Origin of the sequence: Methanobrevibacter sp. V14 (genome assembly GCF_963082475.1) — an archaeon.
Lineage (GTDB): Archaea > Methanobacteriota > Methanobacteria > Methanobacteriales > Methanobacteriaceae > Methanocatella.
Window position 1 is genome coordinate 172095 of sequence record NZ_CAUJAM010000008.1, and the last position, 115343, is coordinate 287437.

A 115343-nucleotide genomic window follows, 5' to 3' on the forward strand; every position below is an offset into this window, starting at 1 on the left:
ATGATTCAAATCAAAATAACACGTTAAGTACAGATAATGCTGGTGATGATTCGAGTCAAGAAATTATTCAGATTCCATCTAAAGTATCTGCTAAAAACATTAAAAGTACATATGGAAATAAAGCGAAGTTTTCTCTTAAAGTATTTAATCAAAATGGTAGTGTGATTATTGGGGAAAATGTAAGATTTAAAGTAGCAGGTAATGTTTATAATACCAAAACAGATTCTAACGGTATAGCTACATTAGAACTTAATTATGATGCAGGCAAATACACAATAAACTATTATGTTGGGAATTTATCTGGTGAAAATACTTATACTGTGTCAAATAATATTACCATGAAAATTTTTAAATGGGGCAATAAAGGAGATATTTCTAAAGTCAAATTACTTAAAAAGAACATGCCTAATAATAAATGGATAAAAAAAGCTATTAAAGCTGCTAAAAAAGGAAATCTTCTTTTAAAATTTAAAGGGGGAAAAGGCAAAATCGTATTCATCACTGCGGGGGTTCATGGTAATGAATTATCCTCTCAAGTGGGTGTAATGAAATTAATTGAGTATTTGAGCAAAACTCCAATTAAAGGAACTGTTTATATTATGCCTTTTGTTAATATTAAAGCAATTTCTAAAAAAGTAAGACATACCGGAACTGATTATAATCGTGTAGCTAATAAAGCTGGAACCATCTCTAATAAAATAGTAAATCTTGTTGTCAAGTGCAACGCTGATGCTTATGGTGATTTCCACACGACCCAACCTGGAGGGAGTCCCGGAAAAGATATTGTAATGGGATCTAAAGCTCCTGCGAAAAAATGCAATAAACTGACAAAATACATTGCAAGGTATGCTAAAGTTAACAAAAGAATTTATAAATATGCAGGTCAACAATATCCTGGAGCGCTGGCTGATAATGTTAATAAAAAAGGTATTCCTGCAGTTATTTGCGAAGTATTGCTTCCACATAATACTGTAACTGCAAAAACGGTTAAAACCTCATATAATATGATGATTGCATTATTAAAATTTAATTCAATTGTCTAAGGGAATTTTTATTAATGTCCTTTCGCTGTTGTTTGTCAGGCAAAATTGCTTTCAATAATCAAATCATTTTGAAATTTAAATCGTTTCTTTAAATAGTAAACATATAGTTTATATACTAGGATTTCAATAAATCATATTATTATCAATTTGGTGATTTTTTTTGAAAAGTAATGATGAAATAAAATCTTTTAATAATAAAGAAGAGGCAGAGCTACTTCTCGAGAAATCCCGAAAACGCATTGATGAAATTGATAATGCGTTATTTGATTTAATTTCCGAAAGAACTTCTCTTGCAAAAGATATATCTCTTTCTAAACAATATCTTGAAATGCCAATTTACGATAAAAGTAGAGAGGATGCAATTCATGAAAAAATCGAGAGGATGGCCAAGGAAAATAATCTTGACGTTGATATAATTGATCAAATAGTAAATATGCTGACTATTTTAAGTAAAAATGAGCAAAAGAAATTTTAAGGGAGGAATGTTAATGGGCAATATTAGAACTTCATTTGTTAAACGTTTAGCAAAAGAATTAATCGAAACTCACAATGGTGTTTTTACTACTGATTTTGATGAAAACAAAAAATTAGTACAGGAATACTCTACTGTAAGTACTAAACATTTAAGAAATAAAATTGCAGGATATGTAACTAGGCTTGTAAGGTTAGAACAAACCCACGAATAAGCTTTTTTTCATATTTATTTTTCACTCTTTTTTTATTTTAAACTTTTCAGCGATTTTGATGCATGTTTTACAATGTTGTCAATTTAGAAATTTGATTTTTTAGGTTTATTTTGTCATTATTATAATATTATTTATTTGTTGATTTTGATTGGTGTTTATTATATTTATTTTTTAAAATGAATTTGTTATTTATTGTCAATCTTTAATTAAATAATATTTAGCGTATATTATATTTAAAGTTACTTATGAAGATAGTATTGGCTCTTTCAAAAACTTGTGTGATTTCACTTGGACAAAGTTTCCATTAAAAACTTTTTTTCTGATATTAATGTTTTTAAACACCAATTAATCTAATTGGAGCGAAAATGGTCTATTCTTTTGATATGTTCATCACATAATTTTTTAAAATATTTGATTGTTTTGTGTCGAAAAAATATATTATCAAAGATAATGGATTCATTAGAGAAAGAAAAATAACCCAAAAAGAATTTGCAAAAAATTTATTAGATTACAAAATAAAAATATAAAGTAGACATTAAAGAGGGCTTTAAATGTGGGATACAACAAAAGATTATAGAATTTTAGTAGCAAGCAAAGCAAGAGAAAATTATTTAAACCTTATTCCAACAGCCTCTTTTAGAGGAAGTTGGAATAAAAAACAAGCAATTGATATGGGAAAACAAATGAATAGTGATTTCCAATCATTAACTTATTCTTACCTTGAGGGGGATGAATTGGTAAATTCACCAGATGTTGCTGCCTTAAATAAAAAAGCCTTAATGATTATCGAATATTTAGGAGGAGATGATTGGAATAAAAAATTCTTAAGAAATACGCCTAAAGAAGATCGTGAAAAAACCCAAGAAAATATTGCAAAAGTAAGATTTTTCTTAGATTCCATTATTGGCCTAAAAGATAGGCTATCCTTAGGATCTATTAATGACCCTATTCTTGGAGTTGACATTAAAGTTGGGGAAGTTATGAGTGTTACACAACATCCGAAAAATGAAGACTTAATGCTTTGTAATGTAAATCTTGGAAAAAGAGCAATTACTGTTGTAACAAATGATATGAATGTTAAAGATGATAACAAAGTAGGAGTATCCTTGTTGCCGCCACAAGCCTTTAGTGATATTGTTAGTGAAGGAATGTTTCTTGGAATGAATGGTAATATTTTAAAAGAAGTTGAAGGTGAACTTGGACAAATGCCGAAAAATATTCCAATGGAATCATTAAATGAAACACGTAATCTTGTTGAAAATTATTTAAAATGAATTAAGGATCAAATTACCTTAAATTTAATCCTATTAATTTTGTTTTAGTCATTTCTTCTACAGCATATTTTATTCCTTCTTTTCCAACACCACTATTTTTAAATCCGCCAAATGGCATGTTGTCTGTTCTGAATGTGGATTGTTTATTTATGAATACTGTTCCCGCTTCAATTTCCTGAGCGCATCTCATTGCTGAGGAATAATCTGAGGTAAATACTCCTGCTTGAAGACCATATTCAGTATCATTTGCAACATTGATCGCTTCATCAATATCTCCAACACGAATTATTGGTGCAACAGGCCCAAAGGTTTCATTTACAACCAAATCCATATCTGTTTTAACATTATCAATTATAGTAGCCTGATAAAATGCTCCATCCCGTTTACCTCCAGTCAATATTTTAGCCCCTTCACTTACAGCATTATTAACTGTTTCTTCAACTTGTCTAGCTGCATTTTCATTGATTAATGTTCCAAGAGTGGTGGTTTTATCTAATGGGTCACCCATGACTAGTTTTTCAGTTGCACTAACTAATCTTTCACAAAACTCATCGGCAATGCCCTCTTCAACAATTATTCTTTTAACTCCCATACATACCTGACCTGCATTTAAAAATGCTCCATTTATTATGCCTTTTACAGCGTTATCAATATTTCCATCTTTCAAGACAATCATTGGATCATTTCCACCTAATTCCAAAGTTAATTTTTTCATTCCTGCTTTTTGTGAAATCATTATTCCAGTTGTTACACTTCCAGTAAATGAGATTTTATCAACACCTTCAGAGCAAACTAAATAATCCCCAATTTCAGAACCAAATCCTGTGATTGTGTTTACAACACCGTCTGGAAATTCCTCATTTAATAATTCGCAGAATTTCATTACTGTCAATGGTGCTTCTGTTGGCGGTTTTACAATCACAGTATTTTTACATGCAATAGCCGGTGCAATTTTATGGATTGTTAAGTTTAGTGGATAGTTAAATGGAGTTATTGCAGCAACTACTCCCAATGGTAGCTTTTGTGTGAATGCAAAAAATCCTTTACCATTTAATCCTGCATCCAAAGGTACGCTTTCCCCATAAATTCTTTTTGCTTCTTCAGCAGCAAGTTTAAGGGTTTCAATCGACCTATCCATTTCACTTAAGGATTCATTTATTGGTTTTCCAACTTCTAAAGTTAACAATTTAGCAAAATCTTCACGTTTATCTTTTAACTTCTCAACAACATTGAATAATTTATTTGATACTTTAAAAGCGGACATTTCAATTAATTCATATTTAGCAATATTTGCACAACTGATTGCTAAATCTGCAGTTTGTCTGTGTGCAATTGGGATTGTATCTATTACATCACCATCATATGGATTTTTAACTTCAAGTACATCTTCACTAGATATATGTTTTCCACCTATTAACATGTCCATCATATCACCTTAGTTAATAATTTATAGTTTAAAACTTAAATATTGCAGTATGGAAACTAGTAGATTTGAAACATTTTTTGATGCAATAATTGCAATTATTATTACAGTTTTAGTTTTAAAAATCCCCCAACCAACAACCCCAACTTTGAGCGGTCTTTTAGAACTGCAAAAAATTTATGTTGCTTATTTTATTAGTTTTTTAGTATTATACAACATTTGGTACTCCAATCATGAGATATTTCGCTTAGTGGACCATATTGACAATAAAACATTATGGCTTTATGGAGCATTAACTTTTGTTATTTCCCTAATTCCTTATTTTACACTTTGGTTAGCTTATAATATTTATTCAATTCCTGCCGAGACAATGTTTGGACTGTTATTTATTGTAACCCACATTTTTTATACTCTTTCTACTTGGACTATTTCAAAAACAAATCCTTACAGTGAAATCCAAGAAAAAAATTTTATCCACTTATTCAATCAGTTTCCGGTGATCATTCTAATTATAGGTTTTATTTTGACATATACTGTTTATACCCCGGGAATTTATATCTCTTGTCTTTTATCGGTGATTTTATGGATAGTTATTGAAAAAGCTCTAAGGAGGCATGAAAATGGAAACTGAAAGGTTTGAAGCATTAGTTGATGCTATTTTAGCAATTATCATAACAATCATTGTTTTAGAAATTCCAATGGCTTCAAACGGCAGTTGGGAGGCGTTATTTAATTTAAGATACGAGTTCATAATTTATATTATCAGTTTCATTGTTTGTTTTAATTTTTGGAATTTCAACAATAATTTATTTAGTGTTGTTTATAAAATTAACTCAAAAGTTATTTGGACCATGGGGATTACATTATTTGTATTTTCATTACTCCCTTACATGACTACTTTTGTTGCGGAAAATTTTTATAACTTTTTTTCACAGTTCATTTATGGATTCTGTTTTATTATAACTTCAATTCTTACAAAACTCATTTCAAAATTACTTAAAGACTCGGATCCTGGAAATGTTGCACTTATATTGTCACTTGAAAAAGATTATGTGTTGGTTATTAATATTGTTTTAGTGGTAATTGGAATGATTATAGGTTATCTTGCCTATCCTCCAGCAATCACCCTGTGTTGTTTACTTTCAATCATTTCACTTTGGATATTTGGCAAACATCATTAAACAATTCCTCATTTAAAATATCTTCCAAGATCATTTAACTGATAATTGAATTCATCGACTTCTTTTGATGCGATTACGCCACTTAAATCATTTAAATAATGTTTATACATGTAAATTGCAAGTAAAACCACAACCATTATACCACCAAACAGTAAAATAAATTCTGCTGATGTTTGACCTTTATTATCCATATAAACCCCCCATAAGTAAACTTCCACCAAAATTAGAGATAAAATAAAATATTGAAAATGATGCAACAGCCAGTGGCAGTGAAAATTTAATTCCTTTTTTAAGCTCCCCATACATGATAATACTAATTATAAATGCAACTAAAACAGAATGTATGATTAAATAAATTTGGCCAACAATTGGAGCCGTTAAAACAATATTTGACTGCATTCCATAGATTTCCATAAACCCTGCATAAACACTAACCATACCTATTGCAAAAGGAGTTGCAATAATTGCTGAGATTATCAAAAACATGACCGACATCATTACTGCAGATTTTCTTTCCCGTTTAAGTGCAAGTAGCTCTCTTAAATCATCTGAAACATCTGACAAAACATTTGTAATACTAGATCCGCTTTTTCTTGCATCCAAGATAATCTCAAAGACCCTCTCTAGTTCACGAGATTTTAAACGTTTACTCATTGCTCTCCAAGCTTCATCAAAATTCCTACCCATTCTGATTTCAATAATCGTCCTACGCATTTCATCATACATTGGTCCCTCTCCATACTGTGACATATCTTCCATTGCATTTTCAAAGCTAAGTCCAACTTGTAACATGCTTGAAAGTTGTCTTAAAAAGTCAGGAGCGGTTTTTTCGATTTCTTGAGCTCTTCTCTCTTGTTTTACAATAACATATGTGAAAAGTCCGGGAATTACAAATAACGGTAAGACTAATGTAGATTCCGGCAGATTAAACATCAAGATTGAAAATGCTAAGATTAAATCTGAAAGTGAAATAAAAATTATAATCATGACTAAAACTTGCGATGCATCTGTAAAAATAGCTCCACTAAGTAAAAATTCCTGTAATTTTGATAAATATTTATCTGAAACAATATTGTCAATAATTCCTACCAAATAATCTATTGTTTTTAATTTCATGAAAATATATTAAGCTTTAAAATATTTAAAGTATTAGTGAGTTTTAAAAGCAATTTCAGAAAATGAAAACAATATTAATTGAAAATAAAACCTTGTAGAAACCCTTTTTTAAACTATTTGAATTGCCCCATTTCTAGAAACTTAAGGTTTTCCTGATGAAATTTTTTAATTATTATCATTATTAATACGCGTGTTATATCACGTTTAGATGGAATTTGAATTTTCAATCTCTTTCAAAAACTAGTGAAAATTCAAATCACACAAGTTGAAAGAGAATTATTAAAAAGGTTTTTATACACAATATAATAATATTATTACTCATGGTAAAAGATGATAGAAGTGCATTAAATCCTTTCACAGGCAAAAAACATTTTGACATGGTAGATGATGATCAGTTCCTTCAAGAGTCGTATAATGAATATTATGGAATGATTAATCAAGCACAACTTTTAGATAATTCTCAAAACGGTCAAACAGTCATTAATGTAGCTATTAATTTAATTAATGCTGTTAATGAGTATTTAGCTAAAATTGATAGATTAGATTATGTTGAAGATTACTACGATTGGGATGTTCATTTAGTGGCAGAGGATACTGTAAATGCTTTTTGCATGCCTGGAGGTAAAATTGTCATGTTTTCAGGTATTTTGTCATTTGCAAATACTGAAGAGGAAATTGCATTTATTTTAGGTCATGAAATGGCACATGCACTTCTTGATCACTCAAGAACAAGAATCAGCGCTCAAAATGCTCAAAATGCTATAACTTCAGCTGCTTGGATTGGTAGTTTTGCAATGGATTTGGTAGGTTTGGGAGGGCTTGGTTCTCTAACTCGTGCAGCTACCAATGTTGTAAGCATTGGCTCTCAATTTTTCCTGATGAATCCGTGGGGAAGAGACCAGGAACTTGAAGCAGATCATTTAGGAATGCTTATAATTCATTGGGCAGGATATGATATTGCTCATATTCCTCATTTCTGGCAAGCAATGTCTAATCAAAACTCTAATGAGCACGATTTTTTCTCTACCCATCCTTCTGATTCTAAAAGAATTGCAGCCATGAACGAAATAATTGTTGAAATTAATAATGCTGATGATTTTCATTCAAAACCAGTTATTGGTGAAGTTCCTACTCCAAAATCAGAATTTAGTGATAGTCATTTGACTGAAAATAATATTAAATTTTGTCAAAACTGTGGAACTAAAGTCGGTTTGAATGATAAATTCTGTACAAATTGTGGTTTTAAATTTTAAGAAGAACTTAAATATCCTAATGTGAAAATAAGATTTAACGGTGGTTTTAATGGTTGGTAAACAGAAGTATGTGGAAAGGTCTTCTTATAGGGTTCGAGTTTTAAAAGCTATTGGTGGCGGTATTAAAATTCCAACTCAAATCGCTGATGATAGTGGGATATTGCGCAGTCATATTTCTAATGTCTTGACAGAACTTAAAAATGAAGAATTAGTCGAATGTCTCAATCCCAATGCTAAAAAAGGCCGTCTTTATAGATTGACTGATGAAGGCATTGATATTTTAGAAAATATTAAATAGTTAATGTTTCATCGAAACATTTCTATGATATAAATTATTAATATGTTGTGAATAAGTTAAATATAACTTATTAATATGCAACTTGGGGATATGAAAACAGCACCTCAAAACGAAATATTTGATTTAATTTTTATCATGGATCGTAGTGGATCTATTATAGGCTCAGAAAAAGATACAATTGGCGGATTTAATTCTTTTATTCAAAGAGAAATGAAAAAAGACTCAGAAACTACAGTACTTTTTGAATGCTCTATTTCGCCTAACGCAACTTTCACAAACACCACAAGGTTCCTCTTCTCCTTTATAGCAGGAATAACTTAATTTCATTGGAGCACCAATTTTAACACCAAATTCAACTAATTCCTCTTTGGTTAAATCAATACATGGTGCTTCAATTTTAATATTATTTGGTGAACCAACCTTAATTAACTCATTAAACTCTTTTAAAAAATTTTTGGAATTGTCTGGAAAAGTAGCGCCTTCTTCATTATTCCAACCAACAATGATTATCTGGGCACCAATGCTTTCAGCATAAGAAAGGGCGATAGATGTAAAAACAGTATTTCTGGCAGGAACCCAAACATTACTGGCGGTTTCACTGCTTTTATCTAAATCATTTAAATCACTTTCAGATACTTCAGGAACATCTTCATCAGTATTTAAACTTGAATTGCTAATATTTGAAAGCCAAGGAAGGTCAATTACTTTATGATTCCAACCCATTTTTTCACAAATTTTTTTAGATACATTTATTTCTTGTGTTGCAGCTTTTTGACCATAATTAAAGGTTATTGCAAGGATTTCGTAATCATTATCAAATACAGTTGTTGCAACAGTACAATCAAGACCTCCTGAAAAAACCGATACTGCCTTTTTCATTTTATTATCTCCTTAACCTTCATCAAAGCCAAACCGCTGTCTTTTGCAATTTTTTTCAAATCCTCGTATTCAGGTCTTTTGGAAATTACTTCGCCATTAACATAACCTATTTTAAATGTTACATCATAAGTTTTACCGTTAATTTCATAACTTTTTATTTCAAATTCTCTTTTGGCTATTCCTCTATGAGTATTAGGCGCAATTCTAATGCCTAAACTGCCGGTCTCTTTAAAGATAGTTTCAATCATTATTTCTCTGTATTTTCTTCTGGATATTACTTTTAAAAGACTTCCTTGACGATTTTTTTTCATTATAATTGGAGTTACTGATACATCACTGGCGCCTGAATCTAAAAGCACATCAAATAAATAACCGATTTCTTCACCAGTTAAATGATCAAGATTTGTTTCAATAACATCGATTTCATCGTTTTCAATCATGTCTGAACTTTCAATTATTCTTAAAACATTTGGATGTTTAAAATTTTTTCTTCCAGCTCCATAACCTACTTTTTTAACTTTAATTTGAGGAATAAAATCTTTAATTTCATTACATAATTCCATATAAATGGCCGCGCCTGTTGGTGTTGCAAGTTCACTATCTACCGGACCACCTATCATTTTAGCATCTTTTAAGATTTCAACAACGGCTGGTGCAGGAACAGGTATTATGCCATGACATGTTTTAACTCTACCTCCTCCAATAGCTATTGGTAGGCCAATTATTTTTTGATTATCATAACCTAGTGAATAATATGCATAAACAGAACCTATCACATCAGCAACTGCATCACTAGCTCCTACTTCATGAAAATGAACTTCGTCAAGACTTTTGCCGTGAACTTTGCTTTCACTCTCAGCAATTCTTTCAAATATTTTAACAGAAGTATTTATGATTTTTTCATCCAGATCCAGCTCTTTAATTTTTGATATAAATTCCTTAAAATCAATAGAGTGGTTATGTTCAAGCATTTCAACATGGCAGAATGTTGAAATGATCCCGCATTTTGAAACTTTAGTGAATGTAACTTCAATTTTTCCAAATTCTAAAGCTGATTTTTCCATAACTTCTTTTAATTTGTCTGCATCTGCTCCTAAATCAACGAATGCTCCTATTAGCATGTTTCCCGCTATTCCACTGGACTGTGGATCAATAATAATTGTCATGTGTTAGGTCCTTTTTGATATTATAATATAGGTTTAAATTAAATAATTAATATATATTATCTCATGGAATTTAATATCATCGAAAAAGATTATGGTATTTGTATCAATAATCCAAATCATTTTTTAGCATTCAGTGATTTTACTGTAAGTGATGGGATTGATATTGTCCAAAATGTTAATATAATCAAATCTAAGAATGAATTTGAAGCTACAGCTAAAAGAGCAGAAGTTTTTAACAATATGGAAGGTTCATATATTGCTCAAGCAACCGAATCTTTAAACTACTTTAAAAACATTTATGATGATTTATCTATTTTTACTTTCATGGCAAATGATGTCATTATCGATGATTTTGCTGATAAATTACAAGTTGCAAATTCACATAAAGGTTTTACTGATGCAAGAATTAATTTAAGTCATGTAATTTATATTGATAAAGCAATCTCGCCAAAGGATTTGCTTAAAATCTTTAAATTAGTAGCCAGTACTAAGGCTAAAACATTAGCTAATATGGGTTTGCCTTTACATATTCAATATATTTTAAATGATAATGATTTTTTAGCAGTATTGTCTAATGTTTCAGATAATGTTGATGGATCTTTGGATATTAATAATGTAAAATGGGATGATATTGATTTTGAAGATTTAAAAATACGTATTAGTGATGCTATTGAGATAAGTATTGAAGACGCATTTAAAAATCTCAAGCTAAGCTTTGGCATTCTTGATTACTTGGTATCTGAAGGAATACAGATAGGCGATTTAGTTGATGCTGGAATGGAACTTTTACATGATGTTGAAATAACTCCTGTGTTAAAAGATAAAATGACAGCACAGATTTTCAAATCATTAATTGATATTAATGTTATTGCGTTATTGATGGCAGGTATTAGGCTAGAGCAAGATTTAAATCATAACCGCCTGAGGGAAGTTGCTACTTGTGATGATTCAACTTATCTTTATGGAGATGAGGTTTTGGGTTTTGCAATTTTAAATCAAATTGCTGGAACAAAAGCCGCATTCAATTTCAAAAGATACAATGAAATTAAACCTGGAATCATTGGAGGTTTGCCTCCGGTGTTTGATAATATTTTCGCCGGATTGATTGCAGGATGCATATCTAAAATATTTGAGGAATAATTATGGAAGATGATAGTTACTTTGAAGATGAAGAATTTTCACCAATAAAATCCATTTTAGGACTTTTAACATTCTCAACAATACTTCCAATCAATGTTTTCACATCGATTGAGTATATGACTAAATTAACATGGGTATGGCCATTTTTACATATATTGATTGGTATTTTAGCGGCAATTTGTGGTTATATTTCACTTGAGTTCTTACATTTAAATTCATTTTTCACGGCTGCTGTTGTATATGCATTTTTGATGATAATGACTGGTTATAATCATCTTGATGGTGTAATGGACATGGCCGATGGGGTCATGGTTCATGGGGATGCCGAAAAGAAAATTAGGGTAATGAAAGATTCTAGTGTGGGTGCTGGGGGAATTGCTACACTGTTTTTAGTTGCAAGTCTCACAATTGCTGGAATTTACAATATTTTTGATTATAATTTTATAATGGGCATTATAATATGTGAAATATCTGCAAAAACATCTTTATTGACTACTGCATTACTATCAGAACCTTTAACACCAGGTATTGGTAGCTATTTTATAAAAGAAACTAATGTTCCTAATTATTATGCTTCAACAGTGATTGTAGCAATTATTGCATATTTGCTTGGTGGATGGGTTGGTATTGCAGGTGTTCTAGGTGCAATGCTTTCCGGTGTTATAATCGCAAATATTGCAAAACGTAATTTTATTTTAGCTAATGGTGATGTTTTAGGAATGAGTAATGAAGTTGGACGTTTATTATCATTATTATTCATGGCAATAACATTGTTTTTCATTTAAATAAATTTAATGGCTCAAATTCAATATTTTAAGTAATTTATAGATTATTTCATGTATTGGGGAGTTTAATTTAGTAGTGATGAGATCTGCCCATATTTAAACAAATTTCCAATATTTATTTCTCATATTAATAAATCTTGCATTGAAAATTAATGCAAGGCATGCATCAAATTTATTGTAAAAGTTAGTTATAAGTGGTTTTTCTCATCAAATTTATATAATTTTAACAAGTAATAATTAACTGATTAATATGGATGTTAATGTTTTAAGATTAGATCACAGATTAAAGAGGGATACTAGAATTACAACTCATGTTTGTCTAACTGCCCGTGCATTTGGTGCAAGTAAAATATACTTGGCTGGTGAGAAGGATACTCAGTTAATGGAAAATGTTAAAGACACCGCTTCAAGATTTGGCGGGAATTTTAAGATTGAATATGCTGAAAGTTACATGGGAGTAATTAACAAATGGAAGGCAGATGGTGGAAAGGTTGTGCATTTGACAATGTATGGTACACAAGCTCATATAACTGCAACTGAAGTAAGAGAAGATGGATCAGATATTTTAATTATTGTTGGTGGTTCCAAAGTTCCCAGAAAAGTTTATAAGGCTGCTGATTGGAATGTTTCTGTAACAACACAGCCTCATTCTGAAGTTTCTTCCCTTGCAATATTTCAACACTTGTTGATGGATGGTAAGGAATTCGATTTAGAATTTGAAAATCCAGTATTGGAAGTAATTCCAACAGCTTATGGTAAAAACGTTAATGTTCACAATGAAAATCGTTAAGAGATGAAGTCATCTAATCTTTTTATGGCTTTTAACTTTTCATCTTTTTTTATTCGTGCCTGGCCAAGTGCATCTCGTATAGTCTGGATAGAATTATCATATGTCTCTCTATCAACCGGATATGAAAAACCGTCTTTGCCTCCATGTGTAAAGCTATATTTGACGGGATCCTTCCAACTTGCAGGTTCGTCATAAACCAAGTCAGATATTAAAGCAAGTGCTCTTAATTTTTTAGGGCCAATGCCATTCAGTAAAATCAATTCTTCATAGTTTTCAGGTTGGATTTCCCAAGCTTTTGTTAGCACTTCAAATTCTTTATCAGAAATGTCCATGTCAAGTACTGGATGATGTGAGGGCATTGAAAAATCTTCTAAAAGCATTTGATTATCTTTTCTTTTAAAATATTGTCTTAAATGATTTGGATTGTCATTAATTAAATCAACACTAATTTTTTTGCTTCTTCGCTATCTTTTGAAGACATATTTAATGTATTGGGAGTTTTTAAATCACATGAGATTCCGCTGTGAGGTTCATTTAATAATTTATCTATTTCATTACCTAACCAATGATAACGTCTAGCATATTTATTTTCACCATTCAATCCTTGTTGAACAACTGCCCAGTCTCCTTTTTCAGTTATAAAGAAGTTATGTTGGTATAATGTGTAGCCATCTTGAATACATGAGTTATCAATCTTAGCAGATAATTTACTTGTTTCAACTAATTTTTCTGTGGTTTTTGTTTTTAAATTAAACACATCTCCAGCATGTTTTATCCCTTCAGGTGTTTTTCTCGATCTTCCACCTTTCCCTCCAGTTAAATAAATTCCATGCTCTTCAGGGGATAGGGATGATTTCAAAGCACCAAGGGTTGTTGTGGTAGTTCCAGAGGAGTGCCAATCAAAACCTAGGACACAAGAAAATGCTTGAAACCAATAAGGATTGGAAACACGATTTAAAAATTCTTTTAAACTATATTCCTCAATAATTACTGAAGCTAATGCTCCAGATAGGTCAACCATTCTTGAAAATAACCAACGTGGAAGATGCCCTCTGTGAAGTGGTAAATTAACTGATCCTCTTCTTTGCATGGATAATATTATCTTTAACATGGATATTAGTGTTTTACTAAGAGCATTTGAAAAGTATTTATTTTTTAATGACACTTATTTTTCTTCTAATCAAACAAAACTTTAATAAATGATGCTGACTAAAATATTTACTGTTAGATTTATTAACAATTTATATAATCAAAATTATAAAGGAGCTTATATTATGACTATAGATAACGGAGATTTTGTTAGAGTAAATTTCACTGGTAAAATAAAAGACACTGATGAAGTATTTGACACTACTTATGAAGAAATTGCAGAAGAAGCTGAAATTTTTGATGTTAAAAAAGCCTACAAACCAATTCCAATTGTTGTAGGTGGAAACCATTTATTGCCTGCTATTGAAGAGGCAATTATTGGATTAGAAGAAGGAGACAAGAAAACTATTGAAGTGGATTCTGATAATGCTTTCGGCCCTAGGGATCATTCATTAATTCAATTAGTGCCTATGAGAGAATTCAAAAAACAAGGTATGACTCCGGTTCAAGGTATGAAAATCCAATCTGATGGTGAAACTGGTAAAATCTTAACTGTTAATGGTGGAAGAGTAAAAATCGACTTTAACCATGAATTAGCTGGAAAAGACTTAGTTTATGAAGTTGAAGTAACTGAAATCATTGAAGATGAAAAAGATAAAATCAAAAGTATGATTGAGTTACATTACGCTAATTCTAATGTCGATGTTGAAAAAACTGAAATTGACATAGTTGATGGTGTTGCAAACATCAAATTAGATGAAATGGCTAAATTTGACCAACAACCATACATGGACATTACTTTTGCAAGATTCAGAATAGCTAAAGATATCTGGGATAACATCGATGAAATTAATAATGTTAATTTCATTGATTCCTTTGAGAAAAAAGAAGAAACTGAAGATGAAGAAGAAGCAGAAGAATAATCTTCATATTCTCTAACAATGGGAATAAAAAGATATTAAGAATATAACAAATAACTATTAGTTCAATTTGAATTGATAGAATACTAAGAGTTATCTTGCTTTATAACTCTTATTATTTATTTTTTAAGGGATTTGCCAATATTTTAGTTTTTTAATATTTATATCAATTTTTAAGGTAATTTATTCTGTTTTTGAGAGTGGTTATGCTTTTTTTGTTGGAAGGTTTTAATCGTAATTTTTATTGGAGTTGAATTTCAAAATTAATTTGAACTTCCATTTTTTGAATTTATGTGTTTTCGGTTTGAAATTTAAAAAAGAAGTGGATTTAAATTAAATTTAATCCACCGATTTGTATTCGACTTTTTAAGTTAATCACATTATCAGATATGTTATTTCCAGTATATTCAGTATAATACCCAGTATCTTTTGAAGTGTATGATTCAGCGTTTACTCCACCTAATCTTTCATGGGATTTTAAATTTAAGTTTCCATTAGGTTCCATGTTTATACCGCCAATAACGATTTCAGAGTTCATATCAACTTTATTTTTAGCATTTCCGATGATATTTGCTCCTCCGGTGTTTATAGTTGTGTTAATTTTCTTTACATTTCCGTTGGTGAGTATTAAGTTTTCGCCGCCGAGTATAATTTTGGAGTTAAAGTTTTTAACGTCTCCATTTTCAAAGTTAGCAGTTAATCCTCCAATAGCTATGTCTGAGTTGATATTGTATTGGTATTTATTGCTTAGTTCAAATGTCGTATCTGATCTATTGGACTCGAGGTTTATATTTAAAGTATCTCCGTTTTTCGTGTAGTTAAATTTAACTGGGTCTTTGGAATCACTGGTAATGTTGTAAATATTGTCTTTATCTGTGAAATTAATTTTAACTCCACCTATTTCTTGTTTTAAGTTTATATTTACAGTTTTTATTCCATTTAAGTCATTTTCGGTTAAATTTAATTGCCCATCATTAAATTCAGTTAGATTGTAATCTTTCTTTTCATTAGAACTATTGATTGAAAAGATGGTGGCCGCAAATATTGAAAAGACAAGTCCAATAATTATAATTATTCCTAGAATTTTATAATTGTTCATAATATTAACCCCATTATAATAATTAAAATTAAAATTACTAATGCATATGATGCGATAAATGATTTACCGTATCCAAATTCAAACACACTATTTACAGCTATAACATTTACAATTAATTTCCATAAATCCACAAGTATGATTAATGGTATTACTATCAGGTTACCTGTAAGTAAGGCAATTCCAATACCTGGGATGATTAAAGCATATAAAGCCCCATCATAACACATTAAATTATATAATTGGCTAAATTCAGCATCTGCTTTATAAATCATTGCAATAACATAGGTTATTAGACTGTGTATTAATTTAGAGATTAACGCTCCAATTATTAAAGTAATTATAAGTATTATTGTAATAATTACACTTTTTGTTAAAATTCCAAAAATCAGTCCTAAAATTGCCATATAAAAAATTAATGAAAAAACTCCATCATAATTATGGGTTGCTTTTTTCACTAAATAATTCATCTGGATTTAAGAAAACTTTAGCACTATTTGTGAAAAATTCCATTATTTTAGTTTTCATGAAATTATATTAATTTATCATTATTAATATACTTTAAGCTAGATTTATTAAAAAGAGTATAAAGTGTGGATTTTTTTAATGGATTTATCAATAATCTAGTTTTATAATAATTTCCTTTTAATGTATTTATCCTTTGGTTTGTTTGCGGGAGGTTAAAAAGTTAGCTGATAGAATTCTCTTTGATTTTTATTTTTAATCTTTTTATTTCATATTTTTTGGCACTTTCAAAAAACTTGTGTGATAGATTATTTTTTGATTAACTTATTCACTTAAATTATTTCACGATAATCGAGTTATTAACTTTAAAATATAAAAATAACCTAAAATTTTTAATAAAATTTTGTTTAAAATGAAATCACAAGTTTTTGAAAGAACTTGATTCACATTATAAAAAAGATTAATAACTAAATTAAATACATATATATTAAGCAAGTATATTATTATAATACTTGAAAGTTAAGGAGAAAAAACATGAATAAAAAAATAATAAGTGTAATAATTATAATCTGTAGCTATTACAACATTATTAATGGGTGAGAATAACTCTAACTCTAATAATACTAAAGGCACGTCAGATAATGACAATTATAAACTACAAATTAATACCACTGGAAAATGGAGACTAGATTTAACTATAAATGGAAAATACTCAAGTGACGAAAGTACTGGACAAAAAACTATTGATGTTGGAGATGTTGAAACTGCTAGTGTAACTGTCAATCAATATGAAGGTGGACCAACGGATGTTTATTTACTTGATCCAAATAATAATGTAGTTGGTGAAGGTAGTACTTCAAGTGAGGGTGTAGGAACTATCTATTTCTATTACAGTAAATAATTATTTGAAAGGATGTTTAAACTTCCTTTACTTTTTTTATTAAATATTATTATTAATCTTGTAGAAATCATCATTTAAATACTTTGATTGTTCAGTAAATATTATATAATGCATTTGAGTTTAGTTTCTTGTTTTGTAGTTGTACTTTTATTATAGTTTCCTCAGTTGAATCTCTTTTTATCACAAATATTGCATTTACATTCATTGTTTGTGTATATGTCTCTTTTCAAAAGATTTTCACTATTTAATATAAATGTCCAGTTTTCACTAAAAACTAATTTCTCTTCATCATCGACTATCTGAAATATTCCAGGATATGCTAATATTTTACCTCCAGACATACAATATGCATTAACTTCATTCTTATTATCTAAATGAAACTCCCAATCATAGTCATAAACATAATCATAGTGACCAATTTTAATTAAAAACTCTTCAACTGTTTTAATCAATAGATACCACAGTTAAAATCATTCCACACTCATGAGCATTATATAATAATTCTGCATTGCCAATATCATCATAATACCACTTATAAATCATTTCTAAGAATTTATTATCATTAACAGTATCATAATGCTCTTTATCTGTATGGATTAATTGGACTTCTATCATCTTTAACCATTATCACATGCCAAAACAAATAGGCGAGGCAATTAATGTGTTCACAAATCATATTAGCAACTTTTGGCACGATTAAGAAAATATGGTCTTGTTTATAATATAACATCTCGAATCCTTAAAGGAAAACTTTAATCATTAACAACAGATGGAAAAAGAGTTTTAGAACTATATTAAAGAACAAGAACATATTCTAAACAATCATCGCTCCAATTAATTATTACACTAAATATAAACCCTAGAGAAATAACAATTGAAAAACAGATACAGTTAAAAGCAATAATAAAAATGCAACTATCAATCAGTTAACAATTGGCCCATTCTATTCAATCACCACTAGATTTGTCAACAGATTTCTAGTTTGTTTAGTGGTGCTATTTTTTAACTTTTTTGTTTAAACTGGAGCTATAAAAATATTTTTTTATTTTTAGCATGTTTGTATATTTTCATTTCCATTATTGTTGAAATTAGCAGTTGAATCCCATTGATCGTGTCATGATGATTCTTTGTTAATTGGGTATATGTCTGTTTAACTGTATCATTAGATTGATATTAACTCCAAAGTAAATGCAGAGCTAATATGTAACTGCATTTTTCAGCATATGATTGGCAAATGAGTATAATGGGAATTTCATGATTTTTGAAGGTTCAATGCCAAATTTCAGTAAAAATTTGATTTATTTTTAAAATAACTCTAATTATTGTTTTTTTATTTAAATAATCTTATTTCCTTTGTGGATAGCTACTATTCCAGGAATATTTTTTACTTTTAACTCAAACATGGCTTCCATGCCTTCATTTTCAAACAAAACACACTTTTTTTCTAAAACTTTGTTTGTAAGGAGAGCTGCAACTGGCGGTGTTATTACAAATATGGAATTATTTTCATCTAATGATTTAGCAGTCCCATCGCTTAACATTCCTTTTCCAATGTGTATTTTAACTCCAGATTTACTTAATGGTGCTATTGTAGATTCAATTTCTACCTTGCTGCTGGTAGTAGGTGCTATTCCTGCATTACTAAAAGCCGTATGCATTATTACGCTGCCATCTAAATCAAAAGGAACTTCATTTTTTTCAATTAACTCAACAAGTTGCGGAAGTGCCGCGTCACGTCCGGTGTAAATTGTTCCGGAAATTTGTATCTTATCTCCAACTTTTAGATTGTCAATATCTCCATTACTAATTGGTGTTGTCAGAGGTTTCATAATTATAATATTTATTTTATTTTTTAATAAATTTTCTAATTTATCATGATTTGACATAAAATATTTAAATGTTCATTAACATAAGTAACATACATTCTAGATTTATTTATCATAGAATTATTAAGGAGATTCAAAATTGATTATTATTGACGAAAAATTGTGTAAAGGTTGTCATCTTTGCTTATTCATGTGTTATAAAAATGTTTATGCAATATCTCCAGAGATTAATAAAAAAGGAGTGCAATTACCATTTGTTAAATTTGAAGAGAGATGTAATAAATGCGGTACTTGTGAAGTTGCATGCCCTGACCAGGCTATAACTGTGGATTTGCCGGATAATTGGTGGATGCAAGAGGACAACAATATGAATTTTAATCCTTATTTCACAAGGGGGAAAAAGTAGGTGTTATGAATGGCTGAAGAATTTTTTATTCAAGGAAATGAAGCATGTGCTAAAGGAGCATTAACTGCAGGATGTAGATTTTTTGCAGGTTATCCTATTACTCCGTCTACTGAAGTAGCGGAAACTTTAGCTCGTGAGTTACCAAAAGTGGGAGGTTCATTTGTTCAGATGGAAGATGAAATCGCATCAGCAGGTGCGATTATTGGAGGTTCTTGGGGAGGATCCAAATCAATGACTGCAACATCAGGGCCTGGTATTTCCTTAATGCAAGAAAATATAGGATACGCGTTTATAAGTGAAACCCCTATTGTCATTGTCAATGTTCAAAGAGGTTCTCCTTCAACTGCTCAACCAACTATGGCAGCGCAAGGCGATATGATGCAAGCACGTTGGGGATCTCACGGAGATTATGAACCAATAGCATTATCCCCATCAAGTGTTCAGGAATTTTTCGATTTTACAATAAAAGCATTTAACTTATCCGAGGAATACAGATGCCCAGTATTTGTAATGGCTGATGAAATTATAGGACACATGAGAGAAAAAATCACTGTTGAAGATGATATTGAGATTGTTCCAAGAAAAAGGTCTGAAAAAATTGAGGGCTATTTGCCATTTAAGAATGTTGAAAATGGAACAAATCCAATGCCTTCATTTGGTGACGGATTCAATATTCATGTAACCGGACTTACTCATGATGAAAGAGGTTATCCAGATACAAACAATCCTGAAACTCATGAAAAACTTGTTCAAAGAATTTGTGATAAAATTTTAAACAATAGAGATAAAATTTGCTCTGTCAAATCTGAATATTGTGAAGATGCGGATGTTATTATTGTTTCTTATGGTTCACCGGTTAGATCAGCTGTTGAAGCTACAAGAAGAGCTAGAGATAATAATCAAAAAGTAGGTTATGTTAAAATTGATACTCCATGGCCGTTTCCAGAAGAACAGTTAAAAGAACTTACAAAAAATGCAGGCGATGTAGTCGTCGTTGAAATGAATTTGGGTCAAATGTATTATGAAGTTGACCGTGTACTTAAAGATACTAATGTGCACTTAATGGGAGTTATTGGTGGATTATTGCCTACTCCAGATGAAATTTTAGATAAAATTGATAAAATAGGAGGAAACTAAATGACCGAACATAAAGAAAATAGGTTTCTCCCTTATTTAAGAGAAGATAGATTGCCTCATATTTTCTGTCCGGGTTGTGGAAACGGAGCAATTATTAATGCTTTTTTAACTGCAATGGAAAAGACAGGAATGGATTTTGATAATATTGCAATGGTTTCAGGAATCGGATGTTCTTCAAGAATTCCTGGTTATCTTAATTGCGATTCCCTACACACTACTCATGGAAGAGCGTTAAGTTTCGCAACCGGTTTAAAAACAGCCAATAAGGATTTGGATGTTGTTGTTTTTACCGGTGACGGTGATGCAGCTTCTATTGGAGGCAATCATTTAATTCATGCAGCTAGAAGAAACATTAATTTAACCGTAATTTGTATCAATAATAATATTTACGGCATGACTGGGGGTCAAATCAGCCCTACATCTCCTAAAGGTAGTTTCGGAACAACTGCTCCTTATGGTAATCCAGATACTCCATTTAATTTAGCTGAACTTGTTGCAGCATCTGGTGCAAGTTATTCTGCAAGATGGACAACAGTTCAATTGGACAACTTAATTCTTTCAATTAAAGAGGGATTGGAAAATCCCGGTTTTTCATTTATTGAAGTTGCAACCCAATGTCCAACATATTTTGGTCGTAAAAATAAACTTAAAACCCCTACTGCAATGGCTGCAGTAATGAAAGCAAACACTGTATTTAAATCAGCTGCAGATAGGATGAGACCAAAAGAATTGGAAGGCAAAATCGTAGTTGGAAAATTTGCAGATTACACAAAAGATGAATTTACAGAGAATATTGATAAATTAAGTGTAGAAAAATCAGGTAAGAAAACTCTTATCAATTCTGCATTTGAAACAGAATTTTAGGAGGATAATATGAGAACTGAAATTAGAATTGGAGGATTTGGAGGTCAGGGAGTAATTCTTGCAGGCATTATTTTAGGTAAATCTGCAAGCCTATTCGATGAAAAAGAAGCTGTTCAAACCCAATCCTATGGGCCTGAAGCTCGTGGTGGAGCTTCTAAATGCGAAGTTGTTATAAGTGATACAGAAATTGATTATCCTAAAGTTCAAAATCCAGATATTTTAATCGCAATGTCTAATGAGGCTTTAATTAAATATATTGTGGATTTAAAAGATAATGGAACATTAATTGTTGATCCGGGAACAACTGATGTTGAGGATGTTCGCGAGTTCATTGATGAACATAATATTGAAGTTTATGAAGCTCCAGCAACCAAAACAGCTACTGATGAAATTGGTCTTAAAATTGTAGCGAATATTGTTATGGTTGGAGCTATTGCAAAAATTACTGAAGTTATATCTAAACAAGCAGCTATGAAAGCTATTGAAGATAGTGTTCCTGCCGGAACCGAGGAAAAGAATATCAAAGCTTTTGAAGCCGGATATGCTTTAGTATAATTAGGTGTATATAATGAAATTTTTTGAAAATGTAGCAAAACAAATTTTTAATCAGGAAGGCATTCCTGTTCTGGAAGGCCATGTTGCTTATTCTCCTGAAGAGGCAATGTCGATTTATTCGGAAATGAATGTTCCAGTTGTTATAAAGGCACAAGTTTTAACTGGAGGTAGAGGTAAAGTTGGTGGAGTCAAATTCGCTAATAATCCAGGTGAAGCTTTAAAAGTTGCTGATGAAGTTTTAGGAATGGAAATTAAAGGTGAAAAGGTAAAGCATCTTTTAATAGAGGAAAGAGCTGTAATATTCAATGAATATTTTGTAACTGTATCTATTGATAGGGGCGCTAGAAGGCCGGTTATTTTAGCAAGTAAAGAAGGCGGGATTGAGATTGAAAACCTAGCCAAAAACCATCCTGAAAAAATTATCAAATATTATCCGGATCCTTTGCTTGAATTCTTGCCTTATGAAGCACGTGAAATTGCACGTCAGATGGGTGTTGAATCAAATTTAATCTCTCAGCTGGGAGATATTATTTGGAAACTGTATAATGTATTTGATAAATATGATGCGGATACCGCTGAGATTAATCCATTGGTATTGACTCCTGATGGTTTAATAGCTGCCGATGCTAAGTTAGTTGTTGAAAACGATTCTTTATACAGGCATCAGGATTTGGTTGAAAGGTTACATTATAAAAAAAAGGCCGTTGATTTTGTCCAGCTAGACGGCAATATTGCGGTAATAGGTAATGGTGCAGGTTTAACATTAACTGCCATGGACATGATTAAGCTTAATGGAGGGGAACCAGCAACATTTTTAGATATTGGTGGTGGAGCATCAGAACAGATTATCAATCAAGCTTTAAACATAGTTTTAAATTATCATCCAGTTAAAGTGGTCTTTTTAAATGTTTTAGGAGGCATTACTAAAGCGGATGATGTTGCTCGTGGTGTAATTAAAGCTTTAGAAAATGTTGAACGTAAAGTGCCAATTGTCATTAGATTGACTGGGACTAATGAAGAGGAAGGCCAAAGGATTTTGGAAGAAGCTGGAATTTCCTATGAAATCTCTATGGAAAAAGCAGCCAAAAAAGCAGTTGATATTTGCAATGAATTAAAACAAGAAACAAGTTAATTTGCTATTAAAAAATCATTAACACTTAAGGAGTTAGATGTAATCTGTGTTTTATTCGAGCAGTACAACTCGACTAATTTCAGATTCATTTACTATTTCTTTGCCACAAGCATCCACTAGCTTAGAAGCAAAATTTTTGACTTCATCAAATGTCGGCATATTGTCTAAAGTTAAACGGTCACGTGATGAGCCGACACACATATATGCTTTCACTTCCACATAATCAGGATCAGCTTTTTTTATTAATTTCCCATAATCTTCAGGGTTTTCCATATTTTTTCCTTTAACACATGTATTTCTTATACATGTACGGGAGTCAAAACTAGATAATGTTTCAAGTGATTCATTTAAATTGCTCCAAGCACCATTTATTCTAGGCCGACATACATCATTAAATGTTTTCTCATTAGGTGCATCTAATGAAAGGTATAGTTGGTATGGATCATTTTCTAGATTTCTTAATCGGTCTACACATTGGCCATTGCTTACAACAAATGTTGTAAAATCACGACGATTAAATTCGCCTATTAGTTCATCAATTTTAGGATAAAGCGTAGGTTCTCCTGCAAGGGATATTGCAGCATTAGTTGGTTTTTTAAGTTCTTCTAATTTTTTCTTATTTGCCTTGTCATTTCCATAAAAACCGCATAATAAATTATTTTGAGCTTTAATTGCCTCATCCACTATGACTTTTGGTTCATCATAGTCATCATCTTCCCAAGTCGTTTGGGTATAGGTTAAATCCCTCCAGCAAAATTCACATTCTTGTTGACAGTTTGGTACAGCAGGAGACATCTGGAGGCATCTATGAGATTGAATTCCATAGAATTTTTCTTTATAACAAACTCCTTTATCAACTATACTTTGACGGGTCCAGTGGCATGTTTTAACTGCGGTATGACCATGTCTACCCACAAAGCGATATCCACTTTTTTCTAATTTTTCTATTTGGCTTTTATCAAATGACATAAAATCAAGTTTAACTTTGGATTTGCTAGTATATACAATTTTATATGATTGCAATATTACACATATTGAACAAAATTTACTTTATTTAATTAAATATATTCACATGTTTAAGTTAAATAGTAACTGCTATGGGATTATGGTGTAAAAATCCAGAAAAATTATTCTCTTATTATTCAAAAAAATTCCCGTCATATGAACATTTATTTTATAAAATTTCTAGTGGAAGATATGTGGAAGGCTTGCCAAAGGAATATTATGGTGTAAAATCAACTCTTTAAGTTAAAAATTCATTAATTAGAAATTTTACACAAAAATTGGGCCTGTGATTTGCTTAATAATATTTTAGAATCTAAAAATTCATATGTTGTTCAACAGACAATAATGCTGGCAATTGGAATATCTAATAACTCTCCAGAGGGCATTATCACTGCTAATGTAAATAATAAGGTATTAATGCTTGAAGAAGTTAAATTAATCTTTGAAGTTAAAATATCAATTGTCCGGAATTGGGAATATGATATGATTCCAAATCCTCAGGAATTCATTAATTGTTTCAGTCATCTCATTTATCATCTTGATTTTGCAAAACAGATTATTTAAAAAGCACAGGTTTAATTTTATATTTAAACGCTATTTGAAGTATAAAATGATTATATGATTTTAAAACCAAGTTCGGGACAATATGAAATCTGCAGCTGCTTATTGGCAAATTTTTTTATTTAGTGTTATTAGTCAAGAACATGTTGATTTATCTCAAGTGATATTAATTAATCAAAAATTTATTTAATAATGTTTTCTAAATATTTAATTAATAAAAAGTTATTGTGGGATTATTATGGACACTCCAATTGTAATATTAAATTATAAAACTTATTTGGAATCAAGTGGGTTAAATGCTTTAGAACTGGCACATGACTTGGAAAGTGCTTCTAATGAATCTGGAATTGCTATGGTTGCAGTTCCACAATCTGCAGATATTTATAGAATTAGTGAAGAAACTTCATTACCTCTTTTTGCTCAACACATTGATGCTGTTTCTCCAGGGGGCCATACTGGATCTAATTTAATTAGCACTTTAATTGAAGCTGGAATCAGCGGGTCACTAATTAATCATTCAGAACAAAGAATGAAATTGGCGGATATTGCTGAAGTAGTAAAATTGTGCAGAGAAAATGAAATTGAATCATGTGTTTGTACAAATAATTTAGAAACTTCAAAAGCAGTGGCTACTCTTACTCCGGATGCTGTTGCTGTGGAACCACCAGAACTCATTGGCACTGGAATTCCAGTATCTCAGGCTCAACCTGAAGTTGTTGAAGATACTGTAAAAGAAGTTAAAGCAATTAATAAGAATGTTAAAGTGTTATGTGGTGCGGGCATTACAACTGGCGAGGATATGAAAGCGGCTATGGATTTAGGTGCTGATGGAGTATTACTTGCATCTGGGATAATTAAAGCGGAAAGTCCAAAAGATGCATTACTTGATTTGGTTAGTAAATTATAGAGTGAAAAAATGGTTAAAGAATTTAATACGATAGATGATTTTGATGTTGAAAATAAAACAGTCCTTGTGAGAATTGATATTAACTCGCCTGTGGATCCGGGTTCTGGAATTATTTTAGATGATACTAGATTAAAATTACATGCTCAAACTATTAAAGAATTATCAAATAAAGGTGCTAAAGTTGTATTGCTTGCCCATCAGTCACGTCCGGGTAAACAGGATTTCACAACTTTATCTCAACATGCTGATGCTCTATCTGATATTTTAAACTTGAGGGTTAAATATATAGACGCATTGTTTTCAAATTCTGCAAAAGAAGCAATTAAATCTTTAAAACCTCATGAAATTCTTTTACTTGAAAATGCAAGATTTTTTTCTGAAGAAACCCTTTCCAGAACTCCAGAAGAACAATCAAAGTCATTAATCATACGTAATTTATCTCCATTAATTGATTATTTTATAAATGATGCATTTGCAGCAGCTCACCGTTCTCAAGCATCATTGGTTGGTTTTACCGTAGATACTCCTTCTGCAGCAGGCAGGGTCATGGAAAAAGAATTAACTATAATTCAGGATGCCCTTGATAATGTCGAACATCCCTGTGTGTTCTTATTGGGCGGAATGAAACCTGATGATTCCATTGAAGTTATGGAAAATGTTTTAAGCAATGGAACTGCTGATTCAATTTTAACAACAGGTATTGTTGGAAACATTGTTTTGTGGGCATCAGGTGTAGATATTGGTGAAGTTAATAAAAAATTTATTATAAATAGGGGATATGAGGATATGCTCGCTAAATCAAAAGAGTTGATTGATAGATTTGGCAATAAGGTAAAATATCCTGTTGATGTTGCATGCAATATTGGTGGAAATAGGGTAGATATTGATTCTGCCGAAATTCCAAATGAATCCATATTTGATATTGGTGTTAAAACAATTGAGTATTATGCTAAAGAAATAAGAAATGCTAAAACTATATTTGCTAATGGTCCTGCAGGAGTATTTGAAGATCCTGATTTTGCAATGGGTACCGAAGATTTAGTTAATGCTATTGCATCTTCAGAAGGTTTTTCACTTATCGGTGGAGGGCATATTGCAGCCGCTACTGCCGGACTGGGTTGTGAAGATCAAATGAGCCATGTAAGCAGTGGTGGCGGAGCTTGTATTAGCATGTTGGCAGGTAAAAAATTAGCTGCTGTTGAAGCTCTAAAAAATAGTAAAGATTAACTATTAAAAATATTTAATAGTTTTTCTGCAGATTCTCTAGGATTATCAGAGCTCATAATTGCACTTACAACAGATAGTCCTTTTATTCCAGTATTGGTTAGTTCAGAAGCATTATCTAAGGTTATTCCTCCAATAGCCACTACGGGAATATTAATTGATTCTACAATTTCTTTTAAATCCTTTTTTGTTATTTTTGGAGCATCATCTTTTGTTGCAGTTGGAAATACTGCTCCAGTTCCAATATAATTCGCACCATCTTTTTCGGCTTTTTTAGCTTCATCAATAGTGGCGGCGGAAACTCCTACAATTTTATTTGGACCTACTAATTTACGGGTAACATCACAGGGCATATCTGATTGTCCAATATGAACTCCATCAGCATCAATTGCTAATGCCACATCAACTCTATCGTTGATAATTAACGGCACATTATATTTTGCAGTAATCTCTTTAACTTTTAAGGCTAAATTATAAAAGTCTAAGGTATCTTTTGTTTTTTCTCTAATTTGGACTACACTAACTCCGCCGTTAATTGCATCTTCAATAGTTTTTAGGAATTTTTCTTCATCATCGTTTTCATCTGTGACAAGGTATAGTGATAAATTTAGGTTTTTCATAATATCTTGATATTTGCTTCATTTACTAAAGTTTCACTGTTTGTTTTGTAGAGATAATCAATTAAATATGCTCTAAATGATCCGGTTCCTTCATTTTTTTCATCTACTTTTGCCTTTGCTTTTTCACCAGCAATATTCATAGCCAAAATTGCGACAAGACTTCCATCAAAGGCATTTGATCCTCCAATGCAACTTCCAACAATTGATGATAACATACACCCACTTCCAGTGATCAATGCCATCATTTCATCTCCATTGTCAATTACGACAGTTGTTGTACCGTCACTTAAGATATCAAGAGGGCCACTTGCTAAAATCACTGTATTTAATTTTTTTGCAAGTGTGCATATTAAATCTCCATTTGCTTTTAAGTTTTTTTCAGTAATTATGTCATCAGCATTAACATCAACACCTTTTGCAGTGTTGCTTTCATCTAATACTCCCACCAATTTAGCTATTGCTTTTATTTCACTTATATTTCCACGTATTGCAGTAATTTCATAGTTTTCAATTAAATCAAGTGTTGTTTTGTTTCTAAGTTCTGTTACTCCAACCCCTACGGGGTCTAAAATTATTGGAGTATTGGTTTTATTTGCTGTTTTTGAACTTATATTCATTGATTCAATTTGATCCTTACTTAATTTTCCAATATTGATCACTAATACGTCGGCTATTGTTACTACTTCTTCAAGTTCTTCGCTATCTTCTGCCATAAATGGGGATCCGCCAATTGCAAGAACTGCATTTGCACAATCATTAATAGTAACTGAATTAGTTATACAATGGGTCAATGCATTTTTTTCTTTAATATTTTTCAATGTGGTATCTATTTTATTAAGTAAATCGTTTTTGTTATTTATCATGATTATTAATTATAAATTTTTTAATATTTAAATTTTAATGAAAATGGTACATTTATAGTAAAGTATTTAAATAACTTCTAAGATAAATTATAGTGTTCTATAATATTAACATCTTGCCTCGGTGGCTCAGTCTGGTAGAGCGCGAGACTTGTAATCTCGTGGTCGCGGGTTCAATTCCCGTCCGGGGCTTTTAATTAATAATTTTTATATGCATGTTTTTTATAGAATATAGGTTAAATTATCGAAATGTTTATATACTTATAAAAATATATTACTATTGGTATGTTGTCCACGTACATATTGTATGTGGGTCCGTAGGGTAGCTTGGTCGATCCTTTGGGCTTTGGGAGCCTGAGACTCCGGTTCAAATCCGGGCGGACCCATTGTCCCGCCTTAGCTCAATTTGGCAGAGCGTTGGACTGTAGATCCAAATGTTGCTGGTTCAAGTCCGGCAGGCGGGATTTCAATTTATTTATTTGAAATCATATGTATTTTTGTAAAAAAATGTGATTTTTCCAAAACATTTATATATAATGAAAATTATATTAATTGTTAGTGTATTATTACTATTTGAGGATATGCCCTGGTGGTGTAGGGGCTATCATGTGGGCCTGTCGAGCCCGCGACTCGGGTTCAAATCCCGGCCAGGGCGCTCATATCTAAATAGTGAATATATCATATAGGCCTGTAGCTCAGTCTGGCAGAGCGCTTGGCTTTTAACCAAGCGGCCGCGGGTTCAATTCCCGTCAGGCCTGTTCTAATTTTATATTTTAACTTTTCTATCTGGAGGAAAAAATTTGAAAATTGATATTCAAGACCATATGCTTGTACCAAAGCATGAAATCATGACTGATGGTGAAATTTCAGATGAATTTAGCGAAGTAGATTATGATTTTAAAGATCTTCCTAAAATTAAATCTGATGACCCTGTTGTGAAAGCTATTGGTGCTGAACCTGGAAATATTTTAAGAATAACTCGTGAAAGTCAAACCGCTGGGGTATTTGTAACCTATAGGATTGTAGAAGATTAATCGTTTTTATATAAATTTAGAGTTGTGAAATTTAATATAGTATAATTTCTGTATTTTTTTGTTTTTTAGAAATTCATTATAATAAATTTGAACTTAGTTTGAGAGGAATTATCTTAATGGGAGATAGTTATGAGTAAATTAAGAATAATGATTAAATGAATTAGTTAAACTTAGGTTTAATCCTAATTGAATTTTATTTTTATTTAGTTAATTATTTTTATTGCGTACGTAATTGCTGGAGGATATCCATGACAGAGAATAATTGGAAATTAGTTGATGCATTTTTTGACAAATATGATTTAGTGGATCATCATATTAAGTCATACAATGATTTTGTGAATAATAGAATTCAAAATATCATTGATATTACCGAACCTATCACTTTAGATGATGGTAAATACACTTTAAAAACTGGTAAAGTACGTATTGAAAAACCATCAAATAAAGAGGCGGACGGTTCTTATAGTGAAATCGATCCAACTGAAGCGAGACTTAGAAATTTAAACTATTCTGCAGACATGTACCTTGAAATGGCTTTAAATGGAGAAGGAGAAGATAATGAACTTGAAGAAGTATACATTGGTGAATTACCGGTCATGCTTAAATCTGACATTTGCCATCTCAATGGACTTGGTCGTGAAGAATTAATTGAGAAACATGAAGACCCTCAAGATTTAGGAGGATACTTTATTGTAAATGGTTCTGAAAGAGCTGTTGTTACAATGGAAGAAATCGCTCCAAATAAAATTATTCTTGAGCGTTTTGATGAACCTGAAGACAGACATGCAAAAGCTGTTGTTACTTCTATTAAAAGTGGTTTCAGAGCAAGAATCACTCTTGAATATAAAAAACCACGTAAAAATGGAGTATTTTTAAGAATTTCATTCCCTTACCTTCCAGGTGAAATTCCATTAGTTATTTTATTAAGGGCTCTTGGATTAGCCACTGATGAAGAGATTATTACAGCGATTTCAGATGATAATAACTTCCAAATGATGATTGCAGACGATTTACAAGTATCTTCTGAATCATTAAAATTAGATCAAAATGAAATGGATGGCATGTCTTTTGATGAAAGAAGGGATTATTTGCAGCTTGCCGCCATTAAATATATTGGTAATAGAGTAGCAAAAAATATGCCTAAGGATTATCGTTTAAAACGTGCTCGTGATGTTGTAAATCGTTATTTATTGCCTCACATGGGTACTGAAGAGGAAAGATGTTATGATAAGGCTATATACTTAGCTGAAATGACTGAAATGTTATTAGAAGTCATTGAACAAAAAAGAGAGCCCCATGATAAGGACCACTATACAAATAAAAGACTCAGAGTTTCTGGAGATTTAATGGAAGATTTATTCAGAGTTGCATTTACAAACTTAACTAGGGATATGAGTTATCAACTTGAAAGAAGTCTTTCTCGTGGTAAAGAGCTTTCAATTAAACAAGCTGTTAGAAGTGATGTTTTAACTGAAAATATTAAACATGCTATTGCTACCGGAAATTGGGTTGGTGGAAGAGCTGGTGTAAGTCAATTATTAGACAGAACCAGTTATATGGGAACCCTTTCTCATTTAAGACGTGTTGTATCTCCGTTAACAAGAAGTCAACCTCACTTTGAAGCAAGAGATTTGCACCCAACTCAATTTGGAAAAATATGTCCAAACGAAACCCCAGAAGGACCTAACTGTGGTTTGGTAAAGAACTTGGCTTTATTGTGTAATATCTCTGAAGGTTCAGATGAACAAGAGATTATTGACGTGATTGAAGCAATGGATGTTGAATTGATCAAGGAGGTGTGATGTTGTCTAGAATTAAAAAACCTACTACTGATGAAAGAAAAGCATTCTATTACTTTGGATTTGATGCTATAGTTTCTTACAATGAAATTATTGGCAGAATTGAAGAATTAAAAGAAGTTGCTGCTAGCAATGATAAATTTGTAGAAAGAGTTAATGAACATGCTGAAAATATTGAATTGTATTTTGATTCTGATGAAATGAAAAACGACGATTCAATTTTTGAACAATTTAATAAAGATAAACGTAGACAAAAATGGCAATCTTATAAAAAGGATTTCAAGGGTTTTGAATTTTCAGCTGATGAAATTTCTAGTGAATCAACAGATATTAAACCTGTAGAAGAAGAACTCACCAACACTACAGACTCTGTTGTGGAAGATGAGGATCTAGTTGATGCTATTGCACCTGCTGGTGATGAAGAAGAAATCATTGTTGAAGATGTTGAGGATAGAAAAGAAATCGCTCTTCCTCCGAGACAGAATAAACTTCATCAACCTAGGCGGGGTCAAACTAAAATTTACATTAACGGTGAACTTTTAGGTTATTGTAAAGATCCAGTAAACTTCACTAAGGAAATGAGAGAAAAAAGAAGAAATGGGGAAATCTCATATGAAATGAATATTACTTACTATGAGGATAACAATGAGATTTACATATTCAATGACCCTGGCAGAGCAAGAAGACCGTTAATCATCGTTAAAGATGGAATTCCATTGTTAACTGATGATCATTTGAACAAAATCGCAAATGGCAAACTTAAATGGGATAATTTAATTGAAAATGGTCTTATTGAGTATTTAGATGCTGAAGAAGAAGAAAATTCATATATTTCAATGAATTTAGCAGAATTAAATGAAGACCATACTCACTTGGAAATCGACCCGGCCACTATGCTTGGTATTTGTGCAGGAATTATTCCATTCTCAGATCACAACTCTTCTCCAAGGAATACAATGGAAGCAGGTATGACAAAACAAGCTTTAGGATTATATGTTTCTAACTATGCATTACGTACTGATACTAGAGCCCACTTATTACATCATCCTCAAACTCCAATTGTTAAAACACGTATTATAGATTCAACTAATTATGATTTAAGGCCATCTGGTCAAAACTTTGTTGTAGCATTAATGTCTTATGAAGGATATAACATGGAAGATGCAATGGTTATTAACAAAGGTTCTCTTGAAAGAGGACTTGCAAGATCTTCATTCTTTAGGGCATATGATACTTCAGAGAAAAGGTATGCTGGGGGTCAAGTAGACAAATTCGAAGTGCCTGATAAAAATATTAAAGGGTACAGGTCTGAAGAATCCTATAGAAACTTAGATGAAGATGGTGTTGTAAATCCAGAATCATATGTTGAATCTGGGGATGTTTTAATCGGAAAGACTTCACCGCCAAGATTCTTAGAAGAAGACTTTGGTACTGTTGCAGATAGGAGAAGGGAAACTTCAGTAACTGTAAGGCATGGAGAAAAAGGCATTGTCGATGCAGTACTTTTATCTGAAACTGTCGAAGGTTCAAGATTAGCTAAAATCAGAGTAAGAGATACCAGACAACCTGAATTCGGTGATAAATTTGCATCCAGACACGGTCAGAAAGGGGTTATTGGTTTAATATTGTCTCCTGAAGACGTACCATTTACAGAATTTGGTGTTGTGCCTGATTTGATAGTCAACCCTCACGCGATTCCGTCTAGGATGTCTATCGGTCAAGTATTGGAAATGGTTGCAGGTAAAGCAGGCTGTCTTGAAGGAGAACGTGTAGATGCAACCCCATTTAACCAGGCACTTGAAGATGAAATCAAAAAACAACTTATTGATAACGGATTTGAATCAGCAGGATGCGAATCCTTATACAGTGGAGTAACTGGCGAAAGATTAGATGCTGAAATTTTCGTTGGTGTTGCATATTACCAGAAATTACATCATATGACTACTGATAAAGTTTATGCTCGTTCAAGAGGTCCAGTGCAAGTACTTACACGTCAACCTACTGAAGGTAGAGCACGTGAAGGTGGTTTAAGATTTGGAGAAATGGAAAGAGATTGTCTTATTGCACATGGTGCGGCTTTAACCTTAAAAGAAAGACTTCTTGATGAATCTGACAAATATGAGGCCATAGTTTGTGAAAACTGTGGCATGTTAGCTGTATTCGATAAAAATAAAAATAAAAAATACTGCCCTATTTGTGGGGATGTAGAAACTTATCCTGTTGAAATTTCATACGCATTTAAATTATTATTAGACGAACTTAAGAGTTTATGTATTTTCCCTAAATTAGTTTTAGGAGACAAAGCATAATATAAATTATTAAAGGAGCCAATACATTGAAAGGATTTATAAAAAAAATTGAGCAAATCAACTTTGGGCTAATGTCTCCTGAGGATATTCGTGCCATGTCTGTTGTGACTGTTGAAACTCCTGATACTTATGAGGATGATGGTTTTCCTATTGAAAAAGGTTTAATGGATCCTCGTTTAGGTGTTATTGATCCAAGTTTAGTTTGTAGAACTTGTGGATTTAGAGGTGGGGATTGTCAAGGACATTTCGGCAGTATTGAACTTGCAAGACCAGTTATTCACATTGGTTTTGGTGATATTATTCACAAAATTTTACGTTCAACTTGTAATGAATGTGGCCGTGTTCTTTTAAACGATGAACAAATCGCATATTTCACTGAAAAAATTCAGGAAGCAATGGATAATCGTGAAAGTTTGAGTAGTATCTTAAAAGAAGTTTATAAAGTAGCTAAACGGGAATTAAAAACAATGCCTGATGAAGATGAGGAAGTTGACCCTAAATATTGTTGTCCTCATTGTGGCGCACCTCAAGAAGCAATTGTATTAGATAAACCTGTTACTATTCGTCAAGGTGATTATAAATTAACCGCTTCTGAAGTCCGTGAAAGACTTGAAAGAATTACTGATGCTGATTCTTTTGTTTTAGGTGTAAACCCTGAAGTTGCAAGACCTGAATGGTTAGTTTTAACCGTATTGCCTGTTCCACCAGTAACTGTAAGGCCTTCAATTACATTAGATACCGGTGAGAGATCTGAAGATGATTTAACTCATAAATTAGTAGATATTTTACGTATTAATCAACGTTTACTTGAAAATATGGAAGCTGGAGCTCCACAATTAATCGTTGAAGACTTATGGGAATTATTACAATATCACGTTACTACTTACTTTGATAATGAAGCTAGTGGTGTTCCGCCTGCAAGACACAGATCTGGAAGACCTTTAAAAACTTTAACTCAAAGACTTAAAGGTAAAGAAGGACGTTTCCGTTCTAACTTATCCGGTAAACGTGTGAACTTTTCTGCACGTACTGTAATTTCTCCAGATCCAAATATCAGTATTAACGAGGTCGGAGTTCCAGAAATGATTGCAAAAGAAGTAACAGTACCGGTTTATGTAAATGAATGGAACATGGATGAAATGATTAAATACATTAAAAACGGATCTAATGTTCACCCTGGTGCAAATTATGTAATCAGAACAGATGGAAGAAAAATCAGAATACGTAATGAGGAAACTATTGAATTAATTCTTGAACAGTTAGAACCTGGTTTCATCGTAGAAAGACATTTAAAAGATGGGGATATGGTTTTATTCAATCGTCAGCCTTCATTGCACAGAATGAGTATGATGGCACATGAAGTTAAGGTTTTACCTTATAAAACTTTCAGATTAAACTTATGTGTATGCCCTCCATACAATGCGGATTTCGATGGTGACGAAATGAATATGCATGTATTCCAGACTGATGAATCAAGAGCGGAAGCTAAATCATTAATGCGTGTACAAGAGCACATTTTGTCTCCAAGGTTCGGAGGACCAATTATCGGTGCTATTCACGACCACATTAGTGGAGCATACTTGTTAACTCGTGATGGAGTTGAATTCACAGAAGAACAAGCTTTACAGATTATCAGAAAATCTCACTTAGCACTACCTGAATTCAAAGGTGGGCAATGGGTTTTAAAAACCGGGCTTGATTTAAAATCTGATAGTGAAATCCCTCAGGATATTGAGGAATCTTACATCTACAAAGATAAAGGTGCAATGTGGACAGGTAAAGAACTGTTCTCATTATTATTACCAAATGATTTAAATTTATCTTACAGTGCTGAAATTTCTAAATGTCCTGCAGTATACCCTGAAAGTGATGAAACCGTTGTTATTAAAAATGGTATTCTCAAACAAGGTGTAATTGATGAAGCTGCTTATGGTTCATTTTCAGGTAAAATCTTAGATAAAATTGTTAAAGAATATGGTCCTGGAAGAGCAAAAGACTTTTTAGATAGATCAACCGATTTAGCTATCTGCGGAATCATGAAAACAGGAATTACAACTTCCTTAAATGATGAAGAAATTCCTGAAGAGGCTAAAGACCGTATTAATGAGCACTTGGATAAAAAGATGGCCGAAGTAGATAAACTTGTAGAATCTTACGAAGAAGGGTATCTCCAAGCTTTACCTGGCAGAAGTTTAGAAGAAACCTTAGAGATGAAAATTATGCAAGTTCTAGGGGAAGCTAGGGACATGTCTGGTAGTATTGCTGAAAATTACCTCACTATGGGTAAACAATCTGATGATGACCCATATGAACATGTAATGGCAATTGAAAACCACTCTGTAGTAATGGCACGTACTGGTGCAAGAGCATCCATGTTGAACCTTACTCAAATTACCGCTTGTGTAGGACAACAAGCGGTTAGGGGTGGACGTATTGAAAGAGGATACTTAAACCGTACATTACCTCACTTTAAAAAAGGTGAGTTAGGAGCAAAGGCGAAAGGATTTGTACACTCAAGTTATAAATCTGGACTTGACCCTATTGAGTTCTTCTTCCACGCAATGGGAGGAAGAGAAGGTCTTGTAGATACAGCTATTCGTACTGCTCAATCTGGTTACATGCAAAGAAGACTTGTAAATGCGCTTCAAGATTTAAAAGTAAAACCATCTGGACTTGTTACCGATAATCAGGGCAATGTTATCCAAACCATGTTTGGGGAAGATGGGGTGGATCCTGCAAAATCAGACTTTGGTAAACCAGCTGAATTAAATAAACTCATTGATGAAATAAGAATGGAAAGCAAATAGGTGTAACTATGGATGATATTGAAACTAAAGTAATAGAAACTATTACTCAGCTTAATGATGATGAAAATTTAGGTATTGATTTTCCAGAAAGTTATATTGAAGATTTATCAAAAGCTTATATTAAAAGTGAGTTAACTGACGATGAATTAGCTGAACTTATCAGGAAACTTAAACAAGCCTATGACCGAGCTCACGTTGAAGCTGGCGAGGCTGTTGGAACAGTAGCTGCACAGTCTGTAGGTGAACCTGGTACTCAGATGACTATGCGTACTTTTCACTATGCAGGGGTAACTGAGTTAAACGTAACATTAGGTCTTCCAAGACTTATTGAAATTGTTGATGCAAGAAAAGATATCGCTACTCCAACCATGAATATTTATTTTAATGAAGAAAAACGTAACGATGAAGAATTTGTCAAAACTTTAGCCAATCAGATTGGTAAAAGTACCATAAATGATATTCTTTTAGATTTCAACTTAAACTATGGTACTATGGAAGTTGAAGCGAAATTAGATTCTAAAAAGATCGAAGAGAAAAGACTTGACCGAGAAGAGATTAATAGAGCAATTGAAAAACATTTCAAAAAAGCCGATATCAATGGTGATAAAGTTGTCATTCCTTCTTCAAAATCTGACAAATCTGATTCCAAATTCGAAATTCGTGAACTTCGTTTATTAGCAGATAAAGTTCGTGATTTACAAATTAGTGGTATTAAGAATATAGGTAAAGTCATTATCCGTCGTGATGATAAAGAATTTATTATACATACCGAAGGTTCAAACCTTAAAGAAATTCTGGATATGGATGGTATTGACTATATTAGAACCACTACTAACAATATTCATGAAATCGGCGAAGTTTTAGGTATTGAAGCAGCTCGCCAATCAATTATTAATGAAGCTCAAAATACCCTTTCTGAACAAGGTCTTAGTGTTGATGTAAGACATATCATGTTAGTTGCAGATATTATGACTTCTGAGGGTCATGTCAAATCCATTGGAAGACATGGTATTAGTGGTGAAAAATCAAGTGTTTTAGCTCGTGCAGCTTTTGAAGAAACAGGTAAACATTTACTTAACGCAAGTATTCGTGGTGAAGTGGATGATTTAACAGGTATCATCGAAAATATTATTATTGGACAACCAATACCTCTTGGTACCGGTTCCGTCGGTGTCAAAATGGATTATAAAAATGAATAGGAGGCTAGATGATGGACGTAGATAGAGGAATCAGGGTTGCTGTTGACACTGGAGATGTAACATTAGGCTCTGAAAAATCAATTCAATCTTTAAAATTAGGAAAAGGCCAACTTGTAGTAGTTGCTGCTAATGCTCCTAAAGAAATTATTGAAGATGTTGAATATTATGCAAATCTTTCCGAAATTCCATCCGTTGTATATGATGGAAGCAGTGTGGATTTGGGTTCTGTTTGTGGTAAACCTTTCACAGTTGCTACATTAATCGTAAACGATCCAGGAGATTCTACAATATTAGACGATTTGAGGTAGATTTAAGTGTCTATTAAATTTAGTGCAAATGAAATCAGATTCATAGCTCTTTTTGAAAATATGACTGGAGCAATGGTAAAGGATTGCATTATCGATGATGAACGTGGAAAAGTCACATTTGTAGTTAAAAATGGTGACATGGGACTTGCAATTGGTAAAAAAGGAAGTTCCGTATCTAAAGTTCAAAGAGCAGTTGATAAAGGTATTGAAATTGTAGAGTTAGATGATGATCCAATACAATTTATTAAAAATTGTTTATCTCCTGCAAAATTACAATCTGTTAAAATATCTCAAAAGCAATCTGGTGAGAGAATAGCTATTGTTACGACAGATAATGTCAATAAACGTATCGCTATCGGTAAGAACGGAATCAATATTGAAAGAGCTAAATTATTAGTGAATAGGCAATATAATATTGATAATATTATTTTAAAATAGCTTTGAGCTATTTTTTAATTTTTATTTTTTTCATTTGTTTTTTTTTAAAAATTTTTTTTTATTTTATTTTCATGCTAAAAATGAATACATTTATAAATGTGTATTAATATAAACCATCATAAGATATCTGTACTTTTTATAACATGACTATGTGTGCTTTTTGTCAATGTTTTGAATCATATTTCAAGATATCTTCTTTTAGGTAAATTATTTTATCTAATTAATTATTATCACTGATTGATATCTTTGAATTTAGATTGTACTATGGGGATAATAGTATAAATCGCAGCGGTGGATTCTTAGATATATTTTTAACAAAAAATTCGAGGAAAAATTATGCCAGGACTTTTTGCTGCAAAAAAACTTAAAAAGAACAGACAAAATTTTAAGTGGAAAGATGTAGATTATAAAAGGAAAGCTTTAAGATTAGATGTTAAAGCAGATCCTTTAGAAGGAGCTCCTCAAGCAAGAGGAATTGTAATTGAGAAAGTGGGGATAGAAGCAAAACAACCTAACTCTGCTATTCGTAAATGTGTACGTGTTCAGTTAATCAAAAACGGTAAACAATTGACTGCTTTTGCACCAGGTGACGGAGCTATTGGTTTTATCGATGAACACGATGAAGTAATGATTGAAGGAATTGGAGGGCCGTCTGGAAGATCCATGGGTGATATTCCTGGAGTCCGTTGGAAAGTTTCCAAAGTTAATAATGTAGCTTTATCAGAAATGGTAAGTGGAAAAATAGAGAAACCTGTAAGATAAGGTGGTTAAGTTTATGAGTAAATTATTTAATAAATGGGATCTCGATGAAGTAAAAGTTGAGGACTTAGGTTTAGTAAAATATATCTGCTTAGATGAAACTTTAGTTCCACATACTTCTGGTAGACATGTAAAAAGGCAATTTGCAAAATCTAAAGTATCTATTGTTGAAAGATTAATGAATAAAGTAATGAGAACTCATCTCAACTCTGGTAAGAAAAACAAAGCTTACAATACTGTTAAAGAAGCTTTAGAAATTATTAATAAGAGAACTAAAAAGAATCCTGTTCAGGTTTTAGTTACTGCAGTTGAAAATACTGCACCTCGTGAAGAAACTACTCGTATTAAATACGGAGGTATTGGATATCAGGTTGCTGTAGATATTTCTCCGCAAAGAAGAGTTGACCTTTCATTAGGATTCTTGACTAGAGGTACTTTACAATCTTCATTCAAAAACAGAAAATCTGTTGCTGAATGTTTAGCTGATGAATTAATTCTTGCTTCTGAAGGAGATTCAAGAAGCTTCGCTTTACAAAAAGCTGAAGAGAAAGAAAGAGTTGCTAAAGCAGCACATTAATCATATCATATTTTAGGTGGTTATTTTGAGTAGAAGAGACAAAATGATTGCAAAAATCAAAGAATTAATGTATGAACCTGAACAAATCAGAAATATTGGTATCTGTGCTCATATCGATCACGGTAAAACCACTTTATCAGATAACCTTCTTGCAGGTGCAGGAATGATTTCCGAAGACCTAGCTGGTGACCAAAGATTCTTAGATTTTGATGAACAAGAACAAGCTCGTGGTATTACTATTGATGCAGCTAACGTATCTATGGTACACGATTACAAAGAAAAAGAATATTTAATTAACTTAATTGATACTCCTGGTCACGTTGACTTTGGAGGGGATGTAACTCGTGCAATGAGAGCTGTAGATGGTGCAGTAGTTGTAGTTTGTGCTGTAGAAGGTATCATGCCTCAAACTGAAACTGTATTCAGACAAGCATTAAAAGAAAATGTAAAACCTGTATTATTCATCAACAAAGTTGACAGATTGATCAACGAGTTAAAATTAGAACCTGAAGAGTTACAAAACAGATTCTTAAAAATCTTCATGGAAGCTAATAAATTAATTAGAAACATGGCTCCTGAAGACAAAAAAGAGGAATGGAAATTAAATTTCACTGATGGTAGTGTAGCATTCGGTTCCGCATACCACAACTGGGCTATTAATGTTCCAACTATGCAAGAAACAGGAATCAACTTTAAGGATATTATTGATTACTGTAATGCCGATAATGAAAAAGAACTAGCACAAAAAGTACCATTATCTGATGTATTATTGGGTATGGTAGTGGAACACTTACCTTCTCCTAAAGAAGCTCAAGAATACAGAGTGCCTAACATTTGGGATGGAGACATTGACTCTCCTGCTGGCGAATGTATGATAAATACTTCTCCTGATGGACCTTTAGCAGTAATGGTTACCAACGTGTCTGTAGATAAACACGCTGGTGAAATCGCTACTGGTAGGGTATACGGAGGAGCTATTGAAAAAGGTACAGAAGTATACCTTGTCGGTTCTCACGGAAAATCTAGAGTGCAACAAGTTGGTGTTTACTTCGGTCCTGAAAGGGTTAATACTGATAGGGTTCCTGCAGGTAACATTGTATATGTCGCTGGTGCAAAAGGAGCTATTGCTGGTGAAACTTTATGTTCTCCTGAAGACAAAATTAAAGAGTTCGAAGGTTTGGAACACATTTCAGAACCTGTAGTTACTGTAGCTGTAGAAGCTAAAAATACCAAAGACTTACCAAAATTAATTGAAGTATTAAGACAAACTGGTAAAGAAGATCCTACAGTTAAAATTGATATTAACGAAGAAACTGGCGAACACTTAGTCTCTGGTATGGGTGAACTTCACTTGGAGGTTATCGGTTACAGAATCAATGACAAAGGTGTAGATATCACCACATCAGAACCGATTGTTGTATACAGAGAAACTGTAAGACAATTATCTCCACAAGTTGAAGGTAAATCCCCTAACAAACATAACAGATTCTACATTACTGTTGAACCTATTGAACCTGAGCTTTACGATGCAATCCAAAATGGCGAAATCAAAGATGGTAGAGTAAAAGGTAAAGAATCAGCTAATGACTTCATGGAACATGGTTTAGAAAAAGATGAAGCCAGAAGAGTTTGGGCTGTTCACAACAGAAGTATTTTCCTTAACATGACTCGTGGTATTCAATACTTAGATGAAGTTAAAGAGTTATTACTTGAAGGATTCGAATCAACTTTAGAAAACGGTCCATTAGGAAATGAAATTTCCATTGGATTAAAATTCAAACTCCATGATGCAAAACTTCACGAAGATGCGATTCACAGAGGACCTGCTCAAGTATTGCCTGCTATCAGAAACGCTATCTTAGGTTCCATGATGCTTGCTGAACCTGCATTACTTGAACCAATGCAAAAAGTAGTCATTGACACTCCTAATGATTACATGGGGTCATGTACTCGCGAAATACAAAACAGAAGAGGTCAAATTGTTAACATGGGTCAGGAAGGAGACATGGCAAGAATTGAATCTAAAGTTCCTGTAGCTGAAATGTTTGGTTTTGCTGGGGATATTAGATCCGCTGCTGAAGGCAGATGTTTATGGTCTACTGAAATTGCAGGATTTGAACCACTTCCACGTGAAATGCAAAATCAAATCGTAAAAGAAATCAGACAAAGAAAAGGCTTATCTGCAGAACCATTCCCTGCAAGCCACTACTTAGGTGATTTATGAAATTAAAATTTTAATCTTTTAATTTTTTAATTTTTTTAAATTTTTATTAAAATACATGAAAAAAACATTATCTTTTTATATGTTAAAAAACATATAAGGAATTTAAGCTATCATTTAAGCTTATTGTTAATATTATTAAAGAGGTTATATAATGGCAAAAGAAAAAGAACATCTTAACTTAGCATTTATTGGACACGTTGACCACGGAAAATCCACTTTAGTTGGACATTTATTATTAAAAGCTGGTGCAATTGCTGAACAACAATTAGACGACGGTGAAAACAAATTCAGATTTGTTATGGACAAATTAGGGGAAGAAAGGGAAAGAGGAGTAACTATCGATTTAGCTCACCAAAAATTCTCCACTAAAAAATACGACTACACTGTAGTAGATTGTCCTGGACACAGAGACTTCGTTAAAAACATGATCACTGGTGCTTCCCAAGCAGACGCTGGTGTTTTAGTAGTTGCAGCAGATGACGGTATTATGCCTCAGACTAAAGAACACGTATTCTTATCCAGAACTTTAGGTATTAATCAATTAATCGTTGCAATTAACAAAATCGATTTAGTCGATTACTCTGAAGACAAATACAATGAATTAAAAGAAGAAGTTAGTAACTTAATCAAAACCGTAGGTTTCAATCCTAAGGATGTACCTTTCATCCCATTATCTGCATTTGAAGGGGACAACATTAAAGAAGCAAGTGAAAACACTTCTTGGTACAAAGGCGACAGTTTAATTGATGCTTTAGATAAATTAACTCCACCTGAAAAACCTACTAATTTACCTTTAAGAATTCCTATTCAAGATGTTTACTCCATTACTGGTGTAGGAACTGTACCTGTAGGAAGAGTAGAAACTGGTTTAATGAAAAAAGGAGACAATGTTATCTTTGAACCTTCTGGAGCTTCCGGAGAAGTTAAATCTATCGAAATGCACCACGAAGTATTCGATGTAGCTGAACCTGGTGATAACATTGGTTTCAACGTAAGAGGTGTAGGTAAAAACGATATCAGAAGAGGAGACGTAGCTGGTCACATCGACTCTGCTCCTACTGTTGCTAAAGAATTTGATGCTCAAGTTGTTGTTTTACAACACCCTGGTGTAATTACTGTTGGATACACTCCAGTATTCCACTGCCACACTTCCCAAGTAGCATGTACTTTCTTAGAATTATCTAAAAAATTAAACCCTGCTACCGGTGCTGTTGACGAAGAAAACCCTGACTTCTTAAAAACAGGTAATGCAGCTATTGTTAAAATTAAACCTACCAAACCAATGTGTCTCGAAAATGCAAAAGAAATCCCTCAAATGGGTAGATTTGCTATCAGAGATATGGGTCAAACTGTTGCTGCAGGTTTATGTCTTAATGTTACTTCAGCTAAATAAGTTTGTAAACAATAATTAGAAAGTAATTTTTACTTTCTTTTCTTTTTGTTTTTTGGAGGAGAATAAATGAATCAAGCAAGAATTAAACTCACTGGAACTGATCCAGAAAAATTAGCATATGTTTGCGATCAACTTAAAAAAATCGCTGAAAGAACTGGTGTTGATTTGTCTGGTCCGATTCCGTTACCTACTAAAAAATTAGTAGTACCAACAAGAAAATCTCCTGATGGAGAAGGAAAAGCTTCTTGGGAAAAATGGGAACTCAGGATTCATAAACGTTTAATCGGTATTGGAGCTGATGAACGTGCTATGAGACAAGTTATGAAAGTCAACGTTCCTGATAATGTAAGTATTGAAATCGAACTTAAAGGTTAAATATTTAGATTTTTTCTAAATATTCCTTTCTATATGCCGAGATAGTCTAGTCTGGTAAGGCGCAGGACTTGAAATCCTGTGAGGGTTTCCTCGCCTGGGTTCAAATCCCAGTCTCGGCGTTTATATTTATATCTATTTTTTAAAAAAGTTTTTTTAATTTAATATCTAATTCCTCTAAATTAGATACTATGTTGTTTTTATTTAATTCATCTATTTTTGGTCTTTGAATCATTACCACACCAACATCTTTTTCATTTGCTGCTTGGATTTTTTCAATAACTCCTCCAATGTCACCGCTTTCTTTGGTAATCATCACGCTTGCATCATATTTCTCCATTAACTCAATATTTTCTTCAATACTTGCAGCACCATTCATTGGAATAATATGGGACGGATCAACACCTAATTTTTCACATTTCACAATTGAACTTTCTACTTTTAAAATTCTTGGATAGAATCTATCTGCTGAAACATATTTCATGATGTCTTCCATAGTGTTAGCTCCTGCAAAATGCAACACATTACCTTCCTTAAATTCCTTTTTAATTAATTTCCCCGCATCGTCAAAGGAATTAACATAATGGACGTATGATGTGTCTATATTTTCAAGGTTGGTGGTAGGTCTCTCAAAGCGAATATATGTTAGGTTCAACTCATTAGAAATACTTACGCTAGTTTTGGTAATGTGTTCTGCAAATGGATGTGTTGCATCAATTAATATTTCAAAACTTTGTTTTTTAATAAGATCAGTTATTTCATCCTTAAGAAGAGGGCGGGATATGACTTCGTCACTACCTGCTTTTTTAGCTAATTTTCCACCATATTCAGTAGTTGTGGTTGTTAAAATATATGCATCATATTTTTCTTTAATGTGTTGGATAATATTGGTAGAGTCTTTGGTTCCGCCGAGTAATAATATTTTCATTTTATCACACTATTCATTACTTTTTTAGTAATAATGATTGTTGATGCTACAATCATAATCATTATCCAATCAGTTAAATTAATTGATGATGTTCTGAATATAATTTGCAATTGAGGTATGTATATGATCAATAATTGGAGTATGAATGAAGTAATAATTGCTACATACAAATAAATGCTTCTTTTTTCGGAGTTTGCTTTTCCGTTATATGCATTAAATAGCTGATACATCACGAATAATGTAAATGCAACTGTCATCGCTTTACTTTCAGTTGAATTAATGCTTAACTGGTAAGCAAATACGCAGATAGTTCCAATTGCCATTACTATGCCTGAGATTAGAATTTCAGTCAATGTCTTTCGGGTTAGGATATCTCCGGTTTCAGGCGGACGTTCCATTAAATCTCTTTCGGCTCCTTCAATTCCTAATGTTTGAGCTGGAGGTCCGTCCATAACAATATTTAACCATAATAATTGAACGGGGTTAAATGGCAGGGGTAAACTTAAAAGTGATGTTCCAACAATTGTTAGTATTGCTCCAACATTTGTTGATACTTGGAATTTAACAAATCTTTTAATATTGTCATAAATTTTACGGCCTTCTTTAATTGCCTTTACAATTGTGGAAAAATCATCATTTTGCAAAATCATATCTGATGATTCTTTTGCAACATCGGTTCCATCACCCATTGCCACTCCAATAGATGCTTTTTTAAGTGCAGGTGCATCGTTTACACCATCCCCGGTCATTGCAACAACATTGCCAGTTTGTTTTAGCGCTTCAACAATTTTCATTTTTTGCGCCGGTTTCACTCTTGCATATACTTGAATATCCTCTGCAATAGCTAAGTATTCTTCTGTTGTAAGTTTACTTAGCTCTTCACAGGTTATTGACTTTCCATCAGTCAATATTCCCAAATCTCTTGCGATTGCACATGCTGTTTTTTCATAATCTCCTGTTATCATTTTAACAGTAATTCCAGCCTTTTTACAATCGCTCACTGCTTGTTTAACATCACTTTTTGGGGGATCAATTAGTCCAAGCAATCCTGTAAATGTTAAATTTGTTTCTATTTTTTCATCATCATTTATTTTGTATGCAAAACCAATTACTCTTAATGCCTTATCACTCATTTCATTAACTTTTTTCAATATGTTTTCCTTACTTTCAGCATCAAGAATTTCAATATTTCCATCATTATCTATGTATTTGCATTTGTCTAAAATTATTTCTGGTGCACCCTTTGTTAAAATAATCTTGTTTTCACTATCCAATCTATGTATCGTTGTCATCATTTTACGATTACTGTCAAGTGGGATTTCATCAAGTCTTTCCAGGTCTACTTCACAGTCTTGACAGTATTTCATAATCGCACCGTCTGTCTGATTACCTATGGCCTCTCCTTTATTGATACTGGCATTATTGCATAGTTTTCCAATTTTCAATGTTTTATCTTCATTAGTGTAATAGGAATCAACAACGGTCATTTTGTTTTCAGTTAAAGTGCCTGTTTTGTCACTGCAAATGATGGTACATGAACCTAGAGTTTCAACTGATAATAATTTTCTGACAATTGCATCGGATTTTGCCATTTGAGACATTCCTAAAGCAAGGGTCAATGTTAAAACTGCCGGAAGACCTTCGGGAATTGCAGCGACGGCAAGGGAAACTGCAGTCATAAATGTCTCAACAATAGGAATTCCTTTAAATGACTCTAGAATAAAAATGGCAATACAAACAATGATTGCAATTACGGATAGTGTTTTTCCTAATTTCCTTACTTTAATCTTAAGTGGGGTCTCTTCATCGTCTTCCTGAATGATCTTTGCAATTTCACCTATTTGCGTGTTCATCCCAATTGATTTAACGACTCCTAGACAGTTTCCAGATAAAATATTGGTATCCATAAATAATTCATCACCAACTTCTTTAGAAACTGCTGCGGATTCTCCGGTTAACGTGGATTCATCACATGTCATATCATTAGCTTCAATTATGATTAAATCTGCAGGTACTTTGTCCCCTTCATCAAGAACAACAATATCTCCAATGGTTATATTTTCGGAATTAATTTCTTCAATAATATTATTTCTCTTAACCGCTGCCTTTTTAACAATTAAACTTTTAAGACTTTCCATTGCTTTTTGGGATCGATATTCTTGAATAAATCCCATAACAACATTTAACAATACTGCAAGAACAATGACTCCTGCATCTATAACGTCTCCAATCACATAAGCTGCAGCTGCCGCAATTAAAAGAAGCCCTATTAAAATATCTACAAATTGTTCTAAAAATAATATAACTAAATGGGTTGGTTTTTTATCTTCAATTTTATTTAAACCATACTTATTCTGTCTTTCAATGACTTCTTCATTAGTCAATCCATTTTTTGAAGTGTTAAATTTTGATAAGGGGTTTTCCATTTCATCACCTTAAAGTATAAAAGCTAGCTCTCTTGTAATTTTTTAATTTCATTTTAATTTTACCAGTATTTAAATCTTCGTTAGTTAAAGGTTTAATGATTAATTGTGCGTTGATTTTTAAAGCCAGGTTCACTAAATGTGGTTGAAGTTCGCTTGGGGGTCTGATTGAGTAAATAACCTCTACACCTTTATATAAATCTAGATTCGGATTTGCAATATCGTCTCTTATAATACTTTTATCCTTGGGGTGGATATCTGTTTTTATTAGAGTTATGTTCTCGTTCATAGCTAATTTGTTTGCAATTTTATCGAATCTGCCAACAGCAACTTCTGCAATTTTAATATTGTTGTCTCCAACTTCGTTTAGAATATACTCTTCAAAATCATTCCACATTTTATATCCTCAGTTTTATATTCGTAATACAAACTATTAAATATCTTGTATTTTATATTTTTATTCTGTATGATTATAAGGAAATTTAATCCAAATGATTTAAAGAGAGTTTTTGAAATAGAAAACATGTCTTTTGACCAATCTTATGGTATAAACATGTTTCAACAGTTACATGAAATGGGTGTTGGATTTTTGGTAGCTGAACATGAGGGTTATGTAATTGGATATGTGATTTTTTGGATTAAATATGAAAAGCAAGGCCATATTATTTCCATTGCTGTTGATAAAAATCATCGTCGCCTAAAAGCAGGAACTCAACTTCTTGTAAAAGCCATTTCTATACTTTCACTTCTAAATCTAGACACGATTTATTTGGAAGTAAATGAAAATAACACCGGTGCAGTTGAATTTTATAAAACATTTAACTTTAAAGTTGAAAGGGTGGTTCCGGGGTATTACGATAATGGTGACGGAGCTATTGTAATGTACTTGCCTTTAAATTGATGTAAAATTTCCTGCAAGTAATTGTTTATATTGGGTTAGTATGTCAGATGGAATTTGTCTGGTTGCAATCAATATGATGATTACCAGTAAATAGAATAGGAATATTGATAATTGAATATGTCCATGTTTTTTAGCTACAGGATCTTTTCTTGTAGATAAATAAATTGCAATAATTAAACCTAGGAGTCCTCCAAGAATAGAGAAGATATATCCAAAAATTATTAACCATTTGCTTGTTTTTGGTTTCCTATAATTTTGAGCATTATCTGAAATTTCTTTTTTAATAACAATTGGATTCAAATTGCTATCGGGGTCACCTGGAAATTTTTGTTTAAAAACTAATGGAGTTCCACATTTAACACAATAATCTGCTTCTTCAGGATTATTATATCCACATAATGGGCATCTGTCTGCATCAGATTCAATTTTTGGAAATTCATGACCGCATTTTATACAAAAACCATACATATCATCTGTTGCCGTACCACACTGTGGGCATCTTCTTATCATATTATCACTTATTTTAATAATTACAAATGATTATTATATAAATGTTTGTAATGCCGGATAAATATATTAAACTTGTAAGAGATAGAATAATTGATGATTAAAAAAATTGAAGTCACCCAAAGATTTAACTTTAAAAGACTGAACTGCCATTATGAATGTTTTACATTGGATTTTGTTAATAAAAATGCTTATTATAAAATCTCAGAGCGAGGAAATGGGGATAAATTTTTAAATGAAAATCCACTTTGCGATGATTCATGGAGGGATATACTTGTTGATTTAAGGCGTAAAATGACTAGTGAAATCTATCATTTAATTGATAGGCAGATTGATGATTTTTTAGGTGATTTTCATAATTTAAAATTATTTGATGGATTTAAATCTGAAGATTTTTCTTATTTTGAAAAAATAGAGTTGATCTATTCATGTAATGTGATTATTTATTCAACTGACAGTTATGAGGAGTATAGCTTTAAAAATAATTTTCCGGATAACTGGGTTAAATTTGGTGAGATTTTAAATGATTTATTTGATTTTGATGTTTTGCATTTGAATTATCAAAAGCAATTGGCAACTCCACTTTATTTTGACATTAAAGGCGATGGAGTTTATCTGGAGGATAAATTGCCAATTAAAGCAATTGAATTTGGACATTACAAAACTTATCCATATGAACTTCCAAACCCAAGATTAATAGTTAATTTTAGAAATAATTCAATCGAGGGATATATTGAAAAAGAGATGGATTCAGCCGATAAGGAGTTAATTTATAGTCTCCTAGAAAAATATCATGTTTATTCATGGATTTTCGATGAATACCATATTAAATCAAATACACGCAATCCTGATGACTTAGAAGGTTATGATTGGTATTTGGAAATTGTTTTTGAGGATAACATTATCTGGCATATATTTGGATATAATGATTATCCGGATACTTATGTTCATCTAGCTCGTGAAGTGAGGGATATTTCTGGAATGGATCTGCTTGAAATCGATACTATTTCAGACAAGGATTTAGAATTATTTGAAAAATTTGGAAAAATGAAATTAACTGATTAACTCAATGTATTCATTGAGCAAATCAAATAACTCTTCTTTTGTATTTATTTTAAATATTTTAGGTTTTATCTCAGAGTTTCTCCATTGATTTTTAAGATAATATGCATTATGGGTTCTCATTTTATGCATGGCTACTTTTTCAGGCATAATTTCACTAATCAACTCAGCATGTTTTCTTATCATGTCAAGCTTTTCATCAATTGTGATGTTTTCAGGTTCAATTCCTTTGTCTAAATACTCAATGCATTGGCGAATAAGCCAGGGATTGCCTAATGCTCCTCTTCCAACCATTATTGCATCACAACCAGTTTCATCTATCATTTTTTGAGCATCATAACATGTTCTGATATCTCCATTACCAATAACTGGAATTGACAATGCTTCTTTCACCTGTTTTATAATGGACCAATTGGCATTTTCACTATATCTTTGCTGACGGGTTCTTGGATGGACCGTAATTGCTGATGCTCCTGCATCTTCAATAATCCCAGCTACTTCAAGGGCATTAATGGAGCTATTGTCCCATCCACTTCTGATTTTACAAGTGACTGGAACATCAATGCTTTTAACTACTGCTTCAACAATTTCACCTATTTTCTGAGGATTTTTTAAAAGTGCACTTCCTGCCTGTGAACGTATGGCTACTTTAGGAACTGGACAGCCCATATTAATGTCAATAATGTCTGGGTTCATATTCTCACAGATATATTTAGATGCAATTTCAAATGATTCTACTTCAGCACCAAATATCTGCTGTGCAATTGGTCTTTCGAATTTGGTCATGTATAACATTTCTTTGGTTCTTGTGTTTTCATACACTATTGCCTTATCAGACACCATTTCTGTTGATATCAGTCCGCAGCCCATTGATTTAGCTATTCTTCTAAATGCTGAATCACATATTCCTGCCATAGGTGCTAGAACAACTTGGTTGTCGATTTTAACATTTCCAATTTTCCATTTCATAAAATTCACATTAATTTATGCATTTTTGATAGTTTTTTCATTACTTATTTATATTTGTATTTATATAATTATAACCATTATATTAATTTAATTTTTAGGGATAACATGGCTAAAGTATCATCAAAAGAATTATATGAATTTAAAAAAACCTTAAAAGAATTAGCAAATAAAAGAGGTAGAGGTACAGAGCTTGTTTCCGTTTATATTCCACCAACTAAACAATTAAGTGATGTTGGTAAGCACATGAGAGACGAAATGGGTCAGAGTGCTAACATTAAAAGTAAACAAACAAGAAAAAATGTACAGTCTGCGATTGCAGTAATTTTAGAGAGTATTAAATTATATAAACAACCGCCGGAAAATGGTTTGGTTTTATTTGTGGGTATGATTCCCAAAGGAGGTCTGGGTACTGAAAAAATGGAAAAATATGTTTTGGAACCGCTGGAACCAATCACAACTTACTGGTATAAATGTAATAATGAATTTTTCTTAGAACCATTGGAGTACATGATTGAAGAGCATGATGTTTATGGTGTGGCGGTTATTGATAGAAATGAAGCTACTTATGGTACTTTAAAAGGTAAAAAGGAAAATATTCTTGGTCATTTAACTAGTGGTGTTCCTGGAAAACACAAAGCCGGAGGACAATCTCAAAGGAGATTTGACCGTGTAATTGAAGATCTTGCTCATCAATTCTTAAAACGTATTGGTGAACATATGAATGAATCATATTTACCACTTAAAGACGATTTGAAAGGAATTATTATTGGCGGGCCGGGATTTACTAAAAAAGATTTCTATGATGGGGATTATCTTCAATATGAACTTAAAAATAAAGTTATAAGTATAGTTGATACTTCTTACACTGGTGAAGAAGGTATTCGCGAGGTCATTGCCAAGTCTGCTGATGATTTGGAAAACCTTGATGTAATGCATGAAAAGAAACTTGTTCAAAGGTTTATTAAGGAATTGATCAAAGAAAAAGGACTTGCTTCTTATGGGGAAAAGGAAGTTAGAAATAACTTAATCATGGGGGCTGTGGATGTTTTACTTTTATCTGAAGATTTAAATAGTATGCGTAAAAAATTTACTTGTTCTGGTTGCGGATATGAGAAGGACATTACTGTTAAAACACAAGCTGAAGCAGATAATCTTAAAGAAAAATGCCCTAATTGTAATGAAACTTTAAAAGAAGTTTCTTCAATTGATTTAGCTGATGAATTTGTTGAAAGGGCTGAAGAAGTAAATACTGATGTAGAATTTATTTCCACTGAAACTGAAGAGGGTATGCAACTTTTAAGAGCATTTGGTGGAATTGCAGCAGTGCTTAGATATTACGTTGAATATTAGTCATTTTATATGGCTCTATTTTTTTATTTTTATTTTAAGTTTGGTTTTTCCACCACCATTTCTTTGCTGGAAGGTACTTTCCGACTTGTTTATAATTTGATTATTTTTATTGTTGATTGTAGATTAATATGGTAAAAGACATGTTTAAGTTACTAATTTCTTTTATATATTTTTATTCATTGTTTAATAATTGTATTAATTTATTCGAATAATCTTATATAAATTATGGTAAAAATGAATAATATTTAAATATGAGAAGGTGTATATAATTAACTATATTGTTAAATTTTAATGATATTTAAAAATTAATTTAAATTTTATTTGGAGGAATATTTTTGTCATATGTAGATGAAGTAATTGAAAATATAATAGCACAAAACCCTTCAGAACCTGAATTCCATCAGGCTGTACGTGAAGTAATGGAATCTCTAAGGGTTGTAATTGAAGAAAATGAAGAAGAATACAGAAAAAATGCGCTCCTTGAAAGATTAACTAACCCTGAAAGACAATTTAAATTTCGTGTCCCATGGGTTGATGATGAAGGGCAAGTAAATGTAAATACAGGATACCGTGTACAATTCAACTCAGCTATTGGACCTTACAAAGGAGGATTACGTTTCCATCCTTCTGTAAATATAGGTATTATTAAATTCTTAGGATTTGAACAAATCTTCAAAAACTCTTTAACCGGACTTCCAATTGGCGGGGGTAAAGGAGGGTCTGACTTCAATCCCAAAGGAAAATCCGATAGGGAAATCATGGCATTTTGTCAAAGTTTCATGACTGAATTATGCAAATATATTGGTGCAGACACTGATGTTCCAGCAGGGGATATTGGAGTAGGTGGTCGAGAAATTGGTTTCTTGTTTGGACAATACAAAAGAATTAAAGGTTTATACGAAGGAGTATTAACTGGTAAAGGATTGACTTTCGGAGGATCTCTTGCAAGAACTGAAGCGACTGGATATGGGTTATTATACTTTACTAATGCAATGTTAAAAGCCAATGATATCGATATTAAAGATAAAATTATTGCAGTATCCGGTGCAGGTAATGTGGCAATCTATGCTATTCAAAAAGCACAACAATTAGGTGGTAAACCTGTAACTTGTTCTGATTCTACTGGTTGGATCTACGATCCGGAAGGAATTGATGTAGCATTGCTTAAGGAAATAAAAGAAGTAAAACGTGAAAGATTAACAGCTTATGCTGAAGCAAGGGAAAGTGCAGAATACCATGAAGGTAAAGATGTTTGGACTATTGATTGTGACATTGCCCTTCCATGTGCAACTCAAAATGAATTACAATTAGAAGATGCAAAAGCATTAGTTGCAAACGGTGTTTTGGCTGTTGCAGAAGGAGCGAACATGCCAACTACTATTGAAGCAACTGAATACTTGCAAGAAAACGATGTTTTATTTGCACCGGGCAAAGCTTCCAATGCAGGTGGAGTAGCTACTTCAGCACTTGAAATGTCTCAAAACTCACAAAGATTATCTTGGACCTTTGAAGAAGTGGATGCTAAACTTCAAGGCATCATGGAAGATATCTTTGCAAATGTTGCTGCAGCTGCTACTGAATATGGAATGGATAAAAATTACGTGGCAGGAGCAAATATTGCAGGATTTAAAAAAGTAGTTGAAGCAATGAATGCACAAGGAATTGTATGATATTGCTTTAATTTTACACTAGAAGATATGAATAATAACATCATGTTATTAAAATAATCATGATGTTAATGAAGATGATTTTTTCATCAATTGATGTTAAAATTCTCTTCATTTCTTCTATAATAAAAGTATAATGTTGTATTAAAATTTTATCTTGATTTGAAGTGAAAAATACTTTTTACATTAACTTCATTTCATATATTAAAATACAATCTTTATTTGATTTATTTTTCTTTATTGATGTTAAAACAAATTAATAATATTTATTTTAAAAATATCTTTCGAAATTGTTAATTAATTTTTATTATAATGATTAATTATAATAAATAATTTATTTTGCGAATTTGGAGTCTATTTTCTTTGTGTAATTTATATATTACTTATTTTAAATAAAAATAGATTATTATTAAATCTTTATTTATCTGAGGACTGTATAATTTTGATTTACAAATTTTAAACAGTATATCAAAATATTTTTATTTTTTTAAATTATTTTCATTAAATTTATATATATTAAAAAATAATAATCAATTGACTTAATGTTAATTTTATAGAATTAATATTTAAGTCGAAAAATAATGAGGTTAAATTAAATGTTTAAATTTGATAAAGAACAAGAAGTTTTTGACTTTGCCGGAGTCAAAATGGGTGGACAACCTGGGGAATATCCTACTGTTTTAGCAGGAACCATTTTCTATGGTGGACACAACATTATTAATGATGAATTGATTGGTGATTTCGATAAAGCTAGAGCTGAACAATTAGTTAATGAAATGGCATCTATTTCAGATGTAACCGGTAATCCATATATTGTACAAGTTTTCGGACAAACTGTCGAAGCACTTCCAAAATATATTGAATACATTGGTGAAATTTGTGACGCTCCTTTCCTTATAGATTCTACCTCTGGTGATGCTAGAGTTGCTGGTGCACAGTACGCTGATGAAGTAGGCTTAACCGAACGTGCAATCTATAACTCAATTAACATGGCAGCAGATAAATCTGAATTAGATGCACTTGCCGAAACAAACATTTCCGCTTCCATCATATTAGGATTCAACCCAATGAATGCAACCGTTGAAGGTAAAATGAATATGTGGGAAAACGGAGATGATGGTGCTTATGAAAAAGGTTTACTTGAAGTAGCTGCTGATTGTGGTATTGATAAATTTATGATGGATACTGCTGTGACTCCTTTAGGTCAGGGAGCAGGTATTGCTGCTAGAACTTCTTTTGCTGAAAAAGCAAAATGGGGTTATCCTGTTGGATCTGGTATTCACAACGTTCCATCTGCATGGGATTGGTTAAGAGACTATAAAAAAGAAGGAAATAAAACTGCATTTACTGTTTGTGATATTGGTGCAAACATTGTTCAAGTTATGTGTGCAGGAGACTTTGTTCTCTTTGGACCTATTGAAAATGCTAAAATCGCATTCCCTGCAGTTGCTCAAACAGACATGTTCATTTCAGAGGCTTCAAAACCTTTAGGAACTGAGCCTGTTGAAAATCACCCTATGAATAAATTATTATAATCTTGTTAATAACATTTTCAAACCTCAATATCGATTTGTTCTAAGTATCATTTTTCAATGATATTTGCAAATCTAAACATTAATCCAAAAATACCGAATTAGCACTGGACATCCTAAACACGTCCGGTGCTTTAATTAATAATAAACTATTAACCTTGCAGAAACCTTCGTCTTAAAATACTTGGAGTGTTATGTAAATATCATGCCTCTTCTAGTTTGATTCATTTGTTTTGTAGTTTTGTGCTTCCATTATAGTTTTTTTCGTTGAATTTTCTTTTTATTAGTATTATTACTCTTTTGTATTATTTTTCGTGCATATAAGTCCTTTCAGAAGATTGTTAGATTATTTAGTCTATAATGTCCTGTTTTCGCACCTTGGACATATCGATGCACCTGTTTAGCCATTTATATATTTTCTTATGGGTTCTGAATTATATGCTCTGTCTGCAAGTGCAAGTGAAAAAGAAAATTAATAAAAAGCATTTTTCCTATTGTTTTTTAATTTTTTAATGTTTCATATTAAACAGTTTCATTAGAAACGTTTATAATGTTTTAAGATAAATTATAATTATGAATGAAGAAATTTTTGATAATGTTCCATTTATAGCATTGATTCATAATATCTCTAAAAATCAATTAAAATACTTAAATTCAAAATTAGGTGATTTAGGTATAGATCATGACATTCGATTCATACTGTTTATTCATGATAATCCTGATTGTTCACAAGACGATTTAGCTAGTTTATTGGCTCAAAGTAAGGGAAATATTGCTAAAGTTTTAAAAAAACTTGAAGATAAAGGGTATATTGAACGTGAAATTAATCCTGAAAATCGTCGAAAATATATGTTAAAAACCACATCTAAAGCTAATGAAATAGTTCCTAAAGTAAGACAAATATCAAAAGATTGGGAAATGAAAGTAGGATTAACTGAAGCCGATGAAAATTTAAAAAGAAGAATTAAAGAAATTTCAATTAATTCTATGAATATTATTGGGAAGTAATTAATATGGAAATAAAATTTGAAACAATTGTAATGTTTATATCTTTCATTACATCTTTTTTTGCAATATTTTTATCAAATGGGATAATAATTGGTGTTCCTGCAATTGCACAGGATTTTGTAATGAATAATGTAGTTCAAAATTGGATTCCAACAATATTTTTCCTAGTTGTTGCGGTGTTCACCGTTCCGGCAGGTCAAATTTCAGGAAAATTCGGAGTTAAAAAATCACTTTTAGCAGGTATTATTGTATATTTGATAGGATCTATTGGAGGATGTCTTTCTTTTTCAACAGAATCCTTTTTATTATTTAGAATTGTTCAAGGGATTGGTGTATCATTTTTAAATGTTTCATCAATGGCTATGGTAGTTCAAGCAGTTAAACCACAAAATCGTGGTAAAGCTTTAGGTGTTACTGTAACTGGTGTTTATCTTGCAACCTCACTATCGCCGGTAATCGGAGGATTTTTAGTTCACAATCTAGGTTGGAGATCGCTATTTTATTTTGTAATTCCATTTTTAGTTTTATGTATGATACTGATGGCGGTAAAAATCCCACAAGAATGGAAAACCTATGAAAACCAACCTATTGATAAATTAGGTTCTATTTTATGGGGAATAGGTATTTTAACATTCATTTATGGATTCACCTCTTTAGTAAATACTCGAGGTGTTATTTTAACCATAGTAGGTATAATAATTTTATGCATATTCGGTGTTTATGAGTTAAAACAAAGTTTCCCTGTATTTAATTTGAATTTATTTAAAAATAATAAGTTCACATCATCAAATATTGCGGCATTATGTAGTTATTTCGCCATAATGGTTGTAACAACTATTTTAAATTACCATTTTCAGTATGTGCGGGGTTGGGATGCCCAAATGTCTGGTTTAATATTAGTTATTACGCCAATTATAATGGCAGTAATGGCTCCGAATACTGGTAAGTTATCTGATAGAATTCATCCACAGAAATTAGCAGCAGTTGGAATTGGAATTGCAGCAGTATCATTAGGAATATTAATATTTCTCAATGAAGGCACTCCATTATTCGTCGTTGTTTTAGCCATGATTTTACAAGGTATTGGAATGGGTTTATTCTCAAGTCCTAATATGAATGCGATTATGAGTTCTGTTCCACCAAAATATGCTCCAACAGCATCTGCTTCACAAGCAACAATGAGGACAATTGGTCAGACAATGAGTTTGGGTCTTTTAACATTGGTATTTGCTTGGGTTATGGGCAATTTAAAATTATCCCATGAATATGCAACTATGATTGTTCAGGCATCTCAAACAATTTGTTTGATTTGTTTTATTGCATGTATAATTGCGGTTTTCGCTTCTCTTGTTGGAGTACATTCAAAAGATGAATTTAACACAAATAGGAATCATTAATTTGATTCCTTTAAAATTCTAGTTGCTTAGCAATATAAATTTTACAAACCGTATTTGGAGATTCAAGATTAGCATCCTTAAATGATATTATATGGATTCAGCATGCTTTTTCAGCTATTGTTAAATTCATTATAATTGAGATGATTATTCATTCACAAATTTTTCTAAAGCTTCACCTTTAAAATGGAATAACTCCCAATCTTTCATTTCAGCTCCAATTGACAAGTAAAAATCAATACTTGGTTTATTCCAAGAAAGACAAGTCCATTCAAAGCGTCCATAACCTCTATTAAGTACTATTTTTCCAAGTTCTTTTAGAAGTGCTTTCCCGTAACCTTTGTTTCTGTGTTCAGGTTCAATAAATAGGTCTTCAAGATGCATATTTACATTTCCAGTATATGTTGAAAAACTTAAGAAGTATAGTGCAAAACCTATTGGTTCGCCATCTAGAAGAGCAAATATTACTTCCGCCTGATTTTCATCAAAGACCCATTTTTCAATGTCTTGGGATGTTGCAATAACTTCATCTGATCTTTTTTCATAATCAGCAAGTTTTTTAATGTATTCTAAAATTAAACCTGATTCTTGTCTTTCAGCTATCTTCAAAGTTAATTTTTCCATATTATTAATATAATAATTTCTCATTATATTAATTTTGACAGGTATTTAAAATATTTAATTATAATGAATATCTAAATAATTAGTAGGTGTTAAATATGGTTAATTATGATTCAGTCGAAAGTGCAAGAGAATTTTTCTATCAAGACAAATTTGCAGTAAATACTGGAATAAGATTAGATGATTTAACTGAAGATGAAGCATTTTGTAGTTTGGAATTAAGTGATGAACATAGAAATGCTTATGGTGGAGTAATGGGTGGAGTAATATTTACATTGGCCGATTTCGCTTTTGCAATTCTCTCAAATCAAATACACCAATTAACAGTTGCTCAACAAGTAAGTATTAATTATTTATCTGCTCCAAAAGGGGATAAACTCTTTGCCAAGGCAACTTGCCGTAAAAGTGGCCGAACATCATCAATTATAATTGTTAACATATCTGATGATTTGGGCAGGGACGTTGCACAGTTTGTCGGAACTGGTTTTAAGTTATAAACTAGATTTAATTTTTATTTTTCAAAACCAAATAGGATATTAATTTTTTTCATGCGTTCAAGCAGTTTAAAAAACGCATCGTGTTTTTCAATGCCGCCACTATCTGGATTAATTTCAAATGCTTTTTTAAAAGATTGTATTGCATCTCCAATTCTACCAATTCTAATAAATAATTCACCTTGCGCAAACCAAATTTCATCATAATTTTGATTTAAATCTATTGCTTTTTTAAAATAACTCGCAGAAATTTCAAAATCATTCATTTGCCAATGTTTAAGAGCTTTATACATAAAATCATGTGGTGTTATATTAATATTATTTTTCTTTTTGAGAAGTTGTGATTTTAAATTTGCAGCATTTTCATTTTTCGGATCAATTTTAAAGACAATATTATAAACATTTTCAGCCAGTTTAAACTCTTCTAATTCAACTAAATTCCTCCCTTTGAAAAGCAATGCTGAAATATTATGGGGTTGTTGTTTAATGATTTTATCAATACATATAATCGCTTTTTGATTTTGATTAGTCTTTTCTAAGTAATGGGCTTTTTGAAATAATCCTACAATATTGGTTGGATTTATCTTTAATAATGCGTCAACAGCTTCATTTAACTCCAGAGTTCTTTTAAGAGAAATTAATGCATTGGTTTTAAGCATTAAAATAGTTTCATCTTGGGTATGTTTCAATTGTTTATTACATTCTTCTAAAAGAATTTCATTATAATTCTTTGATTTTTCATTATCTCCAAGAATACTATAGATTTGAGCTAAATTATTTAAAACGCAAACATTGTCAGGTTCCAGTGCAAGACATTCTAGATATGTATTTTTAGATTCACCATATCTCTCATTTTGCAATTTCTTTTCAGCTTTTTTAAGTATTTTTTCAAATGAATTTTTTTAAACATTCAATCTCTCCTTAAATAAGTCGTAATATTAATTAGTGCGAGGATGTTGTAGGGATTAATATGTAACAGTTCATTTGTTGTTTCAAGAGATTTATAGGATTTGTTTAGGTAATTTAAGGAGTTAATTTTGAATTGGCATTGCTTCGTTTTTTGGAAACTTGTCGCAAAGATTAATAATATTTTTGTGATATTTTCTAGACTTTTCATTTTGATTTGTAATGCTGTAGAGTTTAGCTATTTCGCTCATACGAGTAATGTCATTAATAATAATATTGCTTTTAATTTGCATATTTTCCACCAATTTAATTTGTAATTACTTAATATTATTTTAATTATTTTTAAATGTATCTATTATGTAATTTGAATAATATTGATTTGTTATTATTATTTTTAAGCTTAAATAAACATTATTTTTATCATGTAGTTGTCAAGAATATTGTTAATATGTAATTTGTTTTATTTTCTGGTGAAAACCGTTGTTGCGTATTTTGCTGAAGTTTGCCTATTTTGAATTTAGATTAAAATTCTTTTTTTAAAATTTGCAATATAATCTGATTAAATACTTTCTAAATACTTTATTTTCATATTCTTAATAAATAATACGATTTGTATGGCTTTTTTTATAAATTTAGATTGTTTAATTCATTTTTATCTTGGATATGCATTTGGACTAACCATTTAGTTTATATGTAATGAATGCAATAACTATTAAGTGATTTATTATCAAGTCGTGAAAAATTTTGATTTCGGAGTTTGCACTGCCGTAGACTCTGAAATTTTTTATAGAATTTTGACTGTTGTGATTATCAACAGATTTATAGCTATTTTTGATGAAATTACTTTTTATTGCAGTATTATTGCTAACTTTAAAGGGTAATTGAAATAAATTATTGTTGATTTGACTTAATTTTTTGATTCATTTTGTTTGAATGGTAATATTTAAATATTTAGTTATACCTAAAATACTATAAGATATATTTTTATTATATCTGTGTACTTGAGGTGAAATTATTAAAAATAATAAATTTATTATGGCTGTTTTTGTTATTGCCATAACTCTACTATTCTTAGGTTCTGTTAGTGCTGTAGATGATATTAATGATGTAAATCTAACAGATTATGATAATTCTCTTGAAATAAGTGAATTAAATGAAATAGATGATGTTGATGATGTTGCCATGGAAGGCAACACTGTTAATGTCGGTGATGAAAAATGTAATGAAGTTCTAGGGGCTTCTAACGATGATATTTTAGAAGGAACAGCATATACTTCTTTAACTCCTGTAAGTGGATATGTTGATGTTGGCGGAGTAATAACCGCTACTGTCAATGTCCCTATCTATGTTAAAATGGGTACTGATTATGATACATCATATGGTCCTCCATCTAGTGGGGATACTGTTTATATTCGTGAAAATCAGAATACTTATGTGAATTTGCTTCCATCAACAACTTATGGGGTAGCTACAAGTGGTGAGGGTGCTCCATTAACATTCACATCTGTGGGCACTTATTCTTTCTTATTTAAAGTACCTAAGGACAATTATGATATTTATTCCAATATATTGAATGTAAATGTTGTTGAAAATTCTGAACCTTTGGCTACTACTGTAACTTTGGAATTGTCTCCAAGTGAAGTAATAATTAATAATAATATTACTGTTATTCCTACGGTTAAGGATGAAAATAATAATGTTGTAACTTCTGGTGTTGTTAAAATTTATGATACTTTAAATTATTATTATGCTGACCCTATTTTAACTATTAATGCTGGTGAAACTGGTAATTATTCTGATTCAGTTCATTCCCCAGGTTATACTGGATATTTGTATGGTGTCTACTTCCCGGGTGAAGGTAATTATAAGCAAAGTGATGTGTCTGCGGGGGCTTCATACACCCTTTTATCTTCAAATACTTTAGACTTAACCGTTAATGGCGGCACTGAAATTACTGTTGAGAATGGCACAAGTTTTGATGTGTTAGCTAGCTTAACTGGTGGAAATGGTGTAATAACATTATATGTTAATGGTGTTGAAAACATTACTTTAACTAAAAATGTTGTTACTGCTTTAACTTTACCTGTTGGTAATTATACTTTATCTGCTAGTTACAAAAAAGATGGTGGCGATTTTTATGCATCAGCTGAAAGTAACGAAGTAACTGTTCATGTTGTTGAAAAATCTGCTCAAAATCAAATTGTAGTTTCTGTTGAAGATGTAACGTTACAAAGTCAAGTCGAAATCAAAGTTGCCGCAACAATTGATGGCAAATACACTATTGATGTTAACGGAACTATGGTGGAAGTAACCGTAACTGGTGGAAAAGGCAGTCAAAATATTACTTTAGCTGCTGGCGAGTACTATGCTAATGTAACAGGTCAGGATGGGGCAAATATTACAAATGCAGTCTTTACTGTATACCCTGAACCAAAAATCGGCGAATTAATTATTAGGGATGCTAACTACATTAGTAATGACACCATTACAATATCTGCTGAAGGCAATGTTACAATTTATATTGAATATTACCTTACTTCTTCTGTTGATAATCCAACTACTGAAAGAATCGAATTTAATGTTGGAGGATTTAAAAAAGCTGTTGATAATCCAGTAAGGGGAACTTACACTGGTGCATTTAGTTTTGTTGTAAATGAAACTGCTGATTTCACTATTAACGCAAGTTATTATGCATACAAATTCATGGAAGGTGAATATGCATTTGAAAGTAACAATATTTTAAGATATTCAGTTGTAATCAACGGATCGTCTAAAAAAGATGTTACCTTAAATGTCACTGTTAACCATGAACATAATGATGATAATTATTATACTGGAACTTGGGATGACAAGTCATTTGATGTTGTCACAACCACTTTAGAGGGTATCGACGGAGTAATTATCTATAAAAAAGGCGAAACTGAATTAGGTAGAGCAAACATCGGTGAAGAATTTGTATTAAATGCTAGTACTTTAGGAATAGGAGCTCATGAAATCACTGCTGTATTTGAAGGTAATGATTCATACAATGGAGCTAATTATACTTTTACTATTGCTATTGCTAAAGCAGAAATTAACTACGTATTGACTATAGATAATGTAACTTATCCTAATCATGCTATTGGTAAATTCTATGCTAATGTAGGTGGTAATTATACCATAACTATTGGAGGAACTGATTATATTGTTAATTATGTGGAATCAGAAGATGATAATCCAGTGTCATTCGATATTAATTTATTGCCTGTTGGAGTTTACACACCTTCAAACATTGTATATGAAGATATGGAACATTATGAATTTGCCATGACAAATGCGCTTCCTACATTTGAAGTTATTGTTGGTGAAGTTGAATTAGATAGTAATGTTTTGACAATTGTAAACAGTACAACTCCTACATTCACAATCAGTTTACCTAATGCAACTGGCAATTTAACTGTATCTGTTGAGGGTAAAAATTATACTGCTGAATTAAAAGATGGTAAAGCTACCGTTAAGATTACTGATTTGAATCCAGATAATTACACAGCTACTGTAACTTACTCTGGGGATGATAACTATAAAGGCAGTTCAATCGAATCCAGTTTTGTTGTTAAAGAAAAAGTACCTATTGATGCAAATTCTACTTTATATGTGACCATTCCTGATGGAAGCCCTAATCCTGTATTTAGTATTAATTTGACTGATGCTACTGGTAATTTAACTGTAACTATTGGAAATAAAACCTATACTAAAGAGTTAGTAAATGGTAGTGCAACTATTGTTGTTGATGATTTAAATCATGGATCTTACAATGCAACTATAACTTACTCAGGGGATGATAAGTACCCAAGTATTTCTAAAAACACTACTATTACTATTCCAAAACCTGTTTTAAAAGCTTCAAATGTCAATGCTGTTTACTCTGCTAAAGCATATTATAAAGTTCTTGTGACAGTTAATGGAAAAGCTGTAGCTGGCGGAAATGTAACCATTAAATTCAATGGCATAACATACTTTGTCATTACTGATAAGTATGGTTATGCTGTTTTTAAAGTTAAAACAAATGTAAAACCTAAAAAATATGTTATAATATCTTCTTATAAAGGAGTGCAGGTTAAAAACTTATTATATTGTGTATAAAAACCTTTTTAATAATTCTCTTTCAACTTGTGTGATTTGAATTTTCACTAGTTTTTGAGCCACGAATTTTTTTTCGTTTAATTTTTTCTTTATTTTTAATTTAAAAGTAGTAAAATTAATATAAAATGTGGAACTTAAATATTAATATGAAAAACAACAATATCAAAGCTCCACATGAAGTGTATGGAGTTAAAAGAATATAAACTTTTCGATTTTATTCCAGAGTTTTCTGAATTCCATCAATCTGGTGATTTTTCTCGATTTGGATGTGAAAATATTGCTGATAATCTAATTAGGCTAGAAAAGAGGTAAAACTTATTTTAAAAATATAATATAATTAAAAATTAAAAAATAAATTTCTTAAATTAACTGGGTTGATTAATTCATAAGGATTATATAATGAAACTTTTTCATTAACTTTTATTATTGTTTTCTCAAATATTTTTTCACAATTTTTATAAGTAAATTTTTCAATAATTTTAGTCACTGTTTTAGTACTAATTTTAATACCCATTCCATAAAATAGTAAAATAATTGATAAAAAATTATCAAAAAGGAGAAAATGAGAAATATTCCAAATCAAATAATTGCTACCAACACTCACTACTCTCAAAAAAAAGAAATATATAACGGCAATCTATTTGATTACCATCAAAGTATCCCCAATACTTACTGCATCACCAGTTTCTACGAATATTTCTTCAACAACACCATTTACTTCAGATTGTATGTCATTTTCCATCTTCATAGCTTCGATTACAGCAATAGTGGATCCTTGTGAAACTTTATCCCCAACATTAACATTGAGTTTGATTACCATACCCTGCATTGGTGAAGTAACTGCCCCTTCAACCGGTTTAAAGTTTCCAGATTGAGTTTCTTCAATTTCCATAAACCCAGTAGGCATGATTTTAACTTCAAACATATCTCCATCAACTTCAACATTATATTGAGTTGGTATGCCAATTCCATCATCATTGATTGTATGAGCTAGTTTAAGTTCTTCTTCTTCAGCTTCACCTTTAAGGAATTTAGGTGCAATTGATGGGTATAATGCATAAGTTAAAGCATCTTCATCAGATTTTACAAATCCTTTTTCTTTACCTTCAGATTTGAATTTATCAAATTCAGGTTCAAGTAAATCTGCCGGCCTGCAGGTAATTATTTCTTCATCACCAATAATTCTTTTTGATATTGCGTTATTTACTGGTGCTGGTGGTTTACCATACATTCCTTTCATGTATTCTTTAACTTCATTAGATACTGTTTTGTATCTTTCTCCACCTAAAACGTTCATTACTGATTGGATACCTACAATTTGACTTGTTGGAGTTACAAGTGGAGGATAACCCATATCTTTTCTAACTCTTGGCATTTCATCCAATACATCAGTGTATCGATCAAGAGCATTTTGTTCTTTTAATTGTGAAATAAGATTTGAAAGCATTCCGCCTGGAATTTGATATAATAATACATCAGTATCAATACTTTCAGAAATAGGATCGAGTATTCCTAAGTATTTTTCTTTGATTTTCAAGAAGTATTTTTTAATATTATTCAATAATTTCAAATCCAATTCAGAATCAAATTCCGTTCCTTGTAGTGATGCAACAATACTTTCTGTTGGAGGTTGTGATGTTCCCCAAGCAAGAGGTGAAATTGCAGTGTCCAATATGTCCACTCCAGCCTGACATGCAGCGTAATAACTAATTGGAGTCATTCCACTAGTACAATGACAGTGCAAATCTACAAGCAAATCAGTTTCTTCTTTAAGTTTTGATACTAAATCATAAGCAGCAGTAGGAGTTATTAAACCTGCCATATCTTTAATTGCTACTGAATCACAATCAAGAGATTTTAAATCTTTTGCTAAATTAACAAAATCATCTAATGTATGTGCTGGACTTAAAGTATAACTTATTGTTCCCTGAACATGTGCACCTTGATCTTTAGCAACTTTAATTGATTTTTCCATATTTCTAATATCATTTAAAGCATCGAAAATCCTAAATATATCGACGCCGTTTTCATAGGATTTTTCAACAAATTTTGTTACTACATCATCAGGATAATGTTTATAACCAACTAAATTCTGTCCTCTCAAAAGCATTTGAATTGGAGTATTTTTAAATTCAGATTTTAATTGTCTTAATCTTTCCCAAGGGTCTTCGTTTAAGTATCTAATACAAGTATCAAAGGTTGCTCCACCCCACGCTTCAACAGAGAAATATCCTACCTTATCCATCTCTTCAGCAATAGGAATCATGTCTCTTGTTCTCATCCTAGTTGCTAGTAAAGATTGGTGAGCATCACGAAGAGCTGTTTCTGTAAATCTTACTTTAGCCATTAATTACACCTCTCTAAATTTTTATCATAAAGTAATCTTAAATTATCCAACTATAATATATGTCCTTATTAGTTTATATAAATTATGTTATTATACCTAAATAATCATTAAAAATAAGTTAAAACAAAAAATAAAATGAATCATTAATAGATATTAAACAATATCTATTTAAAATTAAAAAATATAGGAAATAAATTGAAAAATTATCTTTCTAATTCCCCAGAAATGAATTTTTCGACATTTTCATATGCTTCATCATCAGTGTATTGAATTGGAGGATGCTTCATAGTATATGAGGAGATTGAAGTTAATTGACCACCGACTCCTCTTTCTAAACCAATTTTACAACATCTTACAGCATCAATTACACATCCTGCAGAGTTTGGAGAGTCTTCAACACTTAATCTAAGTTCAATATTCATTGGAACATCACCAAATGTACGGCCTTCCATTCTAAGGAAACATAATTTATTATCATTTTGCCATGGGACATAGTCACTAGGACCAATGTGAATATCCCTGTCATCCATTCTTTCATCTAATACTGATTGAACAGCTTCAGTTTTAGATTCTTTTTTAGAATCCAATCTTTCACGATTAAGCATGTTTAAAAAGTCAGTGTTACCACCAGTATTAATTTGATAGGTTCTATCCAGTTTTACACCCCTATCCATGAATAAGCTAGCTAGTGTTCTGTGTGTGATAGTAGCACCGATTTGAGCTTTAATATCGTCACCAACAATAGGAATTCCTTTAGCTTTAAATTTAGCATCCCATTCGTCATCACTTACAATAAATACAGGCATACAATTTACATATGCGATTTCAGCATCAAGTGCACATTGTGCATAGTATCTTGCAGCTTCTTCAGAACCTACCGGCAAGTAGTTTACTAGAATTTCAGCACCACTTTCTTTTAAAACACTAACAACATCAACAGGCTCTTCTTCACTTACTACAAATGTGTATTCATCATCATAATTAGACATGTGTTCTGCAACACCATCTAAAACATGACCCATGCTTACTTTGACATCATATTTTGGAATATCTTTTTGGAAAACAGTTGTGCAGTTTGGTTTTTCAAATATTGCTTCGTCAATAGTTTTACCAACTTTTCTTGCATCAACATCGAATGCTGCAACAACTTCAATATCACTAGGAGTATATCCCCCAATATCCCAATGCATAAGTCCTATTGCATCTTTTGGGTCTTTACCATCATAATAATGTATTCCTTGGATTAAAGAACTTGCACAGTTTCCTAATCCAACAATTCCTATTTTAATTTTTTCCAATATAAACACCAGCTAATTAATTAATATAAAATTAATACTTTAAAATAATTTAAATACTAATATTATGTTACATTATATACTTTATAAAATTATTGTTTTATGGAGCTATTTTACAAATTATTCGAAATTTTCATTAATATTTTTTAAGAATTTAATTGCTTCATCAAAAGAATTATCCATTTCTTCTTTTGAATTAAATTGAGTTTCAATTAATTCCAATGTATCATGATTCTCAATAACTTCAGGAAAATCCATATAATGAGGGCCGAACATTGAAGTGAGATGATGATCAACATTTTTAGGACAATTAAACTCATGTCCTTCAAATTTTATGGAAGTTAATGGAAATGTTTTATCAGTATCGAAAATTCTTATTTTCCAATGGGGAACCCCTTCAATAGTATCCGAAAACTGCTTTGTTTTCAAATCTGTAAATCCAACTTCCTTACGAGCCAAATCAATTTGATCAACATATTTAGATTTATTCGATAACATTTCATGATAAAATTTATACTGGGCAGGTGCAAATTTAGTATAAATATCACCTAACTTGTCATCTTCAATAAAATCAAAAGGAAAGAGATCTATTTTAACAAATGGTTTTAACCAGGCGATTTGTAAAAAGTTATATTTTCCATCAATTATTTTATTGCCCTCTTTATCTTTAACATCATAAACACTATTAAAATCATTGAAATAATTTTTTCTATTTTCCAAAAGTAATGTTAACCCGCAAAATTCTTTTAAATCATGTTTATTGAGTTCTTTTGGGAGTGCTTCGATTAACTTATTATAATCCTTTCTAAGAACAACTAAATCAATATCGTCATCCCAGGGAATAAAACCCCCATGCCTTACAGCACCTAAAAGCGTACCGAAACCTAACCAATAATCAATTCCATATTTATTACAAACCTTATCTATGAAAATAAGCAATTCCACATACAATACCTGAAATTTACTATGAGTTCTTTTAAACTTATCATCCCTAGAAAATAATTCTGAAATGTAGTCTTGAGGTGACACTCCCGTGGAGCTATTAATCCTACCTACAATATCAAAACTCAATTTTAGAACTTTAGAATTGAATTTTATAAAATCGGGCAATTTAAGATAATAGTCTTCCAAACTCATAGTTACACCAAATATTAAGTAAAAATAGCTTCAGCATATGAAATTTATTGAATGATAAAATAAAACTTCAAACTATATTTTTAAATATATCAGATATATAAATTTATGGGCAAAATACTCTTTAAACTTATAATTAAAACAGATTACACCATATAATTAATTTTTTAAAGAAAAGAGCATGATAATAATAAGAACAAAAAAAATCCAATAGTTAAATATATAAATTATTTGCAAATAAAAAATTATAATATAAAAACAGTTATTATGTTTAAAGTGTATTTTAAGCTAAAAAATCATGTTATTAATACTTTTAAAGAAAATGACAACCTGAGAGAGAAGATGAAAAAAGTCATTTATGTTGCATTTAATTATAATCATGACACCGGAATTGCATCAAAAAGATTAAGAGGTGTTGCAAAATACCTGCCAACACTTGGCTGGCAACCTATTGTAATTGTACCTAGAACTTCAAATGAAACAGTGCAGATTGACAATGTTAGAGTTGTTGAAAGCGATTACCGAGACATGATTTCAAAATTTATGCCCATTTCCAATAAAAATAATGCCGGTAGAAAACGTGAAGTGAGTGGTAATGATCAGTCCAATAAATTCATGTCTAAAGCATTATCCCTTGCAGGAGAAATATTCGCATATCCAGACAGCATGAAATATTGGAAGAAACCTGCAACTGAAGTGGCATCTGAAATTATCGAAAATGAAAAAATAGATGCAATAATGTCAACCTCATCTCCCATGACCTCACATCTCATAGCTCATGATTTAAAAGAAAAATATGGCATTCCATGGGTAGCTGATTTAAGAGATTTATGGAATTTGAACCCCTATATTAATCACAACATTATTCGAAGGCAATTTGAAAAAAGATTAGAGATGAAAACATTTGAAAATGTTGATGTATTGACTACAACTACTGAATTAGCTAAACAGACATTGCAAAGAATCCATCCAAGCAAAAAGATTATTCCTGTCATTTCGGGTTTCGACCCAATAGATTTTGAAAGTGCAAAACAGACAGAACACAGCGAAAAATTAACTTTGATCTATGCCGGTTCCCTTTATAATGGAAAAAGAGACCCATCAATATTATTTGATGCGATAAATCAATTAATAAATGAAAACAGAATAGAAAAAGATAAAATTATTATTGATTTTTATGGAGATGAGACAAACCTTTTAGAACTTTCTCAAAAATACAATATTCAGGACAATGTTAATATTCATGGAAGAATAACTCAAAATGAAGTCCTGCAACACCAGATGAACTCGGATGTGTTATTGTTAATCTCCTGGATGAACGAATCGGAAAAAATGTTTATTCCAGGAAAAATCTATGATTGCATTGGATGTAAAAAGCCAGTTTTATCAATTGGATATGAAGAAGGATCCCTTAAAGAGTTAATTGAAAAAACAAATATTGGATATCATGTATCCGGCGTTAGTGAATGTAAAAAAGCTATTTATGATTAATATTCCAAATATTATAATAACGAATTAAAATATAGTGGAAATGAATTTGCAGAGGATTACTCTTTAAAAAATACTGCAAAGAACTTTTCAAAAATTCTTGAGGAAATTATATGAATCCATATGTTGAAATTTTGAGGCCGGGAAATGCAATTATGGGAGCAATTTCAATAGTTTTGATTGCGCTTATTGATAAAACTATCAGCATTCCCATAATACTTGCAATTATAACAGTATTTTTTGAAACCGCAGCGGGAAACGTTATCAATGATTGTTTTGATTATGATATTGATTTAATTAATAAACCTGAAAGACCTATTCCTTCAGGTAGAATTTCCTTAAGAAAAGGAAAAAATTATGCATATCTCTTATTTTTAGCAGGAACAATATGTGGATTTTCAATTAGTTATTTGACAAACAACTGGATTCCATTTATCATAGTTTTAATAGCTGATGTGATACTTTATTTATATGCTTATAAACTAAAAGCAACACCTTTAATTGGAAATTTAGCTGTAGGATTCATGACCGGGTTTGGATTTGTCTTCGGAGGATATACAATAAACAATCCAAGTATTGTGATGACTTCAATATTTTTAGGTTTCTTTGCTTTTGTAATGACAACTGCACGTGAAATTGTTAAAGATATTGAGGATATAGAAGGTGATAAAGCAGACGGAGCTAAGACATTACCAATATTAATCGGTGAAAAAGTTCCTGCACTTATTGCAGCTATTTTAATAATCATTGACTCTGCATTATGCCCCATACTTTATTTCCACCACATTTTCGGAATTTATTATTTAGTAGTTATTGCAGTTGCAGTTTTAATGTTTCTTTACTGTGCAATGTCCATTATTAAATCACAGAACAGAAATACTGCAGCTAAAGTAGCCAAATATCTAAAAATTGGAATGTTGATTGCGTTTGTTGCATTTATCTTTGGATCATTTTAAATTAAAAACCATCTAATATTTATATAAAAATATTAAAAAAATAAAAGCAATGATACAAGATTTGGATATAAAACAAAAAGATAAATATTATTTATTATTTATCACAATTTTCACTACTGTTTTAGTTGCATACTATATTAAATTTAATATTAATCTCGGCATTTATTGTTCTGATGTTTATGTTTATTTACTAAATTCAATTTATTATACCGGAAAAAATATACATTCTACAAGCAATATTTATTTATCTCCAGTAATTTGTTTTATAACATCGATTTTCTTTAGAATGGGCTTTGTTGATAGAACTGTAATTTATATCGTAACCGGAGCTTTTGCAATATTGGGAAATATCGGTTTTTACTTGTTGTTAAAGAGATATTTTAATGAAACAATGAGTTTGACCGGAACAATAATTTATTCCGCATCTACACTTTATCTAACATGGTTGGCAAACGGCACTTTAGACATTCCTGCAAATACAATGACTATTTGGATTGTGTTATTTTCAATTATTGCTATTAAAAATAACCCTAAATTTTACAAATATCTATTTACCCTATTTGTTTTAGGAGTTTTCACAAGATATTCTGTAATGATAGTGTTGCCTGCAATAATGTTATACTATGTTTATGAAAAAGGATTTAAAATTGAGTCGGAAGATAAGAAATATATAATAAAAGGCATTGAAATCGCAGCAATACTGGGCGTTATTGTTCTTGCAATACTTCTAATAATGGGCAGTGGCCAATTTGGTGCTGGATATCAAATATCTTCAGGCATTACTGGACAACAAGGATCTGAGCTCGATCCAGCATACAATGCAGATGAAAGCTATTATTTAATGAATTTGCCTAATTTCATATCTAATTCCCACACCATAATCAAAGGCAATCCTATTTTAGAAAATCCGACAGTATTATCATGGGCCATTTTTGCAATATTGCTAATCGGTGCCGGATTATGGTTGTATGACAATAAAAGAAAACTCAATAAGAAAGATAGCATTGTCATAACCCTCATAATCATAACAATCGCGACTTTTTCACATATTAGTTCATTTATTACAATACTTTTATCTCTACTTACATTGTTCTTAATGGGCAAGGATAATGAGAATAAAACAGGATATTTTATGGCAGGTTGGATTTTAACCAACTTTATTTTTTACAGTTATTATAGCATAAAAGTCAATAGGTATATCTTACCTGTCTTTCCACCATCAATCTACTTTATTTTAATGGGAATTACTCAAATCCATAATCATCTTAAAATCAACAAAAGCTTCATACCTATAATTTTAATCGTGTTATTCATTATACAGGCATTTGCTTTTACCTCAACATTTGATGTAAACGATGAATTTAGACATCCTGAAGAGATGTCTAAATATATTGTTGACAATGACCCCCATTATGACACAGTATCAATTGGAGCATACAATCTCCGCCCATATAGCTGGTGGTTAGGTGAAAATGTAGTTGGAATAGTCAACAGTAACCAAACGGCAATTGATGAAAGTAATGTTACATATTATATTTCAAATAAACAGCTAGACAATCTAAATAATTATGATGAAATAAAAAATATGGGTAACCTATATTTATACAAAAAAAGTGTTTAATATGAATATTTTACATGTTGTAACATATTTTGCTCCTTGCTTTTCAGCTGGAGGAGTTGTAAATGCGGCTTATGAAATAGCTAAAACACAAGTTGAAAATGGACATGACGTGTGTGTCTATACTACAGATAGCTGCCAAGAGCGAATTAAACTTGAAAATAATTATAATGAGGATATTGATGGAATAAAGGTTTTTTATTTTAGAAATATTTCAAATAGTGTTAAAACAAAACTTACCATTGACATGCCGATTTCTTTAATTAGATATCTTAAAAAAACAATAAATAATTTTGATATAATCCACCTACATGAACACAGACACTCTTTAGCTATAGCGACACACAGATATGCTAAAAAAAATAATATTCCTTATGTTTTACAAGCTCATGGGTCTGTTCTTCCATTTTTCCAAAAAGAAAAAATGAAAGAAATTTTCGATAAGGTGTGGGGATTTGACATATTGCACGATGCATCTAAAGTATTTGCATTAACAGAAGTTGAAAAAGAACAATATCTAAAAATGGGAATTAAACAAGAAGATATTGAAATTGTTCCCTTAGGCATAAATTTAGAGGACTATACTGACTTTCCAGAGAAAGGCAAATTTAAATCCCGATTAAATATTGATGAAAATGATAAATTAATATTATTTTTAGGAAGAATTCATGAAATTAAAGGTTTGGATTTGTTAATTAAAAGTTTTAACCAGATTTCAAATGACAATATCAAATTAGCAATAGTTGGTGGAGATTATGGTTTTAAAGGGGAAGTTGAGAAATTAATTAACGAATTTGACTTAAATGAAAAAGTTATATTTCCCGGAGTATTGACTGGCAGTAATAAAATTGAAGCACTAATTGATTGTGACATATTTGTCATGCCATCACGTTATGAATCATTTACAACCAGCGGTCTTGAAGCAATGGCATGTTCAAAGCCATTAATTTTAACAAAAAATAATCATATCCACACATGGGTTAAGGATTCTGTGGGGCTTGTATGTGAATTTGATACTGATGATTTGAGTAATTGTATTGAAAAATTACTGAATAACGAAAAATTATCTGAAGAATTTGAAAAAACTGGTAGAAAACTTATCGAGGAGAAATATAACTGGAATAAAGTTTCTAAGCAAATTGAAAGCATTTATGAAAATTGCATTATATAAATATTAGAAACATATATAATAAAAAAAATTAAAAAATATTACCATAAAGCAATTTTAAGAGGATAATAATGAAAGTTGTATGCTGTAAGAACTGTGGTGCAAAATACCAGCTCGATGATGATGACGATATATCCACATTTGAGTGTTCTTCATGTGCAGGTGACTTAGAATACTTAGAAAATTATTCTAATGGTGAAATTAGGCAAAACAAATCATTTACTAATACATTCAAATATGATAATTCCTATATTGTTCAATGTGAAGATTGCGGATTAAAATATAAAATTAAAAGTAGCGACAGCATACTTGATTATGAATGTGATAGTTGTGGTGGATTTTTAAGATATTTAGACGATGACATGAATAAAGAATTGGATAAATATATTGAAGAGAGAACAATAGAGCTTGAAAACATAAAGCAGGAATCTAATGTCAACGAACCAACATCTGAAGAAATAACAAATGAAGAACAAGACCACTCTTTAAAATCATTTACTGACAAACTTGGAGAATTCTTTTCAGAAGAAAGTATGCTCCAGATAGCTCATGATGAGAGAAATGAACAGGAAATTGAAGATGAACCATTTATTAAAACCGCAAGAACTACAATTCCTGATGCTGTTTTATCTAAATTCGGAAAAGAATTTGCTATTCCAAAAACAAATGATTATTATATTTTAAAGGATTTCCTTAAAACAGAATTCTTTAAGAGTATGGATAAATATTATCCCAATACTGGAAAAAAACAAAAGAGTTCTGGAAGTTTTCTCAATAGGATAAGTATTAAAGAACCTGAAAATGATGAAATAGTGCCTAATGAAACTTCACTTAATGATGAATTAAATTATGATGAAGTTAATATAGATATGAATCGGACAATATTAATCATTGGAGCATTTATTTTTATAGGCAGTATCATTGAAATATTAACTATTAACAGTGGTGTGGGAATCATAACATTATTTATTGGAGTAATTTTATTATGTTATGGAATTTATAAGACTAGGGACGTTCAACAAACCGAAGAAAGATCAAGAATCATACGGGAACATTTATTGACTCTTCCTAATGAATACTATGTCTTTTACAATGTTAAAATACCAACCGCTCCATCTGGTATAAATCATTTAGTTGTTGGTCCAACTGGAATTTATGCTTTATTATCCCAAAAATATAATCCTAAACTCAGATTAGAATCGGAAAATGAAAATTTAAATTTAATCGGTTCTAGTGAAAGTGATGAAAATAAACTTGAAGAAATTCCAAATTATGGAAGCGAAAGAAGGTTCAGGTATACAACTAAACAGGCTAAGTTTTCACAAGACAATAAAATAAAACAAAAAGCATTGTCCCTAGGGGAAGATTTAATTAACTTTTTAAGCGAAAATAATATAAAAAATTGCTTTGTTGAACCATTAGTTGGATTTATTAACCATGAGGTTGTTGTAATCAATATGCCTTTAACTGATGAAGATTTATTCATTGAAGAATTATTAAATCAAATAAAAAATAGCACTATTAAATTAGACCAAGAAACTATTGACAAATGTGCTGTTTTAGTTAATAAATATTCTGCAGACTGTTCTGCGGAAATTTAATTTCTTTTTTTTTTAGATATTATGATTTTTGATAAATTAAAGAAAAAATTTTATCAACATAGATGCCAGAGAGTTGCAAAAAGTTATGGTAGCGGCTTCAAGGTAAATGGGGAAAGTTACGTTACACCAAAAACCACTTTGAGAAATAATGTTAATTTTAATGGAATGAAAATTCAAGGAAACGGCAATGTCATTATCGGGGACAATTTCCATTCAGGCATTGAATGCATGATAATTACAAGCATCCACAATTATGATAATGGTGATGCGATACCCTATGACAATACAATTATCTCAAAAGACGTTATAATTGAAGATAATGTATGGCTAGGAAATCGTGTGACAATATTGCCCGGAGTAAGGATTTGTGAAGGTGCAATTATTCAGGCAGGAAGCGTCGTAGTTAAAGATGTTGAAAAATATGCAATAGCCGGAGGCCATCCTGCAAAAGTCTTTAAACATCGCGATATTGACCATTATGAAGAATTAAAACAAGAAGGGAAATTCCACTAATAAAATTCACTTACACCATACTTTGAATTAACTCTATTTCTTTTTTATTTATTCCCTTTAACAAGAACAACACTGCAAAGTAAATTACAACCGCCCCCAAAACAACGATTGCAATATTAATGATGCCCGTTGGATTTGCAATGCCAACAAACACACCCATCACAACTGATGCAATTATTATTTTAGCTATTGATTTATAATCAAATGGTAAGCGAGCATATCTTTTAGAATAAATTAAAGTAATTACAAATGCAAAGAAATAACAAATTAAAGTGGTTATACCTGCTCCATAAATTCCAATATATGGAACTGCAAATATATTCAATACAATATTTAAAATAGCTACAGTAATCCATATATGGCTTAATATCATTGTTTTTTTCTCTAAAATGATTATGTTATTCACGATACCGTATATACCCATAAACATTGCACCTAAAGCCACCATTGGAGTGACCAAATATCCGCTATCTGCAATAATGGTTGTAGTTAAAATATAAAGCACCGGTTTAGAAAGTAAACTTAAACCTACTGTAGCAGGAATAGTGATTAAAAGATAATATTTCAATGAATAAGTTAAAAATGTATCTACCTTATCCATATCCCCTTTTTCATAATATTCAGGCAATACCGCGGGGAGTAAAACTGCAAATGGAGTTAAAAACATCAGTATAATATTTCCTAGCGAATAACCCGGAGAATAACATCCTACAGCAGCAGATCCTAGAAAAACACCGATAACTATTTTATCACATGAATCAACAACCCATGAAGATACATTATTCGGAACAGTAGGAATGGCAAATTTCAATTCATCCTTCAGACTCTTAAGTTTAGTTGTAAAACCCAAATCCCTAACAATTAAAATAGCCATTGCTACAAATACCAAAAGAAAACCTGACAAACGCCCTAAAACAACCACATCTATTGGTTGATGCATCCATGTTAAAATAATGCTTAATATCACACCAATATAAGTCTGCAACACTAAGAAAGTTGAATAAAGAGTAATTTGCTGAAATGTTCTAAAATAGCTCAATAACATCAAATCTAAACATGCGAAAAATGCCATCACAATAACGATGTACATTATCTGCATGCTTCCATCAAATAAAGCTAAAGCTATTTGGTTTGAGAATATTGACAATGCTACAATCATGACTATTGTTGACGCTAAAACCAATAGCATCATTGAGTAAAATGATTGCTTGATAATTGTTTTGTCCTTTTCAGCAGCTAAAAATCTCACCATAGTATATGGAAGACCCAAATTAACAATATTTGGAACCAAAGATACAAACGTATTTACCTGAGACCAAACACCATAATCCGCAGTCGAAAAACTCTTAGTAATGATTGGAATGAATATTAATCCGCTGATAGATATTAATATATTTGCAATACCCACTATGCCAATTCTTTTGATGAATTTTACATATTCATCCATTGTCAACCACTCTCTTTAACAGGTCTTTATCGAAATTCTTAAAAAAGAAATTTTTATCATAAACAGCTGGTTTGAATTCATCTAAATTATCATTTAAATCATCAGCATCCCTAATTTTAAAAACATAACCCTTTTCAATTAAATCATTTAGATATTCAACTCCCGGAACATCCAAAATAAATGTTTTGCAATTAAACATCAAACCTTCATAGATAGCTGTTGAAAATGCTCCCACCTGATAATTAGATTCCGCCAATAACTTATACAAAGGAACTTCACTATTATCGATGACTTCAAAATTGTGAGAACTTGAAACTTCAGCTAATTCAGGATAGTTTTCTCTCCAAGTTGCATATTCTCCAGGATGCAATTTATAAATAATTTTTAAATCCTTTTGAGTTTTTGCAAATTCAACTGCGAGTTTTGATAAATATCTGCCTATTACCCCCTGAGATATGAACAATATTTGATTATCAATAGCTTCAATGCCAATGAAGTCTTTAGATTGGGATTCGAAATATGAAAATCCAATAGGAATGACATTTTCCTGGATAATCGGACAAGTATCCTCATTCAGCCAATAATCTCCAAAAGACAATATTTTATCTGGGAAATAGGGAATTTCGCCATTTAATCTAGTTTTTTCAGGATAAGAATATCCTAAATGATAATCAGTAATGGTTCCATGTTGAAGTTCAATGACTTCAATGCCCAGATGTTTAGCGGCGGCTACAATAGGATGATTTTCATAAGCTACAACAACAAACACCATTTTAGGATTTCTTTTTTTAAACAACTCAATATATTTTTTATAATCATATTGAAAATTTAAAATATGTGTTGTTAACATCCATGGAATATTAAGCTCAATGTTAAAAATTGATTCAAGTTCATTTTGAACTTTTAAAATAAGTTCCTTTTCACTTTGACTAAATTCTATCTTGTTAAGCTTTTTGTGAATATAAGAACCTAACTGAATCGCATCAGTATATGAGATATAATCCTGTTTTTGTGTGAAATGATGATTTAAATAAGGAGATTCCAAAACCTCAAATGAATAGTCATCACTTAAAAAGTCCACTAAAAAGTTACTGTAAATATCATAATACCCGTCATTAAAGATAACCTTACGGGGATGGTCAAAAATTAAAATGTCCTTATTGTATTTTCCAGTGAAAGGATTGTGAAGTAATGAATTTTTAAAAAAAGGTAAAAATGAATTTACCTTATCTAAAAGAGATAAAGATTTTTGTTGGGGTGCTCCAAACATTTGTGTTTTTCGTGTGATATCATAATAGAGATGCATTCTAATTAATTGCCAAGCAAAACAGCCTTGAATTTCCTGATAATTAAGATTATATTTCTCTTCAAGACTAAAAAATGCCTCACAGATATCGCGAACACTAACCATTTAAACACCAAATTATTCCAACATGTCAAAATCAAGTAATGTATCTTCCAAAATGTCTATCTTTGCAGTTTTTCCAACGACATAGTCAATTTCGGAAGGATAAATACCAGTTCCCGGACGTTTGAATGTTAAATCCTCAGCAGCTATCACATCACCTTTATTAATATCATTTGCAGCAACGATGGATCTTCTTGCTTGTCTTCTGGAAGAAGATTCGCAAATTAATGGCTGTTTATTCTTTTTACCATTAATTTTTGATAAGAAATGAACATTCCATTTGAATTTAATAACATCATCAGGATCCATTGCATGGTAGTGATCATTACCCTGAAGTGTTTTATCTAATGTGAAATGTTTTTCAATTATTGAGGCTCCATAACTATAAGCGGTTGTTAAAACATCCATATTCTTATCAGGTTTTGTGTGATCAGAATACCCTATTTCATAATCAGGGAAATTTGCAGCTAAATCTTTAATCATCAACAAATTAGCATCTTCATATGCTGTAGGATACGATAAAACACAATGCATAATTGCAATATCGACAGTGGAAACTTCTTCAATAGCATTGACTGCCGCTTTAATCTCATTTAATGTTGATGCTCCAGTGGAAAGTAAAATAGGTTTGTTTTTAGTTGCAATATATTGAATAAATGGAATATTCGTTAAATCAGAAGAGGAAATTTTATAAACATCCATGAATTCATCCAAATAATCAACGGCTTCAAAATCAAATGGAGTGGATAAAAAGTTGATTCCGATATTTTGACAATACTCTGCAAGTTCCCTGTATTCCCCAACACCGAACTTATCAAATTTTTTAAACAGTTCAAATTGAGAAGTAGTCGGCTCTTCAGATAAATCCCAATAAGCAGGAGAGTTTTTTGATGCTATTGTTTCAGCTTTATATGATTGAAACTTTACTGCATCTACACCACATTCTTTTGCTTCATCAATCATGAATTTAGCTGCGGCCATGTCAGACATTCCTTCTTTTTTAGCAATGTCATAAAAATTAACACCGATTTCTGCTATTAAATATGGGTATCTTTTAAAAATTTTCATGTTTTACCTCTAGGACAAATTTGCGATATTCTTCACGAACAATAGACCAAACATTTTCAAAACCGTCTTTTAAATCAGTAGCCAACATTTTTTCATTCATTTCTCTTCTTAAATCATAATTATTAACTAAATTAATGAATTCATCGATTATTTCTTGCCTTCCAACATCAACACCCAAACCCAGATTAATAAAACCATTTCTACTGTTAGCAAAGACATGAGTTAACTCTCTTTCATTTTGACACAGACAGATTGTTGGAACACCCAGTGAACAAACCTCATACATTGTTCTGCCAGAAGAAGTAAATATTATATCTGCTTTGAACATGAATTCACTAATATTTAAAACATTTTTATAAATTTGAATTGACGGATAAGGTTCATATTTAGAAATAAGTCCTTCAATATCCCTGTAACCTAATCCAAGTATTACATTAATTCTCCCCTCATAATTAGTAGTTAAAATTGAATCAATGACCTTTTCTGTGAAATTATTTGGGTCAGTTCCGCCAAAGGTGATTAAAATGTTGTTAACCCCTTGAGTGATGATTTTTTGAGGTTGAAAGTAAAATTCATCTTTTAAAATATAATATTTATGACCTGTGAAAACATTTTTTTCACCAATCTCATGCTCATATAATGCATCAAAGACCACATCCGCTACTTCCGTACCGGTTCCCAAATCCTCAAAATTAACTACAAAATAACCATTATTTTTTAAGATAGTAACATATTCACGAGTAGTGTCTAAAATATCATTAACTACAAGCTGTGGAGAGTATTGTCTTAACTTATTTAATAAATCATCACTGCCATCATATGTAGTGAATGGATAATTATAATTATTTACAATGTCGATTCCTAACTGATGAGATTCATCAAGGAAAAATAATACATCATGGAAAACCAGTTTAGAGGCAATTGACAAACACCTGTAAACATGGCCAGTGCCGATTTCATCATAAGCATTTACGACAATAGCTATTCTTTTTTTCTGCAGATAATTCTCAGCAATCCACCAATCTTCATAATTATCAATATCGACACTTTCTTCACGTGATACTTCAATTAAGTCAACATTAACTCCTAAACGTGAATCTTCATGCATGCAATGTCTGCGGGTTGCAAGAATTGCTCCCGTTTCTCTAAAATTTTTTGGCAAATATTGTCTGTTTTTTCTCTCAACATAATTTGGGAAATATCTCTGATTATCCTCATTATATCTCCAACTTAAATGCCTATCATCTACAACAGACAATACACTATCTATCCCAAAATCTTCAAATTTTTCAATAGCCATATCTAAAGTTGAAGTTTTTAACAATGGGGAAGTTGGTTGAAGTGTGATTACCAAATCATATTCATCAAAAGCCTGTTTTTCTTTTTGAATCATAGCATCATAAACAACCGGATCAAGTGGAATTTCATCCCTCGCCAAATCTTTAGAGCGTCTTATAACGCTTGCACCAAATTTTTCAGATAATAATGCTATTTCAGAATCATCAGTAGTTACGACAACATCATCAACATATGCTGAAGATTTAGCTATATTGATGGAATAAGAGATTAAAGGCTTGTTATCAAGTAAACGAATATTTTTACGAGGAATACCTTTTGAACCCCCTCTTGCAGGAATAACTACTAAAATTTTATTATTGTTAAACATGTCTATCCCTTAAAAATTACAATAAAATTTAATTAATGCAATATTAAATATTATAATAATATAATATTAAATCTTCGGTGCTATAATGAATATGAAAGAGATGTCAAAAAAATTGTTAGATAAAATAAATGATTTAGCTACACCAGTTAAAATAATGCATGTTTGCGGCTCACATGAACATACCATCATGGAAAACGGCATTAGGAGTTTACTTCCCGAAGAAGTAGAAATAATTGCCGGACCAGGATGTCCCGTTTGTGTAGTTCCATCACGTGAAATTGATGAATCACTGGAACTTATTGATAAGGGCGTTACAGTAACCACATTTGGGGACATGTTAAGAGTTCCCGGTTCACAAAAATCACTTGCAGATGCTAAAGCAGAAGGTGGAGATGTAAGAGTAGTTTATGGAATCAATAGAGCTATTGAAATAGCTGAAAAAGTAGACAATGATGTTGTTTTTATCTCAGCAGGTTTTGAAACGACCGCACCAACAACCGCTGCAGAATTACTTTCAACACCTCCAGAAAACTTCTCAGTATTGTCCTGTCATAGATTAATCCCACCGGCAATTGATTTTTTAATCAATTCCGGAGAGACCAGTTTAAATGCTTTAATCCAGCCAGGACACGTCTGCACCATAATTGGAACTAAACCATTCGAATACTTCTCAACAGATTATGGAATCCCACAGGTAGTGGCCGGATTTAACCCATTAGACATATTAATGTCAGTTTATATGATCTTAAGACAAATTCATAATGAAACACCGAAAGTAGAAAATGAATATAAAAGAGCTGTTAGAGAAGAAGGAAATGAAGTTGCAACAGATATGATTAATCAGGTATTTGATGTAACATCTAGAGAATGGAGAGGATTTCCCAAAATGCCAAATTCGATTTTAGAAGTTAAAAAAGAATTTGATGACTTTAATGCCCGTGAAAAATATGATATTGAAGTTAAAGATGTTAATGAAGCTCCAAAGGGCTGTATTTGTGGACCGATTTTAAGAGGTCTTGCACGACCTGATGATTGTACATTATTTAGAAAAGCATGTAACCCACTTCACCCAATCGGAGCATGTATGGTAAGCAAAGAAGGAACTTGTAACATTGCCCACAGATATTCAAGAGGATAACATGACAATTGAAGCAATAGCAGTTGATATTGATGGTACAATAACCGATGAGAAACGTCAAATATGCATCTCAGCAATCGAAGCTTTAAGAAAAGCTGAAGATGCGGGAATTCCAACAATTATAGTCACCGGAAATGTTGTTAATTTTGCATATGCTGCAGAAGTGTTTATCGGATGCAGCGGAGGATTAATTGCAGAAAACGGAGGAATCGTTTTTAAGGAAGGTCAAAATGACAATGCTGTTGAAACCATGATAGAACGTGATTTTATAACCTCCGCTGAAAATCACTTAAAAGAAAAGTTAGGTGATAAATTTAACGAACATGCATCTCACGATAATATGTACCGTTTAACAGAAACCGTATTTTACAAAACCATTTATAAAAAAGAACTAGAAGATGCCCTAAAAGATTTTAAATATAGTGATCAGCTTGAAATCTACGATAGTGGTTTTGCACTTCACATTACCGATAAACGTGTTAATAAAGGAACTTCCCTTAAATATTTATGTGAAAGAAATGGAATAAACATGAAAAATGTAATGGCTATTGGGGACAGTCAAAATGATGAAGAATTTTTAAGAGAAGTTGGATATAAAATAGCTGTTGGAAACGCAGACGACAAATTAAAAGAGATTAGTACTTATACTTGTGAAAATTTCTTCGGTGATGGAGTATCCGAAGCCATTGAGAAATTTGCCTTATAGTGATAATATGATATATGAAATTGCAGAAGATGTGAAAAAAGCTGTTGAAAACAAATGTGATGCTTACGAAATTTATATTGATGAAAGCAAAACAATCCAATTAGATTCACTTAAAGATGAATTAAACTTTGCAAAAGAAGAAATTGAACGTGGTCTTGGAGTAAGAGTTATAAAAGACAATAAACAAGGTTTTGCATTTACCTCAAACTTGGACAAAGTAGCTGAAACCGGGTTGCAAGCTATTGATAACACTAAATTAACAAAAATAGATGAGAATTATTCATTTGCGGAAGCTGAAAAAGTAGCTGAAGTAAAAAAAGTTTACGACAATAAATTCAAAGATTTAAGTCTTGATGAAATGGTGGAATTTTTAAAACATACCATTGCAATTGCTGGTGAAAGCGGATGTGAAGTAACTGGTTCTGGATTTAGTGCAAGTGAAGGAAAATCATTAATTATAAATTCAAATGATGTCTCCATTGAAAATGAAGGAACAGGATTTGGTCTTGGTTTATCTGTAACAATACAAAAAGATGGTGAAATTGCAACTGCCTATAACTCAAAATCATCAAGATTCTTTGATATAGATGGTGAAAAACTAGCTAATGAAGTATGTGACCTTGCAAAAAGTTCACTTAACACAAAACCTGTTGAAACTGGAGATTATGATGTGGTACTTGATTATTATGCTGCAGTTGGACTTCTGCAAACATTTTTAGGTGCTTTTAATGGTGAAAATGTAAGTAGAGGAAGATCAATCTTAAAAGATAAATTAGGGGAAAATATTGCAAATTCAACATTATCCATTATTGACAATCCATTACTTGAAAAGGGAATGTATACCTCCAAATGTGATGGAGAAGGAAGTGTTTCTCAAAAAACAGCACTAATTAAGGAGGGTGGATTAAGCTCATTTATTTATGACATCTACACTGCCAATCGTGAAGGCGTAAAAACTACTTCCAATGGAATTAGAGGAACATACTTATCAACACCAATGATTTCACCAACAAACCTCGAATTTAAATTCAGTGAAATGAAGGATTTGTCTGAAATCAGCAATGGAGTTTTAACAACCAGTGTGCTTGGAGCCCATACTACAAATCCCATTTCTGGAGACTTTTCAGTAGAAGCAAGTAATGCATTTAAAATAGAAAATGGAGAAATGGGCGATCCTATCAACAAAGCCATGATTTCTGGAAATGTATTTGAAATTATGAAAGAAATTGAAGGAGTGAAATCCGAAGTCAAACAATATGGACCGTACATTATTCCAAAATTATTAGTTCATAATTTAAGAGTTGTTGGACAATGAACGAAAAACTTAAAGAATTAATTTCAATACCTGAATGTGAAGCAAGCTCTAAAGATGATGAATTATTAGTTGAAGAATTAAAAAAAGCCCAATTGATAATGCCTATTGAAATTATTTCTGCAGATGCTCTTAAAAACAGCACCATTGAGAATATTGAAGAACCTTTACGTTTTAAGCCATTGAAAATACCTGATGATAATGAAAATCAATTTATAGCATTGTTTAGTGATGAAGACGAAGTTATTAAAAGTAATGTGGAATTTGATGTAATCAATATTTATACTGAAAACTTAGCTGAAATAATTCAGGATAGTGATGGAGAATATTTTGGAATAGCTATTAATCCATTTAGCAAGTTTTCACTAGCCATTCCCTTAAACGAATTCATAGAATTATTTTAAAAAAAAGTTTTTTTGAGAAAAATTAGATTTTTTTCAATTTTTCCCGATATCTATCAACTGTATCATGACTAAAATCAAGCTCCAGATAATCATGAGTCATCTTCTTATTATCATCAAAGCTTTTAATTTTATCATCTGAAAGCTTATCAATTTCTTTATCCAATCTATTTAATTGCTTATCAAAAGAATATTCGGATTTTCTCATATTTATGTTGGATTGACGGGCAATTCTTTTAATTTCCTCATCAATATCCAGTTCTTTTTTAGCCATATTATCACTTACATTTCAATGATTGGCAATTGAATTTCAGTTATAAATTCATTTTCATCATCACAATTGTGGAAACTTCTAACTAAAACTTCCTTAGGAGATCCGATAATATCATAATGATTTTCTTGAGCGACTTCAACTAATTCGGCATAGGTATCCAAAATATTATCTGTAGGACCATAATGTTTACCTGCTAAAACTTTATTTGCAATCATATCAACAACACGAATCTTATCGGTCTCATCAGCATCTTCTTTAATTGCAATACTAACATCGTAAACTGCATCGCCTTGATTAACTTCATGTCTTGGTGAGAAATAAACAATAAATGGTTCACCCTCAGTTTCAATCTCTTCAGCATCAACCCATCCCATCAGCATGGAAAGGAAAACACCTAAATCTGAAATAGGAGTTTTACAATTAATAACTCCCAATTTTTGTTCTGGAATAACTTTAACTTCATACTCCATAATTACACCTACCTTAAATTTTTACTTCTAATTGAATAAATAAATTTTTGTTCTATAGTCGAAGTTAGGCATCTGATTTTTCAAACCCTGACCAGATAATGTGAAAGTATGAAAAATAAAAGTTCGCACATAATGAAACGAACAATATTTCACTATCTTTTTCAACACTAACTTCTTTAATAATCATTACTCTTTGTACAGATAATATTTTTGAAAATCATAATATATAAAAATAATATAACCTAAAATGTTGAATTATATTATTATATGTTTTTAAAAAAAAATAATCCCAACTAACAACAATTTGTTGCTAGTTGGGATTAATAGTGAATTACCTTTTATTTATTTTACTCAACAAATCTAAAAAAGAAATAAAAGTAAGAAAAGAATAATAATTTCTCTATAATGGATAATAAAAAACTCTAAAATATTTTAGGCTGATGTTTTAAATCAATTAATATTTTAGTTTTACATCCCCCTTATTTTCACATTCTCTGCTACTATTGCAATGGTGAATAGTCCTATGTCCTCGAGTAAAAAAAAATGGTTTTATTCAAGTGATTGTATTTCTTTTCTGATTTTCAATGCCTCATCAGTCAATTCAGGATATTGACTAAGTTTAGCATATCGTCTTTTCAAGTTTCGTAAATGTATTTGTTCACGATAAGCAATATCCTCCTGTGTTAAAACATTCTTCATAAGTTTATCACCTCGGTTTAACACTATAATAACCAATATCACGGCCATTAGTAGCCTTATCCAATATACTTAGACTGCATTTTTTAATACCTTTAGTAGGGTCTGCGATTTTATAGTAACCCTCTTTAGTGTAACCATAGATTAATATGTAATGTCCATAGTCTCCAGTGTATCCAAGGCAGGTTGCAGGTCGGGTCTGGATATGTGCTATTACCGGCATTCCCGCTTGTAAGCTTTTTTTAACTGCACTGAATCTTCTAGGAATACGAGTCACATTATACCCTAAACTTTTAGCACCATTAATTAACTTGTCAGGTGTAGTACCGGAACCGATAATTGTACCGCAGGCTTTAGCACATTTTTTTTCACTAATGTAATCGAAGCACATTTGTATTGCCATGCTTAGGCTGGTGGGTCCGCATGTGTAACCATTGTCTTGGTAATCCATTACAAGGGGATTATTTGCAGTTGAATTCAAGGACACATAATTAGGATATCTGCCATTTTTCATTATGAATATGTTTTGTGATTCAAATAAACTCATATATTGTGCTTTACTGATTTTATGGGTTTTATTAGCCATGTCTACCATTTTAATGGTGTCGGGTAATTTTTTACCTATACTTTTTCTTAAAATTTTTGCAGTTTTTTTCATTTCATTTTTACTAAATTTAATCATAGGATTCTCACCTCTATTTTTTATATTGTGTCGATTATGGCGATTGGTTGAGTATAATCATTATTCAAGTATAGTAATATTCCAGTATTGCCGATTTTCCGCCCTCCAATAATAGGAATATATTCTATTACTTCATCCTTGTCTGTTTTGACATCCGCATAATGGTTGTCATCATATACTTTTACAAGGGTTATTTTTTCAGGGGTGGGTATTTGACTGATTGTGTGGTCTATTTGTATTTGTATTTGTTTATTCATATTTTAACTTCCTTTAAAATTTTGTGATGGTTTGGAGAGATTGGTTACCCTCTCATTGAAATATTAGTAACATTGAATTCTAATTGCACATATTTCTGAAAGAACTGTACGTAGTTTGTTAAAAGATACGAACCCTTTAAATATAAACTGTTCCTGTAGTACTATTAAAAGTAACATTATTATTTTAAATAATGTATTATGGCAACCTGCTTTAAACGGAGAAACAGGGACCGCATGGGCACTATTCTCATATTCTGAATCAAATGGAGAAGGAGTAGGTAAAGGATTCATATTAAACGGAGGGTTCCCAAATACAAATAAATGGGAACTCACATTTGAATTTAAACATGATAATATACGCTACACAGGAATTACATTCCTCTCATCATTAGTAAATATAACTGTGTGGGGTAATCGCTTAAACTCTTGGGGGGGTTCATGGCCTAATGGTCCAGCATATGCGTCGTATACTAGTGGAACTGTAGGGTGGTTTGATGTGAAGGTTGTTAAAATAGATGAAACTCATATAAGATGCATATCTGAAAAATTAAATAGAGATAGTATAGTAGAACTGCCATGGTTACAAGACTGCCTCCAACTATCATGTGGAGCATTACATAATGATAACTCTTCCAGTTTTGGTCCGTGTAGAATACGGAATGTTAAAGCAATACAATTATAATGCTTTAACAAGGATATTACTCCACATGTAATATCCTCCTGTATTTCTATCACATGGATTATCTCTTGAGCCTAAGCTTAAACGAGGATAATCATTAATTCTGGAGTCTTGAATAAGTAGATGGCCTGTAGGGTCGTGACTGGATAGGATTTCAATAGTGTCAGAGGCAGTTTTTTTAACAGTTATGTGAATATTAGAAAAACTACCTTTATTACTGCACATTCGTTTCGTGAATGTGTTTTCAACAGTAGTGAGAGGAGACCATAATGATCCTCCTTCCCATGATTTTGCGATTTGTAGTTTACTGTCAGTATATGGTTCTGTGCCTACAGGACATATTAATGCTCCAACATAATTTGCGTTTGATGCACTTAAATCTGCGTCTAATTGCCATAATCCTGTGTTGTCCCATCCTTCAGTTAAATAACTTCCATGACTAGTGAATACTCCGTTTTCAGTTTTATTAGTTAAACTTGACCATTTAGTGATTGCATCAGACCCATCTAGTTTTGGTTGCCATAATATAATATTTAAATTTAGGACATTACTTTCAATTTGACTTGAAATTGCTTTTATATTTAAAGGGTTCGTATCTTTTAACAAATAAGATACGCTACAAGTACCATTCGAGTCAGTAACTCCAGAATCAATTAATTCATCACGAGTATGTTTAATTGAATCCAAAGAACATGATGAACTTGAATCTAAATAAACGCTTAAATTTGCACTCCATAATGCCAACTCATGTGATTGTCCATCAACCACCACTGTGGAATATGCATCTTTTTTAATTAATGTGATTTCGGAACCTGAAACTATTCCCAAGTCTGAAAAACTATAACCTGAATCATAACCGCTTTGGAAAAATCGAGGATCCCCACTAACAGAACTTACTTTAATCGTAACTTTATCATCGGGAAAGAGGTCATGAGAAGTTAAATTATTATTCCCCTCAACATATGTAATATTGGATTGCTCTTCAACAAGAATATTATCGAGTATAATAAAGTCCACTTGTTCATCTGGACAACCATTACCCCATTTATCCAATACAGTTGCAGTTAAATTTACAGTATCCCCTTGACTTGCAACATTTTTATCCGAGGTTAAAGTAATTGATTCTGGAACCCATTTTTCCCAAATTATTGTATCTCCTATTTTTAATTGCCTGACGTCTTTACCGTTTAATGTTATATTTTTGGCTCGGGTAAAATCAATCATGATATCACCTCTTCACCATATAAATTATATGTCCCTGTTGTATTATCAGTATAACGCACACCCAGTACCAATGAGTTTAAATCTGTAATTTGCGATTTAGTATGAGTATGAACCAGAGGCGCTTTGGAAGGTAAACCAGTATTAGAATCCTGAATTGATTGTTTTACATTGGAAATATTAGAATCCACATAAGATTTAATAATTTTATTTTGAACCGGTTTAACACTATTATCAGACATACTGGTGTCAACACTATAATCAGTAATCTCTGAAATTTTATGAGTATGATTTTTATCTGCTTTTTCTAATAATAAATTAGTTAACTCTGTTTTAGTAGGATAATCATTAATATTAAACTCCAGACTATCTATTTGCACTGGAAGTAGACAATGAAGACTATCTAGAATCAAAATTAACTGGAAATTCAATTGAATATAAAATTACAAGTGAAAAATTAGGTAGCTTTCTTGCAACTGTTGATGATTTAATTTCTTCTGAAATTGTTGTGGAAAAAATCGTTGAAAAAAGCAAATAATAAAAACTTTTATATAAATAGATTAACAGATATTAGATTTAATATGACTAATTCGTTATGGGAGTGAAATTTATGGAATGTTATTATCATCCAGACAGAGAGGGCACAGATACTTGTGCTATATGTGGAAAATCAATTTGTAAAGAATGTGGTTTAGAAATTGCAGGAAAAGAATACTGTAAAGAATGTTTAGAAAAAATTGTAGGTCTTGGAATTGAAAACAAATCTAAAGAGCAACCTCAATCAGTTGTCAGTCAAGAACCTGTGAAAACTGAACCTGCAAGATTAAATAAAAAACCAGTTGAAGAAAATATATATCAACCACCGGCTGAAGAAGAAATTTATGCTCCTCAAAAAGAAGTTCAACCAACCCATGAGATTAAACAAATTCCTGAAGATTCTCCATACAATATTAAAAAGGATATTGCTTATTCAGGAGGTCTTGAATCATCTTATATACAAGAAAATGAACCTATTCCTCAGATGATAGAAGAAACTCCTAAAATAACTCAAAACGAATATATTGCACCAAATACAAATTCGCAAGAATTTATTTATCCGGATCACTCTTACGAACCTCAGCCAACTAGTGCAAGAATAGAATTAGAAGATAAATATGAAAAATATTTAGATGATTTATACTTCGATGAAAATGATGTGCCTTTAGGGGAACAATTAGCTAAGGATGAGGAAGAATACGGTTCTTTAACTAGAAGACAGTACAGGCCTAAATCTGAAGAACCAATTCTAAAAGAAAAAACAGCAAAAAAACCTAACAGACCAGAAACTCCAGAAGAAATGGAAGCAAGGATTAGAGCTGAAATTTTAGCTGAACAACAAGGCGGCAAAAAATCTAAAAGAGATAAAAAAGGTAAGGACAATATCCATAATCTAAATTATCAAGAAGAAAAAGAGCCAATGGGCATTGTTGACATTCTTTTAACAATTATATTGATTCTCGTTGTGTTAATTGTTATTTACTATTTAATTTACATATTTACATTAAGTACATATTATTCAACATTTATAGATGCAATATATGCACTTTCAAACCCTCAAAATGTAATCAATAATATTTTAAGCCCTCAATAATGGATGATATTTTCATTATTGACTTTTTCTTTAAATTTTTCTAAACTATCTTCATTTTTATAATCTAATACTCTGATATTTGCCGGATATCTGTCAATGTATGTGGATATTGTTTTTTTAGGAATCGGATTTTCCAAAATACTTAAAACTCTTTGGTGGAAATGAGATGAAAATCCTTGTAATATGGAGTTTTCCAAACTTTCTAAATTGTCATGATGCCTATTTTCAATAATCTTTCCTGCTAATTTATCATTGAATAAATTTAGATTGCTTAACTCTTCAAAGGAATAATTGTTTGCAGTATCTAGAATTTTTTCCACATCACGAATACCGTAAATTATGGAACCTTTCCTAATTTCTCTTTTAAGCACTTCAATTGTTTTTTGAGGCATCATATCAACCACCCCCTCAAAATTATCTTGAAGGATGCTTTCACGAATTAAAGTGCCACTTACCCCTTCAATTCTTTTAACAAAAATGAATTTATCAGCATAATCAAATCCTATTTTAGATAATGAATTTGAAAAAGAGGTTATTACATAATTATCTTCCTCAAGTTTACCCTCCATAAGGGTTTCTTTAGTGGTTTTATCTACAATTTTATAGGGTTTTGAAGCGATGTGATGCCCCATATTAATTCTATCTAATATTTCATCCATTCCTTCCACTGCCTTATATCCTCTTGGAATATAATCCGTGTTTAAGGCTTGAAACATTTTACAAAGACATAATGAATATTGACCTGACCCCATAATCCCCATGGGAGGACCTTCAACTACAATATCTGCACCAACTGAAATTGCAATTTCTGCCCTAATTTCCCTAGGCAATATATATGGGATTCCTCTACCACTTCTCTCAAAGAGACCTGGAACAATAGCTACAAATAATGATTTAGGAAACATGCTTTTAGCAGTTTTCATACAATGAAAATGACCATTATGTAAAGGATTATACTCTGTGAAATCTGAAACTAAAATCGTATCACAAGTGCTATCTGAAATTTTACAATCGCATTCCAAATCATTATAAAATAATTCCATATCACGTTTGAGAATACTGGAAACTTGAGACATAATAGAAAATTTATTTTTAAATTTAAAAAAAGTTATGTTTTAAAAATAAGAACAACAAATAGAAACAATAAGGTGACCAACATGGATTTAATTTTAAAGAATTGCAGATTAGTTGATGAAAATGGGGAATGTTTTATTAAAGTTGAAGATGGAAAAATAACCGGCATTTCAAAAACACCCATAAAAGGGGATGATGTACTTGATGTTAAAAACAATTATGTCCTTCCGGGATTTATAGATCCCCATATACATTTTAGAGATCCTGGATTAACTCAAAAAGAAAATTTTAAAACTGGAAGTTTAGCTGCAGCAAATGGCGGATTTACAACAGTTATTGACATGCCAAATACAATTCCTAAAACAAATACATACGCCGCATTAAAAGAAAAAATTAAGATTGCCCAAAGTAAATCTGTAGTTAATTTTGAACTTCAGATAGGTCCAAATTCATTAAAAGAAATGAAAAAGATGATGGAGTTAAATCCGATTTCGGTAAAAGTATTTATGGATTTGGAAAGCGATGAAAGCTTAGGAAAAATATTCCATGATTTATCCATATTAAAAGAAACTACCGATTATAACGGTTTAGTTGCAACACATTGTGAGAAAAAATCCATTGTTGATGTAGAAACTCGAAAATTACAAGAAAAAGGAGAAAATAAAGCTATTGATTATTCATATGGAAGACCTTCACAAGCTGAAGATGAATCTGTAAAACAAGCAATCGAACTTGCAAAGGATAATGATTTAAGATTGCATATTTGCCATCTAAGCTCAAGTAAAGCCCTAAACTTAGCAAAAAGTGTAAGCAAAACCATACCTATAAGTTGGGAATTTACTCCCCACCACCTATTACTAGACAATGCCGCATATAATCTATATGATACCTTCACAAAAACCAATCCTCCACTTAGACCAGAAAAAGATAGTGTAAACATTAATGATTTAGACGAAAATTCAATAATCGGAACTGACCATGCGCCCCACACAATTGAAGATAAAACAAAAGGAATCTGGGAATCCTCTCCAGGAATACCGAATCTTGAAACTGTAGTCCCACTTCTTTTAACGGAAGTGAACAAGGGAAATATAGATTTCAAAACAATACCGAAAATTTTTAGTGAAAATGCATCTAAAATCTATGAATTAAACACAAAAGGAAAACTAGCCATAGGTTACGATGCCGACTTTACAATAATTGATTTGAAGAGAAAAGGTAAATTTAACATCAGTGAATTTAAAACAAAAGCAGAATACTCTCCATTTGATGGATGGGAATATCAAGGATTGCCAATAATGACAATAGTCAAGGGTAAAATAGTAATGGATAAAATATAACTAATTTTTAAAAAAAATAATAAATAGGTGTGTGTTTCCACCTATTTATAACATAAAGCATTTTCTGGGCAAGCTTCCATACATTGACCACATAAAGTACAAAATCCAGCAATTGGTAATTTAGGATTTTCTGACTTATGTAACATATCATATGGACAAGTCTCTATACAGTCACCACATTGATCACATTTAGATGGGTTGAATTCTATTCTGTCTCTAGATACAGTTTCACCATTGATTTCCAATTCAATAGAACCAACAGATAATGCATCATTAGGACAAATAGAAGCACAAGCACCACATCTTATACAACTAGTAAATGATGGATCTGAATCAGTTTCGACTAAAGCTGGGCATGACATACCAGTTTTGGTAATTACACGGATAGCTTCAGTAGGACATTTATTAGCACATGCACCAATGAATTCACATTTTTCTGAATCCCAACCAAGACCTTCAGCATCGACAGGAGAACCTTCACCCCATTCAACATCAATATCTAATGCGTCAACAGGACAAAGTTTTACACATAAACTACATGCAGCACAAATTTCTGGAATCATTACAGTTAAATTTCCGCCATTAGCTTTAATGAAATCTCCAGGACATGCTTCAACACAAGTGTTACATCCAATACATTTAGCTGAATTAAAGGTAAATGATTTGATTTCTTTTGAACGTTTAACAGGTTTTTTCTCGGAAATGAAAATTGCATTCCAAGGACATGTTTGTGAACATAAACCACATCTAATACAATCATCATTTACAGTAATAGGACTTCCCACTTCCTCAAGAGTAATAGCATGTACAGGACAAGGATCTACACAAGTTCCACATCCGACACAATTGTTGATGTAAACAGGTCCTTTTCCTTTAAGATCAAGTTCATACTCTTTAGGTTCAACAACACCAGGAATTCCAATTACATCTACTGGGCAAATGTCAACACATTTTTGACACATTACACAGAATCCTTCAACTTCTTTTAATTTAGCACCAGTGACTTTAATAGTTTCTTGTGGGCAAACTTCTTCACATTTACCACAGGAATCGCATAATATTGAGTTGAATACTAATCTTGCTTGTTCAACGCCTTCAGCAATTTCGTACATTTCAACTTTTAATGCTCCGTTAGGGCAAACATCCGCACATTTAGGTTCTCCACCACAAGTGTCACAGTGAATAATAGCATTTGGTGTTACATCAATAGCTGATGTAGGGCAAGTACCTTCACATGCTCCGCATTTAATACAGCCATCTTCGTTAAATACAATCATTTATAAAACCCCCTTAAACTTAGAATTTTTTAATGAGGTTTCCTTCACTGTCTACAATATCTACTTCAGCTAATCTCATTTGACTATCCATTGAGTGGGTAGCACATGATAAACATGGGTCGTAAGCTCTGATAACCATTTCCATTAAGTTAAAGATACTATCATCAACTTCCATACCAGGTTTGATATAGTCTTTAGCAACTTGATGAATACCCATTTCCATAGCAGGGTTGTTTTGGATTGTAGCTACTACAATATTAGCATAAGAGGTTAAACCATTATCATCAGATTCGTAATGATGGATCAAAGTACCACGAGGTGCTTCTACAATACCTACACCTTTACCTTCAGTTCTTTCTAATTCATCTGGGAATTTTTGACCAGATAAGTCTTCTTCTAATGCAGCAGCAGCACATTCAGCAGATGCTAAAATTTCGATAATCCTAGCATAGTTGAATAATAATGGTGCTTGAGCATATCCAAAGTCTTTATGGAATTGTTTGAAAGCTTCTTGTGCAAGAGGTGCTTCTTTAGGCATTTGATCACAAACATTAATTCTGGATAAAGGTGCTACTCTGTAAATACCTTCTGGGTATCCCAATTCTTTAAGGTATGGGAACTTTAACCATGAGTAAGGTTTTACATGTTCAGCAACATGGTCAACATATTCTTCATTTTTGTATTCGAACATGTCACTGCCATCTTTATCTCTGAATCTAACGTTACCATTATATACGTCCCAAGTTCCATCAGGTTTTACGAGACCACAGTGTCTAGTGTCGCCAAAGTAACCTAATGAAGAAACTAAGTCAATTTTTTCTTCGAAAATTGGAATAGCTAAATCTAAAGTAGCTTGTGCTAATTCCACGTTTTGTTTTGCTCTTTCGAGTAATTCTTTTTGAGTATCAGCATCTAATTCGGTAGAAATACCACCAGGAGTGGAAGATGTAGGGTGAATAGGACGGCCTCCTATTTTTCTAACTATTTCTAAACCGTTTCTTCTGATATTAATTGCTTGAAGTGCAACTTCTGGCATGTCTTTAATTACTTGGAAAACATTTCTAGTTTTTCTAGTTCCGTCAGGAATAATTAAATCTGGTGCAGCTAAGAAGTAGAAATGAAGTGCGTGAGAGTGCATGTATGAACCCCAGTTCATAATTTCTCTCATTCTGTATGCAGCAGGTAAGATTTCATTATCATCGAAGCCGAAAATTTGGTCAACTGCTTTTGCAGCTGCTAAATGATGTTGTACATCACAGATACCACAGATTCTTGGTACGATTCTTGCTAATTCTTCAACAGGACGACCTTGTAAAAATTTTTCGAATCCTCTGAATTCCATAACATGTAATCTTGTTTCCTCAACATTTCCTGCATCGTCAAGATGCACAGTAATTTTTGCGTGTCCTTCAATACGAGTGACAGGCTCCATAGTAAGTTTAACCATTTTATTCTCCTCCTTTCTGCATTTTCATTGGTACTAAAGCAGCAGGCAATGTGTAAGTATAGAAAGTACCTACAATATCATCTAACTGATCAGCAACTGTTTCTGGATCAACAGTTTTATCTTCTTGTACACCATAGTCAGATGCAATCGCACTAATCATTTTAGCTCCTTGATCTAATACTTTAGCAGTAGGACCGTAACATCCTCTACATTGGATACCGATAGCAGGGCATTCTGCACCACATAAGGATACGGTAGCAGGACCCATACATACTAAACCTTGAGTAATTAAACATAAATCAGGTTCAGGAGCTCCTAATTCAAATTGTCTTTTAATGAAGTCCATAGCTAAACCAGCAGGTGGTTTTTCTCTAGGACATACTTCACAAAGGTTAGTTGAAGGTAATTCGATGGTTTCTCCTCTTAATAATGTTAAAATAGCTTCTGCTACAACATCAGAACGAGGTGGGCAACCTGGAATCATTAAATCAATATCCATAGATTCACTGATAGGTCTTACTCTGCTTTCGAGATGAGGTACATCTTCATTAGGAATAATGCCTTCAGGGTTTACAGTGGATACGGAATTAATGTATGCTTCTTCTTCTAATTCTTCTACAGTCCATAAGTTTCCAAGACCTGGAATACCGCCGTAACAAGAACAAGTTCCGTAAGCAATTACCATTTTAGCTTTTTCATTTAACATTTCAGCTAATTCTCTGTTTTCATCGTTTCTTACTCCACCTTCTACGATAATAATATCCAACTCTGGCACTTCATCATATTTAGTATCCATGAGTACAGGGGAAAATTCGAAATCCGCAAATTCCATAATATCAATTAAGGATTCATGGAAATCCGCAATGGATAAGTGGCAACCGGAACATCCGCCAAACCACATAGTTCCTATTTTTACTTTATCTGCCATATTCATTCCTCCAATTTATCTTTCAGCATCTAATTGTTGTTTTAATGGAGCTGGACCTAATTCCTTGATTCTGTTAACCATCATTTTAACAGCTTCAGAGAATTTTTCACCTTCAGATGCGGAAATCCAATCATGGTGAACTCTTTCTTTTCCAATTCCCATATCTTCAACTAATTTATAGATTAATCTCATCCTACGATCTAATTTGTAGTTACCTGCATCATAGTGGCAGTCACCCATGTGACACCCAGCTACAAATACACCGTCAGCACCTTCTTTAAATGCTTTTAAAACAAATTGTGGGTCAATTCTTCCAGAACACATTACACGAATAACTCTAATATTCGGTGGGTATTGCATACGTGCAGTACCTGCTGTGTCTGCTCCTCCATAGGAACACCAGTTGCAACAAAACATTACAATTTTTACATCATCAGCCATAGAGTTTCTCCTCCTCTACAAATATTTATTTCCGATTTTATGAAAACTTATGTCTTTCAAAAATCTAATTTTAAAGTTTTTTAAAATATTTTAAAATTCTTTTAAGAAATACCGTTTAGGTACACCTTAAAAACACAATTTTGCGTACGTAATGAGCTAGCTCAGCAATATATTATGTACTGGTTAATATATTATATTAATAATTAATATAAAGGTTACTTAGAAATTAAAGTCAAAAAGTTTATATACTATAAAACAAAATTTTGAAAAAAAAGAAAATTAAGATAAAAAAAGAAAATAAAAGGGAAATTACATTCCCTCAACACTCATATCAATCATTTTTTGAGTTTGCTCAGCTAATTCATCAGGAAGGCCAGTAATATCCATGTTTAAAAATCCTCGAACAATCATTGATTCAGCATCTTCTTCTGTAATACCTCTGGAAGTTAGATAGTTAATTTCATCTTCAGAAATTTTACCAACCGCAGCTTCATGAGACATTTCAAGATTTGCAGAACTGGCTTCAAGCTCAGGAACCGCATAAATGAAACTTTCATCATCTAAAACTAATCCATGGCATTCTAAGTGTCCTCTAACATCAGGAACAAAACCTGCTAGGTGACCTCTTGAATAAATATGAGATTGATCTTGGGACACGGCCCTTGAAATAACTTCAGCACGAGCTCCTTTAGCATTTAAAAGTGCTCTGGAACCTACGTCAATAATAGAATTCTTTTTGCCCCCCTGAATACTTTGGAAAATGGCTCTTGAATTTTCACCATTACAGTATGCAGTAGGATAAGACTGGATAGTTCTAACAGGACTTGTTAGAATATAGTTGTTAATATAAGTTGAATTATCTGCTAAGTTTATACCAGTTCTAGGTCTAACTTCAACATCCTCAGCCCAATCATGAACCATGGTGAAAGTAATTTTAGACCCAGGTTTTAAATAAATTTCAGAAATACCTATATGCAATGCGGAACTTACATCATGACTAGTAGCACAGCCAGTGATTAAATGCAATTCAGAATTTTCTTCAGCAATAATTACATTATGAACAGTTTGCATAACATCCTGGTCACTAATAAACATGCATGCTTGAACAGGCATGACCTCTTTGGTTCCTGGAAGTGATCTAATAAAGTATCCGCTATTAACTCCTTTTTCCTGTTCAACCAAAGCAGTTTTTGCAGTATATTTATCAGCATCAGGTTTTACAACTTGCCAGAGATAATCCTCCAACCAATTATACTTTTCTAAAGCAATTCCAATGTTCATAAGTTCGATTGATTTAGACATGGAATTATTTGTAAATACATTACTTTGATCCACCTGGAAATAAGAACCTGCCCTGTTCTCCTCCTCGGTATCTACACCAACTTTCAATAAATCATTTTTAGTGCTTTTATTAACATCGTCTAATGCATCTATCATATCAATAGCATTAACTGTTTCTTCAGTGAAATTTTCAATATTAATATCCACACCAATAGCTGCTTTTTTATCTTTTGCCCTTGCAGCATCCTCATAAACATTGCGCACACTCAACACATCCTTCAAAACCATTTTGCCTAATATCTTCGAGAATTTCTAGAGGATTACCTGAACAAGCAATAACACCATTCATTAAAACATGGGCTTTATCAGCATTTACAAAGTTTAAAATATAACCTAAATGAGTAATTAAAAGACCGCTTCTTTTTCTTGTACCTTGTGGTTTCTCTTTATCAAGTAAAGTTCTAATTTCTGAAGCTAATAATTCTACATTTTCAATATCCACACCAGAATCAGGTTCATCAAACATTGTGAAATCCGGCATTTGTGCAAGTAATTGTAATATTTCGGAACGCTTTACTTCCCCTCCTGAGAACCCATAATTAACATCCCTACTTAAAAATTCGTCACTGAATTTTAATTGTTCAGCCAATTCTTGCATTCTTGGATTTAAATCCTCTTTTATATCTTGATTAGAAATTATCTTAATTAAATCTCTAACAGACACCCCCCTAATAGAAGGTGGAGATTGGAAACTTACCCCAATACCTAGTTTTACTCTATCTGCAGTATCCAAATCAGTAATATCCTGACCTTTGAATTTAATAGAACCCTGAACAATGTCATACTGTGGAAAACCTAAAATTGTTAAAAATAAAGTACTTTTACCTGCACCATTAGGTCCTAAAAGAACATGGGTTTCCCCTTCCTCAATTGAAAGATTGATGTTCTTTAAAACTTCTTTTCCAGCTACTTCAACAGCCAAATTTTCAATTTCAAGTAACATATAATCACCTTTATGAATAAATATGAATTTGTTTTACACAATAGTAACTATTAATTTACTAAATATAAATAGTTATCACAATTTATAAAATAAAAATAAAAAAAGAAGATAACTGAAATTATTCAGTTACAATAATGAATTCGCCAACTTTTTCAACTTTAGCGAAAGGAACTAATAGCAAGTCACCGTTTCTTTTAGCACCTTTAACATGGATATTACGATCATTTTCAATCCTAATAGCAATATCGACAATTTTACCAGTTTTTTCATTAATGATTAACTCATCCAATACGCCAAGGATACGTGCATTGTTAGTAGCTACTTGGTAGTTCTTAATTTCGCTCCATAATTTTTCTTCTCTTTTAGGAATTTGTTTATTATCCATTAAATCACCTGATTAAAATAATTCTAGTTATATAAACTATTAAACTTCATTATATTTAAATATAATATTCATAATATAATTTTTCTGCAATTTTACTATCTGGAATGGTATTAATGTTTAATGCCAATTCGACTTTTCTAAGAACTAGCTGATTTTCATCCTGGAGAATATTTTCACTTCTCAAGACATTTAATCCAGACGGAACGCAACCATTAAACTCATAAGAATAATCAAGTCCCAAATCCTGAAAAACCTCAACAGGAACAACAACAGATAATGCATCTTTATCGGATTTCAGATAGTAATCTAAAACCTGATCAATGGTTTCAGTTGATATAAAAGGCAAATCAGCATTAATAAAAAGTAGAATATCATTTTTAGATTTATTTTCAAAATAATCTAAGACATAAGACAAATCTTTAAGATAGTCTTCACCAGAAGTAGGCAAAATTTCAAAATCACCATTTAATGATTTCAAATATTGGGTAGTTTCAACGGTGTTTGGACTAACTGCAATAACAACTTTGTCAACTAATCTAGAAGATTCCAAATTATCAAGTACATACTTAATTAAAGGTTTATCATGTAATTTGAAAATAGGTTTTTCCTGCGGAACTTTCAGTCTAGTTCCCATACCTCCAGCCATCAAAATTGCATAAATCATGAAAAACCCAAATGTTTAAGCGAATTTGCCGCCCATCATTTTCATACGGTCTTTAAGAATACATCTTCCACCTTGTTTACCTCCAATAGGCACTTTAGGTGTTCCCATGGAATTCATACAACGAGCCATGATTGCAGATCCAAGAGCAAGGCCATCTTCAACAAAAACAACACTCTCAAATTTATCTTGAACCGCTTCTAAAATAAGTTCAGGTTTACGTCCGGTAATACCTGCTCTTCCAGTAATGCCCAATGCAGAACCTGGAATGATAACATTTTCTTCAAATGCAACATCAAGCACCCTTTTTACAATATTTGTACTTACATAATCAAGAGTTGAAAGTAAAGTTGGAAGGCCATCCTTATCATAGAATTGTGCACCCAATTCCATTAGTTCATCTAATTTGTCCCCATTAAAACCAACATCACAACCAATTAAAGTAGTGCCTGCTTTTTCAGCAGCCACAGGATCTACAGGTACAGTACCAAATCTATCAACATCCATCGGTACTTTAGAAATATTAATTAATTTATGAGCTTCAAGTGCATTAGCTTCAGCTATTTTATGATTAGCTTTTTTCATCGCCTTTTTAGAGTATAAATCTAAAGCAGCTCCATTTTTCTTATCAATTTGGCCAGAGCCCTTTACTAAAGAGTCGCTTACAACACCTGCGAGACCTAAGAAGTTGCCTATGGTATTTGCATAAGGTTCATTATCATTAACAATACGGCCTGCCAAAGTAGAACCGAAATCAAGAGAAACACACGGATTTCTAAAATCAACATCAGTCCATTTTGCACCCAATTTAATTCCGGCCGTAACAAGCTCTCCCTCCATTTCATTTGCAACAGTTTCTTTTCCTTTAGGAGGCACAACACTTACAACAGCCCCATCAAACATTACATTTTCTAAAAGTGAATGCCTTTGCAATCTTTCTGGAAGTTGAGAAATACTCATTGCAGGAGACATTTTACGAGGAGGGATATCTGCTTCAAGACAGCCATCAGCTAAAGCAATAATAAGCTGACCTGCTTCTTCAGCAGTTGCAAAACCAGCAGTTACTCCAGTTGACCTTACAACAAAATCCAAATCCTCATCTTTATCAACTTGACATTTTTTAAGAGATTCTAAAACAGTATCCTTGATCAAATCAGTAACGGCTTCCTTAGAAAGTTCAATGCCCCAAACTGTTTTACCAAAAACTTCCTCTGAAGGTTTAGGTTTCCTGATATCACGAGTCATTTTAACAGTTTTATTTAATAAATAAGATTCACTAGTGTTTAAATTAGTAGCCATCACAATAGATTTAGTAGTAGTGTTACCCAATTCAACGGAAGCAGTTACATAAAATGTGTCTGGTTTTTTAACAGTGCCCGGATTTGCAGGACCTGCCATTTGAGCCTTTAAAGTAGCTAAATTACCCTCTTTTGAATGAGCGATAATAGGCTTAGGCCCCTTCTTAAAAATTTTACTTAAAAATGACATAATTAACCTCTCCAAATATAAAGTTAATTAATAATCTCTTTTTATAGCAATATAAATTTTATTAAAAAGTTTTAAATAGTTGAAAAGTAGTTAAAAAAATTAAAGATTAGATGAAATTAATCATCTAATCAGGACCCCATTTTATTTATAATAAATTGTTAATTGGGTGTTCTTCTACAGGTTCGGTACCGATATCTTTTGCTGCTTCAGCAATCATAATATCCGCCATACCACAGGCAGGGAAAGCAAGTCTTGCATTTTCAATTGGTCCGAAGAGAACAAAGTCTCCACCAGCCATTTGTTGAACAATGTTAGAACCAATATCACAAACAGGCCATGCTTCTTTGTGTTCTTTTTTGTATCCTCTTAACCAGTCCCATGCAGATGGAACGTTGTGAATACCAGACCCTACCGGATAACCCCATTTGGATTTAACCGCGAAAGAAGTTCTTACAGCAGGTCCTGCACCTTGACCTAATGGAGTAACTGCTACATCCATGAACGGTTTAGTAATGCCGCATTCTTCAGCCATTTCAAGGATACCTTGATCAATTACATCACCACCAGTTTCCCAAATTTGGAGTTTGCCTTCAACACCAGGGTTCATTGGGTTGAAACCTAAAAGGATAGATGCATCAATATCAGAGGTTTTAACTGCTTCAATTTCACCAGGTTCTGCAGCCATACTTAAAGAGTTGTAAACAGCCCTTTCAGATAATCCTACTTCTTGAACGTATTCTACACCTGCAATTTTTGCTGCTGCTGCAGTTGAATCTATAAGGAAAGGTTTGTCACAAATATCACCAACAAATTCTAAGTATTTTACCATCGCTTCTGGAGTAGCACCAAAAGTTTGTACAATACAAGGATTTCCAGTTACATCAGACATTTCTTCCATTGTTTTAATTCTTTCTTCCGCAGCATCTTTATCAAAGATACCTTCTTTTTCATCACTAATAATATTGTGTCCGCCGTAGAAGATTGTTCCTGCTAAAACAGTAGGGTATTCACCAGGTTGTCCCCCCATTTTCATACCAGCAATATCAACGACGAGTTGTTCTTTATCAAATCTAAACATAAGTAAACCTCCTTAAATTAAGGTAGATAACATTGAAGCTATACCGAATTTTATAGCTACAATTAAAATAATTAATCCAATTATAATACCATATAAAATACCAACATCTCTACCGTTTTGTTGACCTAAACGTTGATAATATTCCCCAACAGTGAAATCAACTTTTTCTTCAGCATCATCTAATCTTTCGACAATATCTTTAACTTCATCTGTGGAAACCATGACTTGAGGTATTGAATTTTCTTCACTCATAATAACACCCCTTAGAACCCTAATAATTTTGCAATTACAGGAATGATTACAATTAAAAGTATTGCTATGCAAGCACCTAAAGCAAATCCTTTAACTCTAGTTGCAAGTAAACCTGCAAAAAGTTTACCTTCTCTTGCAAGGAGTTTTGAACTGTATTCAGCATCATCAGCTGCAGTTTTCATCCCATTTATATTTGGTTTATTTGAAATTTGTACCATATTCATCTCCTCCTTAAATCAAGAATAAAACTCCAACCACTAAAGTAAAAGCCAATCCAATCATTATGCCCTGAACTTTACCAGCATAGTTTCCTGCCATATTTCTTTGGACAGCACCCACCATGTCGATTTTAGTGTTAATATCTCTAATTCTTGCTTCAATGAGTGCAGTTTCAGCAGAAACAACTCTAATTGCTTCACCTTCTTCTTCTTCAGCATCATCTCCTTCAACGGAAATAACCATAGCTTCTTCTTCAAAAGCACCAGGATCTTTTTCTACACATTCATTGATTTTTGATTGTATTGCTCCAATATCTTCTGTGTCAATTAAATCAACAATTTCTAATTGTTGTTGGAATCTTTCAACACCTTCAAGAGGAACATTTTCTACGAATGGAATTGCACCGGTTGCACCAATAATTTTCTTTTTATCAGGGTCAGCACCATTTGAGTGTAAAGCTTTAAAACTCTGACCAGTAATGTGACCTTGCACTTCAGCACCCGCTAATATTAAAAAACGGATATTAGGGTTTGAGATAATATTCGCAACAACTTTTTCAATTCCTAAGTTTTCTGTTTTACATGGACCTGCAATAGCCGCGCCAGAAAGTTCAGCTTCAATGTGAGAAGCTAAAGTGGTTACTGCAACTGGGCTTTCTGGATCACCAACAATGTAATCCCCACTGATAACCGGCCAACCATCTGCAGGAGCTTTTTTATCAGCCATCTATAAAACCCCCATTCTCATTAATATAGGCAATGCAGCAAAGATAATGAATGTAGCTAATAAGAATCCATATACCATATTTGTTAATAATCCTGCAGTTACATAAGAACCTTCTCTTCCAGGGAAAGATCCGACAGGACTTGTATATGGGTCTAATGAAGCCATTAATTCATCAGCAGCTAATTCAACTTTTGCTATTTGTTCATTTACATCATCCATAGATAGGAGCACAATTCCTGAACCTAAAGATGAACCAATAACCCCATTAACTGGGTCATATGCAAAATTCATTTCAGGTACAATTTGTACCATAGGTAACATTTGAGCCATATTTGATTCCTCCTAATCTAATTCTCCACTTTAGGCCATAAACCAGCCCATTTGGTTGATGCTGCATCATTACATGAAGCTAATACAAATGATCTGAATGAAATAATCCAACCAATCAATCCAACGACAAATACAACGAACCAACCGATTCCACCAGTAGTAACAGACATGAGACCAGTAAGAGTCATTGATAAAAATGCAGTAGAACATGCGCATTTAAGAGTTCTTAATTGATCTTCATTAGGTCCTAAACATGCATTGAATGGGTGTTGAATAGCCATAGTACACATAATAAATAATACAGCAATAAAACCAGTTGCAACAACGTGTTCATAAATTACCATCATTTCATAACTACCGGCAATAGCAACAGAAAATCCCAAAATAGATAAAGCTGAAGCACCTGCAATCTCAATAGTACACTGAACCATAATAGGAATTTTCATACCTACAATTTTAGTTGCAATAAGAGCAATAACAGCTCCAATAATAACTGCAATAACAAAAGCAGCAATAGGTCCCACAAGATTTATTTTTAAGATAGCTGCTAAACTAATACCGGATAAAGCAGCAATTACACCAACAGAAAGGGACATGTATCCGATAGATGGCACACCAGTACCTAAACCGTAACTAGCTACTCTACGAATAGCATCTGATCCCCAAATAATAGCTAATACTGCACCAATACCTGCAATAACCGGTCCGATTACATCTCCTAAGAATCCAGAAATGTAAATACAAAGTAATCCGCCAACGATACCTAAAATTAACAAGTGCATTGAATCTACAGCACCTGCAGCTGCACCGTCAGCACTTCCACCAGCAGACATTTATAAACCTCCAGTTAAAATAATACAAAATATTCCGACAACGACAGATGCGATAGCACATGCAAGAGCTCCAGTTCCAATCCTTTTGAATTTTGGATCGTGCATACCTTCAATAGTACCACCAATATTATAAGAAGCAATTACAGAGTTAATAAAGAACACACCGACACCTAAAATAGCAGCTAAACCAATACTTATAGTCGGATCAGTTACAAAAGAACTTTCATTTACAGCAGTGTTAATTCCGTAGTACACTAATCCACCACCGAAACCACCCAGAAGTCCTCCGATAAGGCCACTAATAAAAGAAGTTAAAGGTACACCGTGACCTTCAGTACCAGGAGTTTTATACTTTTCTTGGTTACGTTTTGTAATCCAGTCTACATTTACTTTAGACGCTGCTGGTACAATACCAATACCAAAGACATAAATTAAGTTAGCAATGAGCATGGTAATACCCATCATAATCATAGCACCAATTGCACCACCAATACCTATTATATAAAATGGTTCACCTGTCATAGTTGCAGCAGTAATTAATCCTGTTAAACCAGCACCAGCAGCTAACATAGCAGTACCAGTACCTACACCAGTAGCTGTTGCCATAGCTGCAGGAGCACCTCCTACAGGAATAAAGTGCACACCTGCACCAATCATAATACCGCCTATTGCGATGAATAAAATTAAACTAATCGGATCCATAATCGAAACCTCCTTAATCTTCCTCATATGGTCCATATTGGTTTCTTGCAAATACTTCTAATCTATCATCAATAACAATTAACAAAATGATGATTATGACACCAACAATAATACCACCATATACTCCAAATACTACTGTATTCCAGAAACTAAAGAATACAACAAGACCGAAACAAAAACCAGTTAATGGTCCTCCGAATTTAGCACAGAAGTTTACTACATCCATTGAGTTTTTAGCACCTAATGGAGCTTTAGTAACAATATCTCCTTGAATAGCTACAGGGGTACCTCCACCAAATTCAAATTTTTGATACTCACTTTCAGCACCATAGTGTACATCCCCAGTTGAAGAACCGATAGCACCTAAAGCAACACCCCAAAGCATTGCTAAGAGTGGTAGTGGGAATACATGTAATGCATTACCATTCAATGGAATGGTCATTAAGTAAGAAATTCCAACAATACAAAAACTAGTTATAAATCCGTGACCTACAATAGGTCCTAAAGATTGAGTTAATACATCCATAAATAAGGGTTGTTCAAATTGTGATTGTCCAACAATTCTTCCCATGTGGGATGTAACAGTATAAATAGCGTGAACAAAAGCAGCGACACAAGCACCCATTGCAATAGCAACTACCGGCATTAAACCTAAAGATATTACTATATATGCAATAGCACCAGCAACACCACACCAAACACCATAAGCGACTGGTTCACCAGAAGCCGCCTTGTTTATCATACGGTGCAAATGTCCCATTTGTGGAGCAAGTTGAACTTGAGAGTTAGGGTTACTTTGAGAACCAATATCAGATTCTAAGTCCTCTGCAGCCCCCCCAATAGTAGCAACTGCACCCATTAATGCAACTACACCTAATGTTACAGGGTCCATAATTTTTTTCCTCCATATTTTATTATTAAATTGATCATTTAATAAACGTGAAATAAACTTGATTTTTGTTCCATACAAAAATCATCTAAACTTGCAATAAATGTCAACTAATTATTGCTTAATACATATTTTTTTAAATTATTAATATAAAAGCTTTGCTAAACTAATTTAGGCATGCTTAAATTTTTATTAAGAGTTAGATAGGTGAAAAATCACCTATCCATGTATTTAACTAGCTATTTTGCTGGAGTAATAGCAGTTCTTTCACCAGCTGGTTCGAATTCTCTTAATGCTCCTTTAGCAAATTCAGAACGAACTTTACTGAAGTCGAATGCTAAGTTTTTGTCAGCAAATGCTATTTTAATTAATGGGTTGAAAGCCCAAGCGTCTCCACGAGCTGCGTGAGGAGCTTGTGATATACCAGCATATTCACCTTGGTGACCTACATTCATTGCGTAGTTAGGATAGTTTGGCCCTCTCATTTCAAGTGGCAATCCTTCATCGTTTCTGATGGAGAATACGTTAGCTGCACCACATTGATCTTGTAAATCGAAACCATAGAATCCTAATCTGGAATGTTGTTCTTTGTGCAAGTACATGGACAAGTACCATGCACTCAAACCAGTTTGAGCATTACCAGTAGCGAATGCAGTGGAACAGCCAGCTGCTGCTGAAATAACTGAAGATCTTTGAGATCCGCCAAAGTGAGTTTCGAGTAATGCCGGATATTCTTCATATTGTTCTAATGCGTAGAATGCTACTTCAGTACCTACATCAAGTACAGTATCCATGTTGTTAGGTGCTGCACATAACTCTCCATATTTATCTTCGACATAATCTTTACCATAATAAGTAAAGTCATCTAATACATTATCAGTATATGCTGCAGTAGCATATTGAGTGAATCCTACACCACCAGACATGTAAGAACCTAACCAAATTTGGTCGTATAAAGCAGCACCTAAAGCTACTACTTCTAAGGAAGTTCTTACTGGGTCGTCAGAGTAAACTCTGGAACCTTGACAAATATCAGCCATGAATCCGAATGGAACTCCACCAAGTTCATTTTCTGCTCTTGCTCTTCTTACAGGTAAGTAAGTACCCATGTGAACAACTTCTGCGTGTTTAGATGCGTAAGCGAAGTCACCAGTAGCTCCTTCACCAGCACATTGGTTGTATGCAGAAATCATTGACATACCGATTTGCATAGCAGACCATCTGGAAGTAGTACCTCCATCACAAACTCTTCCTACGATAGAAGGAATTCTTACAGCTTGCCATACAGCTCCACCTACTTCAGCTTTTAAAGCTTCAGCTTGTTCTTCTGGGAACTCTTTGTTAATATCTAAAACAAATGCGGAATCTATTTCATCAGCTAATTCATCATCACCAGTAAATACTTTTACATAGGAATCTTGAACTACTAATGGATCAGTTTCCACCATGTGTTCTTGAACTACTGCTGCACCAGGCATAGCATGGTTAACAATTTCTAAGTAGTTTGTAATAGTTTCAGGAGTTACTTCAATACCTAATCTTTTTTCAAGAACATTATGAGCAGTGTTTAAACCTACAATTACAGTTCTTCTAATGTCATCCCAAGCTTGTTGGATAGCTGCGTTGTTTATGAAATGTAAATCATCACCTTCAACGAAGGTATCAGTAGTGGATAATTGGTAAGACATTAAAGCTCTTTGACCTAAAGGAGTACCAATGTCTGGATTGTACATTGGAATTCCTCTTTTTTCAGCGATTTCTTTACCTTCATTTACAAATGCAGTTTTTCTTTCAGATTGAGTCCAACCACCCATATTATAGAATTGAGTAGTTTTTTCAGTTGGATCTTCACTGAATTTTTGTTTCATTGCATCTAAGAATTTTTTATCAGCCATGTTAATTACCATCCTGCGTTTGGATCAAATGCACCAAAGGATCTGGAAACGTGAATGTTTTGACAAACTTTAACAGCTTCTACATCCTCTTTGTATGCTTCACCATCTATTCTGTAAATAGTGGTTTTTCCTTTTAATGTTTCTTCATCTAATGGTTCCCCTAAGACAACAGGTTCATCCAATTCAACACCGATTTGGTCTTTAACCATTTCAACATTACCAGTTTCTTTGTTGAATACTTGTCTTCTGAGCATATCAAACATCAAACCGTTTTCATCTAATCTTAAAGAGTGACCGTGTACACCTGCACCTCTAATACCAGTTCTTGCAGTATCAAAGTATTCAGTTTCTAAGAGGTATTTGGAGATTCTTTCAATATCTCTTTCTCTTGCTTCAACTACTTGTCTTCCGGATAATGTACCTGTATCGATTCCTCTAAATCTGGATAAGTAGGATCTTGCTCTTAAGAAAGGTTGAGCTGGAGCAAAGTACATGGAGTCTACGAATTGAATGTACCTAATTCTGTCTCCTGCTTTTGCACCATCGATAGGGGTTACTAATTCTCTTACAATGTCGTCAGGCTCATCCATTTCATCTAATGGTGGGTGAACAGATTTGTATTCTTCACCTGGAGCTCTGTGACCTAATATTTTTACTACGTCTTCATCAGAGATTTCTCTTAATTTTTCTAATTCATGTTCTGGGTTACAGAAATTTCTTCTATTCTGAGCAACCTGAGAAGTACCTGGATAAATTTGTACCATAATTATGCATCTCCTAATGCTAATTTAACTTTTCTAATAATTTCATCTAATTTTTCTTGTGAAATTGTTTCACCTCGGATAACTCCAGTAACAATATCATCAATAATGCCTTCAGTTTTAATTTCACCATCTTTTGGCATGACTTTAGAAGTCTTTACTCCAATTTTAGCAAAATCTTCACAATCGACTGGTGATTCACATATAATAACACAATGTTTATTGACGTTCCTTAGGATTAATCTTGCTTTGTAAGTAATATGATTTGCAACTCCGCCTAAGTGGATAACAAGCAATTTAAAATTGTACATTTGTTCTACTTCCTTATCAGTAAGTCCGAACAAAGTTCCACCAGTTGCAGGAGCATCATGCGGAACACCAGCACCAGCATTTAAAACCATAGTGCTTGTTAAAACATTTGATTCACGCAATCCAAAAGTGATTTCACAAACAGGTTTGGTAATGTGTCTACGTCCAGGGGACATAGCAACTGCACATACATCAGTACCACATTCAGCAAAAGTACCTCTTTGAGCGAGGCTTCCACCTTTACCCATTCCGCTTGCTTCCCTACAATCCACTACGTGAGTACATCTTCCTATCATATTAATCTAAGTCATCCTTTTTTATAATATTCACATGATCTTCAAAAGTTGAATATTGATCTGTCATTCCAACTAATTCATCTGGCAACTCTGCATTACCATACTTGATTCTATCAGAAACTGTTTTTTCTTTTCTAATATAATTAATCCTATCTTGATTAATATCAAATCCATATGGGATGTGTTTTTTACAGATTTCCTCAATTTCATCTATTGTAGATTCCAATGTTAATTCAATAAATATTCTAGCTGTTTTAACTTGTAGAACTACATCCTCACCATTGACTGTGATGACCCTACGTTCCCTATATTTTTCAGGTAAAGTTGCTTCACCTTTTGGAAATCTAGGACCATGAATAACAGTTCTTTTAACATCTTCGAGGGATTCTAAGTCATTTAACAACTTTTCAGTTGTGTCACTTCCTAAAACTCTGTGAGGAAAGATTTCAATATCCATTATAAGACCTTCAAATTAGATTTATTTAAATTAATTAGATGTCACCTTTAATTTCTTCAGCTGCAATTGCAACAGCGTTAATAGGTTCTCTAAATTCATCAATTTGACTGTATACTTCTTTAATTAAACCAGAAGTTGCTTCTGGTGAAAAGAGTTGTGTTCCTGCATCTAAGGACATAGCAGCAGCTACACATGGAATTGTAAATCCTTTACTGTGTCTAGTTACAACGTGGTTACCGTTGAAGAGACCAGGGCCTCCACCACCATAAATAGAGTGACTGAAGAAGGAGAATCCTACAGCTACACCTTCTGCCCTACCATAATCGAGACCAGGTAACCCAGTAGCGAATTCAATGTTATCATTGAAGTATAATAAAGTAGATGGGATACCTTGAGCAGCACGAGCAGCACCTACATTAACCATAGTAGCTGCAACAGCACCAGCAGCAACATAAGCGTTCCATTTAGCTGCATCACCAGTGTTGTAGATATTAAAGTCAGTTAATTCAGTTTGAGGAGCAATAATGCCGTCTGCTTCGGCACGTGAGATGGTTTCATGTACAATACTACCAACAGTACCGTCAACTGCATTATCTTTAACTAAATCCATTACTAAATTGTCTGCGTTTAAACCTTGGTAAGCTAAACCTAATAAATGTAATCTTTCATAAGAACCTAAAGCATCAGCCATTTCAAACATAGCAGTTTGTTCAAAAATGGATGCTAATGCGGTAGCTTGGAAAGTGTTTTTCAAAGTAGCAGCAGCGAAATCATTTGCTTTTACACCTCTTAAAGCATAACCTGCACCTTCAAGTTTTTGTGGAATATCCAACATGGTTGCAATGTTAGATCCTTTGTAGTCTACAGATTGTGGATATCTACCTAATACTGCAGCTTTTACAAAGTTAGCATCATAAATGCTTACATCACAAACATCAATAACAGATTGTACTAAAGCGGAAGCAGTGGATAATGGAGCTACAGAGTATTCAGCAGCAACATCAATTCTTTGAGTTGGTACTTGTACTAATAACCTTTTTCCTCCGGAAATAGGTTCTACAGTAGTGTCATCGTCTTCAGAAATTTGAATAATTTCTTTAATTTTGTCTGCAATTGCTTCTGCGTTTTCTACAATAGTGAGATCTAATTCTCTTCCTAAAATTCTAGATTTGTCTCCACCAACAGATGCTGTTTTAACAGATTTTTCTAGTCCTTCTAAGTTTACTGCAACAGTTCTTTTTACACCTTTAACGATGCTTTGAATTGCAGGGTTTCTTAATGGACTGATAGCTTCGATTGGTATGTCAGATGCAATTTCATTGCCTCTATCATCGAATAAATCGATTTTATCATCAAACTTTGCCATTTTTTCCCTCCTAAATAAATAGAGTTTAACTAATATACCACTCTCAATGGTAATCTTTTTTACCAAATTGAGTTTGAGCCACAAAGCAAGTTTTTGCAATAGCCAGCCATATGGTATACAAATTTTATTTTATCAAAGATATAATATAAAGATTGCTTATAAGATATTTTAGAAAAGTTTATTAAGTATAATAAAACATTTTAGTTTTAAGATAAATTACTATAAAAGTAATAATTTTCACTAATAATTAAAGTTAGTTAAAATCAGTTGAGAGATATATTTAACTGAAAAAGTTAAAATAAATTAAAATAAACTATTTTTTAAAAATAATAAGCATATATAAACATTATTATTTAAAATAAATTAAAAATATCGATTATTACTTTCAAAATTTTTAGTAATAAATATTACTAAAAGTAATACAAAATTTAGGTTAAAAAAATCATTAATTTATAAATAAAATGAAATTACAAATAAACAAATATGCAAATCGTAGCAGATGTTGGGGGCATACCTGGAAGAGATTGTAACGGATTTTGCAAATACTGTTACTTCAGAAAGGTAAAAGAAATGAAAACTTTTGGCTGTGCACATTGTCCCCCCAATAAAATAGGTTGTGAACGTTGCACCAAAGGAGTTGCAGAATCCCAGGGAGCATTTAAAGCACCATTTGAAGTTATGAACGAAGTTCAAACAGCATTAATGATGAATATGGTTAGGGATGGAGATATAAGTGCATATATTAGCGGTGGAGGAGATATAAGTTGTTATCCCTATCTTGAAAGTTTAACCTCTAGTTTAAATCAAATTTCAATCCCCTCTGTTTTGGGATACACATGTGGAAAAGGAATAACTGACTGCGAAGTAGCTACCAGATTAATTAATAATGGTGTAAATGAAGTTTCATTTACTATCTTTTCATCTAACCCACAGCTTAGAAAACAATGGGTTAAAGATCCAAGTCCTCAAGAAGCACTTAAAGCATGCCGAATATTTTGTGAAAACATTGATTTGACTGGAGCATCAGTAATAATTCCTGGCGTTAATGATGGAGATGTTTTAAGAGAAACCTGTAATTCTTTAGAAGAATGGGGTGCAAAAGGAATGCTTTTAATGAGATTTGCAAATACATTCAATGAAGGATTAATATTAGGCAATGAACCTATTATAAAAGGAATTGAATCACAACCTGTTGAAGATTTTGCAGAACTTGTTAAACAAATTAACTCAGAATATAAATTTAGAGTTAGTGGAACACCATTGTGCGACCCTGAAACTGGAGGTCCATTTGCAATTGCAAAAGATGAAAATGAAGTCTTTTTACAATTCATAAAACCCATTACTGGAGATGCAACATTAATAACTTCAAAAATAGCCGAACCGTTTATTACTAAAATATTTGACAAACTTGAATCGGACAATGTCAATATTGTTGCGGTTGAAAAGGAAATTGCATGTTTAATTACAAAAGAAGATTTAGAAAAACTAGATTTAAGCGAAATAAAAAATGCAGTCATATTGCCCGGAAGATCATTTGTACATCAACTTGATGCTGAGAGAATTTTAAGTGCCGATGGCGTGGATAGGATTGTCGGTCGTGGTCCGGATACATTAAGTGCTGATGGAGAATTAAGTATTGATATGACTGACGAAAATGTCATTGAGAGAGAATTAGAATCTTTTAATGATTTAGTAGATGCAATTAACTTCTTTGGAATGAGAAGGATATTTTAAAAAAAGAAAAATTAGTTAGAATTCTCTACAATAGAACTCTCACTGTTGATCTTTACTAAAATATAATCATACATTTTTGATTTTTTAATCTCAGCAAATTCAGATAACTTTTTACCATCAATCACCACATTAGCAATTACATCAGCATAGGTATCATAATCTAATTTTACACGAACACCATCTAATTGTGAAGTTACCGGTGTTGGAGAAATAACATCCTCAATTTCTCTAACTTGATTTTCAATTGCATTTTTAACAACAATAGATGGCACTAATGGCGCATCAAGAGCCATTTCACGTTTTTTTTCATTTAGTATTCTTTCGATAGTCTCCACTAAATTATCAAGTGCACGTACATCTGACCCTCTTCTAAGTCTCCTTGGAATTCTACCAAGACCACCAACATATGCATCAGCACCTGGAAGTTCATTGACATCAATATCCGGCGCTCCAGTTACAATCACCGGAACATCAATATCATCATATAAAAACGATTTTTCTTTAATGCAATTTTCAAAACTGCCTAATGCGAAAACAGCAATATCATGTTCACCAATCAATTCTTTTTCCTCTTCAGTAATGCCTGATGTTCCTTTACCATCACCACGAGCAAGACCAATCATATTATCTTTAGCACCGAATTCCCGTAAATATTCAGAAATATCACATGCTGCATGAGGCAAATGATGTCTAGCTAAAGTTGGTGAAACAATAGCAATCTCGGAACCTGCCATAGGGGCGACAGATAGTTTTGCTAATAATTCATTTGATTTTTCCTCAATTTTATCAACATCACCTAAAGGAACAGCCATGTTTAAGACCAATTCCATTTGTTGAATATTGTCTTGAAGAATAAATCCTCCTAAGTCTTCGATTAATTCTTTTATTTCTTCACTTTTGTGAATTCCACCAGTGAATGTTAATGTTTCATACATCCTAACAACTCTCAAAAAATGCAATTATATGATATAATAGACTTTAATTAATATATTATATTAAATTTTCTAAAATAGCATACCGTGATTCCGCTTTTTTAAATGGATTTTTTGAAATATCATTGTGAGAGGAATTTCAACTAAATTTTCACTTTCAATTACCTTATTTTTTAAATAATCCGGATAGATTACGTAATCATAATCAACTGAAACTATACAAAACCCTACATCTAAAACAATATCTTTTAAAAATTCAGAATAAACTTTAACATTAATATCTCTTTTAAAACTAGAAAATAAATATTTATTGCACAGTTCATAGTTTTTAAAAAACTTAAGTATATCCTCATTGCTTA

General features: G+C 32.1%; 117 protein-coding genes, 6 tRNA genes and 1 pseudogene (2 of these 124 cut by a window edge). 63 read left to right on the top strand and 61 right to left on the bottom strand.

Annotated elements, in window-relative coordinates; translation table 11 throughout:
• The 4 genes from Q9968_RS06705 to Q9968_RS06720 all read left to right on the top strand — a co-directional run.
• Positions 1 to 1043 carry the 3' portion of a succinylglutamate desuccinylase/aspartoacylase family protein gene (locus tag Q9968_RS06705; protein WP_305514722.1) on the top strand. 145 nt of this gene lie to the left of the window's left edge, so 1043 of the gene's 1188 nt are visible here — the last part of the coding sequence; the start codon falls outside the window, past its left edge; the stop codon is at positions 1041 to 1043.
• A gap of 160 nt (positions 1044 to 1203) precedes the next feature.
• Entirely contained in the window at positions 1204 to 1518 is a 315-nt protein-coding gene (locus Q9968_RS06710; RefSeq protein WP_305514725.1) for a chorismate mutase, read from the top strand.
• A gap of 13 nt (positions 1519 to 1531) precedes the next feature.
• Entirely contained in the window at positions 1532 to 1729 is a 198-nt protein-coding gene (locus Q9968_RS06715; protein ID WP_305514727.1) for a 30S ribosomal protein S17e, read from the top strand.
• Positions 1730 to 2280: 551 nt separating this feature from the next.
• Entirely contained in the window at positions 2281 to 3003 is a 723-nt protein-coding gene (locus Q9968_RS06720) for a tRNA-binding protein (protein WP_305514729.1), read from the top strand.
• 13 nt (positions 3004 to 3016) lie between these two features.
• Here Q9968_RS06720 and Q9968_RS06725 read toward each other — a convergent pair whose 3' ends face one another.
• Positions 3017 to 4429 carry a lactaldehyde dehydrogenase gene (locus Q9968_RS06725; protein ID WP_305515033.1) on the bottom strand — a complete coding sequence of 471 codons (1413 nt, stop codon included), beginning with the start codon at positions 4427 to 4429 and terminating at the stop codon, positions 3017 to 3019.
• Positions 4430 to 4478: 49 nt separating this feature from the next.
• Here Q9968_RS06725 and Q9968_RS06730 point away from each other — a divergent pair, with 49 nt between their 5' ends.
• Both Q9968_RS06730 and Q9968_RS06735 read left to right on the top strand, forming a co-directional pair.
• On the top strand, positions 4479 to 5057 hold the full coding sequence (locus Q9968_RS06730) for a TMEM175 family protein (RefSeq protein ID WP_305514731.1): 579 nt from the start codon (positions 4479 to 4481) through the stop codon (positions 5055 to 5057).
• Positions 5047 to 5607, top strand: a complete 561-nt coding sequence (locus Q9968_RS06735) for a TMEM175 family protein (RefSeq protein ID WP_305514733.1) — start codon at positions 5047 to 5049, stop codon at positions 5605 to 5607. The genes Q9968_RS06730 and Q9968_RS06735 overlap by 11 nt, the downstream gene beginning before the upstream one ends.
• A gap of 8 nt (positions 5608 to 5615) precedes the next feature.
• Here Q9968_RS06735 and Q9968_RS06740 read toward each other — a convergent pair whose 3' ends face one another.
• Both Q9968_RS06740 and Q9968_RS06745 read right to left on the bottom strand, forming a co-directional pair.
• Positions 5616 to 5798 carry a class III signal peptide-containing protein gene (locus tag Q9968_RS06740; RefSeq protein ID WP_305514734.1) on the bottom strand — a complete coding sequence of 61 codons (183 nt, stop codon included), beginning with the start codon at positions 5796 to 5798 and terminating at the stop codon, positions 5616 to 5618.
• Complete coding sequence (locus tag Q9968_RS06745) at positions 5791 to 6723, bottom strand: type II secretion system F family protein (RefSeq protein WP_305514735.1); 933 nt, start codon at positions 6721 to 6723, stop codon at positions 5791 to 5793. Before Q9968_RS06745 ends, Q9968_RS06740 begins: the two co-directional genes overlap by 8 nt.
• A 320-nt stretch (positions 6724 to 7043) precedes the next feature.
• Between Q9968_RS06745 and Q9968_RS06750 the strand changes: the two genes are divergently transcribed.
• Together Q9968_RS06750 and Q9968_RS06755 are read left to right on the top strand one after the other, a co-directional pair.
• A complete protein-coding gene (locus tag Q9968_RS06750; RefSeq protein ID WP_305514737.1) occupies positions 7044 to 7976 on the top strand; it encodes a M48 family metalloprotease in 933 nt (310 codons plus the stop codon).
• Positions 7977 to 8025: 49 nt separating this feature from the next.
• Entirely contained in the window at positions 8026 to 8274 is a 249-nt protein-coding gene (locus tag Q9968_RS06755; protein ID WP_305514739.1) for a transcriptional regulator, read from the top strand.
• A 222-nt stretch (positions 8275 to 8496) separates the two neighbouring features.
• On the opposite strand, the gene queC is transcribed toward Q9968_RS06755, so the two are convergent.
• Both queC and larC read right to left on the bottom strand, forming a co-directional pair.
• Positions 8497 to 9153 (bottom strand): 7-cyano-7-deazaguanine synthase QueC, encoded by a 657-nt coding sequence (gene queC / locus Q9968_RS06760; RefSeq protein ID WP_305514741.1) that lies wholly within the window; start codon positions 9151 to 9153, stop codon positions 8497 to 8499.
• Complete coding sequence (gene larC / locus Q9968_RS06765; protein WP_305514743.1) at positions 9150 to 10319, bottom strand: nickel pincer cofactor biosynthesis protein LarC; 1170 nt, start codon at positions 10317 to 10319, stop codon at positions 9150 to 9152. Before larC ends, queC begins: the two co-directional genes overlap by 4 nt.
• Positions 10320 to 10382: 63 nt before the next feature.
• On the opposite strand from larC, the gene Q9968_RS06770 reads away from it, so the two are divergent.
• From Q9968_RS06770 to Q9968_RS06780, 3 genes are all read left to right on the top strand, one after another.
• Positions 10383 to 11459, top strand: a complete 1077-nt coding sequence (locus Q9968_RS06770) for a phosphatidylglycerophosphatase (RefSeq protein ID WP_305514745.1) — start codon at positions 10383 to 10385, stop codon at positions 11457 to 11459.
• Positions 11460 to 11461: 2 nt separating this feature from the next.
• Complete coding sequence (gene cobS, locus Q9968_RS06775) at positions 11462 to 12244, top strand: adenosylcobinamide-GDP ribazoletransferase (RefSeq protein ID WP_305514747.1); 783 nt, start codon at positions 11462 to 11464, stop codon at positions 12242 to 12244.
• A gap of 250 nt (positions 12245 to 12494) precedes the next feature.
• Entirely contained in the window at positions 12495 to 13034 is a 540-nt protein-coding gene (locus Q9968_RS06780) for a tRNA (cytidine(56)-2'-O)-methyltransferase (protein WP_305514749.1), read from the top strand.
• Here Q9968_RS06780 and Q9968_RS06785 read toward each other — a convergent pair.
• Positions 13031 to 14124: pseudogene (locus Q9968_RS06785) on the bottom strand (DUF763 domain-containing protein). The gene Q9968_RS06780 and the pseudogene Q9968_RS06785 sit on opposite strands and share 4 nt — an antisense overlap.
• Positions 14125 to 14308: 184 nt before the next feature.
• Between Q9968_RS06785 and Q9968_RS06790 the strand changes: the two are divergent.
• The gene (locus Q9968_RS06790; RefSeq protein WP_305514751.1) at positions 14309 to 15046 is read left to right on the top strand and encodes a peptidylprolyl isomerase; all 738 of its coding nucleotides are present in this window, start codon (positions 14309 to 14311) and stop codon (positions 15044 to 15046) included.
• Positions 15047 to 15371: 325 nt separating this feature from the next.
• On the opposite strand, the gene Q9968_RS06795 is transcribed toward Q9968_RS06790, so the two are convergent.
• Together Q9968_RS06795 and Q9968_RS06800 are read right to left on the bottom strand one after the other, a co-directional pair.
• On the bottom strand, positions 15372 to 16142 hold the full coding sequence (locus tag Q9968_RS06795) for a hypothetical protein (RefSeq protein ID WP_305514757.1): 771 nt from the start codon (positions 16140 to 16142) through the stop codon (positions 15372 to 15374).
• Entirely contained in the window at positions 16139 to 16546 is a 408-nt protein-coding gene (locus tag Q9968_RS06800; protein WP_305514758.1) for a hypothetical protein, read from the bottom strand. Before Q9968_RS06800 ends, Q9968_RS06795 begins: the two co-directional genes overlap by 4 nt.
• A 650-nt stretch (positions 16547 to 17196) precedes the next feature.
• Between Q9968_RS06800 and Q9968_RS06805 the strand changes: the two genes are divergently transcribed.
• Positions 17197 to 17505, top strand: coding sequence for a hypothetical protein (locus tag Q9968_RS06805; protein ID WP_305514760.1), 309 nt, complete (start codon positions 17197 to 17199; stop codon positions 17503 to 17505).
• 161 nt (positions 17506 to 17666) lie between these two features.
• On the opposite strand, the gene Q9968_RS06810 is transcribed toward Q9968_RS06805, so the two are convergent.
• From Q9968_RS06810 to Q9968_RS06820, 3 genes are all read right to left on the bottom strand, one after another.
• A complete protein-coding gene (locus Q9968_RS06810; RefSeq protein WP_305514762.1) occupies positions 17667 to 17957 on the bottom strand; it encodes a hypothetical protein in 291 nt (96 codons plus the stop codon).
• Entirely contained in the window at positions 17950 to 18120 is a 171-nt protein-coding gene (locus Q9968_RS06815; RefSeq protein ID WP_305514763.1) for a hypothetical protein, read from the bottom strand. Before Q9968_RS06815 ends, Q9968_RS06810 begins: the two co-directional genes overlap by 8 nt.
• Positions 18121 to 18839: 719 nt before the next feature.
• Complete coding sequence (locus tag Q9968_RS06820; RefSeq protein WP_305514766.1) at positions 18840 to 19334, bottom strand: fumarate hydratase C-terminal domain-containing protein; 495 nt, start codon at positions 19332 to 19334, stop codon at positions 18840 to 18842.
• 136 nt (positions 19335 to 19470) lie between these two features.
• Here Q9968_RS06820 and Q9968_RS06825 point away from each other — a divergent pair, with 136 nt between their 5' ends.
• From Q9968_RS06825 to sucC, 5 genes are read left to right on the top strand one after another with little or no spacing between them, the layout of a single operon-like run.
• On the top strand, positions 19471 to 19737 hold the full coding sequence (locus Q9968_RS06825; RefSeq protein ID WP_305514769.1) for a ferredoxin family protein: 267 nt from the start codon (positions 19471 to 19473) through the stop codon (positions 19735 to 19737).
• Positions 19738 to 19746: 9 nt separating this feature from the next.
• Entirely contained in the window at positions 19747 to 20874 is a 1128-nt protein-coding gene (locus Q9968_RS06830; RefSeq protein WP_305514771.1) for a 2-oxoacid:acceptor oxidoreductase subunit alpha, read from the top strand.
• Complete coding sequence (locus tag Q9968_RS06835; RefSeq protein WP_305514773.1) at positions 20875 to 21738, top strand: 2-oxoacid:ferredoxin oxidoreductase subunit beta; 864 nt, start codon at positions 20875 to 20877, stop codon at positions 21736 to 21738.
• A 9-nt stretch (positions 21739 to 21747) separates the two neighbouring features.
• A complete protein-coding gene (locus Q9968_RS06840) occupies positions 21748 to 22293 on the top strand; it encodes a 2-oxoacid:ferredoxin oxidoreductase subunit gamma (RefSeq protein ID WP_305514775.1) in 546 nt (181 codons plus the stop codon).
• A gap of 13 nt (positions 22294 to 22306) precedes the next feature.
• Positions 22307 to 23425 carry an ADP-forming succinate--CoA ligase subunit beta gene (gene sucC / locus Q9968_RS06845; protein WP_305514777.1) on the top strand — a complete coding sequence of 373 codons (1119 nt, stop codon included), beginning with the start codon at positions 22307 to 22309 and terminating at the stop codon, positions 23423 to 23425.
• Between the two features lie 51 nt (positions 23426 to 23476).
• Here the strand turns inward: sucC and twy1 are convergent, their stop codons facing one another.
• Entirely contained in the window at positions 23477 to 24394 is a 918-nt protein-coding gene (gene twy1 / locus Q9968_RS06850; RefSeq protein ID WP_305514780.1) for a 4-demethylwyosine synthase TYW1, read from the bottom strand.
• 327 nt (positions 24395 to 24721) lie between these two features.
• Between twy1 and Q9968_RS06855 the strand changes: the two genes are divergently transcribed.
• The 3 genes from Q9968_RS06855 (at position 24722) to Q9968_RS06865 (ending at position 27125) form a co-directional block, all read left to right on the top strand.
• On the top strand, positions 24722 to 24994 hold the full coding sequence (locus Q9968_RS06855) for a hypothetical protein (protein WP_305514782.1): 273 nt from the start codon (positions 24722 to 24724) through the stop codon (positions 24992 to 24994).
• A 235-nt stretch (positions 24995 to 25229) separates the two neighbouring features.
• Positions 25230 to 25898 carry a triose-phosphate isomerase gene (gene tpiA, locus Q9968_RS06860; RefSeq protein ID WP_305514784.1) on the top strand — a complete coding sequence of 223 codons (669 nt, stop codon included), beginning with the start codon at positions 25230 to 25232 and terminating at the stop codon, positions 25896 to 25898.
• A 9-nt stretch (positions 25899 to 25907) separates the two neighbouring features.
• Positions 25908 to 27125, top strand: coding sequence for a phosphoglycerate kinase (locus tag Q9968_RS06865; protein WP_305514787.1), 1218 nt, complete (start codon positions 25908 to 25910; stop codon positions 27123 to 27125).
• On the opposite strand, the gene thiE is transcribed toward Q9968_RS06865, so the two are convergent.
• Positions 27122 to 27742 (bottom strand): thiamine phosphate synthase, encoded by a 621-nt coding sequence (gene thiE, locus Q9968_RS06870; protein ID WP_305514789.1) that lies wholly within the window; start codon positions 27740 to 27742, stop codon positions 27122 to 27124. The genes Q9968_RS06865 and thiE overlap by 4 nt on opposite strands.
• Positions 27739 to 28602, bottom strand: coding sequence for a hydroxyethylthiazole kinase (gene thiM / locus Q9968_RS06875; protein ID WP_342765951.1), 864 nt, complete (start codon positions 28600 to 28602; stop codon positions 27739 to 27741). Before thiM ends, thiE begins: the two co-directional genes overlap by 4 nt.
• A 118-nt stretch (positions 28603 to 28720) precedes the next feature.
• Here thiM and Q9968_RS06880 point away from each other — a divergent pair.
• The 18 genes from Q9968_RS06880 to Q9968_RS06965 all read left to right on the top strand — a co-directional run bounded on the left by Q9968_RS06880 (position 28721) and on the right by Q9968_RS06965 (position 43943).
• Positions 28721 to 28794, top strand: a tRNA-Thr gene (locus Q9968_RS06880).
• A 119-nt stretch (positions 28795 to 28913) separates the two neighbouring features.
• Positions 28914 to 28988 (top strand) — tRNA-Pro (locus tag Q9968_RS06885).
• Between the two features lie 4 nt (positions 28989 to 28992).
• Positions 28993 to 29066, top strand: a tRNA-Tyr gene (locus tag Q9968_RS06890).
• A 119-nt stretch (positions 29067 to 29185) separates the two neighbouring features.
• Positions 29186 to 29257: transfer RNA gene (locus Q9968_RS06895), tRNA-Asp, on the top strand.
• Positions 29258 to 29286: 29 nt separating this feature from the next.
• A tRNA-Lys gene (locus Q9968_RS06900) sits at positions 29287 to 29360 on the top strand.
• Positions 29361 to 29402: 42 nt separating this feature from the next.
• Complete coding sequence (locus Q9968_RS06905) at positions 29403 to 29636, top strand: DNA-directed RNA polymerase subunit H (protein ID WP_305514793.1); 234 nt, start codon at positions 29403 to 29405, stop codon at positions 29634 to 29636.
• Positions 29637 to 29884: 248 nt separating this feature from the next.
• Entirely contained in the window at positions 29885 to 31438 is a 1554-nt protein-coding gene (locus Q9968_RS06910; protein WP_305514795.1) for a DNA-directed RNA polymerase subunit B'', read from the top strand.
• A complete protein-coding gene (rpoB, locus tag Q9968_RS06915) occupies positions 31438 to 33744 on the top strand; it encodes a DNA-directed RNA polymerase subunit B (RefSeq protein WP_342765949.1) in 2307 nt (768 codons plus the stop codon). The genes Q9968_RS06910 and rpoB overlap by 1 nt, the downstream gene beginning before the upstream one ends.
• 26 nt (positions 33745 to 33770) lie before the next feature.
• Positions 33771 to 36551, top strand: a complete 2781-nt coding sequence (locus Q9968_RS06920; protein WP_305514798.1) for a DNA-directed RNA polymerase subunit A' — start codon at positions 33771 to 33773, stop codon at positions 36549 to 36551.
• Positions 36552 to 36559: 8 nt separating this feature from the next.
• Entirely contained in the window at positions 36560 to 37750 is a 1191-nt protein-coding gene (gene rpoA2, locus Q9968_RS06925; protein ID WP_305514800.1) for a DNA-directed RNA polymerase subunit A'', read from the top strand.
• Positions 37751 to 37758: 8 nt separating this feature from the next.
• Positions 37759 to 38058: a 50S ribosomal protein L30e gene (locus tag Q9968_RS06930; protein WP_305514801.1), complete on the top strand. Its 300-nt coding sequence runs from the start codon at positions 37759 to 37761 to the stop codon at positions 38056 to 38058.
• A gap of 6 nt (positions 38059 to 38064) precedes the next feature.
• Positions 38065 to 38496 carry a NusA-like transcription termination signal-binding factor gene (locus tag Q9968_RS06935; protein WP_305514803.1) on the top strand — a complete coding sequence of 144 codons (432 nt, stop codon included), beginning with the start codon at positions 38065 to 38067 and terminating at the stop codon, positions 38494 to 38496.
• 336 nt (positions 38497 to 38832) lie between these two features.
• The gene (locus Q9968_RS06940; protein ID WP_004033029.1) at positions 38833 to 39258 is read left to right on the top strand and encodes a 30S ribosomal protein S12; all 426 of its coding nucleotides are present in this window, start codon (positions 38833 to 38835) and stop codon (positions 39256 to 39258) included.
• 13 nt (positions 39259 to 39271) lie between these two features.
• Entirely contained in the window at positions 39272 to 39832 is a 561-nt protein-coding gene (locus Q9968_RS06945) for a 30S ribosomal protein S7 (RefSeq protein ID WP_305514810.1), read from the top strand.
• Between the two features lie 25 nt (positions 39833 to 39857).
• Positions 39858 to 42056, top strand: a complete 2199-nt coding sequence (locus Q9968_RS06950; RefSeq protein ID WP_305514812.1) for an elongation factor EF-2 — start codon at positions 39858 to 39860, stop codon at positions 42054 to 42056.
• 151 nt (positions 42057 to 42207) lie between these two features.
• A complete protein-coding gene (gene tuf / locus Q9968_RS06955) occupies positions 42208 to 43449 on the top strand; it encodes a translation elongation factor EF-1 subunit alpha (RefSeq protein WP_305514813.1) in 1242 nt (413 codons plus the stop codon).
• Positions 43450 to 43515: 66 nt separating this feature from the next.
• Entirely contained in the window at positions 43516 to 43824 is a 309-nt protein-coding gene (gene rpsJ, locus Q9968_RS06960; RefSeq protein WP_042691424.1) for a 30S ribosomal protein S10, read from the top strand.
• A gap of 35 nt (positions 43825 to 43859) precedes the next feature.
• A tRNA-Ser gene (locus Q9968_RS06965) sits at positions 43860 to 43943 on the top strand.
• 20 nt (positions 43944 to 43963) lie between these two features.
• Here the strand turns inward: Q9968_RS06965 and cobK are convergent.
• The 3 genes from cobK to Q9968_RS06980 are packed head-to-tail and all read right to left on the bottom strand — an operon-like array spanning position 43964 to position 47569.
• Positions 43964 to 44749, bottom strand: coding sequence for a precorrin-6A reductase (gene cobK / locus Q9968_RS06970; protein ID WP_305514816.1), 786 nt, complete (start codon positions 44747 to 44749; stop codon positions 43964 to 43966).
• Positions 44746 to 47175, bottom strand: coding sequence for a calcium-translocating P-type ATPase, PMCA-type (locus tag Q9968_RS06975; protein ID WP_305514818.1), 2430 nt, complete (start codon positions 47173 to 47175; stop codon positions 44746 to 44748). The genes cobK and Q9968_RS06975 overlap by 4 nt, the downstream gene beginning before the upstream one ends.
• A gap of 4 nt (positions 47176 to 47179) precedes the next feature.
• Positions 47180 to 47569, bottom strand: a complete 390-nt coding sequence (locus Q9968_RS06980; RefSeq protein ID WP_305514820.1) for a UPF0146 family protein — start codon at positions 47567 to 47569, stop codon at positions 47180 to 47182.
• Between the two features lie 69 nt (positions 47570 to 47638).
• On the opposite strand from Q9968_RS06980, the gene Q9968_RS06985 reads away from it, so the two are divergent.
• Positions 47639 to 48073, top strand: coding sequence for a GNAT family N-acetyltransferase (locus Q9968_RS06985; protein ID WP_305514822.1), 435 nt, complete (start codon positions 47639 to 47641; stop codon positions 48071 to 48073).
• Here Q9968_RS06985 and Q9968_RS06990 read toward each other — a convergent pair.
• Positions 48065 to 48583: a zinc ribbon domain-containing protein gene (locus Q9968_RS06990; RefSeq protein WP_305514824.1), complete on the bottom strand. Its 519-nt coding sequence runs from the start codon at positions 48581 to 48583 to the stop codon at positions 48065 to 48067. The two genes, Q9968_RS06985 and Q9968_RS06990, sit on opposite strands and share 9 nt — an antisense overlap.
• A gap of 90 nt (positions 48584 to 48673) precedes the next feature.
• Between Q9968_RS06990 and Q9968_RS06995 the strand changes: the two genes are divergently transcribed.
• Positions 48674 to 49645 carry a hypothetical protein gene (locus Q9968_RS06995; RefSeq protein ID WP_305514826.1) on the top strand — a complete coding sequence of 324 codons (972 nt, stop codon included), beginning with the start codon at positions 48674 to 48676 and terminating at the stop codon, positions 49643 to 49645.
• On the opposite strand, the gene dusB is transcribed toward Q9968_RS06995, so the two are convergent.
• Positions 49634 to 50611 (bottom strand): tRNA dihydrouridine synthase DusB, encoded by a 978-nt coding sequence (gene dusB, locus Q9968_RS07000; RefSeq protein ID WP_305514828.1) that lies wholly within the window; start codon positions 50609 to 50611, stop codon positions 49634 to 49636. The genes Q9968_RS06995 and dusB overlap by 12 nt on opposite strands.
• 105 nt (positions 50612 to 50716) lie before the next feature.
• Here dusB and prf1 point away from each other — a divergent pair, with 105 nt between their 5' ends.
• From prf1 to Q9968_RS07025, 5 genes are all read left to right on the top strand, one after another.
• Positions 50717 to 51961 (top strand): peptide chain release factor aRF-1, encoded by a 1245-nt coding sequence (gene prf1, locus Q9968_RS07005; protein ID WP_305514830.1) that lies wholly within the window; start codon positions 50717 to 50719, stop codon positions 51959 to 51961.
• 335 nt (positions 51962 to 52296) lie between these two features.
• Entirely contained in the window at positions 52297 to 53631 is a 1335-nt protein-coding gene (gene gdhA / locus Q9968_RS07010; RefSeq protein ID WP_305514832.1) for an NADP-specific glutamate dehydrogenase, read from the top strand.
• 593 nt (positions 53632 to 54224) lie between these two features.
• Positions 54225 to 55163: a tetrahydromethanopterin S-methyltransferase subunit H gene (gene mtrH, locus Q9968_RS07015; protein WP_305514834.1), complete on the top strand. Its 939-nt coding sequence runs from the start codon at positions 54225 to 54227 to the stop codon at positions 55161 to 55163.
• 570 nt (positions 55164 to 55733) lie between these two features.
• Positions 55734 to 56168: a MarR family winged helix-turn-helix transcriptional regulator gene (locus Q9968_RS07020; RefSeq protein ID WP_305514836.1), complete on the top strand. Its 435-nt coding sequence runs from the start codon at positions 55734 to 55736 to the stop codon at positions 56166 to 56168.
• A 5-nt stretch (positions 56169 to 56173) separates the two neighbouring features.
• Positions 56174 to 57565 (top strand): MFS transporter, encoded by a 1392-nt coding sequence (locus Q9968_RS07025; RefSeq protein ID WP_305514839.1) that lies wholly within the window; start codon positions 56174 to 56176, stop codon positions 57563 to 57565.
• A 144-nt stretch (positions 57566 to 57709) separates the two neighbouring features.
• On the opposite strand, the gene Q9968_RS07030 is transcribed toward Q9968_RS07025, so the two are convergent.
• A complete protein-coding gene (locus Q9968_RS07030) occupies positions 57710 to 58186 on the bottom strand; it encodes a GNAT family N-acetyltransferase (RefSeq protein ID WP_305514841.1) in 477 nt (158 codons plus the stop codon).
• Positions 58187 to 58281: 95 nt separating this feature from the next.
• On the opposite strand from Q9968_RS07030, the gene Q9968_RS07035 reads away from it, so the two are divergent.
• Positions 58282 to 58680, top strand: coding sequence for a PaaI family thioesterase (locus Q9968_RS07035; protein WP_305514843.1), 399 nt, complete (start codon positions 58282 to 58284; stop codon positions 58678 to 58680).
• A gap of 14 nt (positions 58681 to 58694) precedes the next feature.
• Here the strand turns inward: Q9968_RS07035 and Q9968_RS07040 are convergent, their stop codons facing one another.
• Positions 58695 to 59537, bottom strand: coding sequence for a lipopolysaccharide assembly protein LapB (locus Q9968_RS07040; protein WP_305514844.1), 843 nt, complete (start codon positions 59535 to 59537; stop codon positions 58695 to 58697).
• A gap of 171 nt (positions 59538 to 59708) precedes the next feature.
• Positions 59709 to 59876 (bottom strand): hypothetical protein, encoded by a 168-nt coding sequence (locus Q9968_RS07045; RefSeq protein ID WP_305514846.1) that lies wholly within the window; start codon positions 59874 to 59876, stop codon positions 59709 to 59711.
• A gap of 742 nt (positions 59877 to 60618) precedes the next feature.
• Here Q9968_RS07045 and Q9968_RS07050 point away from each other — a divergent pair.
• On the top strand, positions 60619 to 63705 hold the full coding sequence (locus tag Q9968_RS07050; protein WP_305514848.1) for an Ig-like domain-containing protein: 3087 nt from the start codon (positions 60619 to 60621) through the stop codon (positions 63703 to 63705).
• A gap of 637 nt (positions 63706 to 64342) precedes the next feature.
• On the opposite strand, the gene oadA is transcribed toward Q9968_RS07050, so the two are convergent.
• The 3 genes from oadA to Q9968_RS07065 all read right to left on the bottom strand — a co-directional run bounded on the left by oadA (position 64343) and on the right by Q9968_RS07065 (position 68484).
• Positions 64343 to 66052, bottom strand: coding sequence for a sodium-extruding oxaloacetate decarboxylase subunit alpha (gene oadA, locus Q9968_RS07055; RefSeq protein WP_305514850.1), 1710 nt, complete (start codon positions 66050 to 66052; stop codon positions 64343 to 64345).
• Between the two features lie 203 nt (positions 66053 to 66255).
• Positions 66256 to 67350 (bottom strand): inositol-3-phosphate synthase, encoded by a 1095-nt coding sequence (locus Q9968_RS07060; protein WP_305514856.1) that lies wholly within the window; start codon positions 67348 to 67350, stop codon positions 66256 to 66258.
• 117 nt (positions 67351 to 67467) lie between these two features.
• Entirely contained in the window at positions 67468 to 68484 is a 1017-nt protein-coding gene (locus Q9968_RS07065) for a phosphorylcholine transferase LicD (RefSeq protein ID WP_305514858.1), read from the bottom strand.
• A gap of 339 nt (positions 68485 to 68823) precedes the next feature.
• Between Q9968_RS07065 and Q9968_RS07070 the strand changes: the two genes are divergently transcribed.
• The 6 genes from Q9968_RS07070 to Q9968_RS07095 all read left to right on the top strand — a co-directional run bounded on the left by Q9968_RS07070 (position 68824) and on the right by Q9968_RS07095 (position 75825).
• Positions 68824 to 69972 (top strand): glycosyltransferase, encoded by a 1149-nt coding sequence (locus Q9968_RS07070; protein WP_305514860.1) that lies wholly within the window; start codon positions 68824 to 68826, stop codon positions 69970 to 69972.
• A gap of 110 nt (positions 69973 to 70082) precedes the next feature.
• Positions 70083 to 70925 (top strand): UbiA family prenyltransferase, encoded by an 843-nt coding sequence (locus Q9968_RS07075; protein WP_305514862.1) that lies wholly within the window; start codon positions 70083 to 70085, stop codon positions 70923 to 70925.
• A gap of 49 nt (positions 70926 to 70974) precedes the next feature.
• Complete coding sequence (locus Q9968_RS07080; protein WP_305514864.1) at positions 70975 to 72546, top strand: glycosyltransferase family 39 protein; 1572 nt, start codon at positions 70975 to 70977, stop codon at positions 72544 to 72546.
• Between the two features lies 1 nt (position 72547).
• Positions 72548 to 73714 (top strand): glycosyltransferase, encoded by a 1167-nt coding sequence (locus Q9968_RS07085; RefSeq protein WP_305514866.1) that lies wholly within the window; start codon positions 72548 to 72550, stop codon positions 73712 to 73714.
• Positions 73715 to 73782: 68 nt separating this feature from the next.
• Positions 73783 to 75312, top strand: a complete 1530-nt coding sequence (locus Q9968_RS07090) for an NERD domain-containing protein (RefSeq protein WP_305514868.1) — start codon at positions 73783 to 73785, stop codon at positions 75310 to 75312.
• A gap of 21 nt (positions 75313 to 75333) precedes the next feature.
• Complete coding sequence (locus tag Q9968_RS07095) at positions 75334 to 75825, top strand: DapH/DapD/GlmU-related protein (RefSeq protein ID WP_305514870.1); 492 nt, start codon at positions 75334 to 75336, stop codon at positions 75823 to 75825.
• A 10-nt stretch (positions 75826 to 75835) separates the two neighbouring features.
• Here the strand turns inward: Q9968_RS07095 and Q9968_RS07100 are convergent, their stop codons facing one another.
• Genes Q9968_RS07100 through Q9968_RS07115 form a run of 4 tightly spaced genes read right to left on the bottom strand, consistent with a single transcriptional unit; the run spans position 75836 to position 81414 of the window.
• Complete coding sequence (locus Q9968_RS07100; protein WP_305514872.1) at positions 75836 to 77272, bottom strand: oligosaccharide flippase family protein; 1437 nt, start codon at positions 77270 to 77272, stop codon at positions 75836 to 75838.
• Entirely contained in the window at positions 77265 to 78683 is a 1419-nt protein-coding gene (locus tag Q9968_RS07105) for a sialyltransferase (RefSeq protein ID WP_305514874.1), read from the bottom strand. The genes Q9968_RS07100 and Q9968_RS07105 overlap by 8 nt, the downstream gene beginning before the upstream one ends.
• A gap of 12 nt (positions 78684 to 78695) precedes the next feature.
• The gene (locus Q9968_RS07110) at positions 78696 to 79748 is read right to left on the bottom strand and encodes an N-acetylneuraminate synthase family protein (protein ID WP_305514876.1); all 1053 of its coding nucleotides are present in this window, start codon (positions 79746 to 79748) and stop codon (positions 78696 to 78698) included.
• On the bottom strand, positions 79735 to 81414 hold the full coding sequence (locus Q9968_RS07115; RefSeq protein ID WP_305514878.1) for a cytidylyltransferase domain-containing protein: 1680 nt from the start codon (positions 81412 to 81414) through the stop codon (positions 79735 to 79737). The genes Q9968_RS07110 and Q9968_RS07115 overlap by 14 nt, the downstream gene beginning before the upstream one ends.
• A gap of 91 nt (positions 81415 to 81505) precedes the next feature.
• Here Q9968_RS07115 and hypD point away from each other — a divergent pair, with 91 nt between their 5' ends.
• Genes hypD through Q9968_RS07135 form a run of 4 tightly spaced genes read left to right on the top strand, consistent with a single transcriptional unit; the run spans position 81506 to position 84974 of the window.
• The gene (gene hypD / locus Q9968_RS07120) at positions 81506 to 82552 is read left to right on the top strand and encodes a hydrogenase formation protein HypD (RefSeq protein WP_305515037.1); all 1047 of its coding nucleotides are present in this window, start codon (positions 81506 to 81508) and stop codon (positions 82550 to 82552) included.
• 1 nt (position 82553) lies between these two features.
• Positions 82554 to 83258, top strand: coding sequence for a phosphoglycolate phosphatase (locus tag Q9968_RS07125; RefSeq protein ID WP_305514879.1), 705 nt, complete (start codon positions 82554 to 82556; stop codon positions 83256 to 83258).
• 7 nt (positions 83259 to 83265) lie between these two features.
• The gene (locus Q9968_RS07130) at positions 83266 to 84573 is read left to right on the top strand and encodes a TldD/PmbA family protein (protein WP_305514881.1); all 1308 of its coding nucleotides are present in this window, start codon (positions 83266 to 83268) and stop codon (positions 84571 to 84573) included.
• On the top strand, positions 84570 to 84974 hold the full coding sequence (locus tag Q9968_RS07135) for an SseB family protein (protein WP_305514883.1): 405 nt from the start codon (positions 84570 to 84572) through the stop codon (positions 84972 to 84974). Before Q9968_RS07130 ends, Q9968_RS07135 begins: the two co-directional genes overlap by 4 nt.
• Positions 84975 to 84996: 22 nt before the next feature.
• Here the strand turns inward: Q9968_RS07135 and Q9968_RS07140 are convergent, their stop codons facing one another.
• From Q9968_RS07140 to Q9968_RS07160, 5 genes are all read right to left on the bottom strand, one after another.
• Positions 84997 to 85245, bottom strand: coding sequence for a hypothetical protein (locus Q9968_RS07140; RefSeq protein WP_305514885.1), 249 nt, complete (start codon positions 85243 to 85245; stop codon positions 84997 to 84999).
• An 8-nt stretch (positions 85246 to 85253) separates the two neighbouring features.
• Complete coding sequence (locus tag Q9968_RS07145; protein WP_305514887.1) at positions 85254 to 85715, bottom strand: GyrI-like domain-containing protein; 462 nt, start codon at positions 85713 to 85715, stop codon at positions 85254 to 85256.
• A gap of 549 nt (positions 85716 to 86264) precedes the next feature.
• Positions 86265 to 86414, bottom strand: a complete 150-nt coding sequence (locus tag Q9968_RS07150; protein ID WP_305514889.1) for a hypothetical protein — start codon at positions 86412 to 86414, stop codon at positions 86265 to 86267.
• A gap of 7 nt (positions 86415 to 86421) precedes the next feature.
• On the bottom strand, positions 86422 to 87093 hold the full coding sequence (locus Q9968_RS07155) for a C39 family peptidase (RefSeq protein ID WP_305514892.1): 672 nt from the start codon (positions 87091 to 87093) through the stop codon (positions 86422 to 86424).
• A 20-nt stretch (positions 87094 to 87113) separates the two neighbouring features.
• On the bottom strand, positions 87114 to 87350 hold the full coding sequence (locus tag Q9968_RS07160; protein WP_305514895.1) for a hypothetical protein: 237 nt from the start codon (positions 87348 to 87350) through the stop codon (positions 87114 to 87116).
• 115 nt (positions 87351 to 87465) lie between these two features.
• On the opposite strand from Q9968_RS07160, the gene Q9968_RS07165 reads away from it, so the two are divergent.
• Positions 87466 to 88032, top strand: coding sequence for a hypothetical protein (locus Q9968_RS07165; RefSeq protein WP_305514897.1), 567 nt, complete (start codon positions 87466 to 87468; stop codon positions 88030 to 88032).
• Here the strand turns inward: Q9968_RS07165 and Q9968_RS07170 are convergent.
• Both Q9968_RS07170 and Q9968_RS07175 read right to left on the bottom strand, forming a co-directional pair.
• Positions 88027 to 89253 carry a hypothetical protein gene (locus Q9968_RS07170; RefSeq protein ID WP_305514899.1) on the bottom strand — a complete coding sequence of 409 codons (1227 nt, stop codon included), beginning with the start codon at positions 89251 to 89253 and terminating at the stop codon, positions 88027 to 88029. The genes Q9968_RS07165 and Q9968_RS07170 overlap by 6 nt on opposite strands.
• Positions 89250 to 89663, bottom strand: a complete 414-nt coding sequence (locus Q9968_RS07175) for a hypothetical protein (protein WP_305514901.1) — start codon at positions 89661 to 89663, stop codon at positions 89250 to 89252. The genes Q9968_RS07170 and Q9968_RS07175 overlap by 4 nt, the downstream gene beginning before the upstream one ends.
• 17 nt (positions 89664 to 89680) lie before the next feature.
• Between Q9968_RS07175 and Q9968_RS07180 the strand changes: the two genes are divergently transcribed.
• Together Q9968_RS07180 and Q9968_RS07185 are read left to right on the top strand one after the other, a co-directional pair.
• On the top strand, positions 89681 to 89788 hold the full coding sequence (locus Q9968_RS07180; RefSeq protein ID WP_305515039.1) for a KEOPS complex subunit Pcc1: 108 nt from the start codon (positions 89681 to 89683) through the stop codon (positions 89786 to 89788).
• Between the two features lie 72 nt (positions 89789 to 89860).
• The gene (locus Q9968_RS07185) at positions 89861 to 90880 is read left to right on the top strand and encodes an ATPase (RefSeq protein WP_305514902.1); all 1020 of its coding nucleotides are present in this window, start codon (positions 89861 to 89863) and stop codon (positions 90878 to 90880) included.
• On the opposite strand, the gene Q9968_RS07190 is transcribed toward Q9968_RS07185, so the two are convergent.
• Complete coding sequence (locus Q9968_RS07190; protein WP_305514904.1) at positions 90874 to 91956, bottom strand: nucleotidyltransferase family protein; 1083 nt, start codon at positions 91954 to 91956, stop codon at positions 90874 to 90876. The genes Q9968_RS07185 and Q9968_RS07190 overlap by 7 nt on opposite strands.
• Positions 91957 to 92037: 81 nt before the next feature.
• On the opposite strand from Q9968_RS07190, the gene Q9968_RS07195 reads away from it, so the two are divergent.
• Positions 92038 to 93294, top strand: coding sequence for a dihydroorotase family protein (locus Q9968_RS07195; RefSeq protein ID WP_305514906.1), 1257 nt, complete (start codon positions 92038 to 92040; stop codon positions 93292 to 93294).
• A gap of 41 nt (positions 93295 to 93335) precedes the next feature.
• On the opposite strand, the gene Q9968_RS07200 is transcribed toward Q9968_RS07195, so the two are convergent.
• The 22 genes from Q9968_RS07200 to mcrB form a co-directional block, all read right to left on the bottom strand.
• On the bottom strand, positions 93336 to 94571 hold the full coding sequence (locus Q9968_RS07200) for a 4Fe-4S binding protein (protein WP_305514908.1): 1236 nt from the start codon (positions 94569 to 94571) through the stop codon (positions 93336 to 93338).
• Positions 94572 to 94590: 19 nt separating this feature from the next.
• A complete protein-coding gene (locus Q9968_RS07205; protein ID WP_305514909.1) occupies positions 94591 to 96018 on the bottom strand; it encodes a Ni/Fe hydrogenase subunit alpha in 1428 nt (475 codons plus the stop codon).
• Between the two features lies 1 nt (position 96019).
• The gene (locus Q9968_RS07210; RefSeq protein ID WP_305514911.1) at positions 96020 to 96946 is read right to left on the bottom strand and encodes a F420-nonreducing hydrogenase; all 927 of its coding nucleotides are present in this window, start codon (positions 96944 to 96946) and stop codon (positions 96020 to 96022) included.
• 15 nt (positions 96947 to 96961) lie between these two features.
• The gene (locus Q9968_RS07215) at positions 96962 to 97387 is read right to left on the bottom strand and encodes a hydrogenase iron-sulfur subunit (RefSeq protein WP_305514913.1); all 426 of its coding nucleotides are present in this window, start codon (positions 97385 to 97387) and stop codon (positions 96962 to 96964) included.
• A 309-nt stretch (positions 97388 to 97696) separates the two neighbouring features.
• Entirely contained in the window at positions 97697 to 98956 is a 1260-nt protein-coding gene (locus tag Q9968_RS07220; RefSeq protein ID WP_305514915.1) for a SufD family Fe-S cluster assembly protein, read from the bottom strand.
• Positions 98916 to 99671 carry a Fe-S cluster assembly ATPase SufC gene (sufC, locus tag Q9968_RS07225; RefSeq protein ID WP_305514916.1) on the bottom strand — a complete coding sequence of 252 codons (756 nt, stop codon included), beginning with the start codon at positions 99669 to 99671 and terminating at the stop codon, positions 98916 to 98918. The genes Q9968_RS07220 and sufC overlap by 41 nt, the downstream gene beginning before the upstream one ends.
• A 118-nt stretch (positions 99672 to 99789) precedes the next feature.
• On the bottom strand, positions 99790 to 100056 hold the full coding sequence (locus Q9968_RS07230; protein ID WP_305514918.1) for a PRC-barrel domain-containing protein: 267 nt from the start codon (positions 100054 to 100056) through the stop codon (positions 99790 to 99792).
• A gap of 55 nt (positions 100057 to 100111) precedes the next feature.
• Positions 100112 to 100720 carry an NTP transferase domain-containing protein gene (locus Q9968_RS07235; RefSeq protein ID WP_305514920.1) on the bottom strand — a complete coding sequence of 203 codons (609 nt, stop codon included), beginning with the start codon at positions 100718 to 100720 and terminating at the stop codon, positions 100112 to 100114.
• Positions 100721 to 100735: 15 nt separating this feature from the next.
• Positions 100736 to 102205, bottom strand: coding sequence for a methanogenesis marker 14 protein (locus tag Q9968_RS07240; protein WP_305514922.1), 1470 nt, complete (start codon positions 102203 to 102205; stop codon positions 100736 to 100738).
• Positions 102206 to 102350: 145 nt separating this feature from the next.
• Entirely contained in the window at positions 102351 to 103283 is a 933-nt protein-coding gene (mtrH, locus tag Q9968_RS07245; protein WP_305514924.1) for a tetrahydromethanopterin S-methyltransferase subunit H, read from the bottom strand.
• 12 nt (positions 103284 to 103295) lie between these two features.
• Entirely contained in the window at positions 103296 to 103535 is a 240-nt protein-coding gene (mtrG, locus tag Q9968_RS07250) for a tetrahydromethanopterin S-methyltransferase subunit MtrG (RefSeq protein WP_305514926.1), read from the bottom strand.
• A gap of 11 nt (positions 103536 to 103546) precedes the next feature.
• Entirely contained in the window at positions 103547 to 103753 is a 207-nt protein-coding gene (locus Q9968_RS07255) for a tetrahydromethanopterin S-methyltransferase subunit F (protein ID WP_305514928.1), read from the bottom strand.
• Positions 103754 to 103766: 13 nt separating this feature from the next.
• On the bottom strand, positions 103767 to 104480 hold the full coding sequence (gene mtrA / locus Q9968_RS07260; protein ID WP_305514930.1) for a tetrahydromethanopterin S-methyltransferase subunit A: 714 nt from the start codon (positions 104478 to 104480) through the stop codon (positions 103767 to 103769).
• Positions 104481 to 104810 (bottom strand): tetrahydromethanopterin S-methyltransferase subunit MtrB, encoded by a 330-nt coding sequence (gene mtrB / locus Q9968_RS07265; RefSeq protein ID WP_305514932.1) that lies wholly within the window; start codon positions 104808 to 104810, stop codon positions 104481 to 104483.
• Between the two features lie 17 nt (positions 104811 to 104827).
• A complete protein-coding gene (mtrC, locus tag Q9968_RS07270; RefSeq protein ID WP_305514934.1) occupies positions 104828 to 105643 on the bottom strand; it encodes a tetrahydromethanopterin S-methyltransferase subunit MtrC in 816 nt (271 codons plus the stop codon).
• Complete coding sequence (mtrD, locus tag Q9968_RS07275; RefSeq protein ID WP_305514936.1) at positions 105644 to 106345, bottom strand: tetrahydromethanopterin S-methyltransferase subunit D; 702 nt, start codon at positions 106343 to 106345, stop codon at positions 105644 to 105646. It abuts the gene before it with no gap.
• A gap of 13 nt (positions 106346 to 106358) precedes the next feature.
• Positions 106359 to 107237, bottom strand: a complete 879-nt coding sequence (mtrE, locus tag Q9968_RS07280; protein WP_305514938.1) for a tetrahydromethanopterin S-methyltransferase subunit E — start codon at positions 107235 to 107237, stop codon at positions 106359 to 106361.
• A 236-nt stretch (positions 107238 to 107473) separates the two neighbouring features.
• Positions 107474 to 109129, bottom strand: coding sequence for a coenzyme-B sulfoethylthiotransferase subunit alpha (gene mcrA / locus Q9968_RS07285; protein WP_305514939.1), 1656 nt, complete (start codon positions 109127 to 109129; stop codon positions 107474 to 107476).
• 5 nt (positions 109130 to 109134) lie between these two features.
• On the bottom strand, positions 109135 to 109893 hold the full coding sequence (mcrG, locus tag Q9968_RS07290) for a coenzyme-B sulfoethylthiotransferase subunit gamma (RefSeq protein ID WP_305514941.1): 759 nt from the start codon (positions 109891 to 109893) through the stop codon (positions 109135 to 109137).
• Positions 109894 to 109895: 2 nt separating this feature from the next.
• Positions 109896 to 110495, bottom strand: a complete 600-nt coding sequence (gene mcrC, locus Q9968_RS07295; RefSeq protein ID WP_305514943.1) for a methyl-coenzyme M reductase I operon protein C — start codon at positions 110493 to 110495, stop codon at positions 109896 to 109898.
• A 1-nt stretch (position 110496) separates the two neighbouring features.
• Positions 110497 to 110952, bottom strand: coding sequence for a methyl-coenzyme M reductase operon protein D (gene mcrD, locus Q9968_RS07300; protein WP_305514945.1), 456 nt, complete (start codon positions 110950 to 110952; stop codon positions 110497 to 110499).
• 34 nt (positions 110953 to 110986) lie between these two features.
• Positions 110987 to 112318, bottom strand: a complete 1332-nt coding sequence (gene mcrB, locus Q9968_RS07305; protein ID WP_305514947.1) for a coenzyme-B sulfoethylthiotransferase subunit beta — start codon at positions 112316 to 112318, stop codon at positions 110987 to 110989.
• Between the two features lie 483 nt (positions 112319 to 112801).
• Between mcrB and mmp10 the strand changes: the two genes are divergently transcribed.
• Positions 112802 to 114052, top strand: coding sequence for a methyl coenzyme M reductase-arginine methyltransferase Mmp10 (gene mmp10 / locus Q9968_RS07310; RefSeq protein WP_305514949.1), 1251 nt, complete (start codon positions 112802 to 112804; stop codon positions 114050 to 114052).
• 11 nt (positions 114053 to 114063) lie between these two features.
• Here mmp10 and Q9968_RS07315 read toward each other — a convergent pair whose 3' ends face one another.
• Together Q9968_RS07315 and Q9968_RS07320 are read right to left on the bottom strand one after the other, a co-directional pair.
• The gene (locus Q9968_RS07315; protein ID WP_305514951.1) at positions 114064 to 114987 is read right to left on the bottom strand and encodes a methanogenesis marker 7 protein; all 924 of its coding nucleotides are present in this window, start codon (positions 114985 to 114987) and stop codon (positions 114064 to 114066) included.
• 69 nt (positions 114988 to 115056) lie between these two features.
• Positions 115057 to 115343 carry the 3' portion of a hypothetical protein gene (locus Q9968_RS07320; RefSeq protein ID WP_305514954.1) on the bottom strand. Its footprint extends 238 nt past the window's final position, so only the last 287 of its 525 coding nucleotides appear in the window; its start codon lies off the right edge, out of view; its stop codon occupies positions 115057 to 115059.

Coding starts and splice junctions, on each gene's coding strand:
- Q9968_RS06715 (WP_305514727.1), top strand. CDS start 1,532: ATGGGCAATATTAGAACTTCATTTGTTAAACGTTTAGCAAAAGAATTA.
- Q9968_RS06720 (WP_305514729.1), top strand. CDS start 2,281: ATGTGGGATACAACAAAAGATTATAGAATTTTAGTAGCAAGCAAAGCA.
- Q9968_RS06725 (WP_305515033.1), bottom strand. CDS start 4,429: ATGGACATGTTAATAGGTGGAAAACATATATCTAGTGAAGATGTACTT.
- Q9968_RS06730 (WP_305514731.1), top strand. CDS start 4,479: ATGGAAACTAGTAGATTTGAAACATTTTTTGATGCAATAATTGCAATT.
- Q9968_RS06735 (WP_305514733.1), top strand. CDS start 5,047: ATGGAAACTGAAAGGTTTGAAGCATTAGTTGATGCTATTTTAGCAATT.
- Q9968_RS06740 (WP_305514734.1), bottom strand. CDS start 5,798: ATGGATAATAAAGGTCAAACATCAGCAGAATTTATTTTACTGTTTGGT.
- Q9968_RS06745 (WP_305514735.1), bottom strand. CDS start 6,723: ATGAAATTAAAAACAATAGATTATTTGGTAGGAATTATTGACAATATT.
- Q9968_RS06750 (WP_305514737.1), top strand. CDS start 7,044: ATGGTAAAAGATGATAGAAGTGCATTAAATCCTTTCACAGGCAAAAAA.
- Q9968_RS06755 (WP_305514739.1), top strand. CDS start 8,026: ATGGTTGGTAAACAGAAGTATGTGGAAAGGTCTTCTTATAGGGTTCGA.
- queC (WP_305514741.1), bottom strand. CDS start 9,153: ATGAAAAAGGCAGTATCGGTTTTTTCAGGAGGTCTTGATTGTACTGTT.
- larC (WP_305514743.1), bottom strand. CDS start 10,319: ATGACAATTATTATTGATCCACAGTCCAGTGGAATAGCGGGAAACATG.
- Q9968_RS06770 (WP_305514745.1), top strand. CDS start 10,383: ATGGAATTTAATATCATCGAAAAAGATTATGGTATTTGTATCAATAAT.
- cobS (WP_305514747.1), top strand. CDS start 11,462: ATGGAAGATGATAGTTACTTTGAAGATGAAGAATTTTCACCAATAAAA.
- Q9968_RS06780 (WP_305514749.1), top strand. CDS start 12,495: ATGGATGTTAATGTTTTAAGATTAGATCACAGATTAAAGAGGGATACT.
- Q9968_RS06790 (WP_305514751.1), top strand. CDS start 14,309: ATGACTATAGATAACGGAGATTTTGTTAGAGTAAATTTCACTGGTAAA.
- Q9968_RS06795 (WP_305514757.1), bottom strand. CDS start 16,142: ATGAACAATTATAAAATTCTAGGAATAATTATAATTATTGGACTTGTC.
- Q9968_RS06800 (WP_305514758.1), bottom strand. CDS start 16,546: ATGGCAATTTTAGGACTGATTTTTGGAATTTTAACAAAAAGTGTAATT.
- Q9968_RS06805 (WP_305514760.1), top strand. CDS start 17,197: ATGGGTGAGAATAACTCTAACTCTAATAATACTAAAGGCACGTCAGAT.
- Q9968_RS06815 (WP_305514763.1), bottom strand. CDS start 18,120: ATGATAGAAGTCCAATTAATCCATACAGATAAAGAGCATTATGATACT.
- Q9968_RS06820 (WP_305514766.1), bottom strand. CDS start 19,334: ATGAAACCTCTGACAACACCAATTAGTAATGGAGATATTGACAATCTA.
- Q9968_RS06830 (WP_305514771.1), top strand. CDS start 19,747: ATGGCTGAAGAATTTTTTATTCAAGGAAATGAAGCATGTGCTAAAGGA.
- Q9968_RS06835 (WP_305514773.1), top strand. CDS start 20,875: ATGACCGAACATAAAGAAAATAGGTTTCTCCCTTATTTAAGAGAAGAT.
- Q9968_RS06840 (WP_305514775.1), top strand. CDS start 21,748: ATGAGAACTGAAATTAGAATTGGAGGATTTGGAGGTCAGGGAGTAATT.
- sucC (WP_305514777.1), top strand. CDS start 22,307: ATGAAATTTTTTGAAAATGTAGCAAAACAAATTTTTAATCAGGAAGGC.
- twy1 (WP_305514780.1), bottom strand. CDS start 24,394: ATGTCATTTGATAAAAGCCAAATAGAAAAATTAGAAAAAAGTGGATAT.
- tpiA (WP_305514784.1), top strand. CDS start 25,230: ATGGACACTCCAATTGTAATATTAAATTATAAAACTTATTTGGAATCA.
- Q9968_RS06865 (WP_305514787.1), top strand. CDS start 25,908: ATGGTTAAAGAATTTAATACGATAGATGATTTTGATGTTGAAAATAAA.
- thiE (WP_305514789.1), bottom strand. CDS start 27,742: ATGAAAAACCTAAATTTATCACTATACCTTGTCACAGATGAAAACGAT.
- Q9968_RS06910 (WP_305514795.1), top strand. CDS start 29,885: ATGACAGAGAATAATTGGAAATTAGTTGATGCATTTTTTGACAAATAT.
- rpoB (WP_342765949.1), top strand. CDS start 31,438: ATGTTGTCTAGAATTAAAAAACCTACTACTGATGAAAGAAAAGCATTC.
- rpoA2 (WP_305514800.1), top strand. CDS start 36,560: ATGGATGATATTGAAACTAAAGTAATAGAAACTATTACTCAGCTTAAT.
- Q9968_RS06930 (WP_305514801.1), top strand. CDS start 37,759: ATGATGGACGTAGATAGAGGAATCAGGGTTGCTGTTGACACTGGAGAT.
- Q9968_RS06940 (WP_004033029.1), top strand. CDS start 38,833: ATGCCAGGACTTTTTGCTGCAAAAAAACTTAAAAAGAACAGACAAAAT.
- Q9968_RS06945 (WP_305514810.1), top strand. CDS start 39,272: ATGAGTAAATTATTTAATAAATGGGATCTCGATGAAGTAAAAGTTGAG.
- tuf (WP_305514813.1), top strand. CDS start 42,208: ATGGCAAAAGAAAAAGAACATCTTAACTTAGCATTTATTGGACACGTT.
- rpsJ (WP_042691424.1), top strand. CDS start 43,516: ATGAATCAAGCAAGAATTAAACTCACTGGAACTGATCCAGAAAAATTA.
- cobK (WP_305514816.1), bottom strand. CDS start 44,749: ATGAAAATATTATTACTCGGCGGAACCAAAGACTCTACCAATATTATC.
- Q9968_RS06975 (WP_305514818.1), bottom strand. CDS start 47,175: ATGGAAAACCCCTTATCAAAATTTAACACTTCAAAAAATGGATTGACT.
- Q9968_RS06980 (WP_305514820.1), bottom strand. CDS start 47,569: ATGTGGAATGATTTTGAAGAGTATATTCTAAACGAAGTTGGAGACAAC.
- Q9968_RS06985 (WP_305514822.1), top strand. CDS start 47,639: ATGATTATAAGGAAATTTAATCCAAATGATTTAAAGAGAGTTTTTGAA.
- Q9968_RS06990 (WP_305514824.1), bottom strand. CDS start 48,583: ATGATAAGAAGATGCCCACAGTGTGGTACGGCAACAGATGATATGTAT.
- dusB (WP_305514828.1), bottom strand. CDS start 50,611: ATGAAATGGAAAATTGGAAATGTTAAAATCGACAACCAAGTTGTTCTA.
- prf1 (WP_305514830.1), top strand. CDS start 50,717: ATGGCTAAAGTATCATCAAAAGAATTATATGAATTTAAAAAAACCTTA.
- mtrH (WP_305514834.1), top strand. CDS start 54,225: ATGTTTAAATTTGATAAAGAACAAGAAGTTTTTGACTTTGCCGGAGTC.
- Q9968_RS07020 (WP_305514836.1), top strand. CDS start 55,734: ATGAATGAAGAAATTTTTGATAATGTTCCATTTATAGCATTGATTCAT.
- Q9968_RS07025 (WP_305514839.1), top strand. CDS start 56,174: ATGGAAATAAAATTTGAAACAATTGTAATGTTTATATCTTTCATTACA.
- Q9968_RS07030 (WP_305514841.1), bottom strand. CDS start 58,186: ATGGAAAAATTAACTTTGAAGATAGCTGAAAGACAAGAATCAGGTTTA.
- Q9968_RS07035 (WP_305514843.1), top strand. CDS start 58,282: ATGGTTAATTATGATTCAGTCGAAAGTGCAAGAGAATTTTTCTATCAA.
- Q9968_RS07045 (WP_305514846.1), bottom strand. CDS start 59,876: ATGCAAATTAAAAGCAATATTATTATTAATGACATTACTCGTATGAGC.
- Q9968_RS07050 (WP_305514848.1), top strand. CDS start 60,619: ATGGCTGTTTTTGTTATTGCCATAACTCTACTATTCTTAGGTTCTGTT.
- oadA (WP_305514850.1), bottom strand. CDS start 66,052: ATGGCTAAAGTAAGATTTACAGAAACAGCTCTTCGTGATGCTCACCAA.
- Q9968_RS07065 (WP_305514858.1), bottom strand. CDS start 68,484: ATGAGTTTGGAAGACTATTATCTTAAATTGCCCGATTTTATAAAATTC.
- Q9968_RS07070 (WP_305514860.1), top strand. CDS start 68,824: ATGAAAAAAGTCATTTATGTTGCATTTAATTATAATCATGACACCGGA.
- Q9968_RS07075 (WP_305514862.1), top strand. CDS start 70,083: ATGAATCCATATGTTGAAATTTTGAGGCCGGGAAATGCAATTATGGGA.
- Q9968_RS07080 (WP_305514864.1), top strand. CDS start 70,975: ATGATACAAGATTTGGATATAAAACAAAAAGATAAATATTATTTATTA.
- Q9968_RS07085 (WP_305514866.1), top strand. CDS start 72,548: ATGAATATTTTACATGTTGTAACATATTTTGCTCCTTGCTTTTCAGCT.
- Q9968_RS07090 (WP_305514868.1), top strand. CDS start 73,783: ATGAAAGTTGTATGCTGTAAGAACTGTGGTGCAAAATACCAGCTCGAT.
- Q9968_RS07095 (WP_305514870.1), top strand. CDS start 75,334: ATGATTTTTGATAAATTAAAGAAAAAATTTTATCAACATAGATGCCAG.
- Q9968_RS07100 (WP_305514872.1), bottom strand. CDS start 77,272: ATGGATGAATATGTAAAATTCATCAAAAGAATTGGCATAGTGGGTATT.
- Q9968_RS07105 (WP_305514874.1), bottom strand. CDS start 78,683: ATGGTTAGTGTTCGCGATATCTGTGAGGCATTTTTTAGTCTTGAAGAG.
- Q9968_RS07110 (WP_305514876.1), bottom strand. CDS start 79,748: ATGAAAATTTTTAAAAGATACCCATATTTAATAGCAGAAATCGGTGTT.
- Q9968_RS07115 (WP_305514878.1), bottom strand. CDS start 81,414: ATGTTTAACAATAATAAAATTTTAGTAGTTATTCCTGCAAGAGGGGGT.
- hypD (WP_305515037.1), top strand. CDS start 81,506: ATGAAAGAGATGTCAAAAAAATTGTTAGATAAAATAAATGATTTAGCT.
- Q9968_RS07125 (WP_305514879.1), top strand. CDS start 82,554: ATGACAATTGAAGCAATAGCAGTTGATATTGATGGTACAATAACCGAT.
- Q9968_RS07130 (WP_305514881.1), top strand. CDS start 83,266: ATGATATATGAAATTGCAGAAGATGTGAAAAAAGCTGTTGAAAACAAA.
- Q9968_RS07135 (WP_305514883.1), top strand. CDS start 84,570: ATGAACGAAAAACTTAAAGAATTAATTTCAATACCTGAATGTGAAGCA.
- Q9968_RS07140 (WP_305514885.1), bottom strand. CDS start 85,245: ATGGCTAAAAAAGAACTGGATATTGATGAGGAAATTAAAAGAATTGCC.
- Q9968_RS07145 (WP_305514887.1), bottom strand. CDS start 85,715: ATGGAGTATGAAGTTAAAGTTATTCCAGAACAAAAATTGGGAGTTATT.
- Q9968_RS07150 (WP_305514889.1), bottom strand. CDS start 86,414: ATGAAGAATGTTTTAACACAGGAGGATATTGCTTATCGTGAACAAATA.
- Q9968_RS07155 (WP_305514892.1), bottom strand. CDS start 87,093: ATGATTAAATTTAGTAAAAATGAAATGAAAAAAACTGCAAAAATTTTA.
- Q9968_RS07160 (WP_305514895.1), bottom strand. CDS start 87,350: ATGAATAAACAAATACAAATACAAATAGACCACACAATCAGTCAAATA.
- Q9968_RS07170 (WP_305514899.1), bottom strand. CDS start 89,253: ATGATTGATTTTACCCGAGCCAAAAATATAACATTAAACGGTAAAGAC.
- Q9968_RS07185 (WP_305514902.1), top strand. CDS start 89,861: ATGGAATGTTATTATCATCCAGACAGAGAGGGCACAGATACTTGTGCT.
- Q9968_RS07190 (WP_305514904.1), bottom strand. CDS start 91,956: ATGTCTCAAGTTTCCAGTATTCTCAAACGTGATATGGAATTATTTTAT.
- Q9968_RS07195 (WP_305514906.1), top strand. CDS start 92,038: ATGGATTTAATTTTAAAGAATTGCAGATTAGTTGATGAAAATGGGGAA.
- Q9968_RS07200 (WP_305514908.1), bottom strand. CDS start 94,571: ATGATTGTATTTAACGAAGATGGCTGTATTAAATGCGGAGCATGTGAA.
- Q9968_RS07205 (WP_305514909.1), bottom strand. CDS start 96,018: ATGGTTAAACTTACTATGGAGCCTGTCACTCGTATTGAAGGACACGCA.
- Q9968_RS07210 (WP_305514911.1), bottom strand. CDS start 96,946: ATGGCAGATAAAGTAAAAATAGGAACTATGTGGTTTGGCGGATGTTCC.
- Q9968_RS07215 (WP_305514913.1), bottom strand. CDS start 97,387: ATGGCTGATGATGTAAAAATTGTAATGTTTTGTTGCAACTGGTGTTCC.
- Q9968_RS07220 (WP_305514915.1), bottom strand. CDS start 98,956: ATGGTTTTGAAGGATGTGTTGAGTGTGCGCAATGTTTATGAGGATGCT.
- sufC (WP_305514916.1), bottom strand. CDS start 99,671: ATGTTACTTGAAATTGAAAATTTGGCTGTTGAAGTAGCTGGAAAAGAA.
- Q9968_RS07230 (WP_305514918.1), bottom strand. CDS start 100,056: ATGGATAATAAACAAATTCCTAAAAGAGAAGAAAAATTATGGAGCGAA.
- Q9968_RS07235 (WP_305514920.1), bottom strand. CDS start 100,720: ATGATTTATGCAATTTTGATGGCTGGAGGTATGGGAACTAGACTGAAA.
- Q9968_RS07240 (WP_305514922.1), bottom strand. CDS start 102,205: ATGTCATTTTTAAGTAAAATTTTTAAGAAGGGGCCTAAGCCTATTATC.
- mtrH (WP_305514924.1), bottom strand. CDS start 103,283: ATGTTTAGATTTGATAAAGAACAACTCGTCGTTGATATTGCTGGTATG.
- mtrG (WP_305514926.1), bottom strand. CDS start 103,535: ATGAGTGAAGAAAATTCAATACCTCAAGTCATGGTTTCCACAGATGAA.
- Q9968_RS07255 (WP_305514928.1), bottom strand. CDS start 103,753: ATGGTACAAATTTCAAATAAACCAAATATAAATGGGATGAAAACTGCA.
- mtrA (WP_305514930.1), bottom strand. CDS start 104,480: ATGGCTGATAAAAAAGCTCCTGCAGATGGTTGGCCGGTTATCAGTGGG.
- mtrB (WP_305514932.1), bottom strand. CDS start 104,810: ATGGCTCAAATGTTACCTATGGTACAAATTGTACCTGAAATGAATTTT.
- mtrC (WP_305514934.1), bottom strand. CDS start 105,643: ATGTCTGCTGGTGGAAGTGCTGACGGTGCAGCTGCAGGTGCTGTAGAT.
- mtrD (WP_305514936.1), bottom strand. CDS start 106,345: ATGGATCCGATTAGTTTAATTTTATTCATCGCAATAGGCGGTATTATG.
- mtrE (WP_305514938.1), bottom strand. CDS start 107,237: ATGGACCCTGTAACATTAGGTGTAGTTGCATTAATGGGTGCAGTTGCT.
- mcrA (WP_305514939.1), bottom strand. CDS start 109,129: ATGGCTGATAAAAAATTCTTAGATGCAATGAAACAAAAATTCAGTGAA.
- mcrG (WP_305514941.1), bottom strand. CDS start 109,893: ATGGTACAAATTTATCCAGGTACTTCTCAGGTTGCTCAGAATAGAAGA.
- mcrC (WP_305514943.1), bottom strand. CDS start 110,495: ATGATAGGAAGATGTACTCACGTAGTGGATTGTAGGGAAGCAAGCGGA.
- mcrD (WP_305514945.1), bottom strand. CDS start 110,952: ATGGATATTGAAATCTTTCCTCACAGAGTTTTAGGAAGTGACACAACT.
- mcrB (WP_305514947.1), bottom strand. CDS start 112,318: ATGGCAAAGTTTGATGATAAAATCGATTTATTCGATGATAGAGGCAAT.
- mmp10 (WP_305514949.1), top strand. CDS start 112,802: ATGCAAATCGTAGCAGATGTTGGGGGCATACCTGGAAGAGATTGTAAC.
- Q9968_RS07315 (WP_305514951.1), bottom strand. CDS start 114,987: ATGTATGAAACATTAACATTCACTGGTGGAATTCACAAAAGTGAAGAA.